Source organism: Novosphingobium sp. MD-1, assembly GCF_001014975.1.
Lineage (GTDB): Bacteria > Pseudomonadota > Alphaproteobacteria > Sphingomonadales > Sphingomonadaceae > Novosphingobium.
This window is the reverse complement of record NZ_BBXA01000033.1, coordinates 394680-507635: the sequence shown is the minus strand read 5'-3', so window position 1 is coordinate 507635 and position 112956 is coordinate 394680. Positions and strand designations below refer to the sequence as shown.

Here is a 112956-nt window from a genome sequence, read left to right as displayed (position 1 = left end):
TCCGAGCCCGAAGCGGCCGAGCCCGACGCCCCGATCGCGCTGCCGCAGGCGGCCTGAAACCGGTGAGCCCGGCGGCGAAAGGCGCCGGGTTCCTCCCGACAGGAGGCAAGGCCCATGCAACAGGCTCCCGATCCCGAACGCCTGCACCGGATCGAAGCGGCGCTGCTCGAACTGTCCGACCTCGACCGCCAGATATTCCTCGCGATGCGGCTCGATGGAATGTCTGTTGAGGACATTGCCGGGCGCACGGGACTATCGCAGCGGCAGGTGGTGAAACGCCTCGGGCACGCCATCCGCCATCTGGGCAAGCGGCTGCGCGACAGGGACACGGACTAGCGATGGCCCCCGTCCTCCGCCCGCGGCCGGGGCCGGTCCCGTGCAGGACCGCCCCCGGCACTTTGCACTTGGCAACAAGGACGATAGGGGCAAGTCTGTGACGGTGAACGACGATCTTTCCCATCTGCCCGAAGGCAAGCGCGCCGAGCTCGCGCATGTGGTCGAGGTCGTGCGCGAGGGCTTCGCCTTCGCCACCGCGCAGCGCTCGCAGCCGCATTTGCGCGCCGGCAAACTCCTCAAGATCGTGCTGTTCGGCAGCTACGCGCGCGGCGACTGGGTCGAGGATCCTGTGGGCCGCTACTTCTCCGACTACGACCTGCTCGTCGTCGTCAACCACGACGACCTGACCGACGTCGCCGAGTTCTGGGAGAAGACCGAAGGCCGCCTTCTGGTGGAGCTGTCCGAAGGCAAGGTGCTGCGCACCCCGGTCAGCCTGATCTACCACAGCCTTGACGATGTGAACGACAAGCTGCGGCTCGGGCGCTACTTCTTCATGGACATCCTGCGCGAGGGGATCGTGCTCTTCGAGGAGCCCGGCCACCCGTTCGCCGAGCCCAAACCCCTGTCACCAGCGCAGGCGCTGGAGGAGACGCGCGAGTACTTCGAGGAGTGGTTTGAAAGCGCCGATGATTTTCTTGAAAGCGCATCGGATGCGATAGCGAAAGGGAAGGCAAAGCTGGCGGCCTTTCTCCTTCATCAGGCGACAGAGCGCTACTACCACTGCCTGTTCCTCGTCCGCACCTTGTACAGCCCCAAGACCCACAAGCTCAGCCGCCTGCGCGACATGGCCGAAGAAATGGAGCCGAGCCTGCGCGGGGTCTGGCTGCGCGACACCCGCTTCCAGAAGCGCTGCTTCTCGCTCCTGCGCGATGCCTATGTGAAGGCCCGCTACTCGCGTTCCTACCTCATCACCGCCGAACAACTCGACTGGATCGCCGAGCGCGTCGCCATCCTGCAAACCCTTGTCCGCGCGGCCTGCGAGAGCCGCATCGAGACCCTCGCCAGAGCGGCTTGAGGGCCTCTCAGGCCTCCTCGTCCACGGCAATATCGAGCGCCAGTTGCCGCGCGTCCGCCGCTTCCGGATCGGGCAGGGGCTCGAGCGTGCCCGCGCCGCAGGCAAGCGTGATCCAGTCGTAATCCCCCTCCAGTTCAAGCCGGTCGCTCGCCCCGTTGCGGGTAATCCTGGCGCGATGCGTGCCCGCCTTGGCGAGGGTAAACCGGCACGCGGAACTACCTTCCAGACAGGTCCCGCGCACCAGCGTTCCATCGGAAAACGCCAGCGAGAACCCTTCGGCCTGGCCGCGCAAGGGCACGTCGAGAACGGTTGCGATGGCGCCCGACAGATGCAGGCGTCCGCCTTCCTTGACGTCGATGTTCACGCCCACGTGCAGTTCCTTCATGCGACTCGGCAGGGCTGTATCGAATAGAACATAAAGCGAACATTGAGAAGGCGCTGCCAGGCCTGTTTGCGGGGCAGACGGATGGCAGCGGACAAGAATGGCAGGGGGTGCCGAAACAGTGCCAGGAAGGGTGCTGGAAAGAGGGTATTTGCAAGATAAAGCGAAGCACGCTTCGCCGCATTTGCCGGGGCAAAGCGTTGTCTGCACGTCGTTTTTCAGGGAGACGCCCTGTCTTCCTGACAGGGCGTTCGCGAGACGATCCGGCACCAGACGCCTCAAAAGCCACGCATTCCGGCGCCTTTGCCGCGAGATACTTGAGAAGGTCCCGGGGGCCTCCTCATATCCCGATCATGCCACAGGACGACGATCGCTTCGAGCCCCGTCTGGGCCACGCGCGCCGCGACAGCGCCGGCCGCGTTGGCGGGCGCGCCGGCAAGGGTCGCGCCCTCAAGGGCCGCATACTCGAGCAGGTCGCCCGGCGTGGCGGCAAGCCGCGTGGGGCCGGACCGAAGATCGACGGCGCGGCGGGACCGCGCTCAGGCCGCTTCAATGCGCGCGGACGCGGCGCGAAGCTGGCCGCCTCATTCCCGCGCGGATCGGGCTGGTCGTTCGATCGCGGATCGGGCCTGCGCGTGCGGCCGCGCCGGGTCACGGTCAAGGCCCGCGTGGTGAAGCTGGCCGGCAAGGCGCAAGCCGCCGCCGCCCACGTGCGCTACCTTGAGCGCGACGGCACCGCGCGCGATGGCGAGCCGGGCCGGTTCTACGCGACCTTTGCCGACGACGCCGACGCAAAAGCCTTTCTCGAACGGGGCGCCGAGGACCGCCACCAGTTCCGCCTGATCGTCTCGCCCGAGGACGGGCGCGCCTTCGAGGATCTCAAGGGCTTCACCCGTGACCTTATGGCCAGGATGGAAGAGGACCTCGGCACCACGCTCGACTGGGTCGCGGTCGATCACTTCGATACCGGCCATCCGCACAGCCATATCCTGATCCGGGGAAAGACCGAGGACGGCAGGACGCTCAACATCGCCGGCGACTACATCGCCCACGGCATCCGCCATCGCGGCTCGCAGATCATGACGCGCGCGCTCGGCCCGCAAAGCGAGATCGAGGTGCGCCAGCAGTTGCAGCAGGAAGTCGAGGCCGAGCGCCTGACCCGGCTCGACCGTTCGCTGATCAGGCTGGCGAGGGACAATACCGTCGATCTGGGCAGGCTCGATCCCGCGCAGGCCGGCGATCTCGACTACCGGCAGCTTCTGGTCGGCCGCGCCCGCGTGCTCGAACGCATGGAGCTGGCAACCAAGGCCGGGCCGCTGGCCTGGACGCTCGATCCCGAGACCGAGCAGGTGCTCAGCGCCATGGGCCGGCGCGGCGACATCATCCGCACCCTGCATCGGGACATGGCGCGTGCCTCCTGGCGCGACCTCAAGCTCCGGATGCCATCACCGGATGAGGCGCCCGAGCGCCTGGTGATCCATGGGCTTCCCCAGGGCCGGGGCGCCAAGCAGGCACCCGAAGCGCTCACCGGCCCGATCATCGGACAGGTCGTCGCGCGCGGCACGGCGGACGAGGAGCACGAGCGGCGCTACCTCGTCGTCGAGGGCATCGACGCGCGCCGCCATTACATCGACATCGGCCATATCCGCGAGCCGACGCCGCAGGGCGCGCTGGTGCGGCTCGAACCCAGGGTCGCGGCGGTGCGCGAAGTCGACCGCACCGTTGCCACGATCGCCGAAGCCAGCGGCGGGCGCTACACCATCGACATCCACTTGAAGCACGATGCCACGGCGACCGAGGACTTTGCCCGCGCGCACGAGCGCCGCCTCGAGGCGATCCGGCGTGCCACCGGCCGGATCGGGCGCGAGCCCGATGGCACCTGGCGCATCGCGCCCGATCACCTCGGGACCGTGCTCGCCTACGAGCAGCGGCGGATCGATGCCGAACCGGTCAAGGTCGAGGTCCTCTCGCCGAGGCCCATCGCGCAATTGGTCCATGTCCACGCCGAGACCTGGCTGGACCGCGAGCTGCAGGCCGGATGCCCGACCCCGTTCGCCTCGGGTGGATACGGGGCTGAAGTGCGCAAGGCCCTGGCGCTGCGCCAGCAGTGGCTGGTCGAGCAGGAACTGGCCGTCCGGCAGGACGGCGATGTGGTGTACCGCCAGGGCATGCTGCGCAGCTTGCGCGCGCGCGAGCTGCGGGCCGTCGCAGGGCAGCTGGCAAACGACCTGGGATTGCCCTTCGCCGAGGCGAAGGAGGGCCGGCCGATCGAGGGGACCTACCGGCGCACGGTGAACCTCACCTCGGGGCGCTTCGCGCTGATCGAGAAGTCCCGCGAGTTTACCCTCGTGCCCTGGCGGCCCGAGCTGGAAAAGCACCTCGGGCGCAAGGTTGCGGGGATCATGCGCTCCACGGGCTCGATCAGCTGGACGCTGGGCCGCGAGCGGGGCGGTCCCAGCATCGGCATGTAGGGCGCAAAGCCTCTCCTTGCCCCAACCGAGCCCATCTGGCCCCATCAGCCCCATTCCCCGGAACGCCCCGGACAGGGATGATCGGAGATGGCGGCGGATCGGTGAACCCCCTGGGCCGGTTCGTTGCCACCCCCTCCCATCCGGCAGGTCACCCATGACGAAAACCTACAAGACCCGGCACCAGCTCTTCCTGCCCCAGGACATGAGCCGCCGCCTTGCGCACCTTGCGCAAAGTTCGGGCCGCGCCCGTTCGGAAATCCTCGTCGAGGCGCTCGATGCCTGGTTCACCCGACGCGCCGCGCCCAGGACCGACGAGGCAACGGCCGCGCGCCTGACCCGCATCGAGCGCAACCTCGACTGGCTGCGCCGCAACGAGGGTCTCGTCTGGGAGATCATGGCGCGCCTCGTACGCCACCAGTTTATCGCCGCCGCGCAGGTACCGCCCACGAAGGAGGCCGTCGCGGCAGGTTCGAAGCGCTTTGCGGAACTGATCGACGAGGTGGCCGACCGGCTCGCCGGCAAGGCGCCGGGGCAGAGCAACGATCCGGCTATTGCCAAGCTGAGGTCGTTCCAGTGACCGCGCCGTCAAGCAAGCCGCAGGAGGTCCGGCCCGAGCCGCTGGCGGTGCGTGTGCCCGAGGCCTGTCGCATGATCGGGATCGGCAGGTCCAAGCTCTACGAACTGATCGCCGAAGGCTCGATCGCGGTCGTCAAGATCGGCGCCGTCACCCTCGTGCCGATGGATAGCCTGCGCGCGCTCGTCGAGCGGGGGCGTCGCCATCCTGCAAATTCCGGAAAGGAGAACTGACCATGCAAGCCCGGCACCTTCATCTTCATCTCATCGATGCCATCGTGCATGCAGCGGTGGTCACCATGCCGCAGAAGCTGCGCACCGATCTTGCGACCGACGACGAAATATTCCGGTTCCTCGCCGAGGACCTGGTGACAAAGCGGATCATGGAGGCGCTGCGGCAATGTGCAAGGACGGACGAGGAACCATCGGGTTAGATGCGCGGGTGGGACATAGGCGGGCACGGGCTGAAAGATACTCACCCGGCATGCTGGGGAACGCCGCCTCGAGCGGACGTTGGCGACTGACCGGACTCAGCACGGACGGCCCGGTAAGCGGACCTTCGCCGAGAGCGGTCTGTAATCTCACAAAGGATGGCTCGCTCGAACTTTAGCGACTGTACTCGTGCGCAAGGAGATCGTTCGGCTGCAGTCGATGCTTGCGTTGAAGTGACCTCAAGTTTCCCAAGAGCATATCAATGCCTGCACCTCAGCCATGGCTGGGGCGAAGGGAGCTCTGTGAGGCGGATCAGTCCAAGCGTGTATTGCACGAAGCGGAGCCTCACACTAGATGGTACTCGAGCAAGAGTGGGGGGTAGCTTGCCGCAAAAACAGGAAGTCATGGCGCAAGCATGGAATGCTTGCACAAAAATGGTCGAGGCAGCAACGAGGTCGTGCTCCACGCCACCGCCTACGACTGCTCCGACGGCAGCGCAGCCAAACTGGGATGCAATCGCAAATTCGTTTGCGTCCCTTTCCGTCGCCCTCACTTGGGGCACGATTCTACTCGCCATTGGCGCTGTTGTCGCAGGGGTTGCATGGGGCAAACATATCGCTAGAACAGCTGAGAACGAAGCGAGAACGGAAGCAAGGCGATGCGCGGAGCAGTTCATCCAGGAATGGCTAAGCCGTGACGCTCCGGGTATCATACGTTCACACGTCGATAATTTGCGAAATGCGACGTTGGGCGATGGCAACGACGATGCAGCGGCAGATGCCCTTGGCGAGGCAGCGGGATAATGGCTGATATATTGTCAGTACTCGAGTCTTTCAGAGGAACGGCCCCCGTCCCTGTTTTCGACATCGTGTCTCAGCTAGGCCTTGGCCCCGAATTCAAGCCACTCGAAGACGATGTGTCTGGTTGGATCGAGTTGGAACCATCTGGTGACTATCGGATCGTAATTAACTCTAACCATGCACCGGCGAGGAAGCGCTTCACGGCTGCGCACGAGTTAGGGCACTATATCTACCATCGAGACCTTCTCGGTGCTGGTACAGGAGATACCCGGGCGTATCGAGCTGAGCATTCGCCTTTGCCGAACGCCGCTATTCGACCTAGGCATGAGCGTCAAGCCAACACTTTCGCGGCTAACCTGCTGATGCCCGCTGAAGCAATTTCCCGCCTTCGTGCACAAGGCATAAGAGAAATCGATGAAATGGCAGAAAGCCTTGGTGTTTCTAGTGAAGCCCTTCGCATTCGCTTGGGATCTAACGAAATTATAGAAAGCCGAGTAACTTAACGCTTTTCACTCCAGAAAAATGAAGTCACACGACACAGATTAACGAGAAATTGTAACAGGGATCGATCGGTGAACGAGACGTGGTGGGTTAATGCGGGGCAGCTGGATCACGATCAAAAGTCTGTCCTTAGGACTGACCCCAGCGCAAGTCTGCTAATCAAGGGACCTCCCGGTTCTGGAAAAACCAACATTCTGCTGTTGCGGGCGAACTACGTCAAAGCAACCCACCCAAGAATCCTTTTTCTGACATTCACCAGAACGCTTACCGAGTTTATCCGATCAGGACCATCGATTGGAAGGCCGGATCAAATCCAGCGCAATGAAATAATGACCTTCATGAGGTGGGGGACAACGTTCCTAAATGAACGAGGCAACCCATTTGTGAGTCCGGGTGGGAACTTTAAGACCATCAGGAAGGCTTTATTCACACAAGTCAGTGAATACGTAAAAACAAATAAGCTAGGAAAATTCTATGACACCGTATTTCTAGATGAGGTGCAGGATTTTCGAGACGAGGAAATAAACGTCCTCTCCGATCTGTCTGAAACTCTAAATGCCGCCGGCGATTCTCGACAGTCCATTTGGGGGCACAAACAGGGGCTTCCAAAAATGGAAGGTGTTGCTGATGAGGTCGTGGAACTTGAGAAGCATTATCGCATAGGAATCAAAATCTGTCATTTTGCCGACCGAATTCTCCCACCGCAGGTGGGAGAGAGCTCGCTTGCAGAAAATTGTTACTATGATGAAGCCTCCAGGCCATCCTCAATTACGCCAATTTCGTCCGGTTCAAGTGAAGAACAATATAGGCTGTGCCTAGATCGCTTGAAACGACAGATACGATATATCAATGACGAGCCGATCCTCGTTATGGCACATACCCAAGCCACACGCGACGCGTTTTGGAACGCGCTGGAGGTCGATGGCGATCTTGTTGGCAAGTCTATCATTCAAAGCAGTGAGGGCTACGAGCCTTTTGGTCCGGATTCATTGATCAGAGTTATGACCATAGCATCTGCCAAGGGATCGGAGGCTAGGGCTGTGCACATTCTCAAAGCGGATAGGCTGGACGCAACACTACGAGAGCTCGCCTTCACCGGGGTGACCCGAGCAAAGACTGAAGTTGCACTTTATCATACGGGACCTTTGCCTGGCCACCTTCAGCCGCCGAGCGAAGAGCTTCCCGAAATCGATGATATTTTCTGAGAGAGCGGCGTTATGATTTATCGAGCAATCCGAACAAGCCGCGAAAATTTGCCCGAGATATTGGCGGGCTGTAACGCAAATCATTTTCACGAGATCGGCCTCAAGGAGATATCCTCAGCAGAACTTGCTCGCGATGAAATATTTGTCGGCTTCTTTGGAGCCGACGTGTTCGACCCCAATCCGGACTTTATCGTCTGCAACCCTGATTCTTACAGCGATTTTGTGGCATGGCTCGCGGCTTTCTTACCGGGTCATTCACCGATTTCTCAGTGGTGCAGGGTGTGGCGATCCAACGATTTCGCGATGTTGACGAACGCAAAGGCAAAACCTTTCCTTGCTCATTCTTTGGCTGCGTGGACGGGCGCTATCATGGCCGAATTGAGCGCCGAACGCGGGGGTGGTTCGTTGGCTGACGTAACTGGCCTATCCGCCATGAGAACTGGCACCTTCTGTGCGGCCCGAGCTACTGCGCTTTGGTCTATTTTTGACCAATATGACGAATTGGCAAAGCGCCTTACAACAATTTCAGGCAGCGATCAGCAGTTCTGGAAGTCATACGATGAAATCTCGGCATTGTGGTATGTTTTGTGCGGTGACACATGGCTGACCAAACTTCCTAATCGAGCAAGTGGCTTTGACGAACTTCGAATGCTCTTCCGATCATCGAACGGAATGGAGACCATTGAGCCCGATTCAATCCAAGGTGCGGCAAGGCATTTTGGAAATCATTTCCGAACACCCGACCTTGTCCACTGCAGCATTGGACCGCAGTCTCGACGAGTTGACGCGCTCGACAAGGTAGCATCCCAGCTGGCTGCAGCTTCTATAAAAGCCCACTCCAATGTAATACTTGGTTTTGCAGCAAGCTTAATTGATCCTGGCGCCGCAGTCATGCCTGCCTTGCTCAAGCAATACTCGCAGGAATTTCCGGTTGCTCAGATATGGGCCGGGGCGTTTGCTGGCATTTGGTCTCCAGCTCGAGTGCTGGGAGAACAAGGGGGATTAGGTCGAATTGTGGCGAAGGAAATTTTGGCGCCGACTGACCTTTTCTCCAAGCCCACCGCTGATATAGCTTTCGCTGAGTTCGAGCGGTGGCGGGGCAATTCATCGTCAAGGGATATCGGACTGCGTGGCGCCAGCCCCCGCATAACGGTCGTGGAATTGCTTCCCGGCATTTCCATCCCGCTATCGATTTCGCGCGTTGAGCCAACGCGCGACAACCGAGCCAGCGCATCTGGTGGCCGTCAACAGACCTTCGATCTTGAAGGTGATAAAAACCGGCTGCCGTCGGCAGAGGAGAAAACCGCCACTCCAATCAGCCTAGAAGGACTTGCTCGGCGATTGCGCGACTTGGAGCAGAAAGTCGAAAGCATTAGCGCAAAGACGGCGCGACCCACTACGGGGAGTAAAAAACGCCTCTGATTTCGCCCGGGCGCACCTGAGTAGCCCCTAGATTTCTGGACGCCTTCGATCCTAATTTTGAGGACAGGAGGCGACGATGGGGAAGCCCAATTTCAGTGATGAGTTCAAGCGTGACGCGGTGGCCCAGATCACCGAGCGAGGGTATCCGGTAGCCGAGGTTTCGCAACGGCTCGGTGTCAGCCAGCACTCGCTGTATTCGTGGAAGCGGCAGCTGGCGCGGCAGGTGTCCGGCGATGCCAGCAAGGATGCCGAGATCCGCCAACTGGAGCGCGAGCTGGCCCGGGTGACCGAGGAGCGCGACATCCTAAAAAAAGCCACCGCGTATTGCGCCAAGGATGCAAAGTGAGATACGCGTTCGTTGCCGAGCATCGTAACGAGTTCAGGGTTCGGGCGATGTGTCGGTGCCTGCGCATCCAGCCCAGTGGTTTCTATGCATGGCAGAAGAGCCCGTTGAGTCAGCGGGCTCGGGAAGATGCTCGGCAGACAGAGTTGATCCGGCGGTCCTGGAACGACAGCGGCAAGGTCTATGGCTACCGCAAGCTGCATGATGATCTGCTGGATCATGGCGAGACCTGCTGCCCGAACCGCGTTGCGCGGTTGACCAGACTTGCAGGTATCAAGGCGCAGATCGGCTACAAGCGCCGGCCGGGCAGCTATTGCGGTAAACCGTCCCTGGCAGTCGACAACACGCTGGATCGCCAGTTCGACGTAGCGGCGCCAGACAAGGCTTGGGTGACAGACATCACCTACATCCGCACCCTGGAAGGCTTCGCCTATCTGGCTGTCGTGATCGACCTGTATTCCCGCCGCGTGGTGGGATGGTCGATGCAGAGCCGGCAGACCGCCGATGTGGTGCTGCAGGCGCTGCACATGGCCGTATGGCGGCGCAAACCGAAGCAGCGGGTGTTGGTCCACTCGGATCAGGGCTCGCAGTTCACCAGCATGGACTGGGCGGCCTTCATCCGGGCTCACAATCTTGAGCACTCGATGAGCCGGCGCGGCAACTGTCATGACAACGCTGTGGCGGAGAGCTTCTTCTCGTCGCTCAAGCGTGAGCGCATCCGCCGCCGGACATACAAAACCCGCGAAGAAGCCCGGCAGGACGTGTTCGATTACATCGAGATGTTCTACAACCCGGTGCGCAAGCAGGTCAGGAACGGCATGCTGTCGCCAGTCGAGTTCGAACGGCAGCAGATTTTGAAAGTTGAAGGCGTCTAGAAAACTAGGGGCTACTCAAATTGATCTGATAGAGATGCCACATCGTCAGACAGCCAACTTACCGCGAAGTACCTTCCCGACCAGAAGGCTTTCGAGAAGAGGTGCCTGCGACCGCTCGCCGTTCCAATAGGATAGCAGGCGCGCGATCGCTTGCTCGTAGTTCATGGTGGCTTCAAGAGCGTCAATAAGGCTCATATCGAACTGAAGTTCGCTCTGCGGTTCGTTGCAGACTACCTCGTAGATTACTTGGTCTGCACGTCTATATGGCTGAGGGTATCGGAGCTCGATACTCTCCCGCTCGAAGACTTCCGCCAACCTTTCAGCATCCTCAATCGTTTGAAAGGCGAATATGCTCGTCAACCTTGATGGCAGGTCAGGGCGGTGCTTCAGTCTCACCCGCTCACACAGATGCGCCCAAAACGCGGCGCTCCTCTCGGTGAACGGTTTAATCGAGGCTCCTCGCGCGACGATATCGCCGATCACATCTTTGAACGTCGCCCCAGTTTTGGCGGATTCGTCCTGAACGAGCTGGTATATTTGCTCGTCTTGGCCGTACTGTGCAAACTTACGACCATGAGGGACGATAGCGTCATGCCGCGCGTCTTCGTAGCGTTTTTTGCCTTCAATCCGATAAAACATACTATTTTCACTGCTTCTGATGGAGGGATGTCCATGTTGATTCGGACAAGGAAACTTCGCAAACGTGTCGCTACGGACGTAATATCTCAATTGATCGGCTTCACAAACTCGCTGAGAGGCGACATTTGATAAAACCCTCCGTTCGCCGCGTCGCGGTTGAACGGTAGAAATGTCCCACATGCCGCCTTCCGCACTCGACCATTGCCGGACGATCCGGATCTATCTGCCGAACGGCAGTTTGAACCGCGCCGGGATTGTCGGAGGCCCTAACTCCTGAGAGGAAGGGTCTACGATGAGCAAGACGACGAACAAGTTTGCCCCGGAGGTTCGTGATCGGGCAGTCCGCATGGTGCTGGACCACGAAGCCGATCATCCATCCCGCTGGGCGGCGATCACATCCATTGCCGAGAAGATCGGCTGTTCGGGGCACACGCTGCTGGAGTGGGTGAAGAAGGCTGAGGTGAACAGCGGCAAGCGTGCCGGCGTTCCCACCGAGCTGGCAGACCGTCTCAAGGCGCTGGAGCGCGAGAACCGTGAGTTGCGCCAGGCCAACGAGATTCTGCGCAAGGCTTCCGCATATTTTGCCCAGGCGGAGCTCGACCGCCCGTTCAAGCGATGACCAGCTTCATTGATGAGCATCGGGGTGATTATGGGGTCGAGCCGATCTGCCGGGTTCTGCCGATCGCCCCATCCACCTACCACGAACGTGTGGCACAGCGCCGCGATCCGTCCCGTCTGTCACCACGTGACCAGCGCGACGAGGCGATGAAGCCCGAGGTTCGGCGCGTGTTTGACGCCAACTTCAAGGTCTACGGCGTGCGCAAGGTGTGGCGGCAGATGCAGCGCGAGGGCTTCGACATTGCCCGCTGCACGGTGGAACGGCTGATGCGCGAGCTGGGCTTGCAGGGTGTGATCCGGGGCAAGCCGGTGAAGACGACGATCAGCGACAAGGCCGCACCGTGTCCGCTCGATCGGGTCAACCGCCAGTTCTACGCCCCAGCGCCGAACATGCTGTGGGTGTCGGACTTCACCTATGTCGCGACCTGGGCGGGGTTCGTCTACGTGGCCTTCGTGATCGACGTTTACGCCCGCTATATCGTGGGCTGGCGGGTGAGCACGACGGCGCATGCCAGCTTCGTGCTGGATGCCCTGGAACAGGCGATCCATGATCGGCGCCCGGTCCATCGTGGTGGCCTGATCCACCACAGCGACCGCGGCAGCCAGTATGTCTCGATCAAGTATACCGAGCGCCTTGCCGAAGCCGGCATCGAGCCATCGGTGGGCAGTGTCGGCGACAGCTACGACAACGCATTGGCCGAGACGATCAATGGCCTTTACAAGGCCGAGGTGATCCACCGGCGAGGTCCGTGGCGATCCTTTGAAGCCGTTGAATACGCCACGCTCGAATGGGTGGACTGGTTCAACAACCGCCGACTCCTCGCGCCCATCGGCAACATCCCACCGGCTGAAGCCGAGGAACGCTACTACGCCATGCTGGACGACACCCCCATGGCCGCATAATTTAAGCTGAATGGCCTCCGGCAAGCCCGGGGCGGTTCAGTTCCTGACGAAAGGCGCCATTGGTTAGTCCTTGAGACGCCGGGCAGCTTGGCGCGTCATTCCGAGGTTTTCAGCGACGAAGCTGCCGATCCTGATAAGGAACCGATGTTCACGGGGCAATCTTACCGGACGCGCCGCGAACCGCTCCAGTGAATCTTGTGCGGCTCGGCACTCGGCGGAAAAAGGTCGCGCCTTGAGCCGGACCTCACGTAACTCAGAAGTGACAACGACGAACGATGTTGGGGTTTGACTGTGGATCGGCGTGCAAAAAGGACCCCGTTAGCGGGGTGATCGGCGTCTAAAAGGGACCCCTCATTTCGATAGCTTACACAGCCGCGTGGAAGTTCATGCGGCGAGATCGGGATGTTGGTTTTGGAGACAGTGGTTCGTATCCGGCGTGAGTATGCCGGCGGGAAGGCGATCAAGGCGATCGCGCGTGATCTGCATGTGTCGCGGAAGGTAATCCGCAAGGCGATCCGGGCGCCGGAAGGCGCATTTGATTATCGGCGCAAGGTTCAGCCGCTGCCGCGGATCGGTCCGTTTCAGGATCGGCTGGATGTGCTGCTGGAAGAGAACGAGTTACGGGGCCGACGTGACCGGCTTCGGATGACCCGTATCCACGACCTTCTGGTGCGTGAGGGTTTCGAGGGCTCTTACGATGCCGTGCGCCGCTATGCGGCACGGTGGAAGATCGAGCGGCGCAGGGATGTCGGAGACGGGACGACTGCCTTTATTCCGATGCTGTTCCAGCCCGGCGAGGCCTACCAGTTCGACTGGAGCCACGAGGATGTCGAGATCGCCGGCAAGCCGATGCGGGTAAAGGTCGCGCACATGCGGCTGTGCGCATCGCGGGCTGTGTATGTCCGGGCCTATCCACGCGAGACCCAGGAGATGCTGTTCGACGCGCATGCGCGCGGCTTTGCCTTCTTCGGCGGCGTGCCCCGGCGCGGCATCTACGATAATATGAAGACGGCGGTGACGAGCGTGTTCACCGGCAAGGACCGGGTGTTCAACCGGCGGTTCCTGATCATGGCCAACCATTATATGGTCGAGCCCACGGCCTGCTCGCCGGCGGCGGGATGGGAGAAGGGTCAGGTCGAGAACCAGGTGCAGACGATCCGAGGGCGCTTCTTCCAGCCCCGTCTGCGGTTCGCCAGCCTCGAGGAGCTCAATGGCTGGCTGGAAGCTGAGTGCCGACGCTGGGCCGAACGGCAGGCCCATCCTGAGCAGGGCGACCAGACCGTGGCGCAGATGCTGGAGATCGAACGTCCTGCATTACAGTCGATGCTGGGGCCGTTCGACGGCTTCAACGAGAGCGAGCACGGCGTGTCGGGCACCTGCCTGATCAGCTACGATCGCAACCGTTACTCGGTCCTCTCGACAGTGGCGCGGCGCACTGTGCAGGTTCGGGCCTATGCCGACCGTATTGTCGTGCGATGCGGCGATGAGGTCGTCGCTGAGCATCCCCGCTTCTTCGGGCGGAACCGCACCATCTATGATCCCTGGCACTATCTGCCGGTGCTGGCCCGCAAGCCCGGCGCTTTACGCAACGGAGCACCCTTCCAGGACTGGGAACTGCCGCCGGCGCTCGCCCGATTGCGACGCAAGCTGGGTAACGGCGATGATGCCGATCGGCGGTTCGTGCGCGTGCTGGCGGCCGTGCTGACCGATGGCCTGGAACTCGTCGAAGCCGCCGTGCGGGAGGCACTGGCAACCGGCACGGCGAGCGACGACTTGATCCTCAATATCCTGGCACGGCGCCGCGAACCGCCGCGACCGCTGACGATCGTCACGTCGGAGGACAATGCCCTGCGGCATCCGCCGATCGCCGACTGTGCCCGTTACGACCAACTGAGGAACTTTCATGCAGCGGCATGACATGATCGACGCGATGCGCGGGCTCGGACTCAAAGGGATGGCCGGCGCGTTCGATGAGACCGTCACCACAGGGCTTCAGCGCCAGCGCACGACGATGGAGATACTGACCGATCTGCTGCGTGCGGAGGCAACGCACCGCCACGCCGCCTCGATCCGATACCGGATGGCGGCCGCCAAGCTGCCGGTGGTGAAGGACATTGATGCTTTCCACTTCGAGGGGACGCCGATCAACGAGGGGCTGGTCCGTTCGCTGCACGGCGGGGCGTTCCTCCCCGCACGGCGCAATGTCGTCCTGGTCGGTGGCACCGGCACCGGCAAGACCCATCTGGCCATCGCCATCACCGCCAATGTCGTCCGCGCTGGAGCGCGGGGGCGTTACTTCAACACCGTTGATCTGGTGACCCGCCTCGAAGAGGAAGCCCGGATCGGCAAAAGCGGCGCGCTTGCCGCCCAGCTCTCTCGCCTCGACCTCGTCGTGCTCGATGAGCTTGGCTATCTTCCCTTCGCCCGTTCAGGCGGGCAGTTGCTGTTCCATCTGGTCAGCAAACTTTACGAGCAAACCAGCGTCATCATCACGACCAACCTGGCGTTCGGAGAATGGCCGACGGTGTTCGGCGACCCCAAGATGACCACCGCTCTCCTCGATCGCGTCACCCATCATTGCGACATCATCGAGACCGGCAATGACAGCTGGCGCTTCAAGAACCGAAACTGATCCCTGCCGCACGCAGGATTAAGGTGCCTTGCGCTGCGCGCGCCTCCGGTCGGGCTCCGCCCTCCCTACGCCGCGCGCAGCGCAAGGCGCGTTCCTCGACCGTCCTGCCATCGTTGAGAGGGGGTCCCTTTTGCGCGCCGATCGGGGGTCCCTTTTGGACGCCGATTGACACAGGTTTGTTTAGGCATCACCTGGATTACCACAGATCCAGTTGCTGGAAGGCAAGTTCCTGTTCGCAAGTGACGGAACTACATGCGGCAGGAAGATGGTCGCACCGATCAGCGCAGCGGCGACGGCTGAGATCAGCACCGCGCCAGCAGCCACGTCCTTCGCTGCCTTGATAGCGGGATTATAGCTGCGGGTTACGGCATTGCATGCCTGTTCGACGGCCGTGTTGAGCGCCTCCGCTGCAAGGACCAGCGCAATCGCAAAGATGAGCCATCGCCATTCGGAGAGGCTGAGGTGCAAGCGCAAACCGGCAATCACAGCGAATAGGGCAGCGGCTAGGTGGATGCGTACATTGGGCTCGTTGCGCACCAGGAACGCTAGGCCGGCAAAGGCATGGGAGAAACTCTGCAATCGACCGGTGGCGCGCAAAGGGGGATCACTCGCAGCAGGTTGGTGCTTGAGCCGCCAGGCCAAGGGGTTCGTTCGCAGCAGGACGAAGGGGCGCATGAAGAGACCTAACAGGGCGGCGAAGATCGTGCAGCAGATCATGGCGCGGATCAGACCACGGGCTCTAGGGAAAGACTGGTGCGGCCCACCAATTGCAGGCGTAGTAATGCCCGCCCTCCCGCATCCGCCTTGAGAAAGGGCTGGTCATCGATCCCTGTGCGGTAATGCCGATCCGGTATCAGGCCGCCGAACTCGAGAAGCGGCCTCGAAGTCCCATGGCCTGGATGAAGCACAAGTTTCAGACCGCGTCCCTCGCACATGGCGCGCGCCACCAAGACATCGGGATAGGGAGCCGAAATGAGGCGCGGTCCATGTTCATGGGCTGGCCTTTCAACAAGCTGGCGAAACCCATCGGGAGCGCCGCTCCGGGCCAGCATTTCCAACGCGTGCGCCCAGAGCGAGGCACGTTCGCGGTGGATTACGCCATCGACTTCGCGCGACGGGCATTCGATTTCGAGACGTCGCAGACATTCCCCCGCGATTGCCGTGTCTCCCATTTCCACTGCGGCCGCCGCAGTGGCGGCATAGCTCGACGCCCGGCTGAAGCCGTAGTTGCCGACGTCTACTGGCCAGAACAACCGCTGCCACGACCCATGATCGAGACGCTTGCGGACGCGCCACCAGTGCTCCTGCGCGCGTTCGGGCGACAGGGCGTTCAGAAAGAGGCAGGGGAAGGCCTGCATGACGATGCCACCGGGTGCCGGGGGCGCAATGCCGGTAAGCGCAGAGCGGAAGGCAATGAAACTCCCATCGCGCCGCGTGGCCTCGCGGTCCAGGCTCGCGAGAAACGGTTCAGCCAGTTGCTGCCAGCGATCGGTGCCGAGACGTCCGTCGACGGCCGTGACCCCGGCCATCGTGATGAGGTTGCATAGCGGATAGATCCAGTTGGGCTCACACGCCAGCAACCCATAAGGCGATGTGCGGTACTGCCGATCGAGCAACGCCATGATCTGGTCCAGCCCATAGGATAGCTGCACCTTGCCACGATGATGCAATTCCAGCCTGCTGGCGCCACCCACCGCCATCTGCAGCGCGGTGAAGCCGGAATACATGATGTTCTGGTGCCGCACCGGATCGCCGTCGAAGCGCAGATTGCCCCAGGTGTTTTCCAGCCTCCAATAGCCCCACATCCTCCGATCGCCGATCTTCGTCAGGAGATGTTGTTGCGCTTCGGCAAAGTGGCACGATGCGGCAGGCGCGTAGCGTCGCTGCGCCAATGCCAGCGTATAGGCCATGAAATTGACCTGATAGCGCACGGCCGCCGTCTGGAACTGGTCCCGCCATTCGAAACCATCGAACCGTCTTGTCGGCTGCAGCGCCCGATCGAGCAGGAGGCGTATCCGCCGCATCATTTCTGGTGAGAGTTCGTCAGGAATCGCGATCGGCTCGCGGGTGATCGCTGGACAGCGCGCGGCCGAAGGTTTCGTGCATCCGGCCTGTTTGCCCGGTATCAGCCAGGCAAACAGGCATGCCATCAAAACGGCGGGCCCGATAAGCCAGGGCAAGGCTGTGTCACTCGGCGTAGCGGTAAGGCCGAACCTGGCTGGGGCGTTCGCAAGAAGCGCCGCGCCTGTCCAGGCAAGCACGGGTGCAATGACATTGCCGGTTGCGAACCAAAGCAGCAAAGCGACAAGGAACAAGCTCAGGCCGACACCGCACAGGACGCTAGCGAGCATCACCTGATTGGCCGACGCCCAATGCAGGAAACCGGCACCTGGGAAAGTCATTCCGAGTAGCACCGGTCGGACGGCAGGACTGACTTTGCTGTCCATGGCCAATGCACCGGTGACGGTCAGGAGAAAGGCGTAGACAAGAAGTGCGTTTGCCTGTCGCTGGCGATACCGCGCCCTCATCCTGTATTGAAAATAACTTTGCATCATAGAGTAATAGCGTAAAAAGGGGGCTGCGTCACGCTTGCTGGAATCGTCCGCCGGGATGGCACGGCGAGCAGGCGTGCCGGTCATGCCGTTTTCTCCCGCAGATCACTGGCGTGGACACCGCGCCTCGCACTTCGCAGCACCTGTTCGAGAACACCGAGATAATCCGAGAAGCGTGTGCGTCCCTCGTCGGTCAACTGGCAGGTCGTGAGCGGCCGCCGGCCTTCGAAGCCCTTGGTGACGGACAGCATGCCGGCCTCCTCCAGAATCTGAACGTGGCGGCTGAGATTGCCGTCCGTCAGCGCGCATAGTTCGCGCAGTTCGGTAAAGCTCAGGCCCTTGGGATGGTCGGCAAGCGAGGTCATGATGCTGAGCCGAGCCTTCTCATGAAGAACGCGGTCCAGCCCCTCGAAAGAGAAAGGTGCTTTGTCACCCTTGGCCATGGGAAGTTCCTTTGGAAGCATGATGCAAGATGGCGGCAACGATCCATTGCCCGATGCCGAACGGTACGCCCATGAGCCAGGCAGTAGGCGCGCCATCTTGCCCGCTCAGGGACAATGATCCCGCTGCCGCTACGAAATAGAATGCCGCCGCCCAGATCATCTGCCTTGGCAGGCTAGGCAGCACGGCGAAGATGCCCACGCCCATCAGCAATTGCCAGATGCCAGGCAAGAGGCGGGCATGCTCGGGTACGCGCAGCAGCACCACGATCCCCGCAACTGCACCGGCGGCCGCCATCGGCATGAAGCGATTGAGCGTGGTGCTCAGCATCCGGCCGGCCATCGACCTGTGCAGGGTACGAGCGCGAATGATGGCTTCCGTTCCGATCATGAAGGCGCAAATCGCCGCGAGGAGAACCCAGATGAACAAATTGCTCTCGTGCGTGGCGGTTTGCCACGCTGCAAGCGCAACTGCCAACGCGCCAGTCAGCGCCACCACACCTGGCGCGAGCCCCTGAAAGCGACTGCTGGCGGCAAGCTGCTCGCGCAAGCGGGCGATGTCATCCAAAGCGGAATTGAGATCGTTCATACGCGATTGCATAGCAGATTACTCTACATTGTAAAGCTATCTATCTCGCAGTGATGTGGCTAGGTCCGCCGCCCGAACTGCCAGTTTGACCATCGCCATGTCCGCCACCGCATGGGAAGCTGACACAGCTGCCCATGCTCAAGGAGGTGCCAAAGCCCGAATATCTGTTGCAGTGGAGTCACCGGTGATCGCGGTTGAGAATGGCGTGTCCGGGCGCACTTGGCGTTGGCGCGATCATGAACGCGGGTAATCTGATCAAGCACCAAGGCGAGGCGTCCAGCGACAGCCCGTTGCGTGATTTCGCCAAGACCCTGTGCTCAAGGGCGGCGTCATCGTCCGGCTGTGGCTCTGAATGGTTTGCCCCGGAAAGTCAACGCCGCATATGCGGATCAGACCGCGGCACGGGTCGCGATAACGTCCTCGTAGCGCGCATCCGCCAGGTCGAGTTCCGGCCATGGCGCCGCCGTTTCGGTGGTCAGCACCAGCTTGCCAAGTCCGGACAGGCGGAAGCTGCCGAGTTTCGGTTCCTGCACGGCCGCGCCATCCTGCTCCATGGCGACGGCGTCGCAGTAGAACTTGCCATTGCGGCGATAAAGCAACTGGGGCGCCACCTGTGTCGCCGTGCGATTGTAGGTCCAGCGCAGGCACAGGCCAAGGTGCAGCGCCTGCAGGATCATGTGCAGCGCCTCGGCTTCCCGATCATCGGCGACGGGGAGATCCTGTGGATTAAGCGGGGGCGTCTGGCTCGGCTTTGTCATGTCCGTCCCTCTTGCCGCTCCGCTCGCGATCCGCAACACCTTCTTTGATGCGGAGTGTTTCCATTCCCGTCCATAGCCGGCAAGCGATGCTACCGTATCCTGCCGCAGAGATCGAATCCGGCGCGCGGCGTTGCCATTGTCAGGCCCGGGACGTACAGCGCGAGCGGTCCCCCCTATGGGCAAGGTTGCCCGGCTTGGGGAGACGAGAAGGGGAGCGCTGACTTGACAGGTTCTTCGTTGGATCATGCCTCCGCAGACGGCAGCGGCATGCCGGGGCTGGTCCGCCCGTCGCTGGCGCAGGCGATCAAGCGCGGATTTATCGGTCGCTGCCCCCGCTGTGCGCGTGCGAAACTGTTTCGGGCTTTCCTCAAACCCGTGGACCGCTGCCCCGATTGCCAGCAGGATTGGTCGTGCCAGCGTGCGGATGATTTTCCCGCCTATCTCGCGATCCTGTTGACGGGCCATCTCGTCGCGCCGCTGATCATCGCGGTGGAACTCGATTTCGCGCCGCCGGCCTGGGTGCAGATGACGTTGTGGCCCGCGATCGTGGCGGCGATGGTGATTGCGCTGATCCAGCCAGCCAAGGGCGCGGTGATCGCGGCCCAATGGCGACTGGGCCTGCACGGTTTCTCGACATCCGACATGCCGGCTGCGGATGCCGACGCCAGCGGTGGCGCCAGCAACTGAGGTCTTGCGCCATCGGATGCCCCATCCAGTAGGCGACGGCCAGGATACCGATACAGGCGCCGTGCGCCGCAAGCCGATCCGTCAAGCAGTGGCGCGCTGCGAATTGGGCATGACGGCCAGCCGGCGCAGTCCGTCGATGTTGAGAACGGTCAGCCTTTTGCCATGCAATTCGATAAGTCTTTCTGCCCGCAACATCTGCAGCACACGATTGACGTGAACGGCTGACAGGCCAACGATATCAGCCAGATCATATTGGGTTAGGGGCATGACGTAGCGATTTTCTATGACGTGGCATGTGCGTTTCAGCCGCTCGAACAGTTCGCACAGCAGGCTGCACAGGCGCTCGGTGGCCGATAGGCGGCCAAGATTGAAGATCCACTGTTCGCGGCGGTTCAGGACCGTGAGCAGCGATTCCAGTATGCTGGTCATTCCATCGGCCTCTTGCGAGGTTCTGCGGTGAATACCCGTCAGGGACAGTGATCGTGCGCGTAGCCGCGTCAGAGCGACAACGGGCAGCGTCGCCGATCCCTGGAAAAGCCATTGTGGTTCGCAGTATTCACCGGGAAGAAACAGCGTAATGATTTGCCGGCGTCCATCGATCAGCAACCGGTACTGACAGGCCCAGCCTTCCTCAATCTTGAAAATATGGTCCGTTTTCTGGGCATGGCGCGCGAGATATTCGTGCCTGTGAAAGACACGATTGCCGTCGCGCGTGGATAACGCTTCTTCTATCATCAATACTATCCCGGATTTTTCTGATTGGTACAGTGCGCCACCGGGATGTTGGGGGATTCACATAAGTTTATTGGCGCGATAAAGTCCGACCAAGCGTTCCGGGAAGTCGACGGACGCCCTATGGCCCGCTTGCCTGTCAGCGCCCGAACTGCAGATAGCTTGGCCGGAAATGGCAGTAAGCCTCCAGCGCGGCCGGGTCCGGCATGGTGATGCGCCCTCCCTGCCAATGGATGAGGTCACGCGCGCGCAGATCCTGGATCACGCGATTCACATGCACTGTGGAAAGGCCTGTGGCTTCTGCGAGGTGGATCTGCGTGAGTGGCGAGTCGAACCCGTCGGATGTAGCGACCCCTATCGCCCGCAGACGGTGCGCGAGCTCGCAAAACAGATGGCCGATGCGCTGGCGTGCGCTGCGCGCTGCGACGTTGCGCGTCCATTCGCGCTGAATGGCGAGCGTGGCGGTTCCTTCGATGCCAAGGGCCAGACGGATTCTGGGTGACTGGGTCCGGACCAGTTCGACGGCATCGGACAGAACCAGGGCGCAGTGCATCTTGTCGATGGCGCCAATGGAATGATCGATCGTTCCAGCCACCGGGAAAACCGGATTGCACAGGTCGCCGGGTAGGAGAAAGGCCACTATCTGGCGGCTTCCGTTTTCCAGCAGTTTGTACCGGCATCCCCACCCATCGAGCACGATCTTGAGGAAATGGATGTGATCGCCTTCGCGCACGAGATCGCCGCCGGCTTTCACCGTGCGGATTTCGGTGTCTACGAGATCATCCACCAGCGCCATGTCCGTCGAGGACAGGTCGGCATATTGCAGGAGTTTCAGGGCAAGTGGGCCTGACATGCTTGCTGGTCCCTTCAGCTGTTCCTTGAGCGTCGCGCCGATGCAACGCCGGCGGCTTCGGCTGGTTTCCGGTTGCGATCATGCAAGGCCTTTCGGATCACCCGTTGACGATCGTTCCCCCGTTGGGATGAAGCACCTGACCGCTCATGTAGCTGGAATCCGCGCAGGCGAGGAACAGGAACGAGGGCGCCACCTCGTTGGGTTCGCCCGGCCTTCGCATCGGCGTGTCTTCTCCGAAAGACCTGACCTGTTCCGGTTCAGCGCCGCCGCCGGGGTTCAGCGGAGTCCAGATCGGGCCTGGCGCTACGGCGTTGACCCGGATGCCCTTTTCCACGAGGTTTTCGCTCAGTGACCGGGTGAAGGCCGTGATCGCGCCTTTGGTCGCGCTGTAATCGAGCAGGTGGCGCGAGCCTTTGTAGGCCGTAACGCTGGTGCAGTTGATGATCGCCGATCCAGGTTCCAGATGATCCACGACGGCCTGCACCATATGAAACATCCCGAAGATGTTGCTGCGGAATGTCTGTTCCATTTGCGCGGAGGAGATATCGCGGATGTCGGTTGCTGGGTGCTGTTCGCCGGCGTTGTTGACGAGAATGTCGATCCTGCCAAAGCGGTTGACGATTTCGGCCACGCATTGTTCGCAGAATTGCGCGTCGCCGACATCGCCCTGCAAGGCGACGCCCCGCCGACCTTCCGCCACAACCATTTCAATCGTGTTGCTGGCGTCGGTGCTATCGTGACGGTAGACGATCGCCACGTCCGCTCCCTCGCGCGCGAACAGGGCGGCAACAGCGCGGCCGATGCCGCTATCCCCGCCGGTCACCAAGGCCACCTTTTCCGCAAGGCGATCCGATCCCGCAAAGACGGGCTGCCACCGCGGCGCCCGCGCGAGCGCTTCCTCCTGGCCCAGTCGTCCCGTCGCACGCGCTCCCTGATTTTCGGCCATGTGGGCCGCCGATGCCTTGCCCTGTTGTTCGGCAGTGCTTTCGCCGACCTTGCCTTCGTTGCTCGTGGTACGCCGTTGCATGATCCTGCTCCAAGGTTTCGCCGGACCGGAAGGCAGATCCGGGTCGACCATCAATCACAACGGAACGCGGGAATTTCCCGTTTACTTACATGTGTGTTTGAATTGCGCATTGACTTGCAAAAAGAAGAACGGGCGATCGCGCGATTGGCGGGGCCGGTACTTGCAAGCGCGCTGAAGCGTTGTTTTGGCGCCGTGAGCCGTTTCTTTCCCTGGAAACACTCGAGGGGGAATCCGCTTTCATAAACAGTTACAATGAAAGGCGGATAGATGCTGAAATATGCCAAAATCGAAGAACTTCGGGCTGCCGGCGATATTTCGGTAGAAAGCTTCTGTCAGGGCCATCCGGACCAGCACCGGTATCGCGTGGCCGCCATTGGAACATATCCGCCCCGCCGGTGCGGTATCGCGACCTTTACCAGCGATCTCGTGGATAGCCTCAAAGCGGCCGATCCCGGTATGTCGATCGATATTTTCGCCATGGATTCGCCTGGGGCGCCCCAGCGTTATGGCAGCGAAGTCTGCATGGCGATCGGGGAGGGCGCGAGCGAAGACTTCGAGGCGGCAGCGAACAGGATCAACGCCAGCGGCACCGACGCGGTATGGATACAGCACGAATACGGCATATTCGGCGGCGAGGATGGCAACTACATCTGCAATCTCGTCGATCGCGTCGCCGCGCCCGTGATCCTGACGCTGCATACCGTTCTGCGCGATCCCACTCCCGGCCAGCGCTCGGTCCTGCAACATCTTATCGATCGTGCCAGCGCGGTCATCGTGATGTCGCACGAAGCACGCGACCTGCTCGCCAGCCTGTACGATGCCCGCAACGTGACCGTGATTCCGCATGGCGTTCCCGATCGTCCGTTCGGCCGCGAGCCGGCTGCCAAGGCATGTCTGGACCTCGCTGACCGGCGCGTTCTGATGACGTTCGGCTTGCTGGGAAGCGGCAAGGGGATCGAGCAGGTGATCGAGGCGATGCCGGCAATTCTGGCGCGGCATCCGAACACTGTGTACCGCATCGTGGGTGCGACCCACCCGGCGCTTGTGGCGCGGGAGGGAGAGGCTTATCGCCACGCCTTGCAGGCACTGGCGCAGCGGTTGGGCGTGGCCGACCATATCCAGTGGGATGACCGGTTTCTGGAAACGGACGAGCTTCTCGACCAGCTGGAAGCCTGCGATATTTTCCTGACACCCTATCCCAATCTTCAACAATCCACGTCGGGAACGCTGAGCTACGCCGTGGCCTTGGGCAAGGCCGTGGTGAGCACACCCTTTTCCCATGCGCGCGAATTGCTGGCCGACGGTGTGGGCACGCTAGTCGAACCGGGCTCGGCGAACGCGATCGCCCAGGCCGTGATCGATCTGCTGGCCGATGCCACCACCCTGGAAACGATCAAGCGGCGCGCCTATGCCAAAGGGCGCGATGCGATCTGGCCGCGCGTGGCGGAAATGGCGCAGGCTGTGTTGCGCGTTGCCGCGCCGCCGGCCAAGCCGCTTCAGGTCGCGCCGGGCAAGAAGCCGGCCCTTGCAGGCGTGTTCGCCATGTCGGACAGCACCGGCATCTACCAGCATTCGCTCGGCATCGTGCCCGACCGCCGCCACGGATATTGCCTGGATGACAACGCGCGCGCGCTGATGCTGATGAACGTGGCGCGCGATCTGCCGGCGGGCGAACGGCTGCGCTGGTCGATGACCTACGCCAGCTTCATCGCCCATGCCTGGAACGAGGAAGAACGCTGCTTCCGCAATTTCATGAGTTTCGATCGCCGGTGGCTCGAAGATCGGGGATCGGCGGATTCCAACGGCCGGACGCTGTGGGCGCTGGGGCATACGGCGGAATGCGCTCCCGACGCGGATATTCGCGAATGGGCTGTCGAGACGTTCCTGCGATCAAGGCGTTGCGTTTCTTCCGAAAGCCCTTTGCGGACCCTTTGCTTCGCGATGTTGGGAGAAGCCGCGCTGCTGCGCGCGGGCGTCCCACACCAGCAGGCCGGTGATCTTCTCGATAAGGGCGGTCCGGTGCTGATGGCGATGCTGGAACGCACGCGGCGTGCCGAATGGGTGTGGTTCGAGCCGGCGCTGGCCTACGACAATCCGAGGATTTGCGAGGCGCTGATCGAAGCCGGCCTGGCCCACCAACGCGCGGATTGGGTGCAGGCGGCGCTGGAAGCGCTCGACTGGCTCATGCGATGCCAGACGAGCAGCCGGGGCCATTTCCGCCCCGTCGGTTCGGAAACCTTCGGCAAGCCGGCAACGGTCTTGCCGTTCGACCAACAGCCCCTGGAAGCATGGGCGGCCGTCGACGCGGCCCGGACGGCCTATTTCATTGGCGAGGACGTGAAGTGGGTCCGATCTGCGCGCACCGCTTTCGCGTGGTTCGAGGGCGCCAACGACCGCAACGTTGCATTGGGCGACGCGGCTTCGGGCCGGTGCCGCGACGGCGTGACTCCGCGCGGAGTCAACCGCAACTGCGGGGCGGAGTCTGTTCTCGCCTACCATCTGGCGAGCCGCGCGCTCTCTGATCTCATTGCCACAGTGGAAGGACGAAATCTTGCAGGCAGGACCAGTACCGAACCGGCTTCGTATCAGCGACATTAGACTTCATCCCGATCCTGCGCGCGTCGTCTTGCGTCCATTCCATCTGGGATGGCAGGCCAGCAACGCGCCGCAGGACCGGGCCATCCGGCTGGTAGCCAACGTCCTGGCGCTTCCCGGCGACCGGGCGAAAGCCGAATACGAGCGGGTTCTGGCGGATTTCTCGGCGCGCCACTGGCACATCGAGAACGTCCTTGATGAACGGTACGCCCAGCTCGAAACGTCTCTGGGGCTGCCCGCCATTGCCGAGGGCTATCGCCAGCGGCTGATCGCGGCGTACTTCTGCCATGAATATACTTACGCCGCCGCCGCGCTGATGAACCCGTCGATAGTCCCGCATCCCGATCAATCGGGGCTGGAGGAGGGCGCCGTTCGCTTCGTGCTCAGCCTGCGCGCCGTGGGCGAGGGTCACATCAGCACGATCGCGTTTCGCGAGGGGATCGCGAGGCCCGATGGGTCGTTTGCGCTGTGGCCCCAGGGCGATATCGCGACGGCGATGCGGCAGATCACCGGAGAGGGCAATCCGCCCCCTCCCGACACCCCCGGCGCGCGCGCGTGGATCAGTCGCGATATGGACAGCACGCTGACAAATTCGGTTATCTTCCCGGTCACCGAGCAGCAGCGCAACGGGCTGGAGGATCTGCGCCTGGTGCGGTTCGAGGATGATGACGGGAAAGCCGAATGGATCGGCACCTACACCGCCTATTCCGGCCAGTCGATCCGGTCCGAATTGCTGAGAACCAGCGATTTCAAGACCTTCTCTCTGGAACCGGTGGAGGGGCGCGCGGGGCGCAACAAGGGGATGGCCTTGTTCCCGCGGCGGATCGACGGGCAGTACATGATGATCGGCCGACAGGACGGCAAGAATCTCTACCTGCTGCGTTCACCCCAACTGGATCAGTGGGACGATGACGGCGTGCTGCTGATGGAGCCGCGCTTCGCCTGGGAATTCATCCAGATCGGCAATTGCGGGAGCCCGGTGCTGACCAAGGCGGGGTGGTTGGTGCTGACCCACGGCGTTGGCCCGATGCGCAAATATGCGCTGGGCGCGGTGCTTCTGGACAGCGCCGATCCATCGAAGGTGCTGGCGCGAACGCCGGAGCCGGTACTAACCGCCGAAAATTCCGACCGGGCGGGCTATGTTCCCAATGTGGTCTATACGTGCGGCATGATGCCGGTGGGAGATCATCTTCTCATACCTTACGGGATATCGGATAGCGTGGTTGGCTTCGCGACCATCGCTATCGACGATATTCTGGCCACGATGGCCTGACCTTTCGGGTCAGGCCATCGCCCTCCGCAAAACTGCGACGTTCCTCAATAGGCGGGCGGGTCGCTGGCCGGGAAGCTTTCGTCCGCTGCCTGGTCCACCTTGTCCCAGTCATCCACGTCACTGCGCATGCTGTCGGGGCCGGCGTTGCGCACGTCGGCAAAACGCGATGACGAAGTATCGCTGGTTTCGCCCGGCGCGAACGCCGCCGGGTCGGTCTGTTCCTGCCGCGCCGTGAACATGCGGTACACCGTGTAGCCGACGGCCAGTGTCGATGCGATTTTCAGTACCGAGAACATCATCTTGAAGGCGAGCATGATTAATCTCCCATGCTGTTTGATGCTTCAAAGCAATTCGCGGCGGCGGGTTCCCGGTCATAACGCATGACAGTCTTTCCGCGCCCGGTTCACTGTCTTGGGCGTTAGGGCGGAACCGGTGTCACCAGCCGTCGTTGCATCTGTCCGAACTTCATTCGACACGGGATGCGCAATGGCAGAGCTTGCGAGTTGGTTGGCGCCCATCGCGACGATGGTTGCCGCGGTCATGACTGCGGCCAACCTGGGGCCGCGCCTGACCGGTGCGGGATTCGCCGTGTTTGCCGTCGGCGCGTGCGCCTGGTGCATCGTTGCCCTGCAGGCCGATCAGACGGGGCTGTTGCTCACCAACGTATTTCTGCTCGTGGTCGATGTGATCGGCGTGTGGCGATGGCTGGGGCGCGCGCAGTACGCGGAAGCGGCCCGGCGCGCCGCAAGGGCCAGCGCGTCGCGATCCGATGCCAGCCTGTTTTCCTTTCAGGATCTGCTCAGCGCTTCCGTCGTGGACAGGGGTGGCATGGCGCTCGGTCCCGTGATCGATGCCATGGGCAGCGTCGAGGATGGCAGCATTGCCTACCTGGTGGTTTCCGATGGTGGTGTCGCCGGCGTGGGGGAAGTCCTGCGCCGCTTCCCGGCTGACCGTCTGGCCTATGCGGAGGGGAAGGTGATCGCTTCCATCCCGCGCGCTGCCTTCGAAGCGCTACCCGCCATCGAGGCCGATCGCTGGCCGTTGGATGCCCGTCACACGCGATCCGGCATTCCCGAGATAGAGCACGATCCGCGTCCATCTGCGAAAGGGGAACGATGAGCAAGTTCTTCACCCGATGGTCGTCCGCCATCTCCGCCGCCATGGGGCGTCCCGTGGCCTTTGCGATAGCGCTGGGCACCATCATCGTTTGGGGTCTTTCGGGGCCGGTGTTCGGCTGGTCCGACACATGGCAGCTCATCATCAACACGGGCACCACAATCGTGACGTTCCTGATGGTGTTCCTGATCCAGAACAGCCAGAATCGCGATGCGAGCGCCATGCAGGCCAAGCTGGACGAATTGCTGCGCGCGCTGGACAAGGCGCGCGAGGGGTTCGTGGGCATCGAACACCTGACGGATGAAGAAATCACCGCCCTGCGTGATGCACTGGAACGCGAGTGCGGATTGCGCGATGGGAAACAGGCGACGACCGAAGATACCGTCGACCATCTGCTCAAGCGGACCTAGCGGCGGACGCCGCAGGCCGTCCAGACGCTCCTGACGAAGGACCGGCCACCGGTTCGCTTACCTGTGACAGGTTTGGGGACATAACGGAGCCTTCGCACCCTTTCCTCCCCACTAGAGGCGCGCCGCACGGGGCGTGCGCGCCAAGGCGGGCAATGCTGATGGAAGGGAAGAGACATGGCTGACAGCAGCAATACCATCGGTCCGACCTCCTCTCGTCCTCAATGCGCTGGGCCGGTGTCCTTTCTCGAAACCAGGAGTTTTCCATGACACGACTTATCCTTGCTCTTGTTCCCGCACTTGCGTTGGCCGCGTGCGACAAGCCCGCCGTCGTCACCACCGAACCGGCCGACGATATGGCTGTAACCACCACGCCCGCCGAAAGCGGCGTCCCGGCCGCGGCGGCGGTGGTCGATACCGCCGATTATCTGGCAAGGGCGGCGGCAGGCGACCGGTTCGAGATCGACAGTTCGAAAGCGATCCTGGAGAAGACCGGCAACGCTGACGTCAAGGCGTTCGCGAACATGATGGTCGCGGACCACCAGAAGTCTTCGGATGAACTGAAGGCGGCGGCCAGGAAAGCTGGTCTGGAAGTGCCGCCGGCATCTCTCGATCCCGATCAGCAAGGGCAGATCGACGCGATCCGCAAGACCTCCGGCGCCGACGCGGACCGGGTTTACCTGAACGCGCAACGCACGGCCCATGCAATGGCCTTGAGTCTTCACACGGATTACGCGGCCAACGGCACGGTTCCGGATCTCAAGGCTACCGCTGGCCGCATCGCCACCGTCGTGCAGCACCATAGCGACAGGCTCAGCACTATCAGCGTCAAATGAGCATTGCCGGCACGTCCGGCAGTCTCGGAGGAGAGGACCATGCCCCAGGGTGACAAATCGAGCTATACCGACAAGCAGAAGCGCCAGGCCCGCCACATCGAAGAGGGGTACGAAGAGCGCGGAACGGATCGCGCGGAGGCCGAACGGCGTGCCTGGGCAACGGTGAACAAGCAGACCGGTGGCGGGCAGAAGTCTCGTGCGAAACACAAGGGGGCGGACTGACGCGTCCGCCATGGTGGCGCACCGGGCATGCCCGGTGCGCGGGGCCGGCTGGTTCACGAAGACGAAACCCCGTGAACCAGCCGGATCATCGCATTGGCGGCTGCGCGCTTGTTATGGCTGCGCCGGAGGAGGGGCCTCTGGCGGCTGGACGCCCGGGTCTATCCTGTCCGGTTGTTCGTTGGGTACTTCGCCCGGAACCTGATCGGGCGGCGTTTCCGGGGGAGATTCCGGGATATCGGTGTCGGGTGGGGATTCCGGGACTGTCGCCATTCTGGCCTCCTGCGCTCGGCGTGCTTGTTGCAATTTCAAACCCGGCACCGCGCTAAGGTTCCTTCAATTCCTGCTTATGTTTGCATCGCGCGGCGAAACGAAGCGATATCGCGCCGTGATGCGGAAAAGCGAAACGGGGAACTTAACTTTTATCCGCACGTATCGATTTCACGTCCTTCCAAAGGAAATGCGATATCGAGGAGATTACCATGCGAAAGCGCGGGGATGAGGTTCATCTGAATACAGAAGAGGTTCGCAGCGGATCGAGCCCAAACATAGTACGCTGGGTGCTGGGGGTCAGTCTTTTTCTGGCGATAATTGCTCTTTCTGCAATATGGATCACCGGTGCGATTTCGGTATGAAAACAGGAACTGCAACTGGTCTGACGCAGGCAACGATATGGCGATAGAGAGGGATAAATACCGCACTTGAAGAGTTTAAATATTTGGCTCTTATGGAGAAATTGCCATGGAAAACCAAATTGAACTCGACGAGACCAGCGATATCATTTCCTCGAACAAGGTCGAGGGAACTTCGGTTTACGATAGCGAGGGCAATAACCTCGGGTCGATCTACAACTTCATGGTCAACAAGCGGTCCGGCCAGGTCGAATACGCCGCGTTGCGGTTCGGCGGCTTTCTGGGGATCGGAAGCGACTATTATCCCATCCCCTGGGACATGCTGACCTACGATACCGACAAGGGTGGCTATCAAGTCGATATCTCGAAGGATTTGCTCGAGAACGCTCCGCGTTACGATGAGAACAGCGAGCCGGTGTTCGACCAGTCCTACGGCCGTGATCTCTACGGGTATTACGGCGTGCCCTACTCGTTCTGACCTGCTCCGGCGCGGTATTTCCCAGATGCCGCGCCGGGCGTCGGCCGCTGGCCGTACGGCAAGAAATGTCGCGTCTACTGGTGCGGCGGCGCGCCGTCATGCCTGCCTGGCAAAGGCCGTGCTCTGCGCGCGGGGCACCCAAGGTCACTACCGGTGACAAACCCGATGCCATCCACCTCACGATTCGCGCGGAGTTCCATGAAATCGCACACCAGAGCGGCGGCATGAGCCGCTTAAAAGCTCCGACATTGTAGCCGGGGAAATTGCTGCTTTGGAGAATGGAATGGCGGAGACGGAGGAAGCCATAGTTCTGCGTTAAGGCAATGATAAAATGTGATTTATTTGGTGGGCCAGAGGTGGTGTGCCCCCTAGGATGTCCCCATTTCCAGACAACTATGTACATCTTGTCTATTGGATCCCATGTGCAAGATTGCGTTACTTTGCGCAGCGGTGCACCGCATTTTGCTGAGCCGGCCGATTCCTTGGGACCGGATCAGTCTCCTGCGCTGTCACAAAAGCTCCCCGATGCTGTAGAGTTCGGAGTCGCGCACCAGCACGGCGAGCGAGCGACCGGTCAGGCCGAGCGCTTTCGCGGCGGCGTCGGCCGCGTCCTCATCGGCAAACCAGAATTCCTCGATTCCGGTGCAATCGAGGCCCCAGTCGCCGGGCATGGGGACGTTGCGGACATGGCCGCACGTGCCGTCTGGTCGTGCGACTGCCGCATCGTGCCACAGAAAGCACATCAGTTTCACGACCGCCGCGTCGCTCGGCGCGATCAACACTTCCTCGCGCGCGGACAGGCAGTGGTTAGCGATCCAGTCGGAGAAAGTCTCGGCCTCGTCGGCCACCATCACGGCCTGCGACGACGTGTCGGCGAAGTGCGCCGCGCGATGCGCCAGCGACCGGTGCCAGATTAGGCCGACGCCGTCGTGATCGGCCAGATAGGCGTGTTGCCCGGCGCGCGGTTCCACCACATCGCCATGGACATAGCGCGCGACATTCTTCCAGCGCGGCAGCGACATGCCGAGCGCTGCGTGCTGCCGCCAGCGCGCTGTCCAGTCTGCACGGGTGAAGGCAGGATGGCGACGGATCAGATAGATCAGCTTGGGCTGGATGAGGTCTGCCATAGGTGTTGGAATTTATATCGAAAGCGATATAAAGCAAATAGCCATGTCGTCGTTTCCGCTGCTTCGGCCCCTTGCGCCGCGCTGCCGATGCGCGACCGTCTGACGCGGGCCTGTCTGAAACAGGACGGGATCGAACTGCCGGGGGATGCTGGGAGGGACGATGATGCTTGAAGGCAGGACGGTGCTGGTCGTGGGGTCCACCGGCGGGATAGGCGAGGCGGTCTATCGGCTGTGCTGCGAGCAGGGCGCAACGGTCATCGGCACCGGTCGCCGCCGCGACGAGGGGGAGCGGATCGCAGCCGAAGCGGGCGGGCGCTTCGTGCCGCTCGACATCACCGACGATGCCGCCGTTATCGCGTTCTTTGCCGATCTGGCGCGCGGAGGCGTGGTCATCGACGGTGCGGTCAACAATGCGGCGATGACGCAGGATGCGGCACCGCTCGACAGCCTCGACCTCGCGCAGTTCGACCGGCTTTTCGCGCTCAACGTGCGCGGCGTGTTCCATTGCCTGAAGCATCAGATGGCGGTCATGCGTGGGCGCGGCGGTTCTATCGTCAACGTCGCCTCGATTGCCGGCCAGCGCGGCTTTCCGGGGCTGGCGCTCTATTCGGCCAGCAAGCACGCGGTGGTCGGACTGACGCGCTCGTCCGCGCTGGATGGGGCCGCCGATGCGATCCGGGTCAATGCCGTGCTGCCCGGCACCACCCGCACCGAGATGTTCGACCAGCAGATGCTGACACGTCCGGGCGGCGAGGCGAGCACGGTCGCGCGGATCCCGCTGGGCCGTGTTTCCGCCCCGCGCGAGCAGGCGCAGGCGATCGCCTGGCTGCTGTCCGATCAATCGAGCTTCGTCACCGGCGAGACCCTGGCGGTAGATGGCGGAACGACGGTGCGGTGACTTCCGCGGCTTGCTCCTGAGAGAGTGCCGCGTTGTTTCCAGTTCGGGCAGCCTTGTATCAGTGGCCCGGTCGCCCGCTGGCGGTATCGTCGGCCTGCGCTCTGGCGGAAAACACCAGCAGCACGTTGCCTGGCGAATGGCTGTAGAGGCCATAACCCGAATTGATCACGACATAGCCATTGCCGACTGCGGCCCCCGCACCGGACATGCTTCCGCCATGGCCGGGTTCGCCGTTCGTGGTCGTGAAGTTGCGTGCCGTATCGAAGTCCCACAGCAAGGCTCCGCCAGCGCGCCCGTAAATGCGGATGTGGCCGTCCATATGACCGGCAATGACCGCGCCGGAGACAGCGGTGACCGGCGCGGAAATTCCCGGATCGCAGAACGGGCGATCGCCACAGACGTTGCCCTGGACCTTGCTCCACAGAAGTTTCCCGGTCGTGGCATCGATGGCATGCATACCGGGCCGGGCCGTTGCGGGATCGAGATACTGGCCGTTATGCGTATCGTTCATGTCGTTGATGGGCACATAGACCGTCGTCCCGTCTGCCGACATGCCGAAGTGAACGCCGCCCTGAATACTGCCGCGCCCGACCTTTGTCTGCCACAGCAGCTTTCCCTGCGCATCGGGGTCAAGCCCATAGACGGTGCCGTTCTTGTGGCCAACGACCATGACCTGCTTTCCACCCGGAACATCGATCAGGAGCATTGACGAACTGTGATCGAAGTCCGGCCCTTTTTCCGCCGGGCAGTTGGGATTGTCGGCCATCATGCAGGCGACATTCCAGGCATCGCCGGAAATCGTCTGCCGTTGCCAGACCCGTTTTCCGGTGGCCATGTCGACCGCAAAAATCGCGTCGCTGTTGCCGTCTGCCGGGGAACTGTAGTTCTCGCCGGACCCGACGTAGATCAGTCCGCGTCGCTCATCCACCGTCGGGCTTGTCCAGACTGGGGCTCCCGACGGGGCGAAGCCGCGCTTGCCATTGAGAATGCGTTCCTTCGGTTCCTCGGGAATGGGAAAGAACTGCCATACCGGCTCACCCGTTTTCGCATCGATGGCATCGACATGTCCGCGGAATGTGCAGCAGACATAGTCTGCGCCGGCCGCCGGAACGACCTCCAGCGAAGATACCGGCACATAGAGGCGGCCATCACGATAGGCCGGTGTGCCGGTCAGGGTCGCGCTGGGGTGATTGTCCATGCGCCGCGCCCAGACGAGCTTGCCCGTCAGCGCCTCAACGGCATAGAGCTTGCCGAACAGATCACCGAAATAGACCATGGGCGTCGGTCCGTCGACCACGACGACGCCCGTCCGCACCTCGGCAGTGGCCTTGAAGGTCCATTTCGCGCAGCCGGTCTTGAGATCGAAGGCGTAGACCCTGCCATCTTCGCTGCCGACGAAGGCCGCGCCATATCCGATCGAAGGCTGCGAACGCGCCTTGGTGGCGGCGGGGAATGCGTATGCCCAGCGCAGTTCCAGCTTGCCCAGATCGCCGGTAGCGAGCCCGGCAAGCGCTTCGGGCACGAAGAGCCTTGTATCGTAGCCCCAACCCGCCGTTACAACGGGAAGCCGGCGATCGAAGCTGCCCGCAGGCCCGGTACACTGCGCGGCGTAGTTCATCACCGGAAGGCCGGCCGAAAGATCGCGCCGCGTGAGATATTCGGCCACGCGCAGCTTCTGGTCGGCGGTCAGGTTCGCGCCCTGCTGCGCCATCACGCCGTTGGTCAGCGCCGCCACGATGGACGACGGCGCCAGCATTTCAAGCCATTGCACGTGGGGCGCCTTCGGCACGCCGCCATTGTGACAAGCCGCGCAGTTTTCCGCGAAGATCTTCGCGCCGGGCAAGGCTTCCCGGTCGGCCAGGAGGCCCTTTGCGGTGTTGAACTCCGACACGTCTTTCAGCGCTTCGGGGGCAGCCTGCTTCCCGGATGTGTGCTCGGCCCAGGCACTCGTCCCGATCGCCAGCATGCCAGCCACGAGCAGCATCCAGGCCCGGCGAACGTGTGCGCCAAGCACGTTATCCCGGCTGACGTTGCTTGAACCGGCAGCCGGACACAATGTGCCTGGCTGCCCGGTCACAGCATTGTCCGACGCTGAAAGCCTGCGGTCCGACGCTGAAAGCCGGCGTGGCTGGCCGGTCATCAGAACTTGACCTGCGCCTCGATACCGAAGGTGCGCGGTGCGGCGATGGTGCCGTAGGTCCACAGGCCCGGAATCGGGACCGGGGTCGGATTGGTCGGTGTCGCCCCATATCCGGTCCCGACGTCGAGCACGTGCGTGAAGTAGTTTCGGTTGGTCAGGTTCTTGCCGAACACGGAGAAGCGGAACGGCCCCGTCTCGTAGGTGATGCTGGCATCGACCATCGCAAAGGGTTTTACCAGCAGCGGATTTTCGACATTCGCCGAAACCGTGTTGGCACCGATGAAATACCGGCTCTTGTAACGGATCGAGCCATCCAGGATCAGGGTTTTGCCTTCGCCAACGCTGGTCCGGTACACCGCATTTGCATCGAGCGACCACTTGGGCGCGCGACGCATCGAGAAGCCGGACTTGTCAATCGTCACCAGCGGCCGGGCAGCGGCGGTGGCAGGATCGAGGTTCGTGCCCAGATCGAGCCAGCCCAGATACTTTGCGTCGAGGTAGCCCACGTTCATGCCAAGCGTCAGGCCTTCGGCGGGAATGAACTGGAACTCGCCCTCAACCCCCTGCATGCGGGCCTTTGCCGCGTTCTGCACGACGGTGAGGGTAACAAGCACGGGATCTGGGAAGACCACATCCTCCTGCTTGCCCGAATAGTCCATGCGGAAGAAATTGACGTTTGCCCGCAGGCGGTTGTCGAACCATTGCGACTTGAAGCCTGCTTCGATGCTCCTCACGGTTTCAGGCTGATACGGCCCCAGCGAGAATGCCGACGATGCGCGACCGTTGAACCCGCCCGAGCGGAAGCCCTTCGAATAGCTGGCATAGACCATGCCGTTGTCGAACTTGTAGCTGACACCGAAGCGGGGAGTAAAGCGCGAGGTGGTCAGAATGCCGGTCTGGCGCGTGACGGCACCGGTCACCGGATCAACCGCGTTGGGGGTATAGACTGCCAGGTTCGCGATGGCGTCCGGGCAGTCACCAAAGGCGGAGGTGAAAGTGCGGTTGCCCACCGCTCCCGTGGCTGTGCCTGCGCAAATCCGCTTCCTTTCATGGGTATAGCGGCCACCGACCGAAAGGGTCAGGTTCGGCACCGCTTCCCAGTCTACCTGACCGAAGAAGGCGTAGTTCCTGGTCCGCTGCTTGGCTTCGCCGCCCGGAGTCTCGCCACCCACGGTGTTGCCTTCCATGAGGTCGAAGATTTGCTGTTCGGTGGAGTTGGTGGCGATGGGCGAGGGGAAGAAGTAGTTGCGCTGATGGATCTCATAGCTTGCGCTGTAATAGTATGCCCCGGCAACGATCTTCGCGGTTGAAATCGTGCCCTGGTAGCGCAGTTCGCCTGAGAACTGCTTTTGCGTCTGCGGACGGAACACGAAGAAGTATGGCTGTTCGAGCCCGTCGAACTTGTTCATCGCTTTTTCGTTGGAAGTGCGATAGCCGACCACGGCCAGCAGGCTGTGATCGGGTGCCACCTCCACTTCGCCGTTCGCGATCAGCGAGTGCGCGTTGAATCGCTGCGGCTGCACGAAGTTGGTGACGGGACGCCGGTGATAGTCGGAATCGCTCGCCGGTGCGCCACACAATCCGACAGGAGTGATGATACAGAACAATTCGCCCGGCCCGGTCAGCGAGGTGACCGGCGTGGTCGGGGTGTTGTCATCGATATAGTCGTAATTGACGACGAGCTTGGCGGACGAGCTTGGCTCGATCTTCACCGAAGCGCTGAACATGTTGAAGTCCTTGTCGCCCTCGCGCTTGTTGCGCACGATGTTGCGGAAATAGCCGCCGTTGTGCAGGCTTATGAGGCCAACCTTGGCCGAGATCGCGCCATCGGCGATCGACGGCAGGTTCATCACGCCTTTGAAGTCCATCTGCTCGAAACTTCCGTAGGTCGCGCTGATCCGCCCGCCGAATTCGCCGGTGGGTTCGGCCCGGCGCACATGGACTAGGCCGCCAATGGTGTTGCGACCGAACAGCGTGCCCTGTGGGCCGCGCAGGATTTCCACTTCGCTGGCATCGAAGGTCGTCAGCAGGGCGCCGGTGGTGGTGGCAAGATAGACCCCGTCGAGATAGACCGCGACCGCCGGATCGAAGCTCTTTTCGCCGTCGTTCAACTGCACTCCGCGCACCGAAATGATCGGGGTGTTTGCGCCGTAGAGCGTGTCGATCACGACGTTCGGCGCAAGCCCGCCGAGTTGGGCGATGTCGCGGCTGAAACGCTGTTCGATCTGTTCGGCATTGATCGCGCTGACCGCAATGGGGACGTTCTGAAGATTCTCAGAACGATGCTGTGCAGTGACCACGATTTCCTGCAGGGTGGTAAGACCGCTGTCATTCGCAGTCGTATCCTGGGCATGTGCCGCTGGACTGCCGCAAACAGCCATCAGCCCCAGCGCCGCGCTGCCAAGATTGAGACAAACCTTCAGGTTCCTCATAAATCTCCCCAATTGTCAGATGGTTACTGACTTATCTGTGTTAGCGAACTTTGATTCGCCTTATCCTCGTCCAGTAAAATATAACGATATCGATACACATGTATATCGAAATCGCTGCATTTCCGGGTTGCCCCGTGAAATTCGGGTCCGGAAAGTCAGCGCAAAAGCTGCGCAATGGGCCTCACGGCCCAACGGGCCGGTGCAGCTTCACAGCAGGACCATCTGCGGTCCGGAAGTCCGGTCCGAAGCTGCCCGGCCGGACAGTTTCGGACCAGATTCCAACACAATGTCCGCAATGCATTCAGATCAAGCCGGCATTCAGAAATGCCAGCCAAGTTCCATCCCGTAGTACCGCGGAGAACCGCCGAAAGCATTGTAGCCGACGCCGGCTGACTTGATTTCGGCATATTCGACATTTGCGATGTTGCGACCGAACACGCCGATAGACCAGCGCCCGAGGTCAATGCTCGCGCCGGCATCGAGCAGGCCATAGGCCTTCTGTTCGAGCGACTTGGTGTTGAGCAGGTCGGTGAATACGTGGCTGCGCCAGGTATATCCCGCGTGCAGCCTGAGCTTGGCATTTTCGCCAAGATCACGATCGTAACTGCCGCCGATCGAGTAGGTCCACTTCGGCACCCGGTCAAACTTGAGGTCCGTTGCCGCCTGTCCTGCCGCAAGGCCGGTCAGATTGTCGAAGCGATCGTACTTTGCGTCGATGTAGCCCAGCGTTCCATCGAAGCGCAGGCCGCGTACCGGCACGACCGAAGCTTCCACCTCGACCCCCTGAATGGTCGCCTTGGCCGCGTTGACGAGCTGCTGAAGCGGCGAATCTCCGGGCAGGGCAATCTGCGTGAGCCGCTGGATATCGTCATACTTCTGGCGGAAATAGCCGACGTTCAGCCGCACCCGCCGATTCAGGAACTGCGATTTCAGGCCGGTTTCGAATGAGCCCACGGTTTCGGGATCCACCGGGGTGACCGCACCCACCGCAGAGGGCGCACGGGCATTGAAGTTGCCGGCGCGATAGCCCTTCGAATAGCTTGCATAGACCATGACATCAGAGGCCACTTCATAATTTGCAATGAAGCGGGGGGACACGTCATCCCAACTGCGCTGGCCATCGAGGTAATTGAAACTGCACGACGCGAACGACTGTCCGGGGCAGTTGCTCAGCGGAACGATGTGCATTTTCTTGCGGTCGTAACTGTAGCGTACGCCAGCCGAAAGCGTCAGTCCGCCCAGAGGGCGCCAGTCGATGTTCCCGAAGGCCGCATAGGACTGCGCAGACTGCTGCCAGCGATTGATCGTGTAGCGGTTGGAACCCGTCGCGAGGCGGGTGATGCGCTTTTCGAACACGCTGGTATCGAGATCGAACAGAAAGCCGCCGACCAGCAGATCGATCGTGTCGTTCAGGCTGATGTTGTAGCGCAGCTCAAGGCTCTTCTGCCGTGCGCTCTCCTCGTTGTCGGGGAACAGCACGACATTGAACGGATCGCCGCTGACATTGAGCGTCGCATCGTAATCGATCTTGCGATAGGCCCCGATGGCCGTCAGCGTCCCGGTGCCGATGTCCTGCGACAGCTCGGCAATCAGGTGATACCCGTCGATCTTCGTGTAGCCCGGATCACCGAGATTGACCGACCACTTGCCATTGTCAGGTGTCCAGCCCCAGACTGTCTGATGCTGGCGCAGCGCGGTGTTCGGCAGCAGATAGGATCTTGTCGCACCCCCGCCATCGTTCATGTGCAGATACTGGCCGAGCAGCGTCAGGGTTGTGCTTTGGGCAGGCTTGAAGACGAGCGTTCCCTTGACGACCTGATCGTTGGCACCCTGCACACGGCCTTCGCGATGCATGGCGGCAGCGGCGCCGGTCGGATTGGCATTGGCGGGGACAGTCACGAAAGTGCCGGAATTGCGATTGATGAAGAAGCCGTCGTTATTGCGCGTGAAGACCGCAACGCGGGCAAACAGCTTGTCCTGAACGAGGCTCGTCTGGCCAGTCGCGCGAATTTCTACCGTCGAAGCGTTGCCGAGAGTCACCTTGACGGAGGCATCATCCGATCCGTCCGGCCGACGGCTGCGAACCGATACCACACCGCCCGAAGCGTTTCTGCCGAACAGCACGCCCTGTGGCCCGCGCAGAACTTCCGCGCCCTCCATGTCGAACGCGTCCAGAATTGCGCCGGCCTGGTAACCGATGACCATGCCATCCTGCACGATGTTCACGGCAGGATCGAGCGAGCGGACGGAGGTGCTGACGCCGACACCGCGCATGAAGAAGTTGGCGAAGCCGGGAAAGGTGCCGACGCCATCGAGCTGCGCATTGGGAACGAGCCGGCCCAGATCGCGGATATCGACCATGTGGCTGCGCTCGATCGCAGCACCATCCACGGCAGTTACCGCAAGCGGAACTTTCTGCAGTTCCTCGCCACGGGCCTTCTTCTGGGCATAGACCACGATCGATGAAAGCGCATCCTGGTCCGTTTGCGCCTGTGGGTCTGCCTGGGATTGCGCCAGGGCGGGCACGCTGCAGGTCCCCAGCATTGCCACGATCAACGCGGATCGCAGACGCATTTTCGCATTTGGTTCGAACATTTGCCCTCTCCCGTTTGCCGTTCAGCCTTGCGTTGGCGAACGATCAATCCCGCTGGAGTGTAGTTCCAGATTATATCGAAATCAATCTATATATATCGATATTGATTTTTTGGAGTGAGGTAGGGCCGGGAGGCATGGGACGCGTCAATCCATCGGAACGCCCCGGTCGAGTTTGATCGTCTTGAGTGCAAAGCTGGAATTGATCGCGGAAACGGCTGGAAAGCGCAGGAGGGTCGTGCGGGCAAACTGTTCGTAGTCTGAAACCGACCGCGCAAGAATGCGCATGATGAAATCGCTCTGCCCGCTCATCGCGAAACATTCCACGATCTGGGGGTGGCGGCTGACAAGGTCCTCGAACTGCCCGAGCGTTTCGTCATCGTGGCGATTGAGCTTCAACTCGACATAGACGCTGATCGGATAACCGAGCCTGGCGGGATCGAGCAACAGTACCCGCCCCAGAATTATGCCTTCCGCCTCCAGCTTGCGCAGCCGCCGCCAGCACGGTGTCTGCGAGAGGCCGACCCGTTCGGCCAATGCGTGAATGGCAAGTTCGGGGTCCGCCTGCAGTTCGGCTAGGATCTTCCGGTCAATCTGATCCATGTGATTCGTCCCCCTGAAGGCTGAAATTGAGAATAATCTTCTAATGGAATTTATTTCAATAGAATGATCATTCAAGATTGGAGCCTGGTAGCACGAGCTTTGGAAGGACATTCCCGCTTCGGAAGCATACCCTTGGTCCACTACCGAACCACGCTGAAGGCAGAGCCGCTCTGCCGATGCTGGTGATGGCGCTGAGGAAGCAGGATGTCAGGTATCGGCCTTCATGTACCGGAACCCGGTGCCCGTCCGGGCGACGAACCCGATTTCTCCCACATCGTGGTGCAGCCGGCAGGAAGCGTGGACTGCCCGCCCCATGACGCGGACGAGCATGAACTGCGCCACCTCGCGTTCGATCTGATCCGGGTGCTGGATGATGATGACCATGCCAGGGGCGGCTGGAATCCCCGGCTTGATCCGGACGTTCTGCGCGCCGGTCTGGAAGCCATGCTGCTTACCCGCGCGTTCGACGATCGCCTTTTCCGGCTTCACCGTCAGGGCAAGACCAGCTTCTACATGAAGTCCACCGGCGAGGAGGCCTGCGCCGTCGCCCCATCGCTGGCCTTGCGCCGCGACGACATGGCCTTCCCGACCTATCGCGTGGCAGGCTGGCTTCATGCGCGGGGCTATCCGCTGGAGCGAATGGTCAATCAGATCTTCTCCAATGCAGAAGATCCCTTGCGGGGTCGCCAGTTGCCGATCCTCTATTCGGCGCGCGACTATGGCTTCTATTCGCTCTCCGGCAATGTCGGCAGCCGGTTCGGCCATGCGGTGGGCTGGGCCATGGCCGCCGCCTACAGCGGGCGCGACCAGATCGCGCTCGGCTATATCGGCGAAGGCACCACCGCCGAGGGCGATTTTCACGAGGCACTGACATTCGCCAGCGTCTACCGCGCGCCTGCCATCCTCTGCGTGACCAACAACCAGTGGGCGATTTCCTCGTTCTCGGGCATCGCCAACGGCACCGCCCAGAGCTTTGCCGCCAAGGCCATCGGCTATGGCCTGCCGGGACTGAGGGTGGACGGCAACGATTTCCTGGCCGTCTGGTCCGTGATCGACTGGGCCGCCAGGCGCGCACGGGCGGGGCTGGGTGCCACGCTGATCGAATTCTTCACCTATCGGGCGGCGGGCCATTCGACCAGCGATGACCCAACGCGCTATCGCCCTGCCAGCGAGGCCGCCCACTGGCCCCTGGGCGACCCGGTGGAGCGGCTGTCAGGCCATTTGACCGCAATCGGAGAATGGGACGAAGCGCGCGAGGAAACTCTGAAGGCCGAACTGGCCGCGCGCGTGGCGGCGGCCGTCGCCGTGGCGGAAAAGGTCGGCACGCTGGGCAAGTCCAAGCCCCCGCTGCGCGAAATGTTCCTCGGCGTGTTCAAGGAGCCGGACTGGCGCCTGACCGAACAGATGCGCGAACTGGGGCTCGAAGAGCATGACTGATCGGCCTGCGGCAACCTCCAGCATGTCGATGATCCAGGCGCTGAACGACGCCATGGACGTGATGATGGCCCGCGATCCGCGCGTGCTGGTATTCGGAGAGGATGTCGGCTTCTTCGGCGGCGTGTTTCGCGTTACCGACGGGCTTCAGGCGCGCCATGGCAGGCACCGCTGCTTCGATACGCCCATCGCCGAAGGCGGCATCGTGGCCACCGCCATCGGCATGGCGGCCTATGGCCTGCGCCCCGTGCCCGAGATCCAGTTCGCAGACTACATCCTGCCCGCCTACGACCAGTTGGTCTCCGAAGCGGCGCGGCTGCGCTACCGATCGGGGGGGGAATTCGAGGCGGCGATCACGGTCCGCTCGCCTTATGGCGGCGGCATCTTCGGCGGGCAGACCCACAGCCAGAGCCCCGAGGCGATCTTTGCGCACATCACCGGCCTCAAGACCGTGATCCCTTCCAATCCGCACGATGCCAAGGGCCTGCTGATCGCGGCTGTCGAGGACGACGATCCGGTGATCTTCCTCGAACCCAAGCGGCTCTACAACGGGCCGTTCGATGGTCATGGCGATGGCCCGCTCAAGACCTGGGCCGGACACACCCGTGCCGAAGTTCCGAGCGGCTATTACACGGTGCCTCTGGGCAAGGCCGATGTCGTGCGCCCGGGTGGGGATCTCACAATCCTCGCCTATGGCACGATGGTCCATGTCGCGCTCGCAGCCGTCGAAGCCAGCGGCTGCGATGGTGAAGTGATCGATCTGCGCTCGATCGTTCCGCTCGATATCGACAGCATCTCCGCCTCGGTCGAGCGGACGGGCCGGTGCCTGATCGTGCACGAGGCATCCCGCTTCTCCGGCTTCGGCGCGGAACTGGCCGCGCTCGTCCAGGAGCGCTGCTTCTATTCGCTGGAAAGGCCGGTGATGCGCGTGTGCGGCTGGGATACGCCTTACCCCCACGCCTTCGAATGGGACTATTTCCCCAGCCCGCAACGGGTTGGCACCGCCATCACGCGCCTGCTCGCAAGGGACTGATCATGGCCGATTTCACGTTCCACCTTCCCGATATCGGCGAAGGCATCGCCGAGGCGGAGATCGTCGGCTGGCACGTTGCCGTGGGCGACAGTATCGTTGCCGACCAACGCCTTGCCGATGTGATGACCGACAAGGCCACTGTCGAGATGGAAAGCCCGGTCAGCGGACGGGTCAAGGCGCTGGGCGGAGAGGTTGGCGATGTCATCGCGATCGGCAGCGTGCTGGCGGTCATCGTCACCGAAGAGGATGTCGCGCCGGAACATGGCGCGGCAGCCCCTGCCTCAACGCCGCCATCAGTTGCGCCGCCCCCGCCACCTTCGGCTGCGTCACCTTCGGCTGCGCCACCTCCGGCCGCGCCTGAGCCGGTCCAGCCTGCCACGCCCGCCATCGCAGCCACACCGGCAACCTCGGCCCCGGCATCCTTGGCGCCAGTGACAACGGGGCCGCGCACGCTTGCCAGCCCGGCGGTGCGCCAGCGCGCGCAGGATCTCGGCATCGACCTTGCCTGTCTGCTGCCAACCGCCGACGGTCGGATCCGCCATGGCGATCTTGACACCTTCCTCGCCTATCGCGGCGGCGAAGGATATCGCCCGGCGGGTGTCGCGCGCGCCGACGACGCTGTCCGTGTCGTCGGTCTGCGGCGGCGGATCGCGGAAAACATGGCCGCATCCAAGCGCGCGATCCCGCACTTCACCTATGTGGAAGAGATCGATGTCACCGAGCTTGAGGCCATGCGCGCTGCGCTCAACGGCGAACGGGGAGCGCGTGCCAAGCTGACGATGCTGCCTTTCCTGATCATCGCGGCATGCCGGGCCATCCCGGATTTTCCGATGATCAATGCCCGCTTCGATGATGAGGCAGGCGTGGTTACCCGCTTCGGCGCGGTCCATATGGGCATCGCTGTGCAGACATCCGGCGGGCTGATGGTTCCGGTGCTTCGCGATGCCCAGGACCGCAATCTTTGGCAACTGGCCGCCGCCATCGTCACGCTGGCCGAAGGCGCACGGTCAGGATCGCTTGCATCAGGCCAGCTCAGCGGTTCGACACTGACGCTGACCTCGCTCGGAACGCTGGGCGGGATCGCAGCAACGCCGGTGATCAACCGGCCCGAAGTGGCGATCATCTGTCCGAACCGCATTGTCGAACGGCCTGCCTTTGTTACCGATGCGCTCGGTCAGCGACAGATCGCCGAGCGCAAGCTGATGAATTTCTCGATCAGTTGCGATCACCGGGTCGTAGACGGCCATGACGCGGCCAGCTTCGTCCAGAAAATCAAGCTTCTGCTTGAACGGCCCGCGGTTCTGCTGGCGGGCTAGGGGAGGGAGCCTGCATACCGACCTTCCTGTTCCTGCGCCTTGAACTGGATGCGGCAAGGCGTGAATCATACATCGCCTCAAGCGCTGCGTCCGCCCGCTTGAGCGCCGCCCGGACAGCCGCCAACTCCTTTTGCCCGATTGCCGAAACCAGTTCGTCCACCACGTCACGGCTGAGTTCGTTGGCACGTCCTGCCACCTCCACGCCTTCCGCCGTCAAGCGGGCGATGACGATCCGGGAATCCTCGCTGCCGACTTCACGCTTCAGATAACCAAGGCCTTCGAGGCGTTTCAACTGGTGGGAAATGGTCGATTGAGGAAGAGCCATGACTTTGACGATCTCTCCGGCCGTCAGTTCCCCCCGTTCGGCCAGCAGTACGATCATCCGCGAGGTGACCAGATCGAGTCCGGCTTCCTGAAACCACGGATTGGAAATGCGGGCCATGTGCGCACCGATCCGATGGACCAGAAACGAAATGCGATCGGCCAGCGGCGGCAAGGGATCGCGATTGCGTCTCGGCTCCGGGTCCTTCTTGCGGTTTGGCATACAATCTTCAACTTTCGCATCGCCTTCCGGCGCGGGCAGTGCCGGGCCGGGCTAAGCAGGGTAGCGTAGGGTAGGGCGTTCCCGGGAGCAAGGGCGGGCTTAGATCGCAGGCCGGGATCAAGGTCCTGGCCGGGTAGCGAGTCACCGGCGCCCGGCATCATCATTCCGCCTGCAGGCTGACGGTGCCAAGGCCCTCCACCAGCAGTTCATATCGCCGCCCCGGCTTCAGGGGAACGGCAGGCCCCATCGCGCCGCACAGGACGATATCGCCCGGCTGCAGCGCGATGCCCAGTTCGCCGGATCGGCGCAGCAGCCAGCGCCACGCATTCAGGATCGAACCCAGGCAATCGCGCGGCGATCCGGCTGCAACCAGTTGTCCATCTTCCAGCAACTCGCTGCGCGCATCGACCAGATCGACTTGCGTTGCCTGCACCCGGTCGGCCCCCGGCATGACGCGCGCGCAGCAGGCGTTGTCGGCAGTGGCGTGCGTCACGTTCCCTGGCCATCCCACTATGCGGGAATCAGCGATTTCGAAGGCCGGACGAATGCTGGTTAGCGCGGCCAGAAGGATATCGTCACTGGCATTCCATTCCGGTGCATGGCCGATTTCCAGCAGGATCTCACCCTCGATCCGGGGGGCGATGAACGTGCCCGTTGCCACGGCAGCTCCGGGGGGAAGTACGGTATCGGCAAAGATCGTCCCGATCATTGGCTCCTGCGCGCCGAACAGGCGCATGGCGCCGGGAGATGTCAGGCCGATCTTGTGGCCGCATGGCATCCGGCCCGCAGTAATCGCCTGTGCATGCAGTTCTCGCTGGATGGCCAGCGCGTCGGCAATGTCCAGGTCTTTGCCGAACACGTCCTGCGGAACGGCACGGCCTTCCCGCTGCGCCTGCAGCAGAATGGAGGCCAGGCTTTCATGATCTGTCATCACCTGCATTGCACGATCTCTATGGCAGGGCGTCGGCGCCAAGGGAGGAAATGCGTCCAGAAATATATTAATTTCGATACTTCACAACTGCGGTGCGCCGTGTCAAGGGAAGCGGCCAGAAGAGAATTGGGAGAAGTCGACTTGGCTGACGACACGGACATGTCTCCGCTTGAATGCGTCCTGTCGTTCTGCAGCGCCTGGACCGGCCCGGATCTCGATCGGGTGATTGCGCACCTTGCGCCCGATATCACCTATCACAACATTCCGATGGAGCCACTGTCCGGCCTGGCCGCAGTCGAACGCTATCTGCGCGGCGTCGGGCCCTTGACCGATTCCGCTTGGGAAGTGCGCCATGCTGCAGCGAACGGCGATCATGTGCTGACAGAGCGGATTGACCGCATGACCATCGGCGGCGCACGGGTTGAACTGCCGCTTATGGGTGTGTTCCGCGTGCGCGACAATCTGATCTGCGAATGGCGCGATTACTTCGATCTGGCCAGCTATCGCGCGCAGATGGCGGCTCTCGGCACTCCGAAAGGGCATTGAAGCATGGATCTGGGGCTGAAGGACAGGACCGTTCTGGTCTGCGCGGGAAGCCAGGGGATAGGCCTTGCCACGGCGCGCGGATTTCATCACGAAGGCGCGCGCGTGGCCATTTGCGCGCGCGATCCGGATCAGCTTGCCCTGGCGGCAGCGCAGATGCCCGGCTGCCTGGCGCTTGTCGCAGACCTTGCCGATCCCGCGCAGATCACCGGGCTTGCCGATACGGTCGCGGCGCAGTTCGGGCCGGTCGATGTGCTGGTGAACAATGCCGGTGGCCCGCCGCCGGGGCTGTTCGATACGCTGGACGATGCGCGGTGGGAGGCGGCCACCAACCTCACGCTGATGTCCGCCGTGCGGATGACCCGCGCGGTACTCCCTGCGATGCGGGCGCGGCGCTGGGGGCGGATCGTCAACATATCGTCGTTCGGGGTCAAGCAGCCGGTCCCCAATCTCACGCTGTCGAACAGCCTGCGCATGGCGGTGCTGGGCTGGGCGAAGACATTGTCGCAGCAGGTCGCTGCGGACAATGTGCTGGTCAACACGGTTTGCCCTGGGTGGACACGCACCGGACGGGTCGAGAAGCTGCTGGGGCCGGGCGACGCTGATGGCCCCAGCGCGGCAGAGGCCGCAATCCTTGCCGATATCCCGCTAGGCCGGTTCGCCGAAGCCGAAGAGATCGCCAGTCTCGCTGTTTTCCTTGGCTCGGAAGTTGCAAGCTACATGACCGGAACCGCGATCGCGGTCGATGGCGGCGTCGCGAAGGGATATGCCTGAAATGAGCCTTGCAAGCGCCCGCGTGATCGACATCCACGCCCACGCGGTGATCGAGGAGACCTTTGGCAGCGCCGGTCACTTCGGTCCCGAACTGACCGAAGAGGATGGCGTGCCGGTGTTCCGCATCGGTGACTACAGGTTGCGCGGCGTGCGCTATCGCGGCAGCGCCTTCATGGACCCGGATGTGCGGGTCGCGGCGATGGATCGCATCGGGATCGACTGGCAGTTGCTCTCGCCCAATCCGCTGACCTACTTCCACTACATTCCGGCAGCGGAAGCGATTGCCTTCTGCCGCAGGCACAATGATGCACTCGCAGCGCAGGTTGCCCGCTATCCCGACCGTCTCGGCGCGTCGGCGGCCCTGCCGATGCAGGATGTCGATGCGGCGATTGCCGAGTTGCGCCGCGCGGTAAGCGAACTGGGCTTTCGCGCCGCCTACATCGGCACGGACATGCCGCAGAGCCTGTGCGATCCGGTGATGGACCGGTTCTACGAGGCGGTCGTCGCCCTCGACGTGCCGCTGTTCATCCACCCGGCCTCTGCCGGGATCGATGGCCCGGCCGGCCCTGCGGCATTCGGCAGGTTCGAACTGGACATCACCGTCGGGTTTGCGATGCAGGAAACGACCGCGCTTGCCACGCTCCTGTTCGGCGGCGTGCTCGATCGCCATCCCGTGCTCGATATCTGCATCAGCCACGGCGGCGGGGCACTGGCGCTGGTGTGGGGGCGCCTGCGCCATGCTGCGCACAAGCGCCAGTGGGTGCCGGAAAGCCTGCGTGACGAAGGCCGCTTCGAAGCAGCCCTCCAGCGCATCTGGTATGATGTGCACATGCACGATGACCTCTCGCTCGATCTCCTGATTCAGCGGGTTGGCCGCGATCGGCTGGTCTATGGCACCAATTTCGCCGGCTGGGACGCGCCGCAGCACGCCGATACGCATGGCATGGAGCAGTTGCTGGCCGACAACGCGAGGCGCCTGCTGCGCGCCTGAGCCTTGCCGGAAGTCCGGGTCAGCCTTTCGAAACGCCGAGCCCGAGGCCGCCATCAACGTCGAGGATCGCGCCGGTAACCCACCCGGCGCACAGCAGATACTCGGCTGCCTCGGCAACATCGACACCTTCGCCCAGCCGGTCGAGCGCCTGAAGCGCCGGCAGTTCGCGATAGCGGCTGGCCGCTTCCTCCTCGGTCAGCAGACCCGCCCGCACGTTGATCTCGGTCAGCACGCTGCCTGGCACGATGCAGTTCACCCGCACCCCCTTGCTGCCCACTTCGGCGGCAAGAACCTGGGTCAGACCCTGCACGGCGGCTTTGGTCGCGGCATAGGGCGATGCACCCGGAAAGGCGCGGCGGGTATGGCTGGAGCCGAAAAAGAGGATTGATCCCTTGCTAGCCTCCAGATGCGGCATCGCCAGCGACGAGAGCATCATCGCGCCGATGACGTTTGTCTGGAACACGGCTGTCAGCCGTTGCTCGTCCATCTCCGCAAGCGCCGTTCGATACATGTTGCCCGCATTGTTCACGAGCGCATCAAGCCCTCCGCCGTGTGCAACCGCACCTGCGATCATGGCCTCCCGGTCTGCCGCATCGGCAACATCGCCAACCACGCCCGCACAGCCGATCTCGTCACACAGCGCGGCGATCTTGTTGGCCCGCCGACCGCTCACGGTGACCTTTGCACCGCGAAGCGTGAACAGGCGTGCCATGGCAGCCCCCAGTCCCGAACCTCCACCGGTGACGAGAATGCTTTTTCCTGCGAGTGTCATATGGCTTCTCTCCCGTTGGATCTGCAATTGCGGCGATCGGCCCGCCTGGCGGGGATCATTGCCCGGACAGCCAGGCCAGCATCGCCTTGAGGATGGTGACATGTCCCGGAGCGGTCAGCGAACGGGCATCATGCCCAAGCGCGTCGACCACGATCCGGCCCGCTCCCTGTCGCCGACGCCAGATCACGGGCTGAGGCTCCTGACCGGCTTCGGCCAGCGCAACGATCTCGCAGTCTGTGGCCGGATCGAGGTTGTGGTAAGCCTCGTCGATAACATCGAACTGCGCCATATCCGGCCCGGCGGCGTCAGGTCCAGCGGCGTCAGGTCCTGCGGCCAGGGCGAGGACGACTCTCACCGTAAATTTCCCCAGCGGTGGGTGGTGCGAGTGGTCCCATGTCCAGCCTCCGCCAAGCAAGGTGCGCCAGCCGGGCTGGTTGTCCCAGCATATGACGGCCGTATGCATCGCCAGAAGCCCACCGCCAGCTTCAACATGGCCGGAGATTGCGGCGAACTCGTCGTCGCTCAACGCGCCGCCCCACGTGGGGCGGTCTGCCGCGAAGCGATCAGCCTGGGTCATCGACCAGCGCAGCGCGTTGACGGCCAGAATATCCTGCCCCCGCCGCAACTTTGCCAGGGCCTCTGACAGATCGGCGCAGATTGCCACTTCGAGCCCCACCCGGCGCGCGATGGCCAGCAGGGCCGCTGTCGATTCCACGAAGGGATGCTTGTAACCGCCACTGTAGATGACCAGCCGCAGCCGGCCGACGCCTGCTTCGGCCCCGTTTGCCACAATTTCGCTGTCAGCCATTGGTGCGGGGCAGGTTCTTCAGCACGGCATGGGTTACGCCGCCATCCACGACCAGATCGTGACCGTTGATATAGCCGCCTTCGGCACTGTCGAGAAAACAGACGGCATTGGCGATGTCTTCCGGCAGCCCCAGACGGCCCAGCGGCACACCGGCTGAGCGCACTGCGCGCACCGCCGGGTCGGCATAGATCGGAGTCGACATGCCGCCGTCGATGAAGCCCGGCGCGATGCTGTTGAACCGCAGGCCCTGTGGTCCATATTCCATCGCGAACTGTCGCATCAATTGCAGCACCGCGCTCTTGGTTGCCGGATAGGCACCCGATCCGGGACCGGGACCATAGGCATTGATCGATGTCAGCGATACGACATGGCCCGAACCGCGCGGCAGCATGCGCCGCACGGCTTCGCTGGTCACGGCAAAAACGCCCATCAGGTTGACTTCGACAACGCGCCGGAAATCCGCGATCGCGATATCGGCCAAGGGGCCGAAGCGCACGATGCCGGCATTGTTGACGACGAGGTCCGGCGCGGCTCCCAGCGCATCGAACAGTGATGTGACGGCATCGCCATCGGACACGTCGCAATGATGGGCTGTCACATGCTGCGAAGCAGCAGACGGACCGAAATCGTGCACGGCCTGCGCATTGGCATCGGCCACGGCAACCCTGTACCCCTTGCCGAGCAGCGCATTGGCGATTGCTGCGCCGATTCCGGCCGCCCCGCCGGTTACCAGTGCGAACTTCATTTCGTGCCTTTCACGGTAAAGCGAACGGGAAACCGGCCCCAGTTCTGTCTGAGCGTGGCCGTGTCCCGCTCCGGCGGGTCGCTTTCGATCGTGCGTGCGCCGTGGCGCAGCAATTCGATCACGATCAGCGCCACGATGCCCAGTTGCGCCTGCGCGGGATCGGAGCCAGGCTTGGCAACCACCCCCCCATCCAGTTCGCGGCCAAGGCAGGTATGCAGGCCTATGCCGAAGGCCAGGCCAGAGCGCAGCACGGTTGCAGGCAATTCGCGGTCCGGGTCGAACAGATCGGCGGTTTCGCCGAAGATCGACCGGTCGCGATTGGCAAGGAACAGGTCCAGTTCGATCCGTTCACGCTGCGCTACCTCGCCTGCTCCGGGAACATGCATGGGGCAGGTGGCCGTGCGCCATGCTTCCGGGCTGGCGGGATGAAGCCGCAGCGATTCATGCACGCAGCGCTGCACGAAAATCGGATCTTCCAGCCTGGCCCAGCGTGCCGCGTCATCGCGCGCCCATTCAAGGATTTCCCACAGGGCGTGGACCACCGAGTTGGCGGTCGAATGGGCGCCCGCCTGCATGTAGAAGGCGATCTCGCGCAGCAATTGCTCTTCGCCAAGGTTCAGTTCGTCATTCCCGGCCACCAGCGTCATCAGCACGTCGCGCGGCAGATCGGCGTCGGTGATCCTGTCGGCCCTGCGCTCCTCCAGCAGTGCGCGCCGCCGTCCGAGCGAAGGCAGAAAATAGCTCTCGCGGAAATCGGCTAGCACGGCCAGCACTTCGGCGTTCAGTTCGGCGTGATCGCGGGTGCTGTGCACCATGGTCGCGCCTTCGCTGAGCTTCTTGGTGATCGCGATCAGATGCTCGCTTTCCTCCGCCGTTCGCGCCGGACGATCGATCCCGGCGAAGTCGGACGTGAGGTTTACCGTCAAGCGGTAGCCAAGCTTGAGCAGGTCGCCGCCGCCAGCCTCTACGAAAGGCGCGATCGTTTCCGCCAGAGTGCGCGGGAAAACCTCCTTTTCGTAGTAGTTGAAGAAGTTGCGCCGGAAAACGCGCACTTCGACAGTTCGCCGGGCGTTGTGCTCCTCGCCATGCAAGGTCAGCAGCACTTCATCCATGACGACCTTTCCGGCGTCATAGAGGGCCTGCTTGAGATCGCGATTCCGCAGTGCGGCCTCACATTCCCGGAACGCGGTTATGCGGTGACCGTCCATCAGATTATCGCCCGCGTCTTGTCGAAAAGGACAGGGTAGGTCGCCCACGAAATGCGGGTGATGCCACCGTCGAGTTCCGCAGGCGAATCCGGATCGGCCGTTACGCCGCTTTGCAACAGCGCCTTCACGATAAGCGGCACCGTACCGAACTGGTGGTCGGCCGGGTCGGTGCCCGGTCTCGGTTCGACCCCGATCGCCAGGTTGCGGCCAAGGCAGGCATGCGCGCCTACCCCCATCGAGATGCCGTGCGCAAAGGCCGAGCCATTGATGACGCGATGCGGATTGAACCGATCCGCGTCCGCGCCGAAGATTTCAAGTTCCCGGTTGGCCGAGCGCAGATTGACGACGATGGTGTCTCCTGCCTGCGCCTCTCCGCCATTGGCCAGTGCGAACGGGCAGGTGGTGCGGCGCTTGGCGACCGGGCTCGATGGATGCAGCCTCAGGCTTTCGAACACGCATTGCTGCACGAAGAATGGATCGTCGCGCAGGCGCGCGATATCTTCAGGATGGGCTGCGATCCATTGCAGGATTTCGTGGATGGCATGGGTCAGCGAATGAATCGTCGTGTGGGCGCCGGCCATGGTGAAGAAGATGCCTTCCTGCAGAAACTCATGCTCGGTCATGCCCAGCGCGCTTTCGCCCGATACCAGCGCCATGAGAACATCGCGCGGGAGCGCATCGGCAGGCAGTTCTCCGGAATCGACTCTTGTCTTGAGGGCGCGCCTGCGTTCCAGCGAGGGATGGAGGAACCGCTGGTTGAACTGCGCCATGGCCGCCTCGATCCGCGCGCGCTTGGCCGGGCGGTCCTCCGGTGGAGACTGGCCCAGCGCCGGCGCAAGGCTGAATTCCTTGAGCAGGCGCAGGAGTTCGGCGGTTTCCTCAGGCGAGCGTTCGGTGCGGTCGATCCCGGTGAAATCGACCGTCAGGTTCATCATGATCCGATAGCCGATATCAACCAGATCACCGCGCCCTGCCGCCAGGAAGGGCGACAGGGTCTCTTCGAGCGTAACCGGCAGCACGTTGCGTTCGTATTCCACGAAGATGTTCTTGCGGAACACCGTCGCCTCCACATTGCGCCGCGCGCGGTGCTCGGTGCCATGGAGATTGACGAGACTGCGGTCCATCATCAGCGCGGCTTCATCATAAAGCGCCTGGCGAAGATCGTTCTGGCGCAAGGTGCGCGAGCAGGCATCGAATGTGGAGATTACATGTTCGGTCATTGCTTGGAGCTCCACAGGCCGGTGGCCAGCCGGGTCGCAGGTAAGGTCGAATAGTTGGAAACCCGCCACGAGGGCGGATCGCGGCGGGCGGCAAGCGGGGTTTCGACATCGATCGACCTGCCGCCCTGGAAGACGTGGCGAATGGCCCGTTCGCGCCCGAGCAACGTGACATCGGATGTCACGTCGCCTTCGACCACGATGATGTCGGCTTCCTTGCCCGGCTCAAGGCTGCCGGTGCAACCATCGAGCTTGAGCGCGCGCGCGCCTTCGAGCGTTGCGCAGGACAGAGCCTGAAGCGGGGTCAGACCCAGGTTCTCGACGAGGATCTGCAACTCGCGCCAGTGCCATTCGCCGTAGGGCGTGATCGAGAAACCGCTCTCGGTGCCGCAGACGATCGGCACGCCGCCATCATAGGCGTGGCGCAACTGCCGGCTGCTTGCCTCGATCTCATTCGCAAACAGGTCCTGCAGGTAGGGGCTGGCGCCGATCCGCGCGCCATGTTCGGCCAGCACGGCCTGGAACGTCAGCGTGGGCACGATCGGCACGCGCGCTGCGATCACCGCCTGCAGCGCCGCATCGTCCATGTAGGTTGCGTGCAGGATCATGTCGAAGCCGGCCACGGCGGCATCACGCGTGCTGGCAGCGTTGCGGCAATGGCCTACAATGGGCAGGCCCACTTCGTGCGCGGTGTCGGCCGCCAGCTTCAGTTCGTCCAGTGTCCAGACCTGGATCTCGCCCTCTTGCCGCTGCCGCGGAATCAGGCCGGTGACGTGAATCTTGATCCAGTCCGCCCCGCGTTTGGCCTGCCGCCGGATTTCGGTGACAATCTCGTCGCGCGTCCGCGTCACCTTCAGGTAGCCGATGCTGCCTTCATCGGGCACGAGCAGCCCGGCGGTGCCGCCAACCGAGGTGAACAGGGCATTCCCGCCGCAGCGCATCCGTGGCCCTTCGGTAACGCCGCATTCGATGGCATCCCGCAGATCGAGCGACACGTCGAAAATCGTGTCCGCGTCGAACATGGTCGTAACGCCCGCGCGCAGGACCTTGCGCGCATTGTAAGCGGCAATGACCGCCGCCAGACCTTCGCGGCGATGGAAGAACAGCTCATCGTTGCTGAAAGGCTCATCGAAGCTGATATGGCAATGCGCATCGACCAGGCCCGGCATGACGGTCGCACCGCGCGCATCGATGCGTGCAACGGGCTGCCCTTCGCAAAGGCGAAGAGCCTCCTCTCCTGTCGCGATGATCTTCGTGTCGAACAGGATCGGTGCCATGCCTGCCGCACTGCCCGTTCCATCGAAGATCTGTCCGTTTTCGATCAGCGTCCGATTCGTTTTCTGCACCGTGCCTGTGCCTCTCCCTGCTCCCGGCACGATGGTTATATCGATATCGATAGAAATGCAACATCGATCCGGAGATGCTGAAATTCGGCGTTTGATGCCGTCAAGCCTCGGCTGATTCGCGACTGATCGCGCACGGGCATTGAATGTACATCGATCTCGATATAATTCGTTGCGCCATGAAAGCGAGCAAACTCTTTTCGCCTGTCGATCTGAACCGGCGCAGCCTGTCCAATCGCATCGCCATGGCACCGATGACGCGGGAAAAGGCCGTCGCGGGCCTGCCCTGCGTCGCCGCCCTGCCATACTACGCCAGGCGCGCCGCCGGGGGGGTGGGCCTGATCATCACCGAAGGTGTCGCGGTCGATGTTCCCGGCAGCTTCGGATCGACCGTGCCACGCCTTCATGGCGAAGGCGTTGTGCCGGCATGGCGCCCCATCGTCGATGCCGTGCATGAACATGGCACCGCCATCCTGGCGCAGCTCTGGCATGTCGGGGCATTCTGCCCCAGCCTGATCGGCATGACCGCATCCCTGCCCGAACAGGTTGAGCGGGTTAGCCCCTCCGGCCTTGCCGCGCCGGAAATGCCTTTTGGCCGTGAAATGACCATGGCGGATATCGACGCGGCGATCGCCGCCTTCGTTTCGGCGGCGCAGACGGCTGATGCTGCGGGCTTCGATGGCGTCGAAATTCACGCCGCCCATGGCTATCTGGTCGACCAGTTCTTCTGGGAAGGCACGAACAGGCGTTCGGATCGATATGGCGGCTCGCCCGAGGCGCGGCTGACCTTTGCCATCGAACTCATCCGCGCAATACGCGCCGCCACGCCACCTGACTTCATCATTTCCCTGCGGATTTCGCAATGGAAGCAGCTCGAATATGGTGCGCGCATGGTCACGTCGCCCGCCATGCTTGCCCGGATGATCGAACCGCTCGCGCTTGCCGGAACCGATGTCTTCCATTGTTCGACCCGCCGCTTCTGGGAACCCGAATTCGAAGGTGATCGACGCAGCCTTTCCGGCTGGGTCAGGGCGCTGTCGGGCAAACCGACGATCGCGGTCGGTTCGGTCACTCTCGATACGGACTTCAAGGAACCGGACGGCAAAGTCCGCGCCAACCTCTCGCTGGATCACATCGCCCTGCTGGAACAGGGCCTGGAGGCCGGCGACTGGGATCTGGTGGCGATTGGCCGGGGCCTGATCGCCAATCCCGACTGGGTGGACCTGGTCCGCGCCGGACGCGCCGAAGAGTTGCGCAAGTTCAGCAAGGACATGCTGGACGAGCTTGTCTGACCGGTTCCAATCCCTCGATTTCTGGCGGGGCCTGACATGAAGATCATAGCACTTGTCCGCTTTGCCGATGGCGCCCCGGTCGATTGGGCCGGGCTGGCTGCGGCGACCACGGGCGGTGGGCCGCCGCCGCGGATGTTGCGCGTGATCGAATCGCCCGTGGGCAGTGCCTACCGCCCACCGTCCGATCCCGACCCGATGAGCAACAGCGCCCTTTACGATGCTGCGGCGATCTGGGACGATGCCGCGGGCGTTCCCGATTTCACTGCGGTTTCCGGCGCAGACTGCCTGCATGCCTGGCAGGTGGAGCCGACCGAGCGGTTCCGCCGCGCGCGTCAGGGGGCAGAGGACGAGGCGATCACATTGCTGGGACGCCTGATGTTCCATGCCGATCTGCCCGATCCGGCCGCGAAGCGGTGCTGGGCACACCACACTGCCCTGGCCGAGAAAGTGCATGTCGGTGCCTCGCGCTATATCCAGAACTGGATCACCCGTGCGATCACGCCCGATTGCCCGCCGGTGCGCGGCCTGCCGGAACTGCGATTTCCCGATCGCAAGGCCCTGATCGAAGGCTTTTTCGACAGCGATCGCGGCAGGGACGAGGTGGTGCATGACACATCGCATTTTGTCGCTTCGGGACCGCGCCTGTTCCTTGCCGCACCGACATTGCGCGAATGGAGCGGCGAGGCGTGATGCGTGAAGGCACGGTCGGCGCGGAACTGCGCGCTGGCTGGCTTGTCCTGGTCGCCTGTGCGGTGGGTGTGGGCAGCAGTGCGGTGGCGCTGCCGTTCTATTCGATCGGACCCCTGACCAAGCCGATCGAGACCGCGACAGGTTGGGCGCGTTCGGACATTCAGCTCGCGATTCTGTTCAGTTCCGGGATCGGAGCGCTGACATCGCCGGTCGTTGGCTGGCTCATCGGGCGCTTCGGTCCCCGCAAGGTTGCGATCCCTTCGCTGGTGGGGGTATCCACCGGGCTTTCCATAGCCTCGATGGCGGACAGTCTCGGGCAATTCTGGTCGGGATATGCGCTGGCGGCCATTCTCGGAGCCGGTTCGAACCCGGTGCTCTGGTCGCGGGTTATCGCAGCCACATTCGATCGCGCGCGCGGTGCCGCGCTGGGCCTTGCACTGGTCGGAACGGCACTGGTCGCGCTGCTGCTGCCAAACCTGATCGCCAACGCAGTCCCGGAACTGGGATGGGCCGGGGCGCTGCGCCTGGTAGCGGCCATTCCGGTGATCGTGGCCTTGCCCGTCGTCTGGCTGTTCCTGCCGCGCGGGCAGGCCGGACATTCATACCATCCCGCAAAGGAGCAATCCGGGTTTGACGTGCGCGAGGCGCTGACCGACCGGAGGTTCTGGTTTCTGACCGCTTCGATCCTGTGCGGCTATCTTGCCATTTCCGGGGTCAGCCCGAACCTGGTGCCCGCCCTGTCCGATCGCGGCTTCGATGCTGCCGATGCAGCCAGCATCGCCAGCTTCTTTGCCGTGGGGATGATTCCCGGCAGAATTGCGTCAGGCTTTCTGATGGACCGGTTCTGGGCTCCGATGGTGGCCTGTGGTGCCCTGATCTTGCCCGCGTTCGCCTGCCTCGTGCTCAATGGATCGGACAATCCGGCCATTCTGGCAGGGGCCTGCATGATGCTGGGCATCGCAGCGGGGGCCGAGCTCGATATTCTGGCCTTCCTGACCGTGCGCTACTTCGGGCTGCGCCGTTATCCGCAGATCTATTCGTTTAGTTATGCCGCGCTGGCGATCGGCAGTGCCACGGCACCGACGATGTTTTCCCGAATTTTCGAGCGGACCGCCAGCTATGAGGCAAGCTTCGGGATTGCCGCCGTGCTGTTCCTCGCCGGGGCCATGCTGGTTGTCCTGCTCGGCCCCTATCCCGATCACGGCCCTGACAGCCGCGCGGCAGCCTGATCTGCGAGGGCCAGCCAGGGCGGGGCAGAATTGGTGGAATCCGCTTTAGCGCAGCAGAATGATCGCCAGCGCCACGATCACTGCTGCGATCAGGGACGGCACAAGCAACGATCGCTGCGACGAAGGCTGACCGGTCGGCGCTGGTGGCGATACTGGCGGTTCGGCAGGTGCGCCGACCGCCGGTTCCATGGCAGAGACAGCGGCGGCGAACTTGCCAAAGAAATCATCGGCCATCGATTTTGCCGTGCCTTCCACCAGCCGTGCGCCCATCTGCGCCAGCCTTCCGCCGATCTGCGTGTCGGCAACGTATGTCAATTCCGTGCCACCATCGCGCGAGGCCAGCGTGACAAGCGCACCGCCCTTGGCAAATCCGGCAACGCCGCCCTGGCCTTCGAACTGCATGCGGCACGAATGCGGCGCATCTATTTCCGTCTGGCGCATGGTTCCCGAAAAACGCGCGCTGACAGGGCCGATCTTTGCAGCGACCTTGCCGGAAAACGCGGTTTCCCCGGTCTTTTCGAGCGATTCGCAACCCTTGAGGCACGCCTTCAGCACCTCGGGGTCGTTCAGCGCCTTCCATGCGGTATCCGGTGAGCAAGGCAGGAGATAGGATCCGGTGATTTCCATGATGCAGTCAGTCCGAAAAGTCAGGTTATGGCCGAGATGGCTTGGCGCACGGTGACGGCGGCAATGTGGCGCCGGTATTCGGCCGAGCCGTGAAGATCGCCGGTGAAGTTGCCGATATCCAGCCGTTCTTCAGCGATGGCGGAGACGCTGCCGCCGCTGTCGAGGTGCTGTTCCGCCTCTTGCCAGCGAAACACGCCGTTGCCCCCCCCGGTGATGGCGATGCGATAGCCGCCGGGCAGGCGCGCGGCAAACACCCCAACCAGCGCGAAGCGGGACGCGGGATTGCGGAACTTGATATATCTTGCCTTGTCGCACGCCGGGAGGCGGATGCTCCTGACAATCTCTCCGGGTTCGAGAGCGGTGCTGAACATGCCGGTGAAGAAGTCCTGCGCGGCAAGCGTGCGCTGGCTGGTAGTGATGCTGGCCCCCAGCGCCAGCAGCGCACTGGGATAGCAAGCTGCGGGATCGTTGTTGGCAATGGAGCCGCCGATGGTCCCGCGATGGCGGATCTGTGCATCGCCGATCCCGCCTGCCAGCCCGGCCAGCGCGGGCAGCACAGAGCGTACCGCGCTGCTGGTCGACACATCGTGATGGGTCGTCGCCGCGCCGATCTCAATGCCATCGCCGGCAGGCGTGATCCCGGCGAGTTCGTGCAGCCGCGCAAGATCGACCAGCCGGGTCGGCATCGCAAGACGCGCACGCAGCACCGGCATCAGGGTCTGCCCGCCCGAAAGCGCCTGGGCACCATCATCCTGCGCCAGCATCGCCAGGGCATCGGTCAGCGATTGCGGACGGACATAGGCAAGTTCGTACATCAGGCCATCTCCGACCGTTGCCGGCAAATCCGCCAGATCTTTTCGGGCGAGGCGGGCATGTCCATGTGAGCGATGCCGAGCGCATCGCACACGGCATTGATGACTGCGGGCGGAGAACCGATTGCCCCCGCTTCGCCGCACCCTTTCATGCCCAGCGGATTTACCGGCGTGGGCGAGGGCCAGAAGGTGAGTCCGAACTCCGGCAGACTGTCGGCGCGTGGCATGCCGTAGTCCATGTAGGATGCGGTCAGCAACTGGGCGGTTTCGGGATCATAGACCGCATTTTCCCACAGTGCCTGGCCAATGCCCTGCGTGACCCCGCCGTGGACCTGTCCCTCCACGATCATCGGGTTGGCGACGGTACCGAAATCGTCAGCCGCGTTGAACGCCACCACTTCGGTCACGCCGGTTTCGGGGTCGATCTCCACCTCGCAGACATGAACCCCGGCCGGATAGGTGAAGTTGGGCGGATCGAAGAAGGTGGTGGCGACAAGGCCGGGTTCGATCCGGTCGGTCGGGAAGCTGGCTGCAGCATGTGCGGCATGGGCCATCTCGGCAAAGGCGACGGTCTGGTTGGTGGCCGCGCTCGAATAGATGCCGTCCTCGAAATCGACCTGATCCGGCTCTACCCCGAGCATGCAGGCGACGATCTCGCGCCCCTTGCTGATGATCTTGTCGCACGATCGCGCCGCCGCCGACAGGCCGACAGACGCTCTTGACCCATAGGTTCCGGTGCCGGCCTGGATGCGATCGGTATCGCCCTGGATCACCGTGATGCGATCCATCGGGATGCCGAAGCGTTCGGAAACGAGCTGGGCATAGACCGTCTGGTGGCCCTGTCCGTGGTTGTGCGCGCCGGTGAGCACTTCCACCGAACCTGCCGGTTGCACCCGGATTTCGCACGATTCCCACATTGAGCCCGCGCCGCCCAGGCTGGCGAGCAATCGGGACGGGCCGATGCCGCAGGCCTCGACATAGGCCGAAAGGCCTATGCCGCGCAGTTTCCCGCGCGCTCGCGCCTCTGCCCGGCGGCTTTCGAAACCGGCATAGTCGGCAAGCCGCAACGCCGCATCAAGGCAGCCTTCGTAATCGCCGCTGTCATAGCAATAGACCAGCGGCGTCTGGTGCGGGAAGGTGCGAATGAAATTGCGCCGCCGGATCTCGGCCTGATCGACGCCGATTTCCTGCGCAGCCAGATTCGCCAGCCGTTCGATCAGATAGGCAGCCTCCGGCCGTCCGGCACCGCGGTAGGCATCGACCGGGCAGGTATTGGTGTAGATACCCTCGACCAGCGCGTGCGCCGCCGGGATGTTGTACTGCCCGGTCAGCATCGTGGCATACATGTAGGAAACGACGAGCGCGTTCGATGTCGAGACGTAGGCTCCGAAATTCGCCAGCGTGTGAACCCTGATCGCCAGGAAATGGCCCTGATCGTCCAGCGCCAGTTCGGCCGTGGTGATGTGGTCGCGCCCGTGGGCATCGGTGAGAAAGGATTCGGTGCGTTCCGCAGTCCATTTCACCGGCCTGCCAACGGCGCGCGCAGCGAAGGCGACGGCAAGTTCTTCGGGATAGGCGGGGGCCTTCGATCCGAAACCGCCGCCGACATCCGGAGAGACGACGCGGAGATGGTTCTCGCTTTCCAGGCCGAGCAGCATCATGAACATCACCCGCATCCCGATCGGATTCTGGTGCGTCAGATGGATCGTCATCGAACGGTCGAAGGTGCGCCACTCGGCGTTTATGGCGCGCGGTTCCATCGCATTGGGGACGAGCCGGTTGTTGCGCAGTTCGATGCCGACCTTGTGCGAGGCGCGGGCGAAAGCGGCATCTACCTGCGCGGCATCGCCGATGCCCCAGGTGAAGGCCCGGTTCTGCGGAATGTCGGCATGAAGCTGCGGCGCGTCAGGAGCGATGGCGGCGCGCAGGTCTACGACCGTCGGCAACTCCTCATAGTTGACGAAGACGGCATCGGCGGCGTCACGGGCCTGGTTGCGCGTTTCGGCGATGACCAGCGCCACCGGCTCACCCACAAAGCGGACGGCATCAGTGGCCAGCGCGCGATGAACCGCCACCCTCGCAGGAGTGCCATCGACGGAATCGAGATTCCAGCCGCAGGGTAGGGGCGCGAGACCGGCATCGACCAGATCCTGTCCGGTCAATATGCGCACGACACCCGGCATTTGCGCCGCAGACGATGTGTCGATCGACGCGATGCGGGCATGGGCGTGGGCTGACCGCACGAAGGCCGCGTAAGTCTGCCCCGGCAGCAGAAGATCGTCCACGTAGCGCCCGTTGCCGGTTATCAGCCGGGAATCCTCGACACGCTTTACCGATTGCCCGAACTTCGCGGTGGTAGAAGGTGCGGCGTTCATGCCAGTCCCTCCATCGCGGCGGCACCGGCAATCACCGCCTTGACGATGTTGTGATACCCGGTGCAGCGGCACAGGTTGCCTTCAAGCTCCGCACGGACGGTGGCATCGTCCGGCCGGGGATGGCGGCGGGCGATATCGACCGCCATCATGATCATGCCCGGCGTGCAGAAGCCGCATTGCAGCCCGTGATGTTCGCGGAACGCCGCCTGCATCGGATGGAGGTCGGCACCCTTTGCCAGCCCTTCGATCGTGCGTATTTCACTGTCGACCGCCTGCGCGGCCAGAACGGTGCAGCTCTTCACGGCGCGCCCATCGATGTGGACCGTGCATGCACCGCACTGGCTCGTATCGCAGCCGATGTGCGCACCGGTAAGCCGCAGAGTGTCGCGCAGGGCGTGGACCAGCAGCGTGCGGTCCTCGACATCGATCGCGTGGGAAGCGCCGTTCACATTGAGAGTGATGGCTGTCATCGGATGCCCCCTGTGGCACAGGCAGCGGTGTGCTTGGCCGGCTTGCGATAATGTGCGGTTGTCTGTGCCTTGCCTAGCGTGGCAAGCCCGGTCACTGCGGTATCCACCATGCCAATCCTCACCCATTCATCCGCCATTTGCCATGGCGAGTATCCGTTCCGCAGGCCTGATCTGAGATCGCTTCTGGCGTCTCGCGCATCACGCGCCGGTCACGGAGATATATTGATATCGAAATATAACCGGGCGGCAAGTCCTTTTGACCTGATCTGCTGCCCTGCCGTTCCTCGCATGCGAACCGTGGCATATCAGGGACGGTGGCCACCCGGCCAGCCAAGCCTTCTCGCACCATCCCGTTGGACATGACCGGAATCGCAACGGATTACCCGCCAGGACGGCGCATGCGATGAGACCAAGCACCGGGGGCGATTGCTAGGCTCAGGACCCATTGATTGGCTGAGGGGGATGTGATTCAGGCTCCGCGAGGAGACTGAGCATGAGCGACCTGTACTGGCTGACGGACGAGCAGATGGCTCGCCTTTCGCCGTATTTCCCCAAGAGCCACGGCAAGCCGCGGGTTGACGACCGGCGGGTTCTGAGTGGGATCATCTTCGTCAACCGGAACGGCCTGCGCTGGCGGGATGCGCCAAGGGAGTATGGGCCACACAAGACATTGTATAGCCGATGGAAACGGTGGGGCGCGATGGGCGTGTTTGGCCGGATGATGGAAGGCCTGTCCGCCCAGAGGGCCGAACCTCAGACACTCATGATCGACGCGACCTATCTCAAGGCTCACCGCACGGCTTCCAGCCTTGGGGTAAAAAAGGGGATCTCGGGCGTCTGATCGGACGGACCAAGGGTGGCATGAACACCAAGCTTCACGCGATAACCGATGCCAACGGCCGCCCCTGAGCTTCTTCATCACGGCCGGCCAAATCAGCGATTACACCGGCGCAGCGGCCCTGCTCGACGACCTGCCCAAGGCACAGTGGATGCTTGCCGATCGGGGCTATGATGCCGAGTGGTTCAGGGACGCGCTTGAGCAAAAGGGCATCAAGCCCTGCATTCCGGGCCGGAAATCCCGCTCCATCCCCGTCAAGTACGACAAGCGCCGATACAAGCGGCGCAACCGCATCGAGATCATGTTCGGCCGTCTCAAGGACTGGCGACGCGTGGCAACGCGATACGACCGCTGTCCAACCGTCTTCTTCTCCGCCCTCGCACTCGCCGCAACCGTGCTCTTCTGGCTGTGATCAGTGAGTCCTGAGCCTAGGCTCCATTTGGTCGCTTTCCTCAGGGACGCGTTCCAATTCATACATCATCAGCTCAAGCCATCATCCCACCTCCTCAGGGCTGGGCACCAGCTCGATACACTCGACATCTACGAGGTGAGAGTAAAACGCGGCTTTGAGTACCACAATGATGATCATTTTGATGGGCGGGGTCTGTGGATCACGAGCCCGGTGCCCCGTTCGGATGTCTCACTCGTCGATCCGAGGCAGTGGCACCACCTGTATCAATCGATGTATCCGGACGATTTCTTACAAAAAATATAGAGGTCATCCGTCACAAACCACCGCTTTCTGGCGGCAACACTGACGGTCGAAATAGCTGAATTTTAGGCACCTTGCAGGACTTCTGCTTTCTTCTTCGCAATCGGCAGATTTGGGTTCGATACGACTTCCTGCGGTGAAAGCCGGACCAGACTGGTTCCTGTCGATCTCGCCGCCCGGTAAGGTCCCGCTACGTCAGGTGACCGACACCGGTGGCCAACACACCGTCCTGTTCGAGTGCTCCGCGATCGCCGAATTCTTCAACGATATCGATGATGGCGGCCTGCTCACATCCTATCGTGTGGCAGGTGCGCGGCAGCGGGACCGGATGGAATTCACACCATCGCGTTTGAAGCATACGCTGCAGAATCTACCGACTTTGCCATATGACGTCGCGCTATGCAGACCGGATCGTCCTTCATTCGCATTTTTGCCTGCAAGTTACCGGCTCATGGCAAAGCCAACGCTCTGGCAAGACCGACGACCCCGGCAGCCACCCGTCCTCGTTCGGCAATCAGTCGCGCTTCAGCTTCCACTTGCGCAGTTTGCGAAGCGGACAGCTCCTCCTTGCTAATCGCACCTGCGCGAAACGCATCCGTATCGCGGGCCAAAGCCGCCGCTCGCGCTTTGACCTCGGCCTCGGTGCGAGCATAGGCCTGGCGTGCGGTCATCAGCGCTGCCTGCCCGCTTTCCACGTCAGCCGTGGCGCGCAGGACAGTCTCACGGTATGCCGCCAGCATCTCGCGATGCCGACCGCGCGCCGAAGCAACTTGCGCATCGATCCGCCCGAAGTCGAACAGGCGCCAGCGCAGGCCGACTGCACCCTGGATCGCGACAGAATCTCCGGTGAACAGTTCGCCGAAGCGATTGCTCTGCACTCCGATCAGCCCCCCGATCGAAATGCTTGGCCAGTATTCGGCGAGCGCGGCCCCGATCGCGGCGTTGCTGGCCACCAGACGGGCCTCAGCCATTGCAACGTCAGGCCTTGCCCTGAGCACTGATGCCGGCAATCCACCTACAGGATCCGCGGAAAGGACTGGCATTTGCCCTGCCAGATCAAGCGGGAGTGAGGGCGAACGGCCCACAAGGACCGCGATCTGCGCTCTTTCCGCCTCCACCCTCGCCTCGATTTCCGGAAGGGCGGCGGCCGCCTGCTCAGCCAGCGCCGAGGTTCGCTCGGCATCTGCCAGGGACGCAGCGCCAGCAGTCTGCCGCGCCTGCATGATCGCGGCGCGGTCTCGCGCTTCCCGGGCCAGGACAGCAAGCGCGCGGCCCTGCGCTTCGGCTGTCCGCAGCCGAAAGTAAGCCTGCGCCAGTTCAGCCGTGACGGCGAGCCGCGCTGCCTGCACAACGGCCTCGGCCTCGGCAAGACTGGCGCGGGACGCTTCCTGACGGCGGCGTATACCGCCGGCCAAGTCGAGATCCCACGAACCATTCAGCGTCGCGCTCCCGCTATCGACTGTTCGTGGCAGGTCCGGCACGTAGCGCGACAACTGACCGAGACCTGAATTCAGCGACTGTTGCGCCCGTGCGGCAGTTCCGTTCGCTTCGACCGCTGGCAAGCGCGCCGCACCTGCAGCAGCTGCCGCAGCACGCGCTTGGTCAACGCGTGCCAGCGCCTGCTCGATCGTCAGATTTCCGGCCTGTGCTTCGTTCTGAAGCCGGTCGAGTACCGGGTCGCGAAAGGCCTTCCACCAAGGCTCGGAAGATGCAACGCCGCTGGCCACGGGCTGCCGCCATGCCGGCGCAATCTGCACCTCCGGCGGAGCGTAGTCCGGGCCGACCGTACACGCCGCGAGAACACTGCAGGCGCAGGCAAGGCCAAGGAACCGTCGCGGCGTCATGCGGGAAGTCCTTCCGGAGTAGCAACCATCTCTTCTGGTCTTCTACCCGCGCCTTTGCCTGCGAGAAGAAGATACATGACCGGCGTTGCAATGCGGGCAAGCAAGGTCGACGAAACGAGTCCGCCGATCATGGCAATGGCCATGGGCGAAAACAGGCCGCTGTTCTCTACGGCAAGGGGCAGCAGGCCGCCAATCGCCGTGACCGAAGTCAATAGTACCGGCAGGAAGCGAAGTTCGCCTGCTCGCTCCACTGCTTCACGGACTGGCAGGCCGTCGCGTTCAAGCTGCTCGGTGAAATCGACCAGCAGGATCGAATTCTTGATCTCGATACCGACCAGCGCAATCAGCCCGACTGCTGCAGTGAACGACAGCGAGTTGCCCGTAAGCCAGAGCGCAACGATGGCGCCGAGAAAGCCGAATGGTACGATCCCCGCGACCACGGCGACGGTACGGAAGCGCCCGAACTCAAGGACCAGCACGGCCAGAATGCCGAGCGATGACACCACGATGGCTGGCACCAGCCCGGCAAAGCTGCGCGAGGACGTCTCAGCCTCGCCGCCAAGCGAAATGCTGTAGCCGGGCGGCAGGTCGACCTCGGCCTTCACCCGGTCAAGGACTTGCGCGGTTGCCTTCGAGACCAGCACGCCGGGGGCCGTGTAAGCCGTAAGCGTGACCATCCGCGCCCGGCGCAGGCGGTCAATCCGCGCCGCCTCGGAGCGAAGTTCCGGCGTAGCGAGGGCTGACAGAGGCGCGCTGGCGCCAGCCTTGGTCGGCACGAAGATCTTTCCGAGGTGGGCTAGCTCGCTGCGGCCTGCATTGGGCAAGCGTACTGTCACGACATAGTCGTCGCCATCGGCATCGCGGAAGCTCGCCACGGAACTGCCTGACAGAGCTGTGCGGACGGCATCGCGGATTGCACCCGGAGCAACGCCGAGTGCGGATGCTGCCGCTTCATCCACCGCAAGGTGCAGGTCTGTGCGGGGCTGGCGCAGCGGATTGCCGATGTCGCGAACACCGGGAACATCCGCCATGACCGCCTCTGCCTTGCGAGACAGGGCCGCCAGACGGGCAACGTCAGGCCCGGAAATACGCACGACGATCGGCGCCTCGATCTCGGGCCCGTTCACGAACGTGACGATGCTGATGCGCGCACCGGGATAGCTGTCGAAGCGGCGGCGCAGGTCAGCCAGCAGCGCTTCGGACTTGCCCGGCTCCCACGCCTTGAGCCCGACGGCGACTTCGCCGAACGCGGGGTCGGTCTCGCGCTGCGCCACGTTATAGTAGAGTTGCGGGTTGCCACGGCCGACATTGGCCGATGTCCAGCGCACTTCGGAGCGCGCGGAGACGACGTGCTCCACCCAGCTCACGGCCTGATCGGTGCGACGCTGTGCAGTACCTTGCGGCATCTCCACCCGGACCAGAAACTGCGGCGTCTCGGCCGGTGGAAACAGGCTCGACCCAATGACCTTCGCCAATGGCAGCGACAAGACACACAGCAGCAGCAGACCGATCATCCAGCGCCGTGGGCGATCGAGCGCTCGGTGCAGGACCGGAGCATAGAAGCGATGAATGCCGCGCTGGACGGCCTGCAGCAGTTTGTTGCCCTCGGGATGTTCATCGCGCGAGAGGAGCAAACGCGCGGCAAGCGGCGTCATGGCAAAGGCCACGATCAGCGAGCCAAGAACCGTGGCTATGACTGCGACCGGCAACGAGCGGATGAATTCACCCGAAGCCTCGGGAAGAGCAAGGAGCGGCACGAATGCGAACACGAGGCACGCGGTGCAGCCAAGCACTGCCAGCGCGATCTGCCCGGTGCCCTTGATGACTGCCGTGGTGCGGTCCGCCCCTTCGCGCAGCCAGCGGGCGATGTTCTCGACCACCACGATCGCATCGTCGACGAGGATGCCCAGCGCGAGAACAAAGCCGGCAATCGCCAACTGGTTCAGGGTGAAGCCCAAGCCTGCAAGGATGCCAACGCCGATCAGCAGCGAAAGCGGAATAGCGATCATGACCACCCCTGCCGCACGGAGGCCCAGCGGCAGTAAGGTGAGGCTGACCAGGACCAGAGCGATCAGGAAGTCGCGCGTCAGACCTCCTATCCGGTGCTTCACGTTCTCGGACTGGTCGAATCCGCGCACCAACTTTACACCGCCCGGGAGCGTCCGCTCGAAGGCATCGAGTTCGGCATTGATGGAAGCGGACAGGCGCGTCACGTCCTGATCCTTTGCCTGTGTCGCCGTTACCAGCAGGGCCCGCTGGCCGTTGAATCGCGTGATATGATCATGATCGTCCTGCGCCCACGCCACTTGTGCCACGTTACCGACACGCAATGCCCGGCCATCTCCAGGTAAGACTGGCACTGCGGCAATATCTTCGGGCGAGCGGAAGGCACCCCCGTATTTCACGGTGAACCGGCGCGCAGCAGCATTGACCGCGCCCAAAGGGCTCTCCTCGCCGGCCGCACGCAGGGCCTGAGTGACCGCCGTGGGTGACAAGCGCAGCGAGGCTAGCCGTGCCATATCCAGCGACACGCGCATCTCGGTCCGGCCTGCGCCCCAGTAGCGCGCCTCGTTGATCCCCGGAATGGTCCCCAGTCTTTCCCGCAGGCGGTCGGCGACTTTCTCGAGCCGCCGCATCGGAAGATATTCGCTGACCAGGGCCACTTCGACGATCGAAACGTTGATCGGCCGCCCGCGCACGATGTCGAGCCGTTGCAACCCCTGCGGCAAGCTGGCGCGCAGGGCGGAGACCTCGCGTGTCACCTTGTCGTAACTGCTTTCAGGGTTTGTGCCCCAGTTGAACTCGATCCTTGTGACGGAAAGCCCATCGGTGCTGCGCGAGCGCACTTCGCGAATGCCGTCGAGCCGGTAGACCGCATCCTCGACCGGCCGCGTGACCAGTTCCTCCACCTCGCTCGGAGATGCGCCCGGAAGCACCGCGTTGATGATGAAGATTGGCGGATCGAGTTGCGGATCCTCGGTCCGCGGTATGGTCAACAGCGCCGCGAGACCGAGTGCAGCAAGCAGCACTATAGCCACCAGTGTGAACTGCCAGCGCGCAAGAGCAAAGGCCGCAGGATTGAAGCTCATCTGGCGTCCACCCGCACCTTCTGACCATCACGAACGAAGCCTGCACCGGCCGTGATCACGCGTGCCGACGCGGGGAGGCCTTCAACCTCGAGCATGTCGCCAATGAAGCCGTGCAAGGTGATGGCATGCAGACGGGCAATGCCGCGGGCCGGGTCCACCACCAGCACATGCCCGTTGCGGCCGTTCGCGTCCAACAAGGCTTCTGCCGGGATATAGAGGCGCCCGGACGCCTGCGCGCTGCTGGACGTCAGGGAAACGCTGCCGGTCAATCCGCTTGCTACACCGGGACTGGCGGGCAGGCCGATATCGACATCGAGCGTACCGGTGACAGGGTCCACCGCGCTACCCTTGCGCAAGACCTTGCCGGAAATCTCACCCATACCTGCAAGCGTGAGCAGGACCGGCCTGCCCGGGGCAATGCCGGCAGCGCGTGCAGGAGTGACCGCGGCGCGGGCAATGAGCGGGCTGTTGACATCCGCCATACGCAGCACCGGTTCGCCCGGAGCGACCGTTTCGCCAGCCTCATGCATCCGGGCGAGTATCAATCCCCGGAACGGTGCCCGCGCCACAGTGGAAGCCCTGTCATAGCGCGCGGCGCGTAGCGCTGCCTGCGCCGCCGCCAGCGCGGACTGTAAATCCTGCTGCTGCGCTTCCGATATTGCGCCCGCTGGGAGAAGCGTTGCGTTCCGGCGCACAGCCCTCTCGAGTTGCGCGACGTCTGCTGCTGCCCGTTGTTCGCTGGATACCTGCAGTGTCGGGTCAATCTCTGCGAGAACGGCTCCTGCCGCGACTCGATCCCCGGGGTGCACCGGAAGCGCGGTCAGCGTGCCGCCGACCCTTAGCGATATCATCGCCTCTCGGTCGTAAATTACGCGGACCGGATACCGTTCGGCGCCTCGACTGTCTTGGGCACCCGGCAAACTGCGAGGCAGTACCGCCTCGACCATTGCGATCTGATCGGCATTATTGGCGGTGGTCGGCGAACAAGACGCAACCAGACCTGCGCTGGCAATCGCTAGAGCGCCGAAACAAGGCGTTGGTACGCGCAGCATTAGGTTCGACTCCGAAACCTATCATTGATAGCCGATCAGTGATCGGTTGACGCACGGAGGTCAAGTGGCAAAAGGAGCGTATGGCGCCACCAGCGAAATCAACGCGGTCTGCAGACCGGCGTGAGCAGATCCTTGATGAGGCGCAACGCCTGTTTCTCGAGCATGGCCTCGACAGCACCACCACCCGACAAATCGCCTTGGCTGTAGGTATCAGTCAGCCGTCATTGTACGCGCATTTTGCCAGTCGGGACGCGATTGCTGTCGAGCTCTGCATTCGGGCTTTCGGCTTTCTTGAACGCCGGCTTCGCTCTGTTGATCAGTCGTTGCCCTCTGCTCAGCGTCTACGCGAACTATGCCGAGCTTATATCCAGTTTGGTCTAGAAGAGCCCGCAGCGTATCGCGTAGCGTTCATGGCCGAGATCGCTGTCGACGAGGAAAGCGGGATGCACCGCGGGCTTGAGGCTGGGCTCGCGACTTTTTCCATCTTGCGAGAAGCAATGACGGCTCATTTGGGCAACGCGAATGAAGCAGAAGTAGCTGCCCAAAGTGTGTGGGCTGGCATTCACGGGCTTGTCGCAATCTTCCTGACCCGGCCGGAATTTCCCTTCATCGAGCCCGGGAAGCTGATTGAAACGCACCTCGATCGTCTCTTGGCTACCCACTCGTCTTCGGCAGCGTAAACCAAGTTCGCCATACATGCCTGTACGGCCCGCCCCGACTTACCAGTGTGTGAGAAATTGCAATTCAGCTTCAATTGCAACCCACGCCGGATGTCACATAGGATGATCAATTACCGCTTCCAGCTGGTAGCCGAATCCATACAATGTTCGTATGGTCACTCCGACTGTCTCGCCCAAATCCAGTTTACGGCGCAGTCTAGCAATATGGGTGTCAAGAGTGCGGGAGTGGACATCAACTCCAGTGCCCCAAACTCGTTCAAGAAGATAGCTTCGAGACAAAGGCCGGTTTGGGTTAGGCTCAGGATCTGTAATTGCAGAGCTGGGCGGTGTGATCCCTTGAGGGTTTCATGGATCTGTCCGCACTGACCGAGCCGGAGCCTGGTCGTGCTGTATCGGGTCTCACAGAGGCGAACGTTGCATTGACTCGAAGCGGGCTTTGCTGCCCATCTGACTACCTTCGCAGATCGTTCGTCCCTGCGTTCCCTCTCGGGACACCGCCCTCGGATCAGCTTTGACGCTTCACCGCTGGCAAGCAGGTTCTACCCCAACTCAAGCTTGGAACAAAGTGCCGTCGCGCAGCATGGCATGCATGATGACCGCAAGGCGGCGAGCCAGGGCGACGCGAGCCTTCTTAAGGCCCCGGCGCTTGGCGATCTTCATGGCCCATGTCTTCAGGGCGAAGGTCTCTCGGCTCCTAGTCAGGATCGAGTTGGCGGCTTCGTAGAGCAGCTTGCGCACCGTGCTGTCGCCCTGTTTGGTGATCCTGCCTGTCCAGTCGAGCTCACCCGACTGATGACGTCGGGGCACAAGGCCGAAGTAGGCCCCGGCATTGCGCGATTGTCGGAAACGCCCCGCTTCATCCACTGCAGCGGCGAAGGCGGCTGAGGTCTGAACGCCGACACCTGGGATGGTCATCAAGATTTCGCAGGCTTGTGACTGGCTCGCGATGACACGCAGGCGGCGGTCCATTTCCTTAATTTGCTCGACCAGTTCCGCGCGCACGGACAGCAAGGATGCGATGGCGTCGCCAAGGCCCGGGATGTGGGCGGCCTGCATGATCCGTTCAAGGAAAGCCTTCCCTTGACCTGCGCCGGGCCGATAGCCGAACGTCGCGCAGAGACCGCGGATCGTGTTGTCGAGGCGGACACGCGCTTCCACCAGATGGCTGCGTGCGGTGATCACGCTGCGGACGCCATGCGCTGCAGGGGATTTGACGTGCACCTCCTTGAAGAAGCCGGTGCGCGCCAACTGTGCGAGGCCGGCGGCATCGTGAGGGTCGGTCTTGTTCGCCTTCATTGCTTTGAGGCTCTGGTGCGCCTGGCGGGCATCGATGCACACCACCGGGATACCCAGTTCACGCAGACCAAGGCAAATCGCCGGCGACATGCGGCCCGTTTCGATCACCGCCCGCTCGATTGGACCGTATCGCTCCAGCATCATGGCGATCGCTTCCGGAGAGCTTTCCACTTTCTCGGACACGACCTTCCGACCATTGTCATCAACGATGCAGACCTGCGTGGATTCCATCGACAGGTCTAATCCGGCATAGTGCTTCATGGCTGCTTCCTTCCTTCAGGATTCGACAACCAGAAGTGTGCGCCTCAACCGAGCTCCGAGGGAAGCAGCCGCAATTACACGATGACTCACTGATCACAGCCAGAAGAGCACGGTTGCGGCGAGTGCGAGGGCGGAGAAGAAGACGGTTGGACAGCGGTCGTATCGCGTTGCCACGCGTCGCCAGTCCTTGAGACGGCCGAACATGATCTCGATGCGGTTGCGCCGCTTGTATCGGCGCTTGTCGTACTTGACGGGGATGGAGCGGGATTTCCGGCCCGGAATGCAGGGCTTGATGCCCTTTTGCTCAAGCGCGTCCCTGAACCACTCGGCATCATAGCCCCGATCGGCAAGCATCCACTGTGCCTTGGGCAGGTCGTCGAGCAGGGCCGCTGCGCCGGTGTAATCGCTGATTTGGCCGGCCGTGATGAAGAAGCTCAGGGGCGGCCGTTGGCATCGGTTATCGCGTGAAGCTTGGTGTTCATGCCACCCTTGGTCCGTCCGATCAGACGCCCGAGATCCCCTTTTTTACCCCAAGGCTGGAAGCCGTGCGGTGAGCCTTGAGATAGGTCGCGTCGATCATGAGTGTCTGAGGTTCGGCCCTCTGGGCGGACAGGCCTTCCATCATCCGGCCAAACACGCCCATCGCGCCCCACCGTTTCCATCGGCTATACAATGTCTTGTGTGGCCCATACTCCCTTGGCGCATCCCGCCAGCGCAGGCCGTTCCGGTTGACGAAGATGATCCCACTCAGAACCCGCCGGTCGTCAACCCGCGGCTTGCCGTGGCTCTTGGGGAAATACGGCGAAAGGCGAGCCATCTGCTCGTCCGTCAGCCAGTACAGGTCGCTCATGCTCAGTCTCCTCGCGGAGCCTGAATCACATCCCCCTCAGCCAATCAATGGGTCCTGAGCCTAGGGCGTGATTCGCGGATAGCGGTCATTCCGGACGATGAATCGGTACGTCTGCTTCGCGCCCCACATCCGGCCGTTCGGCCTTGTCGCCGACGATCCCGAAAGCTGATGGGGTGGACGCCCCCCGACGGCATCGATGTGCCAGAGTGGAGGTGTTGAAGCACCACTGAGGGAGGCGTCCGTGTCACAGGTTACCACGATTGGTCTGGATATCGCGAAGAACGTTTTTCATGCCCACGGCGCCGACGAGCGCGGCGCCGCCGTTTTCAGCCGGAAGCTGAGCCGGGCCAGGCTGCTTGACTTCTTCGCCCGGCAGCCGGCGTGCCTGGTAGCGATGGAGGCGTGCAGTGGCGCCCATCATTGGGCTCGCGAATTGATCAGGCTCGGACATGAGGTGAAGCTGATCCCGCCGGTGTATGTCAAGCCGTTCGTGAAGCGGCACAAGAACGATGCGCTCGATGCAGAGGCAATCTGCGAGGCGGCGCAGCGACCCGGGATGCGCTTTGTGGCGGTGAAGAGCGAGGAGCAGCAAGCCGCCGGCATGGTGTTCCGCACGCGCGATCTCCTGGTCCGTCAGCGCACCCAGATGGTCAACGCGCTTCGCGGCCACCTTGCCGAGTATGGCTGGGTAGCGCCTCGAGGCCTGGCGCAAGTGGCGCTCCTGGCGGACCTGCTCGACGAAGAAGAGATGGCCTCGTCCCTGCCCGATGCGGCACGCGCCATGCTGCGGGTCATGACCGACATGCTCGCCGAGCTCGATGATCGCATTGCCGACCTCGACAAGGAGATTGCCCGCCGCGCGCGCGAAGACGAGATGGCGCGCAGGCTGATGACCATTCCTGGCATAGGCCCGATCGCGGCTACCGCGATCGTAGCGCTTGCTCCGCCGGTCGAGACCTTCACCAAGGGCCGTGACTTCGCCGCCTGGCTGGGGCTCGCACCGCTCCAGCACTCGACAGGCGGCAGGCAGAAGCTCGGGCGCATCTCGAAGATGGGCGAGCGCACAATCCGGCGCCTGCTCATCATCGGCGGGAGCGCAGTCGTCAGGCAGGCAACTGTTCGCGGCGCGCCGGCAGGATCGTGGTTGGAGCGGATGCTGGCGCGCAAGCCGCGCATGCTCGTCTCGGTGGCGCTCGCCAACAAGATGGCCCGCACGGCATGGGCGCTGATGACCAGGAATGAGGATTACAGGGCTCCGGCAGCGGTCGCGGCGTAATCCGGGGCAGCGGCCAGAGGCGTCGGGGGCGTAGGCGGATCGAAGGAGGGTATGGCACAACGGTCGGCGAGACGGGGCCGGAAGAACCAGGGAATGGCGGAGCGCTACCCAAGCGCGCAAAGCTGATGTGGTTCCGGTCCGCGAACTCCCATACTGGCCCGCAGCATATGGCGCTGCTCATCGAGGCCGGACAGATGACAGCATCCGACTACGTGCCAATCTACCCCGATTTACCGCTTGCATCCGAAGGGGCGTCCACAGACGCCATTCGTTCAGCTAGCGCTCAACTGGTTCAGACCCGACATTGCGCTCCCGGCTTAATAGGCGTCGCCACAATCATATTCGGAGTGCAGCGATCAGGGCGTCCCGAGCCATGGCCACGCGCGGGTGGCGCAGCGATGAGCGTGCCCAGACGAGGTAGAAAGCGTTGCGCGGCACCGTGACCGGGGCGGGTATCTCGATCAGCGTGCAGGTAGCGCGTTCGCTGCGGGTGAGATAGCCGGGCAGCACCGTCCAGCCGAGACCCGCGCACAATCCCGATCGCAACACTCTCAAATCGGGCGCGGTCAGGGCGGGCTGGTTCGTAAGCTCGATCTGGTTTGCCTCGAGCCAGGACCGCAGCAGCGGCCGGTCGAGATCGTAGGCGAGGTGCGCCGTCCGGTTGAGCCCGTCGGCAAGCGGCAATTCGGCAATCCGCCCCGCCACGGCGGGCGAGGCGACGGCGCGCAGGTGCTCTTCGCCCAGCGCATGAAAGGCCAGCCGCGAATCTTCGGGTTGCGAGGCGGTGACGGCCAGGTGCACCTTGTCTTCGAGCAGCATGGCATAGAGCGCCTCGCGTCCGCCGATATGCAGGCGCAGGTCCAGCCCCGCATCCAGCAGCGGCGCCAGTCGGGGCGTGATCATCTCTCCCAGCAGGTCCGACGGCGCGGCGATGTGGACCGTGCCCGAAATGCGAGACGAACGGGCCCGCGCGCTGGCCAGTGCCGATTCCGCCGTGTCGAGGCTGCTTCCGATCGAAGCAGCGAGATCGTCGGCAATGGCTGTTGGTCGAACGCCGCGCGAATGGCGATCGAACAAGGGACGGCCCAATTGCGCTTCGAGCGAGGCGATGTGCTGCGAGGCCGCCGGCTGGGTGATGCCGATTGCCCTGGCCGCCTCGCTCAATGAACGGCGGCGGTAGACTTCGACGAAGGTGCGCAACTGCAGAAGGGACATTCCGGTTCCATAAGCGGATTTATGGCCGTCCGCCATTCCCGCTGGATTTCATGATGCCGTTCCCTGCGTATCTAAGCCGCCGAAAGGAACGATCGAATGCAAAATCGCCGCCAACTGCTGAAAGCCCTCACCGCTGTCTTTGTGGCGGGTGCGGCTGCGTCGGGTGCGTTTGCTCGTTTCCCAACATCAATGGAAAAGGACAATTGACGATGACCCGCATTCTCATGGTAGCCACCTCCGCCGACCGCATGATTCCCGGCACCGAACCGACGGGCGTCTGGCTCGAGGAACTTACCACCCCGTATTACGCCTTCCGCGATGCCGGCGCCGAAGTCACACTGGCCTCGATCAAGGGCGGCGCCATCCCCGTCGACCAGCGCAGCGTTAACGCCGACGGCGAAAACGACGCTTCGGTAGAACGCTATCTCAAGGACGAGGCGCTGAAGGCCGAGGTTGCCAGCACCCCGGTATTCACCAGTATCGATCCCGCCGGCTACGACGCGTTGTTCCTGCCGGGCGGTCATGGCACCATGTTCGATTACCCCGGTAGCGACGAGCTGGCGCGCCTGGTCGAGCGCTTCGACCGCGAAGGCAAGATCGTCGCCGCCGTCTGCCATGGGCCCGCCGGGCTCGTTTCGGCGAAGAAGGCCGATGGCACGCCCTTCGTGGCCGGCCGCCGTGTCGCGGGCTTCACGGACAGCGAGGAACGCGCGGTCGGTCTCGACAAGGCCGTGCCGTTCCTGCTCGAAACGCGTCTCAAGGAACTTGGCGGGAAGCACGAGGGCGGACCGGATTTTGCCCCCTTCGCCCTGCGGGACGGCAATCTGGTGACCGGCCAGAACCCCGCCAGCGCTACCCGCACCGCGGAGCTCGTGATGGAAGCCCTCAAGGACAAGGTCGCCTGATCATGCGCTATCTCCACACCATGCTGCGCGTCGCCGATCCCGAGGCGGCGGTCCGGTTCTTCACGCTGCTGGGTCTCAAGGAGACCCGGCGCATGGAGAACCAGGCCGGGCGTTACACGCTGATCTTCCTTGCAGCCGACGAGGATTTCGCCGGTGAAGGCCAGCGCGCCGATGCCGAGGTCGAGCTGACGTATAACTGGCCGCCCGAGGACGGCAGCCCTGCCGAGACTTACACCGGGGGCCGAAACTTCGGCCATCTCGCCTACCGGGTCGAAGACATTTACGAAACCTGCGCGCGGTTGCAGGCGGGCGGCGTGACGATCAATCGCCCCCCGCGCGACGGCCACATGGCGTTCGTCCGCTCGCCGGACGGGATCTCCATCGAACTGCTCCAGAAGGGCGAACACAAGGCCCCGGCCGAACCCTGGACCTCCATGCCCAACACGGGCGAATGGTGATGCCGAAATTGTTTGAACCGATCGAGGTTGGCGGGCTGCGGCTCGCCAACCGCATCGTCATCGCGCCGATGTGCCAGTATTCGGCCGAGGATGGCGCGATGACCGACTGGCACCGGATGCATCTCGGCCAGTTGGCGCTGTCGGGCGCGGGCGCGCTGACGATCGAGGCGACCGCGGTCAGCCCGGAAGGGCGCATCACCTACGGTGACGTCGGCCTGTACGATGACCGAACCGAAGCGGCGATGCGAAGCGTTCTCGAAGGTGTGCGCCGGTGGTCGGACATGCCGCTCGTCATCCAGCTGGCTCATGCCGGCCGCAAGGCGAGCTGCGCCAAGCCGTGGCACGGCGGAGCGCAGATCGCCCCCGATGCGCAGAACGGCTGGCAGACCGTGTCACCGAGCGCCGTTCCCTTCGCGCCGGACGACCATCCCCCTGTCGAACTGGACACGGCAGGGCTTGCCCGCATCCGCGAAGCCTTCGCCGATGCCGCCCGCCGCGCCAGCAGGCTGGGCATCGATGCCGTCCAGATCCACGCGGCGCATGGCTACCTGCTCCACGAGTTTCTTTCTCCGATCTCCAACCGGCGCGGCGATGCATACGGCGGCAGCCTCGACAACCGGATGCGGTTCCCGCTCGAAGTGTTCGATGCCGTGCGCGAGGCGTTTCCCGCCGACCGCCCGGTTACCGTTCGCGTTTCGGGGACCGATTGGGTCGAAGGCGGCTGGACGGCGGAGGAAACTGCGCGCTTTGCGCAGGAGCTGGAGCGGCGCTGTTGTTCGGCGATCCACGTCTCCAGCGGCGGCCTCGACCCGCGCCAGCAGATCCCGGTCGGCCCCGGCTATCAGGTGCCGCTGGCCCGGACGGTCAAGGAAGCGGTCGCGATGCCTGTCGTAGCGGTCGGCCTGATTACCGATCCGCATCAGGCGGAGCGCATCCTCGAAAACGGCCATGCCGACGCCATAGCGATAGCCCGCGCTGCGTTGTGGGATCCGCGCTGGCCCTGGCACGCCGCCGCCGCGCTCGGCGCTTCGGTCCACGCGCCCCCGCAATATCTCCGGTCCGAACCCCACGAGGCGGGCCGCGTTCTCAAGGAAATGACTCTATGAAGACCTCCGCCAAACTGCTTCTTGCCGCCGGCGCTGCCCTCTCGCTCGCCGCCTGCGCGACGACCCGCGAGGGTGCATCCGCGCCCCAGATCGAACAGGTCGCGACCTTCGATGGCGCGATGCCGACTGGCGTGACCGTCGCCCCCAACGGGCGTATCTTCGTAAACTTCCCGCAATGGGGCGACAACGCGCCGTTCACGGTTGCCGAGCTGGTCGACGGCAAGGCGGTGCCCTATCCCGACGCCGCGACCAACCGGCGCGATCCGGCCGACCCGGCGGGGCACTTTATCTCGGTGCAGAGCGTGGTGGCCGATGGCGCCAACCGCCTCTGGGTGCTCGACACGGCGGCCCCCAAATTCTCTCAGCCGCAGGCCGGCGGGGCAAAGCTGGTGGCGATCGATCTCGCGACCAACCGCGTGGTGAAGACGATCGTCCTGCCGGCCAGCGTGGTGCTGCCCACGACCTACCTCAATGACGTGCGCTTCGATCTGCGTCAGGGCGCCGAAGGCGTCGCCTACATCACCGACAGCAGCAATGCCGGTGTCGGCGGCATCATCGTCGTCGATATCGCCAGCGGGCGTGCGATCCGGCGCCTGTCGAACCATGCGACGACCAACCCCGAGCCCGGCTTCAGCCCGGTCGTCGACGGCGCGGCGCTGATGAACCGCCCGGCCGTCGGCCCCGCGACGCCAGTCGCGATCGCCAGCGACGCGATTGCGCTCAGCCCCGACGGCAGCCTGCTCTACTACGGGCCGCTGTCGGGCCGCACGCTGCATGCGGTGCCCACCGACCTGCTGCGCGATCCCGCGGTGTCGGAGGAAGAACTGGGCCGCGCGGTCCGCAGCCTGGGGCGCAAAGGCGCCTCGGACGGGATAGCCGAGGACGACAAGGGCCGCGTGTTCGCCGGCGATTACGAGAACAACGCGATCCGCGTGCTCGACCAGGGCCGCTGGTCGACACTGATCAGCGACCCGCGCATCAGCTGGCCCGACACGCTGTCGATCGGCACGGACGGCTACCTCTACTTCACCGCCAACCAGCTCCACCGCCAGCCCGGCTTCCATGGCGGGCGGGATTTGCGCCGCAAGCCTTACGAGCTGCTCCGCATCCGGGTGGGCGCCGGGCCCATCCTCTTGCGCTCACAATGATCCCATCAGGCCGGGTAGGCTCGACATCGCGCCTGCCCGGCGTTCCCAATGGAGACCTTCTATGGCTGAGCCCATTGTCTCTGACCCGACGGTTGAGCGGTTTCTGCCGTTCATCGCCGAGGCGCTCGGCGCAGACTTTGCCGCATACCGCAACCACATATACCGGGTGTTGAGCTACGCAGCACACTTCCTCGGCGACGATCCGAGGGGACGCAAACACATCGCCTTCGCACTGGTGTTCCATGACGTGGGCATGTGGACCGACCACGAATTGGCTTATCTTGAGCCGTCGGAAGCAGCGGCCGAGCGCGTGCGAGCCCAGCACGCGCCACATCTCGATCCCACGCTCGTCGCCAACATCATTCACTGGCATCACAAGCTGCTATCGTTCGCAGGGCCAGACGCCGAGATCGTGAACGCCGCGCGCAAGGCGGACTGGATCGACGCAAGCATGGGTATGGTCCGGCATGGCGTTCCCCGTAAACAGGTGGCCGCCATAGAGGAGGCAATCCCCGTATTGGGCTTCCCGGAGGTCCTGATGCGCCTCGCCAAGGATTTGCGCCATGGCAACCGGGTAGCGGGTCTTTGGCGTGTGCTCTCTCGTGTCTACAGGATTTGACCGTAAGGGTGTAAAGGCAGAATATCTCAGTTGCTGATTAAAAGGCGAATGTCCGCTGGCGGCACACTTTCCGCCAAATATTAGCCCGCAATCGAACGGCAGCTTTCAACGACAACATCTGTCGCCGGGAATGACAGCAATGTTGGCGATCCAGTCGTAGTGCGCTCCGTCACTGGTCAACCAATCGCAGCAATCCCCGCCCAAAGCTCCATCCCCTTTCATGACTAATCCGTGCCCCTGACCGAACCCGGCCAGGCACTGCAACGTGCGCTCATGCGGACCGTGTTGTCATGCTGCGCATGCCTGCCCGCACCACTCCTTCGAGCGACGCTTCCCTCTCTGCGTTCGGTGCAGACCTGACCGCGCCCGGCCTTTTCGGGGCTCAGTCAAAGGTTGGTCCCTTGGACGGAAGAGCAGCTTCGAAAGGTCAGCATCATGAAGAACACCGTCACTCTCGTCGGCTTCGTCGGCAACACTCCGGAAGTCCGCACCGCCCAGTCGGGCGCCGCCATAACCAACCTCTCACTCGCCACCACACGCAGCTTCAAGGATAGCGAAGGCAACCGCCAGACCGAGACCGAATGGCACCGGATCACCTGCTTCAACGGCGTCGGCAAATGCGTCGCCGAGCACGTCACCAAGGGCGCGATGGTCATGGTCACTGGCCGCATCCACTACTCGCGCTGGACCGACAGCGAAGGCCAGACCCGTTATGGCTGCGAGATCATCGCCGAACAGGTCGACTTCCTCGCCAGTGCCAAGGAATCCAGCAGCGAAGAACCGAAGAAGCGGCGCTCGAAGTAGCGCCGCAGTCACCGGACAGCTTGCTTCAAAAGGCCCGGATCGGCGGTTGCCGATCCGGGCCTTTTGCATGCTAACCGGCCCAGGGATCCGCCGCTCACAAGCGCGGAAATGAGCGACCTCCGCAGGGTGGAGTTCGCGCGTTCAAAATGGCTATTTGCTTCCATAGTGCGGAACATCGCTCAACTATTGCAACTGCCCGGGGTTTCTCTCAGACGCCAGATAGGCTAGGTATCCTGCGGGATTGAGGCTCATTTTTCCCTAATACACGAGCAGCAATTTCTAGAACAATACGTGTCCAAGTTGGGAACAGATTCAGGCACACCGTACCCGGGAGCCCGGTGCTGGGAAATGGCGCAAATCGGCCCCTTACCGTGGCGCAAGGCGCTATGTGCCCGCGTGATGTCATTTGATGTCAGGCTTGCTAGCGTAAGTCAGATCTGACTTGGATTACGCCAACACTTTGATAATGCGCCGATAAAAACAACTTTCCTACAGACCGGCCGTGACCTTAGCCTGATGTCTCGTCCGGAGGGGTTTCTGGCCGATGGGGGCGGCCGACCTGAGTTGGAACCCATGCGTTTTGCGCTGCAATGCTATGTCGATGAGCCGCTCTACAGGGCGGTGAAGGCCGCCGCCGATGCGGCTCAGATGAGCGTCAGCCAATGGCTGAAGCTGGCCGTGAACGGGGTGGTCGAAGGGCAGGATGAGGCGGCGTTCCGGGACCGGATCATGTCCCACCTGTTGTTCACGTCAACCGCGCTCGACGGGCTGCTGACCGCCCAGCCAGACAAGGACCTGCGCGCCCGGATCCATGTCGCGCACGGCAAGCGGCTGCGCGAGTACCGGGAGCGCATTGCTCAGCCCAAGCGGGGAGCATGAGCCATGCTGTCGCTCGCCAATGTGCGCTCGGCGGGCGGGGCCGCCAGCTACTTTGCCAAGGACAATTACTACGCCCGCGCCGACGCCGATCGGTCCGGGTTATGGGTTGGCAAGGGGGCCGAACGGCTGGGCCTGTCAGGGACGGTCGAAGCCCGGGCCTTCGAGGCGATCCTGCGCGGTGAGCTGCCCGGTGGCGGGCGGATCGGGCGCGAAGGAGCGGACCACCGTGCGGGCACCGATCTCACCTTCTCGCTCCCCAAAAGCTGGTCGCTGCTGGCTCTCGTCGGCAAGGACGAGCGCATCATCTCGGCGTACCGGGAAGCGGTGATCGAGACGCTGAAGTGGGCAGAGAAGAACGCGGCGTTCTTGCGCGTCGAGCGAGCCGGCAAGGAACGCCAGGTCCAAACCGACAACCTGACCGTGGCCCTGTTCCAGCACGACACCAACCGCAACCAGGAGCCCAATCTCCACTTCCACGCCGTGGTCGCCAACATGACCCAGGCTCCTGACGGGACCTGGAAGGCGCTGCGCAATGACCGGCTGTGGCAGCTCAATACCCTGCTCAACGCCATGACCATGGCGCGCTTCCGGGTCGAGGTGGAGAAGCTCGGCTACCGCATTGGGGCGGTCGGCAAGCATGGCAACTTCGAAGCCGCCGGGATCAGCCGCGAGGCGGTCATGGCCTTCTCGACGCGGCGGCAGGAGGTGCTCGAAGCGCGGCGCGGCAGCGGGCTCGAGGCGGGGCTGATCGCGACCTTGGCGACGCGCTCGGCCAAGCCGCACGATGTCGATCGCGGCGCCTTGCTGTCCCGCTGGGAGGAGCAGTGCTGGGGCATGGGCATGGATCTTGTCGGCATGGTGCGCGATGCCCGCGAGCGGTCGGCCGTCATGGCGATTGCCGCGCAGCGGCAGGAACAGGACCGCCCCACGATCGCCCAGCGCGGCAGGGTCATGGTCCTCGAACTGGCCGAGCGTCTGGGGATCAAGGCGGGCGATCCCCTGGTCCCTGCACGCATCCATCTGCGGCCCGCGCAGGAGATCGCCGCGGCCCATGCCGTGGCCTCCGCCGTGCGGCACCTGTCGGAGCGGGAGGCCGCGTTCAAGGCGACTGACCTCGCCAAAGCGGCGCTCGACTTCGGCCTGCCCACGACCATGCCGCTGATCGAGAAACGCATCGCGCAGCTGGCCGATCAGGGAGCGCTCAGCAAAGGGCGTGGGGCTATGCAGGGCTGGCTCACCACGACCGAAGCTGCAGCACTGGAGGCCCGCCTGCTGGCCGAGATCGAGCGGGGCAAAGGCGCAGTTCCCCCGATCCAGTCGAGTGAAGCGGCAGGGGCGCAATTGCAGGCGTCGGCCAACCTCAACTTCGGCATGACGCTCAACCCCGGGCAGGAAGCAGCCGGGCGCATGATCCTCTCCTCGGCCAACCGCGTGGTCGCCGTGCAGGGCGTGGCCGGCGCCGGCAAATCGAGTCTGCTGCGCCCCGTCGCGCAGATCCTCGGCGAGCACGGCAAGCAGGTCGTGGGGCTCGGCGTGCAGAACACCTTGGTGCGCATGCTGGAACGCGAGACCGGCATTCCCTCGATGACCTTGCACCGCTTCCTGGGACAGAATCGGGGGCTCCTTGAGGGGGCCGCGAGCAAGGCCGAGCTGGCGGCAGCGCGGTCAGCCTATCGCGATACCGTGCTGGTCCTCGACGAGGCCTCGATGGTCTCGACTCGCGATTCTGACCGGCTGGTCCGGCTCGCCAACCTGCTTGAGGTCGATCGGCTGGTGCTGATGGGTGACCCGAAGCAACTGGGCGCGGTCGAGGCGGGCAAGCCCTTTGCCCTGGCGCTCGCGGCCGGCACCGAGACCGCCCGGATGGAGACCAACCTCAGGGCGCGCTCGGAGACCTTGCGGCGGGCCCAGGCGGCGGCGCAGCAGGGCCGCACGGGCGAGGCCATAGAGCATCTCAAGGACCACATCGTCGAGGTCAGCGAGAACGGCGCGGTGGTTGCCGCCGAGCGCTGGCTCTCGCTGTCGCCGGCCGAGCGCGAGCGGACCGGGATCTACGTCTCGGGCCGGCAGCTGCGCGATGAGGTGAACCGGGCGGTGCAGACCGGCCTTGCCACCAACGGCGAGATCGGTCCGGAGAGCCGCAATCTCACGGTCCTCTCGCGGGTCAATGGCACGCGCGAGGAGCTGCGCCAAACCGCAACCTACGAGCCGGGCATGGTGCTGGAGCTGACTACCCGGCAGACGCGCCAGCACCTTGGCAAAGGGCGGTATGACATTGTCCAGGTGGACGCGGGCAAGGGGCAGGTAACGCTGCGGGACGCCCATGGCCGCAGCCATACCTTCACGCCCTCACGTCTTGGCACCACCGGAGACAATCAGGCCATCCAGCTGCACGAACGCAAGCCCCTCACGCTCTACACCGGCGACACCATCCGCTGGACCGCCAACGATCACCAGCGCGGGCTGATCAATGCCGACCGGGCGACCATCGCGGCCATCACGCAGGAGGGGGTGACCGTGCGAACATCGAGCGGCTTGGAGCATGCACTCAAGTCCGATGATCCGATGCTGCAACGGATTGACCTTGCCTATGCGCTCAATGCCCACATGGCGCAGGGACTGACCAGCGACAAAGGCATCGCGGTGATGGACAGCCGAGCCAGGAAGCTGCTCTCCGCCCGCAACTTCCTCGTGACCATCACCCGCCTGCGTGACGAGCTCACCCTGATCGTGGACAACCGCGACCAGGTCGAGGTCGGCATCGGTCGCAATCCCGGGGACAAGACCTCGGCGCTGGAGGTAACCCAGCGGCTGGGTGCGGCGGCTGCCAAGGGCCAGGCTGCCGGCAAGGCGGCGGAGCCAGAGCGGCATACCGAGTTGGAACGCACGATCGAGCGCGTGAAGCCTTTCGAGATCGGACTGTGACGCAAGGTCCGTCCTAACGGCTGGGCCAGCCGAGCATCTTCGCTGGCGCCGGAAAGATCCCCAGCAGCATCGCGCCCCACGCTTCCGCGATCTCCCGGCGCCGCGTGAGGTAGGCAGCGCGGTTGTAGGCGCCTTCCGAGCCCGAGATGCCCTCCGGGATATGCGCCAGCATCAGGTCGATGACATGGCGATCCCCCGGCGTACCGCCGCGCTCGGCCCATTCGTTCATGATGGTCGAGAACGAGGCCCGCCAGCCATGCGGCACGTGGCGGCCCTGATAGCCGCAGCGGTTGTAGAAGTAGCTCAGTGTGTTCTCGCTCATCGGCACCCGCGCATTGCGGTTGCTGGGGAACACGAGCGGCCCGCGTCCGGTCAGCGCACGCACCGCGCGGAGTACGGCCACGGCCTCGGCCGACAGCGGCACCAGGTGCTCGAAGCCTTCGTCGTGCTTGAGCTCAAGCATCAGCTTCATCCGGGTGGCAGGCACCCGCCATAGCGCATCGGAGCAGGGCGCCTCGCTGGTCCAGTCCACGTGCTCGATCTCGGTCCAGGGCAGCGCGCGAATCATCCCGGGGCGCTGGGCGGTCAGCGCCAGGAAGCGCGAGGCAAGCTTGGTCAGCGGTGAGGCCGGCTCGGCCTCGGTCTTGCGGATCATGTCATGCAGGGCCTCGAGCGAGACCAGCGCCGGGCGCTTGCGGGCGCGCGGCACGGGCCTCAGCGCCTTGGTCACCACGCCCGCCGGATCGCGGGCTGCTGCGCCCTCGGCGATCGCATGGACAAACACCGCCGAGATCCGCTGGCGCACCCGGTGCGCGGTCTCGATCGCGCCGCGCTGCTCGATCTTGCGCAAGACCGACAGCACCAGCGGCTCATCGATCTCGCGGATGGGTAGCTTGCCGATCCAGGGGAACACCTCCTTCTCGAGGCTGCCAATGACATCGCCCGCATGGACCCGCGTCCAGCGGCTCTCCTGTAGATCATACCAGCCCCGCGCCAGCGCCTCGAAGGTGTTGCCGGCCGCCACCGCGCGCTCGACCTTGGCCTTTTGCGCCTCAAGCCCGGGATCGCGGCCTTCGGCCAGCATCTTGCGTGCTTCGATCTTCCGGTCACGCGCCGCCTTCAGGGGCAGATCGGGGTAGCTGCCCAGAACGAGCCGCCGTTCCTTGCCGGCAAACCGGTACTTCAAGCGCCAGCTGCGATGGCCGGACTTGGTCACATAGAGGTAGAGGCCCTCGGAATCGGCGAGCTTGTAATCCTTGTCCCTGGCCTTGGCATTCTTGATGGCGAGTTCTGTGAGCATGGATGCCCCCGGATGTGCGATTCAGTGCCCCCACAAACGCCCCCGGATGGGTGCGGATGCATCGGGATTGATCGAAACAAATCAGGAACAATACTGACCGCAAAACGCCCAAAACGCAAGGAAAATAGGACTTTAGGGGAGCCTTGCAGATCATAGGGTGGCGGAGACGGAGGGATTCGAACCCTCGGTACCGGATTTACCAGTACGACGGTTTAGCAAACCGTTGGTTTCAGCCACTCACCCACGTCTCCGGATCGCAGCGGCGAGGGCGGCCTATAGCGGCGGTTCACCAAGGCGGCAAGGGGGGACCGGCGGCCGCCTGCAATTCCTGAACCGGAAGGTGGAAAAGCGGCAACCGTCGCCTGTTTTCGTCGGTCCGGCGTATTTCCGACTCGACTCATCGCCCGTTCATTGTCGCGGAGCGACGACTGGATTCTGTGCTTGAAGGTTGACCGTGGCGGCTGCGGCCGGGGGCCGGGCATAAACAGGATCGGGATGGACGTATGAATATCTACCGCCGGATTATGCAGGCCGCCGCCGGGCTGGCGCTTGTCGCGGGGCAAGCCGCAGTGGCGCAGGTGCAGACGATCGATCCCAATTCGGCGATCGACGGCGATTTGTCGCACGGCACCGCAGCGGCGCGTGCCACCCCGGTCACGCCGTCTTCGGGAACCTATGCCACGCCCGTCGGGCAAGAGGTGGGCACCACGCCGGCCCTGCCAGCCCCGTCCACCGTGCCGGCACCGGCGTCCGATCCGTCTTTGCCCGCGACGACGACCGCGGCGCCCGTGCCGCCGCCGGCCAGCGCGCAGGCCGCGCCGGGCAACACCTATCACGAAGACGATCTTATCGGCGCAGCGGAAGGCGTGTTCGGCAAGGGCGCCAAGGGGCTGGCGCTGATGATCCGCGATATTCTGGGCAAGCAGGGCGAACCCAACGGGTACATTACCGGACGCGAGGCCGGCGGGGCGCTGGTGGTCGGCCTGCGGTACGGGTCGGGCACGTTGCACCACAAGGTGGAGGGCGAACGGCCGGTCTACTGGACAGGTCCGTCGATCGGCTTCGATGCCGGCGCCAATGCCGGCAACACGTTCGTGCTGGTTTACAACCTGTACGACAGCGAGGATCTCTATCACCGCTTCGGCGCGGGCGAGGGGCAGGCTTACCTCGTCGGCGGGTTCAACGTCAGCTATCTGCGCCGGGGCGATGTGGTGCTGATTCCGGTGCGCATGGGCGTTGGCCTGCGGCTGGGCGTGAACGCCGGTTACATGAAGTTCTCGCACAAGCAGAACTGGCTGCCGTTCTGACGCGGGTCCGGCGGGGCGCCTGACCGGAAACGGCCTGCGAGCCGGGCGGGCTCCTCTTTGGTCGACAAATCAGGCCAAAGGCCAAATCAGGGGTTGCCCCGAAGGCATAGCGGCGGCATGGAGCCGCCGCGTTTTCCGCAGCTTTCAGGACACACCCCATGCTCGAAAATCTTGCTCCCCAGCCCGCCGATGCATTGCTTGCGCTGATCAAGCTGCACAATGCCGATCCGCGCGCGGACAAGATCGATCTGGGCGTGGGTGTCTATCGCACGTCCGATGGCGCGACTCCGGTTTTCGCGGCGATCAAGGCCGCCGAGAAGCGGCTGCTCGATACGCAGGATTCCAAGGCCTATCTCGGCCCTGAAGGCGACATGGGCTTCGTCCATGCGCTGATCCCCTATGTTTTCGGCGCGGACTTCGATCGTGCGCGGGTGGAAGGCATGCAGGCGCCCGGCGGCACCGGCGCGGTGCGGCTGGCGGTGGAAGTGGCCAAGCGCGCCGGCATCAAGCGCCTGTGGATGGGCACGCCTTCGTGGCCCAACCACGCCCAGATCGTGAACGCGATCGGCCTAGAACTGAAGACTTTCCCGCACATGACCGCCGATGGCGCGGCCGATCTCGATGCGCTCAAGGCGGCGCTGGCACACGCGGAACCGGGCGACGCCGTGCTGCTGCACGGTTGCTGCCACAACCCCACCGGCGTCGACTATACCGATGCGCAGTGGGACGAGATCGCGCCGCTGCTGCAGGCACAGGGCGTGCTGCCGATCCTTGATCTGGCCTACCAGGGCCTTGGCGCGGGCATGGAGGCCGATGCCTATGGTCTGCGCAAGGTGCTGGCGACGGTGCCGGAAGCGCTGGTGGCCTACAGCTGCGACAAGAACTTCGGCCTTTACCGCGATCGCGTCGGCGCGTTCTATGCGGTGACGTCGGATGCCGATGCGCTGGCCAAGGCGATGTCGAACGGCGCGACGATCGCGCGGGCAAGCTGGTCGATGCCGCCGGATCACGGCGCGGCCGCCGTGCGGCTGGTGCTGGAAGATGCCGAGCTGACGAAGCTGTGGCTCGCCGAACTTGACGAGATGCGCGACCGGATGCGCTGGGTGCGCGATCGCCTCGCCGCCGCGCAACAGGTCGGCACGGTCAACATGGCGCCGCTCGGCACGCAGCACGGGCTGTTCTCGATGCTGCCGCTCAACGGCGAGCAGATCCTGGCCATCCGCGAAAAGCATGGCGTGTACATGGCCGGTTCCGGGCGCATCAACATTGCCGGGCTGACCAATGGCAATATCGAGAAGTTCATCGAAGCGCTCGGTGATGTCGCGGCCTGACCCGGCCGGGACGGAGCTGTTCGACCGGCAGGCGGTGCTGGAGGGGGAACGCATCCTTCTGCGCCCCTACCGGCCCGAAGACTACGAAGCGCTATACGCCGTCGCGTCCGATCCGCTGATCTGGGAAGTGCATCCGGCGCATGACCGGTGGCAGGAGCCGGTGTTTCGCGCCTTCATGGCCGATGCGGTGGAGAAGGGCGGAACGCTCGTCGCTATGGACCGGGCGAGCGGGGAGATCGTCGGCTCCTCCCGCTTTCAGGGACTGGACGCGGCGCGTTCGCAAGTCGAGATCGGCTGGACCTTTCTGGCGCGCAAATGCTGGGGCGGGGCGTACAATCGCGAGATGAAGCGGCTGATGCTGGCGCAGGCCTTCACCGGCGTGCAGCGCGTGGTATTCCATATCGGTGCGGACAACATCCGCTCACGCAAGGCCTGCGAGGCGATCGGCGGCCGGCTGACGGACGCGACCGACGTGGTCGAGCGCGGCGGCGCGATGGTGCTGCACGTGATCTACGAGATCACCCGCGATAGCTTCGCCAGCGGTCCGCTGGCCTGAATGCCCGGCCGTGCCGTGAAAGGCAGGCGCCGGCTGCGGTCGCTCGCGATCCGCCTGGGCATCGTGGCCCTTGGCGCGGGGTGTGCCGTGCCGCTTCATGCGGAGGATGCGCCGTGGTCGGCGCGTGCCCGAACGGTGGCGGCCTATCTGGACCAGCAATGGGGCCAGCCCGCGGGCTGGGGCGCAAGCGAACCCTGGCAGCGGTTCGTGATCGTGGACGCGCTGATCGATTACGAACGGCGCACGGGCGATCGCGCGTGGCGCGAGCGGGTGGATGCCGCCGTGCGCAACAGGGCCGGCCTTGCGCTCAACGATGATGCGCTGTGGGCGGTGATCGCCAGCGTTCACGCGTGGAACGGCGATCACGATCCGGCGTTGCTCGACTATGCCAGCGATACCTATCGCCGGCTCGTCACGACCTATTGGGATGATCGTTGCCAGGGCGGGCTATGGTGGGACCCCGCGCGATCGTACAAGAACGCCATCACCAACGAACTGCTGCTCTATGCCTCCACGCAATTGTATCTGGCGACCGGACAACAGGCGTATCGCGAGTGGGCCTTGCGCATCTGGTCCTGGATCAGCCAGTCGTCGATGATCGGACGCGACGGGCTGGTCAATGATGGCCTGAACGCCTCCTGTCGCAACAACGGGCAACCCTATTTCACTTACAACCAGGGCGTGCTGATCGGTGGGCTGACCGATCTGACCACGATCACCGGCGATCCGGCCTATCGCGATCTCGCGGTGCGAACGGCCCTCACGGCGACGCGCCTGCTCTCCACGCCCGGCGGCATTCTGCGCGAACCGGTTCCCTCGATCGGTTCGGACGGCTTCATGTTCAAGGGCGTGTTCGCTTATCATCTGGGCCATCTGCTCGACGACATGCCGGCCGGCCCGGACCATGTGGAACTGCTGCGCTGGAGCCAGGCCAATGCCGAAGTCGTATGGCAAGCCAGCGACGCCGGCATGCGCGCGATCGGAAGCGACTGGTCCGATCCCGCGTCGGCAGCCGGTGCGGCGTCGCAGGTATCCGGCCTCAACATCCTGCTGGTGGCAGGCGCTTCCGCTGATCCCGGCGGCCCCCACCTTTGAGAACGCGTTGACAAGTCACCGCTTCGCAACACACTGACGCTTCGATCCGGCGGTCAGGCCAGCCGGTGTTCGCGGACCGATGCGGCGGAGATGGCATGAGCGAGGACAGTCAGGATGCCGGATTGACCGGATGGAAGATCGACCAGCTCGATTTTCCGACGTTCCGTATCAGTCTTCTGGCCAAGATCATGGATCGCGTCACGATCCGCACCCTCTCGCAGCAGACCGATCTGTCCTATGCCCAATGGCGCGTGCTTGCCCGGCTGGGTTTGATGCCGGGCGGCGGCACGGTGCGCGATATCGCGACGCTTGCCTGGGTCGATCGTGCGGAGGTCAGCCGCGCGGTGAGCGCGCTCGAAGAGTTGGGGCTGGTGGCGCGCAAGGATAACCCCCGCGATGGGCGCGCGCCGATCCTGACGCTGACGGCGGAGGGCGAACGGGTCTATCGCGATGTGCTGGGCAAGCGCACCGCGTTCCATGAACACCTTCTGGAAGACCTTTCGACGGAGGAAAGGGCCACGCTGGACGCCCTGCTCGTCCGCATCGGAGACCGTTTGCTGGGCGAATTCGACAAGGCATGAATGCCGGGCCGGCGGATGGCGCGGAGTCTAGGGTGATCCGCGTGCATCATCCTAGACAGTTGGAGAATAATTGCTTGACGATTGTCTAATTGCATGAAAACCTCCCCAACAAATTCGATAAGCATAACGTGATTGCGACAGGGCAATGGGGAGCTGGCCATGCGGCGTAGCGACGGTCGTGTTTCGGGTTTGTGGTGGCGCGCGGGGGCCTTGCTGGGGTCGACCGCGCTGGCGGGAACAGGGCTGGCGGGAAGCGGGGTTGCGTACGCGCAGCAGGCGGCGGACCCCAACCAGCCGGTCGATATCGTGGTTACGGCCACCAAGCGCAGCGAACGCCTGCAGGACGTGCCGATAAGCATCCAGGCGCTCGGCAATACCGAGCTGGACCAGCGCCAGGTGCAGAGCTTCGACGATTACGCGAAGCTGCTTCCCAGCGTCAGCTTCCAGTCGTTCGGTCCCAGCCAGAGCCAGATCTACTTCCGTGGCGTGACCAGCGGTGGTGACGGGCTGCACGGCGGCTCCGCCCCGGCGAGCGGTCTCTATCTCGATGAAGTGCCGCTGACCACGATCGCCAACAACGTCGATTTCCATGTCTATGACATCGAGCGGGTCGAGGCGTTGTCCGGCCCGCAAGGCACGCTTTACGGCGCAAGTTCGCTTTCAGGCACGCTTCGCCTGATTACCAATAAGCCCGATGCGTCAAAGTTTTCAGCCGGTTATGACCTTGATCTCAACAAGTTCGGCAAGGGCGCGGTGGGCGGCACCGCCGAAGCGTTCGTCAACATCCCGCTGGGCGAGCGTGCGGCGATCCGTCTGGTCGGCTTCTACGAGCATGACGGCGGCTATATCGACAACACGCCGGCGACGCGGACCTACACTCTGAACGATGATGACCCGACGACCAACGTCACCATCAACAACGCGAAGTATGTCAAGAAGGACTTCAACGACGTCGATACCTGGGGCGGCCGAGCCGCGCTGAAGATTGATCTGGACGATGACTGGACGGTGATGCCGGGCATTACCTATCAGCGTCAGGTCGCGCACGGAGCCTTCCTCTACGATCCGCGTGCCGGCGACCTGCAGGTTCACGATTTCACGCCCGATCTCAACAAGGATAGCTGGTATCAGGCCGCGCTGACCATCGAGGGCAAGCTCTCTGACTGGGACGTGACCTATGCCGGCGGCTATTTCGAACGCCATACCAGCAACCAGACCGACTACAGCTATTACACCGTCGCCTATGACGGCGGCTCGCATCAGGGCGGCTTCTATTACACTTATTTCCCGACAGGGAACGGCGGCTTCCTCGATCCCACGACCTACCAGGTACTGGCCGATCGCTATACCAAGATGACGCACGAACTGCGCATTTCCTCTCCCGCCAAGGAGCCGTTGCGGTTGACGGCCGGCCTGTTCTTCGAACGGCAGACCGACTACATTGAGGCGGATTATATCATTCCCGGCATCTCGCAGATCCCGCAGGACGGGTTCTTTTATCCCAAGCCGATTCCGGGGTTCGGGGATTCGACGTTCCGGACGCGCACCAACCGCGTGGACCGAGATTACGCCGCCTTTGCCGATGTCGCGTGGGACATTGTGCCCAACCTGACACTCGACGTCGGCATCCGGGGTTTCATCACCAAGAACACGCAGATCGGCTTTTCGGGCTTTGCCTTCAATGCCGCAGATCCGAATTGCGTGCCGACGACCTCAACCGACCGGCCCTGTACCAACATCAACGGCAAGTTCGTCGATTCCGGGGAGACGCACAAAGCCACGCTTTCGTGGAAGTTCGCGCCGAACAAGATGGTCTATGCCACCTATTCCACGGGCTATCGCCCCGGTGGCCTCAACCGCAGGACCGGTATCCTGCCCTACAAGTCCGATACGCTCGACAACTTCGAGATCGGCTGGAAGACAAGCTGGTTCGATCGCAAGCTGACGATCGGCGGGGCCGTGTTCATCGAGAAGTGGAAGAAGCTGCAGTTCGGCCTCAGTCCGGTCGGGCAGGCGGGCGTCACCAACATCTACAACGCCGGCGACGCGCGCGTGCACGGGATCGAGGGCAACTTCGACTGGCGGATGGGCGGATTCCAGCTTTCCGGTTCGGGGACGTATGTCGATGCCAAGCTGACCACGGACTTCTGCCAGTTCGATGCGGCCGGCAACAGCGTGTGCGTGCCGGGCGTTGTGCCGGCGGCGGCGCGGGGCACGCGCCTGCCGATCCAGCCGAAGTTCAAGGGATCGGCCACCGCGCGCTACAACTTCCGGCTGGGTTCGATCGACGCCTACGTACAGGGATCGGTGCTGCATCAGAGCAATTCGCGGACGTTCCTGACCGATGCCGAATATGCGGCGGTCGGGCCGACGCCGGCCTTCACCACGGCGGATTTCGCGGTGGGCGGGCAACTGGGCGACATGACGTTCCAGATATACATCCAGAACGCCTTCGACGCGCGCGGGGAACTGAGCCGCAACACGGCCTGCGCGCCGTCGTTCTGCGGGGCTTACTACCGTGTCTATCCGGTGAAACCGCAACTGTTCGGGATCAAGTTCGGACACCACTTCTGACGGAGGGGGATGGCGGCCGTTCTCTCGATCCGTCGAGGGGCGGTCGCTAACTCGCCGGCATCTCCACCGCATCCCAGCGGTCCAGCAGCCATTGCCTGACATAGGCAGCATGCGAGCGGTCCACATATAGGCGGACGGTTTCGTCCCGCCACACCGCCGTCACGCGCAGCGCGGCGAAGCGCGTCACGCGCGAGCACAGACCGGAGCCGGGCCGGTCATGGTCGAGCCGTGCGGCCACACCCGATCCCGAAAGCGTGAAGGAGACCAGCCCGGCGCCGGCGTCGCCCACCAGCGCGGACTTGCCCGCCCCGGCCTGTTCCAGCGCCGGCAGGAGCGCGCCGGGCGTTTCGATCAGGAAGTCATGCGGCCCTTGCCAGATCAGCAGGGCGCCGCCGGCTTGCGTGGCAACGGGCACGGTCGGTGCGGGAAGCGGCGCTTCCAGCACGGCGGTGATCGCGCGCGTCAGCGCGGAATCGCGGTCCGGATCGAACGTAAGCCGGGCGAGAGCGGGCATACTATCGACGTGAAAATGCACGGCCTCCGTGGCCACCGGTTCAGACATGGAGCCGGGCTCCTTCGGGATCGAGGAAGCGCGGCGCCACCACGCGCGCCCGGAAAGCGCGCCCTTCCGACCAGATATCGACCATTTCCCCGTGGCGCTGGCGCCCGTCGGCGAGCAGTCCCAGCGCGATTGCGCGGTCCAGCGTGGGGCTGAAGCAACTGCTGGTGACGAAGCCCTGGCTGGGATGCGGCGAGCCGCCCACGACATGGGCGCCCACGGGCAACGGTTCCTGCCGCTCCAGCGGCTCCAGGCCGACAAGTTGGCGGCGGCCGGTCTTGCTGGCGGACGGATGGAGCAGCGAACGCTTGCCGAGGTAATCGCCTTCGCGCTGGCCGGGCTTGCCCCAGCCGATGTCGGCCGGGATCGTCGCGCCGTCGGTATCCGTGCCGACGTGGATGAAGCCCTTTTCGATGCGCAGGATGTCGAGCGCCTCCAGACCGAACGGCACCATGCCGAACGCCTGCCCGGCTTCCCACAGACGGTCGGCCAGCATTCCGGCCTGTGGCGCGGCGATCGCGATCTCGTAGCTGAGTTCGCCGGTGAAGCTGACCCGCTGGATGCGGACACGGTGGCCATCGAGCGTGGCTTCGGCGACGGACAGGTGCGGGAAATCGGCCGAGGCCGGGGGAAGGGCGCAGCCCGCCGCGCGCACCACGTCGCGCGCCTTCGGCCCCGCGACGGTCAGCACCGCCCATTCCTCGGTCACGTCGCGCGTCACCAGATCGAGCGGCCACTGGCACTGGTGCCAGTCCTCGATCCAGCCGCGCACGCGCGCGGCATGGCCGCTGCTGGCGTTGAGCAGGAAGTGATCGTCGGCCAGGCGGGCGATCACGCCATCGTCGAGTAGCACGCCGAGCTCGTCGCACAGCAGGTTGTAGCGCGCGCGCCCGACCGGAATCGTGCTGGGGCGGCCGAGCGAGATCAGGTCGAGGAAGCGGCCGGCCTCCGGCCCTTTCAGCTCGATCTTGCCGAACGAGGAACTGTCCATGATGCCCACGTTGCCGCGCACGGCCAGCGCCTCGCGCCGGGCCGCCGCTCCCATGCTTTCGCCGGCAGGGGGGTAGTGCGACGGGCGCAAATGGCCGAAATCCTCGAATACGGCCCCCTGCGCGACATGCCAGTCGTGCGCCGGCAGGAGCTGCCACGGGCGGAACAGCGCGCCGTTGGGGCGGTCGGCGGCCAGCGCGGCGATGGCGACCGGCGCGAAGGGCGGGCGGTATTTCGTGGTGCCCAGCGCCGCCGGATCGTCACCCCGCAACTGCGCCAGCGCGGCAACGCCGTTGGTGCTGCTGAGCCGCCCCTGGTCCACGCCCATGCCCCACACGGTGTAACGCTTGACGTGTTCGACCGAGCGATAGTTCTCGCGCGTGGCCTGTTCGAGATCGGCCAGCGTCACGTCGGTCTGCAGATCCACGAACACGCGCTTGGGGTTGTCGCCCGGCGGCAAGGGCGGCGCGGGCGGGCCGGCGAGGGGAAGGGGGGCGGTGGGCGCGTCCCCTCGCGCGGCGGCAAGCCATCTGGCGCGCCCGCTGGCCACCGCTTCGTCAAGATCGCGCAGGCCGGCGGCAAGGCCGCAGACGTGCGTGGGTTGCGCGGCCTTGTCGGGCACGAAGCCGCCCAGCGCGGGATCGTGGCGCGTGCGGCCGCCGGACTGGCTGAACAGCTGGACCGCCGGCGACCACCCGCCTGAAACGGCGATCAGGTCGCAGCCGATCCGCTGCGCTCCGTCCGGCCCATCGATCACCGCGCCACGCACGCGCGACCATCCCCGGGCGGCGCACACGTGGCTGCCGGCATGGACGGGTATCCCGCGCGCGCGCGCCTGCTCTGCCAGCGGCGGCGCGGGACGCAGATCGACGATTGCCCGGACGGCAAGGCCCGCCTCCTGCGCGGCGAAAGCCGCCGCATAGGCGGCGTCCTCGGCGGTCGCGAACAGCACGGCCTTGCCCGGCGCCACGCCATAGCGCGCGATATACGTCTGTACCGCACTCGCCAGCATCACGCCGGGGAGATCGTTGTTGGCGAACAGCATGGGCCGCTCGAATGCGCCGGTCGCGATCACCACCTGCGCGGCGCGCAGCTTCCACAGCCGCTGCCGCAAAGCGCCGGTGTCGATCTCTTCCACGGCGGTCACGAAGTTGGCGTCGTAATAGCCGAGCGCGGTGGTGCGGGTGAGGGCCTCCACGCCCGGCGGCAAGGGGCCGGACAGGCGCGTGTCGGCTTCCACCAGCAGGACCTTGGCGCCCGCCGCATGGGCCGCTTCGGCGGCCGCGAGGCCCGCCGGCCCGCCACCGATGACCAGCACGTCCGCATGGCGTTCGCGCGCTTCGTAGCGGTCCGGATCGGGCAGCGCCGGGGCGGTGCCGAAGCCGGCCGCGCGGCGGATGAACGGTTCGAACCAGTGCCAGTTCGGCCAGATGAAGGTCTTGTAGTAGAATCCCGCGCTCAGCAGCGCGGCCAGCCGGTCGTTGAGCCGGCCCAGGTCGAAGCGCGTGGAGGGCCAGCCGGTGGGGCTGGACGCCACCAGCCCTTCGCGCAGCGGGACCAGCGTGGCCGGCATGTTGGGCGTCAGCGCCGCGCCTTCGCCCAGCTGCACCAGCGCATTGGTTTCGGCAAACCCCGTGCCGATCACGCCGCGCGGGCGATGGTACTTGAAGCCGCGCCCGACGATCGACACGCCGTTGGCAAGCAGCGCCGAGGCCAGCGTATCGCCGGCAAAGCCCTGCAGCGTGCGCCCGTTGTAGCGGAAGGTCAGCGGCTGGCTGCGGTCGATCCCGTCGCCGCCCCGGGGAAGCCGGAACCCGCTCATGCCACGCCGTCCGGCCGGGGCGCATCGGGGCGATAGGTGGCGAGAATGCGGTGGCTCACCGTGTCGCGCAGCGCGTGGAACCAGCGCCGGCAGCCGAAGCTGTGGACCCAGCGTTCGGCCAGCACGCCCTTGGGGTTGGTGTGGAAGAACAGATAGGCCGCCCAGTCCTCGGGCGAGACCTGCTCGGGCGGTTCGGGCCGGTCGATATGGGCATCGCCACCGTTGACGAACTCGTCCTCGTCGCGCGGGCCGCACCAGGGGCAATCGATCCGCAGCATCAGTGGGCGATCCCGGCGGCGGCGGCTTCGTCGACGAGCGCGAGATCGCGGAAGCGGTCGAGCGAGAAGGCGCGGATCAACGGGTGCGGATCGCCGGTGGCGACGGTGTGGGCGAACGTCTCGCCGCTTGCGGGAATGGCCTTGAACCCGCCACCGCCCCAGCCGCTGTTCAGGAACAGGCCCGGCACCGGGCTTTTGCCCAGCACCGGCGAACTGTCATAGGCGTAATCGACGATGCCGGCCCATTGGCGCAGCAGCCGCACGCGGCTGAACGACGGGATCAGCTCGATCAGCGAGGCCAGCGCCGCTTCCATCGTCGGCAGGTTGCCGCGCTGGGCATAGGAGGCATAGGCATCGGCGTTGCCGCCGATCACCAGCCCGCCCTTGTCGGACTGGCTGACATAGACCCCCAGCACGTTGGACGAGGCGATGGTATGCAGCACCGGTTTCAACGGCTCCGACACGAACGCCTGCAGGGCATAGCTGCGCAGCGGCAGGCGGAAGCCCGCCATGTCGGCCAGCACGCTGGAATGCCCGGCGACGGCGACGCCCACGCGCCCCGCGCCGATCAGACCGCGCGTGGTTTCCACGCCGGTCACCGCGCCGCTGACGGGATCGCGGCGGATGCCGGTGACCGCGCACTGCTGGATGATATCGACGCCCAGCCGGTCGGCGGCGCGGGCATAGCCCCAGACCACCGCATCATGCCGCACGGTGCCCGCGCGGCCCTGCCACATTCCGCCCAGGATGGGATAGCGCGCATCCGGCCGGGTGTTGAGGATCGGGCAGCGCGCATAGCATTCCTCGCGCGAGAGCATCCGCATGTCCACGCCGTTCAGCGCCATGGCGTTGACCAGCCGGCGCTGGAAATCCAGTTCGTGCCGGCTGTGCGCGACCACCAGCTGCCCGCGCTGGCTGAACATGATGTTGAAGTTCAGCTCGCGCGAAAGGCCCTCGTAGAGGCTGACCGAGTGGTCGAAGAAGGCCGCGCTTTCGGGATAGTAGTAATCCGAACGGACGATCGTGGTGTTGCGGCCGGTATTGCCGCCGCCGATCCAGCCCGCTTCCAGCACGGCCACGTTGGTGATGCCGTGCTGTTTGGCCAGGTAATAGGCGGTGGCCAGCCCGTGGCCCCCGCCGCCCACGATCACCACGTCATAGGCCGCGCGCGGTTCGGGCGAGCGCCAGGCTTCCGGCCAGTGCCGGTTGCCGGTCAGCGCGTGGCGCGCGATCGCGAGGGCCGAATAGCGGCCTTTCATCCGGGCCGGTGCCCGCCCTGGCGATCGGCGACATAGCGGCGGATGTCGAGGCTGTAGTCCTCGATCGGCGAATAGTAGCCGTGCGTGTGGACCCCGGCGGCAATGCCGGACTGGACGCGCTCACACACCGCCCAATCCTGCCGGTTGACCAGATCCCAGAAATCGACCGCGTCGGAGGGATCGAAACCGGCACGCGCCATCTCGTCGGGATGGAACAGGAAGCGGCATTCGATCACGGTCCGATCGGCTGCGACGGGCCAGAGCACGAAGGCGGCGGCATGGTCCATCGAAACGCTGAGCATCACGTTGGGGTAGAGCAGTTCCCCCTTGTGGCGGACCTGCTCTTCTTCCGAAAGGCCGGGGAAGGGCGCGCGCGTGGTGGTGCCGCTGGCGGTATAGGTGACCGCGCCCGGGCGGTGCGGGATGCCCGCTTCCCAGTCCAGATCGATGCCGCCGCGTTCGCGGAACGCCGGCACCACGTCGCACAGTTCGGGGTGGACGGCCGGGCAATGGTAGCACTCGTTGTAGTTCTCGAGCACGATCTTCCAGTTCGCGGCCACCTCGTAACGAATGGTGTGGCCGGTGCGCAGGTCCGCCAGCGGATAGTTGGCCAGCCGGCGCGATGCGGTGACAACGCCGGCCGCGAAATCCGGCGCGGTGTCCGGCTTCAGGTTCACGAACACGAAGCCGCCCCACGTGGAAACACCCACGGGATAGAGCGCGTAGTCCGCCTTGTTGAAGCCGGGCGCGTCCTGAAGATGCGGTGCGGCCAGCAGCCGGCCGTCCAGCCCATAGGACCAGCCGTGATAGGGGCAGCGGATCATGTTGCGCGCGATCACCCCGGCGTCGAGCGTCACGCCCCAGCGCGCATCGTTCCCCGCATCGCACAGCCGCGCGCCACGATGCCGACAGACGTTGTAGTGCGCGTGAAGCGCGCCATCGCGGCCGCGCACCAGCAGGATGTTCTCGCCCGCCACGTCGAGTACGAGGTGCGATCCGGCTTCGGGCAGGTCTTCCTCGCGCGCGGCGCAGAACCATTCGCGCGCGAAGATCGTCTCCTTGTCCAGGGCGAAGGCTTCGGGCGTGAGATAGGCGGCGCTGTCGAGCGAGCGTTCCATCGTGGCGTCCCCCTGCGGCTGGCTCATGATCGTCGATTCCCCGCTGTCGTTATTAGACACTTGCCTCATAAAATTCTTTCGGGCAAGCCATGTGTCGATGGCATCGCGGGAAGGGTGCCGACGCAACGCACCAAGGGGCGCAACGCACATGGCCACGCAGGACCGGATATACGATGCCATCGTCGTGGGCGGCGGCCATAACGGACTGACCGCGGCCGCCTATCTCGCGCGAGCCGGGCGGTCGGTGCTGGTGGTGGAACGGCGGCCGATCGTCGGCGGCGCCTGCGTGACCGAGGAGGTGATTCCCGGCCACCGCGTGTCGTTCACCTCCTACATCGCCTCGATGCTGATGCCCACGGTCATCCGCGATCTCGATCTGGGATCGCATGGCCTGCGCATGGTCGCCTGCGATCCGATCCTGACGGTGCCGCTGGGCGATGGTCAGATCATCCGCTGGTGGGCCGACCCCGAACGCACGGCGCGGGAAATCGCTCGCTTTTCTGCCAGCGACGGCGCGGCGTTTCTGGAAGTTGACCGCAAACTCAAGGCATTGGCCGCCTATCTTCAACCGTTCTTTCTCGAACCGCCGCCGGATCTGGCGGCCAAGGGGCTGGACAAGCTGCGCGAAGGCTTGCGTCTGGCCCGGCGCTTCCGCAAGATCAACGGCGTCGAGATGGGGGAGATGGTCACTTTCCTCACCGGATCGCTCGGCGATTTCCTCGACCGCCATTTCGAGGCGGAGGAGACCAAGCGGATGATCCTGGCCAACAGCGTCTATGGCAAGCACGGCGGCCCTTACGAGCCGGGTTCGGCCGTGGGGATGCTGTTCCACCTGCTGTCAGGCGGCGATCACAGTGTGCAGGGCTTCAACGGGCACGTCATGGGCGGCATGGGCGCGATCACCGGCGCCATCGCGGCGGCGGCGCGCGGCTTCGGCGCGGACATCCTGACCGATGCGCCGGTCGCCCGGATCGACGTCGAACAGGGCCGCGCGACGGGCGTGACGCTGGCGGACGGCCGCTCCTTCCGGGCCGATGTGGTGCTGTCGAACGCCGATCCCAAGCGCACGTTCCTGGGCCTGGTCGATGCCGCACACCTGCCGGCGGATTTCCGCGCCGACATTGCCGCGATCAAGATGGGCGGCCCGGCGGCCAAGCTCAACCTGGCGCTTTCGGGGGAGCCGACCGTGATCGGCCGCGCCCCCGATGCCTCGCCGCTGGAACGGTCGCTGCTGTCGATCGCGCCGACGCTGGAAGGCGCGCAGCGCTGCGCCGACATCGCCCGCTTCGGCGACATTCCCGAACACCTGTGGATCGATTGCGTGATCCCCAGTCTGGTCGACGACAGCCTGTGCCCGCCGGGCCACCACATGATGACCTGCTTTATCCAGTTCGTGCCCTACAAGCTGCGCGAAGGGACGTGGGACGATCATCGCGAGGCCTTCGCGGATTCGATCATCCGCCAGATCACCCGGCACATGCCCGATCTGCCCGAGAAGATCATCGGCCGCACCGTGCTCACCCCGCTTGACCTCGAGCGGACCTATGGCCTGACCGAAGGCAATATCTTCCACGGCGATCTGCATCCCGGCGCGCTCTTCTCGATGCGTCCGGTGCCGCGCTGGTCGCAATACCGGACGCCGGTGGACGGGCTTTACCTCTGCGGGGCCGGCGCGCATCCCGGCGGCGGGGTGACCGGGGCGCCGGGGCACAACGCGGCGATGCAGGTCCTGCGGGACCGCAAGCGGCGGCGCCAACGCTGATGGCGGGCGGCGCGCACAACCCACCCAAGGTGATGGGTGTCGCGGACCTCGCGCTGTTCTATATCGTTACCGGCGTCAGCCTGCGCTGGATCGCCACGGCGGCGGCGATGGGGCCAAGCTCCATCGTGGTGTGGCTGGGCGCGTTGCTGGGCTTCTATTTCCCGCTGGTCATGGCGGTGGTGGAGCTTTCCTCACGCTATCCGCAAGAAGGCGGGCTCTATGTCTGGACCCGGCAGGCGTTCGGTCCGTTCGCCGGCTTCATGGCGGGCTGGAGCTACTTCACCTCGAACCTGCCCTACTTCCCCAGCGTGTTCTATTTCGATGCCGGCAACGCGCTCTATATCGGGGGTGACCGGCTGCTGCACTTGCACAACAGCCCCCTGTTCTTCGTCGGCTTCTCGCTGATCGCGCTGGCGTTCATCACCTGGCTCAACATCGTGGGCCTGAAATTCGGCAAGTGGCTGCACAACATGGGGGCGATCGGCATGTGGCTGCCGGTGCTGATGGTGATCGGCCTCGCCGCAGTGGTGGGCTGGCGCTTCGGCCCGGTGACATCGTTTCCCGCTGCCTCTCTGGTGCCGACGTTCGACGTGCAGCACATGATCTTCTGGGCGGCGATTGCCTTCGCTTTGTCGGGCGCGGAAACCGCCTCGTTCATGAGCGGCGAGATCAAGGACCCGCGCCGCACGATCCCGCGCGCGCTGCCGATCGCCGGGCTGGTGATCGTCGGCTGCTACATCCTCGGCACCGTCGCGGTGCTGGTGCTGATGCCGGCGGGCCAGGTCAGCAGCCTGCAAGGGCTGGTGCAGGCTGGCGCGGCGGGGGCAGAGCGGCTGGGCGTGGGCTGGATTGTCGTGCCGCTGGCGCTGCTCATTACCATCGGCAATCTGGGGGCGGCCAGCGGCTTCCTTTCCGCCTGCGCGCGCATTCCCTTCGCGGTGGGCATCGACCGGATGCTGCCCCCCGTCTTCGCCCGCGTTCACCCGCGCTGGGGCACGCCTTACGTGGCGCTGTTGCTGCAAGGCGGGCTGGGGGCGGTGTTCTGTATTCTGGGGCAGGCGGGAACGGGCGTGAAGGGCGCTTACGACGTGCTGGTCAGCATGGGCATCATCGCCGCGTTCCTGCCGTTCATGGGCGTGTTCCTCTCGGTGATCCGGCTGCAGCGCGAACCGGCCGGTCCCGAGGTGACGCGCCTGCCCGGTGGCAAGGCGACCTCGATCGCGGTGGCCTCCATCGGCCTTGCCACCACGCTGGTCGCGCTGGTGCTGGCCGCCTTTCCGGCACCGGACGAGCCCGACAAGCTGCTGGCGGTGATCAAGATCGCGGGCATGACGGCGGTTCTCCTGGGCACGGGCGCGCTGATCTACGGCCTCGGCAAGCGCAGCGCCCGCCGTGCGGAAGGCTTCCCCGATGCGGTCGATGCGCCTATCTCCTGAAGCGATCGTGCCGGGGGTATCCAGCCTCCGCCGTCCGGGGACCAGAATGACCGAAGCCGCCGCCATTGCCGAACGTCCGCCGCGCAAGCCGCGCGCGAAGCGTCAGCCACCCACCGTGCGGCGGCAGGACCTGTTGGCGATTACCGTAAGCTGCCTTGCGCGGCTGGGTCCGCGCGGCGCGACCGGGCGCGAAATCTGCCGGCAGGCGGGCGTTTCGCACGGCTTGCTGCGGCACTATTTCCAGAAGCCCGACAATCTCCTGTTCGAGACCTACGAACTGCTGTGCGATCAGCTTATCACCCATCTGGAGGAACAGGTGGGGGAGATCGGGACGACCCCGTGGGCCGCGCTCTCGCGCTTTTTTCAGGCCGCTTTCTCGAAGGAATGGGCCAGCGCGGACGTGATCGGCGCGTGGATGGCGTTCTGGCAACTCGCGCGCGGGCGCGAGGACTTCGCCATCGTCAGCGCCCGCTTCAACGCCCGCCAGCGCGCGCTAATGGAGCGAATCGTCCGGCAATTGCCGGGGGCCGGACAGGCCGTGCCCATCGTCGATTCGATCGCGGTCCTTTCGGCCGTGCTCGATGGCCTGTGGATCGAATTCTATCTGTCGGAGGAGCGCACCCCCAAAGATCGCTGCATCGCGCTGTGCGAGGTGACGGCCAAACGCCTTTTTTGCGCGTGAAAGATGCCTGCTTGCGTTGCCGGAAACGTTGTTGTACGAATGTACAACAAGATGCGGGGCGTGTCGGAATAGCCGGCGCGCCGCTGTTGGGGAACGCAGGCCCTGATGTGGTATGGGGCCTCGCTTATGGAGCCGCACTATGACCAAGCAGTATGACGCCGTAATCATCGGCGGCGGCCACAATGGCCTTGTTTGCGCCTACTATCTGGCCCGTGCGGGCAAATCGGTGCGCGTGCTGGAACGCCGCCCGATCGTGGGCGGCGCGGCCGTGACCGAGGAGTTCCATCCCGGCTTCCGCAACTCTGTGGCGAGCTACACCGTCAGCCTGCTGCAGCCCAAGGTCATTGCCGACATGCGGCTGGCCGAACGCGGCCTGCGCATCGTGGAGCGGCCGATCTCCAACTTCCTGCCCCAGCCCGATGGCGGCTACCTGAAGCTGGGCGGCGGGCTGGAGCGCACCCAGGCGGAATTCCGCCGCTTTTCCAAGCACGATGCCGATGCGCTGCCGGGCTATTACGAAGCGCTCGATACCGTGGCCGACGTGCTGCGCGATCTCGCGCTGAAATCGCCGCCCAATATGGGCGAGGGGCTGCACACCCTGATTTCCGCGGCACGGCAGGGCCGTGGGTTGGCCAAGCTCAGCCTGTCGCAGCAGCGCGACGTGCTGGACCTGTTTACCAAGTCCGCGCGCACGTTCCTCGATTCCTGGTTCGAAAGCGAAGCGGTCAAGGCCGCGTTCGGCTTCGACGCGGTGGTCGGCAACTTCGCCAGCCCGGATACGCCCGGTTCCGCCTATGTCCTGCTGCACCACGTCTTCGGCGAGGTGAACGGCAAGAAGGGGGCCTGGGGCCACGCCATCGGCGGCATGGGCGCGATCACGCAGGCGATGCGCGCGGCGTGCGAGGAAGCCGGCGTCGAGATCACGCTGGAAGCGCCGGTGGCGCGCGTGCTGGTCGACAACGGCCGCGCGGTGGGCGTGAAGCTGGAAGGCGGCGCCGAAGTGATGGGCGGAGCGGTGGTCTCCAACGTCGGCCCGCGCCTGCTCTATGATCACTTGATCGCGTCCGAGGATCTCGAGCCTGAGTTCCGTCGCCGTGTGAAGGGCTTCAAGGTCGGTTCGGGCACCTTCCGGATGAACGTGGCGCTGTCGGAATTGCCGCGCTTCGCCTGCCTGCCGGAACCGGGCGAGCACCACCAGTCGGGCATCATCATCGCGCCGACGCTGGACTACATGGACCGCGCCTATATCGACGCCAAGCTGACCGGCATGGCGCGCGAGCCGATCGTCGAAATGCTGATCCCCTCGACCGTGGACGACAGTCTCGCGCCTCCGGGGCAGCATGTCGCCAGCCTGTTTTGCCAGCAATTCGCTCCCGAACTGCCCGATGGCCGCAGCTGGGACGACGCGCGCGAGCAAGCGGCGGATCTTATCATCGATACGGTCGAACGCTGGGCGCCGGGCTTCAAGGCATCGGTCCTCGCGCGGCAGATTCATTCGCCGCTCGATCTCGAACGCAAGTTCGGCCTGACGGGCGGGGATATCATGCACGGCAACATGTCGCTCGATCAGCTGTGGTCGGCCCGCCCGTTCCTGGGCAACGGCGCCTATCGCGGGCCGCTCAAGGGCCTGTATCTGTGCGGTGCCGGCACCCATCCCGGCGGCGGGGTGACCGGTGCGCCCGGCCACAACGCCGCGCGCGAGATTCTCGGCGAGAAAAGCCTGTGGCGGCGCCTGACCCGCGCGGCATGAGGCATCGGCCGGCGTGAGCGCGGCGCCGACGACGCCCTCGGTCGAGGAGGCCCTGGCCCACGCCCGGGAGCTTCTCGGCCGCGCGCCGTCGCTGGCCGCGCGCCAGGCAGCCGAAATCCTGCGTGTCGTGCCGGGCCACGCGGCGACGCTGGCCGTGCTGGGCGAGGCGCTGGCGGCGCAGGGGAAGGTCGGTCCCTCGATCGCGGCGCTGCGGCAAGCGTTGTCGAAAGACCCGCTGAGGCCCGATGTCTGGCGTCTGTTGGCGGCGCAACTGGCGCAGGCCGGGGATTTCGCGGGCGTGGGCATGGCGCAGGCGGCGGAACTGCGCGCCTCGGTCCACCATCCCCGTCTCCAGCAGGCGGCGCAGGCGCTGGTCGCCAATGACATCCCCATCGCCGAACGCCTGCTCAAGGCGCACTTGCGCGAGGATGACCGCGATATAGCGGCGCTGCGCATGCTGGCCGAAGTGGCGGGGCGGATCGGCCGCTACGACGATGCGCGCACGCTTCTGGAACATGCGCTGGAGATCGCCCCCACGTTCGCTCCAGCGCGCTTCAACCTTGCGCTTGTCCACTATCGCCAGCAGCGTTTCGCGCAGGCGCTGGAGCAGATCGAACGTTTGCTGGAAGCCGAGCCGGGGCACCCCGCCTACGGCAACCTCAAGGCCGCCGCGCTGACCATGATCGGAGAGACGGACGCGGCCGTCGATCTGTTCGAGGATGTTCTGGCGGCTCGTCCGGACCAGCCGCGCATCTGGACCAGCTATGGGCACAGCCTGAAGACGGTGGGCCGGCAGGACGACAGCGTGGCCGCCTATCGCCGGGCGATCAATCTGGAACCCCGGCTGGGCGAGGCGTGGTGGAGCCTGGCCAACCTCAAGACCGTGCGCTTCGGGGCCGAGGATATCGCCGCGATGGAAGCCGCGCTCGCGCGCGACGACCTATCGGCCGAGGATCGCTTCCATCTGCATTTCGCGCTGGGCAAGGCGCAGGAAGATGCCCGCGCCTACGAACCCTCTTTCGCGCACTATGCCGAGGGCAACCGCCTGCGCCGCAGCGCGATCGAGCACGTGCCGGCGACGCGGCGTGTGGAGCGGATGCGCGCGATGCTGACGCCCGATGTGTTCGCCGCGCGGGCGGGGCAGGGCGATCCGGCGCGCGATCCGATATTCGTGCTGGGCATGCCACGCGCGGGATCGACGCTGATCGAGCAGATCCTGTCATCGCATTCCGCCGTCGAAGGCACGCAGGAACTGCCGGACATCCGCGCCATTGCCGGCAATCATGCCGGCGCGGATCGCGACGACTATCCTGCCGGCCTGCTCGCGCTTGATCCCGCGCGTCTGGCGGCGATGGGGGCCGAATACCTCGAACGTACCCGTGTCCATCGCCGGACTGGGCGGCCATTGTTCATCGACAAGATGCCCAACAACTGGCTGCACGTGCCGCTGATCCACCTGATACTGCCCAATGCCACGATCATCGATGCGCGCCGCCATCCGATGGCCTGCTGCTTTTCCAACTTCAAGCAGCACTTCGCGCGCGGCCAGGCGTTCTCCTACGACCTCGCCGAAATGGGTCGCTATTACGCCGATTACGTCGCGCTGATGGACCATGTCGACGCGGTGCTGCCGGGCCGGGTTCACCGCGTTCACTACGAAGCGATGGTCGCCGATACCGAGGGCGAGGTGCGCCGCCTGCTCGATCATGTGGGGCTGCCGTTCGAGCCGGCGTGCCTGCGCTTTCACGAAAACGCGCGCGCGGTGCGGACGGCCAGTTCCGAACAGGTGCGCCGGCCGATCTTCCGCGAGGGGCTGGACCAGCACCGCCATTACGAAGCCTGGCTTGGGTCTCTCAGGGACGCGTTGGGGCCTGTGCTGGAGCGCTATCCCTACCCGATGTGAAAAAGGTCAGACCGCCGCGCGTTCGCGGATGAAGGCGGCGACGGCGTCTGGCGCGGTGACCGGGATCATGTGGCCGCCGGGGATCAGCCGCAACGTGGCGTCGGGCAGCGCCGCGGCCGTGCGTTCGCCATGCAGCGTGGGATCGAGAATCGCGTCCTGTTGCGCGAAGAGGATTCCCGTGGGCGTGCGTGTTTCGGAATAGCGCGCGGCGAGCGCGGCCATCTCGTCGCCAACGCCGCTCGCCTCGCTGGAGGTGCTCCACACCGCCGACGGACGCAGGCCGAGCGCGCCGCCGCCTGCCGTGACGAAATCCGCGGGCGGCGTCTCCGGCGCGAAAACGGCGGCCAATGTCTGTTCGCCGCGAAGCTGACCGATCGGCACCGCCAGCGTCCACGATACGATCCTGCGGGCGACGGGCGAGGGGATGACGAGGCCCTTGAATACGTCCGGCACCTCGCTGATGGGCTGGGTCAGCGGGCATATCAGCACGAGGCCCGAGATCAGATCGGGGAACTCCTGTGCCAGTTGCAGGGCAAGCGCGCCGCCCAGCGAATGCCCGACCACCAGCGGTTTTTCGAGGCCCAGCGTGCGGATGAAGCTGGCGACGATGCGCGCCTGCCTTTGCAGGGTCGGAAGTCCGTCACCGCTGTATTCAGAATAGCCGTAGCCCGGCCGGTCGATCGCGATGACGCGGAAATCGCTTTCCAGCCGCGAGACCAGCGAATGCGTGAAATTGTGCAACTGTCCGCCCAGACCGTGGATCAGCACGATCGGCCGCCCGGTTCCGCGTTCGACGTAATGGAGGCGCGCGCCTTCCACTTCCGCGATTTTTCCCGCCCGCGGAATCATCCGCGAAACGCGTGCGCTGCTGAAAGCGGTCCAGCCGACCAGACCGCCAACGACGGCGGCAGCGGTGGCGAGCGAAGCGGTGACGAGCGAGGCCATGGCAAGCAGCCTATCGGCCATGTTTTCCAGCGCAAGCGAAATGGTGAAAGCCCCGAAACAGGCGGTGCTGGTGCGATTTCACGCGCCTTTGTGTCGGCAGCAATACTTCCTCACATTCGCGAGCGGATCAGGAAATGCCGCATGCGTTAGCCCGGAATCATCAGTATTTCGGGAGTTTTGAGATGATCGTTATGACTCTGGTTGCCATGGCCTCCGCCGCTGTTTCCTCGCCTTCGGCCCAGCCGGGCTGCGCGGCGCAGGCCGGCGGACGCGCGATAGTCTGCGGTGCGCCTGCCGCGGCGCCTTCCGCCAAGCGCGTCGCCGACGCGACGCCCACGGTGACGCGGGTGTGCAATCCGCATCCCGGCAAGGACGTGGCCTGCGCCGCGCATCGCGCACGCGATCTTGATGCCCGCCGTCTGGCCGCAAATGTGCCGGCCGGGCACGCAGCGCACTGACGTTTGCGCCATGTTCCCGCCCGCGCTGTGGCGCGACGCGGGAACATGGCTGCACAGCTGCCGCTATAACTGGCGCACGGCGATGATTGCGGCGTGGACCCGCAATCCCTATTGTCCCCGGCAATGAAGAGTGTTGATACCTTCCGATGACCGCCCCTTCGATCGTACTGGTTGAGGACGATGCGCCCTTGCGCACGTTGACGTCGCGCGCGTTGCGCGAGCACGGCTACCATGTCCGCGCCGCCGCGACCGGCGCCGAAATGTGGGTGCTGCTGGAAAACGAGCCAGCTGACCTCGTGGTGCTGGACATCATGTTGCCGGGCACCAGCGGCATCGATTTGCTGCGCCGCCTGCGCAAGACCAGCGAAGTGCCGGTCATATTCGTCAGCGCGCGGGGCAGCGAAGAGGATCGCGTGCTGGGGCTGGAACTGGGCGCGGACGATTACCTGGCCAAGCCCTTCGGCACGCGTGAACTGATCGCGCGGATCGGCGCGGTGCTGCGCCGCCATGGCGCCCCCACGGATGACGCGGCGGAGCCACGGTCCAGCGAGATCCGCTTCCTGGGCTGGACGCTCTCGGTCGCCCGGCGCGAACTGCGCTCGCCCTCGGGCGCAATCGTCGACCTCACCGGCGCGGAGTTCGATCTGCTTGCGGCTTTCCTCGGCCAGCCGCAGCGCGTGATCGGGCGGGAGCGCTTGATCGAACTGTCGCGCACGCGCCTGGCCGATAGCTCCGACCGCAGCGTGGACGTGCTGGTCAGCCGCCTTCGCCGCAAGCTGTCCGCCGCCGGCGGGCAGGCGCCGATCGTGACCGTGCGGGGCATCGGCTATATGCTGAGCGCCGAGGTGGAGCGCGCTTGAACGGTTTTCGCCGCTTCCTGCAGAAGTTTGGAGGCGGCATGGGGTTGCCCGGCCGGCTGCTCGCGATTCTGCTGCTGGTGGCGACGATCGATTTCGTGGCCAATTCGATCGTGCTCGATCGCGCCAACGATTTCGCGCTGCGCGAGGACGATGCCGCGCGCATGGCCGAGCACCTGACCATCGCCTATCGCGTGATCGAACGGACCGAGCCGGCCAACCGCAGCGTTGTGGCGCGCGAACTGAGCACCGAGCGGTTCAGCGTCCGCTGGTCCGCCCAGCCCGACACGCTGCCGACCACGGTCAGCCTGACCCGCCTGCGCGCGCAGGTGCTGGCGTTCGAACCGGACCTGGGCAAGGTTGATCTGCGGATGCACCTGCTGCCCTTGCGCGGGCAAGGGGACATCGGCGGTTCGATGACGCTGTCCGACCGCTCCTACCTCACCTTCCGCACGTTCAGCCGATCCGCCTGGACACTCAACCTGGGGCGGGTGGGGCAGACGGTGCTGCCCACGGCCTTGCTGGCGTTGCTGGCCTGGTTCCTGTTCCGCACCACGCTGCGGCCGCTGGCCACGCTGGTGCAGGCAACGCGCAGGGTCGGCTCGGCGCAGCCGCAGTCGTTGCCCGAAACCGGCCCGGCCGAGGTGCGCGAGCTGATCCACGCGTTCAACGCCATGCAATTGCGCATCCACGAGCTGCTGGCGCGCGGATCGCAGACCCTGCTGGCGATCGGCCACGATCTGCGCACGCCGCTGGCGCGCCTGCAATTGCGGCTGGACAATGCCGGGATCGATCCGGCGGCCCATCAGGAAATGAGCCGCGATATCGACGAGATGCGCGATCTGCTCGCCTCGTTGCAGGTCTTCGTGGAATCGGGGGACGATCGCACCGCGCAGCAGCGCATCGACGTGGCGGCCATGGTGCAGACACTGGTCGATGCCGCATCGGACCGGGGCGCGGATGCGGTCTATGCCGGGCCGGACAGTCTGGACATGGTGGCGCGCCCGGTGGCCGTGCGCCGTTCCGTTTCCAACCTGATCGAGAACGCGCTGCACTATGGCGGCAACGTCCGCGTCGCGGTGCGCGACCGGGGCGATCTTATCGAGATCGAAGTGGCTGATGATGGCCCCGGCATCCCCGACGACCAACTGGAAGAAGTGCTCCAGCCCTTCGTGCGCCTGGATAACGCCCGTTCGCGCGACACGCCCGGAATGGGGTTGGGCTTGCCCATCGTCCACCGCGCAATTCGGTCCGAAAACGGCCGGCTGCATTTGCGCAATGCCCCGCAAGGCGGCCTTCGCGCGACCATCCGTCTGCCACGCGTGCCCGATTGAGCCGCCGTTGCTGCGGAGCAACAATTTCTTACAGTCCTGCGGAACAACGGAAAAACCACCCGCTTAGCTTGGGGACAAGCCCGGAGTGCAAGAGCCGGGCATCCTCTGTTTTGCAGGAGTTGACCGTGAACGAGCTTATCGGCCGGGTCTTCAGTTTCGAAAAGACCGTGTTCCCCGACAAGGGCGAACTGTTCCACAAGCTGGCGCATCACGGCCAGTCACCCAAGGCCTTGATGATTTCCTGCGCGGATTCGCGCATCGTGCCGGAGCATATTCTCCAGGCGGAGCCGGGCGAACTGTTCGTGTGCCGCAATGCCGGCAACATCGTTCCCCCGTTCGCGACGATGAACGGCGGCGTTTCCTCGACCGTCGAATATGCCGTAGCCGCGCTGGGCGTCAGCGACATCATCGTCTGCGGCCATTCGGACTGCGGCGCGATGAAGGCGCTCTCCGATCCCTCGATGCTCGACGGGATGCCCAACGTCGCGGCCTGGCTGCGCCACGGCGCGGCCGCGGAGCACATTGTCAGCACCGGCTCGCCGCACCTTCACGGGACGGAGCGGGTGCGCGCGCTGAGTCTTGAGAACGTGATCGCGCAGATCAATCACTTGCGCACCCACCCGTCGGTCGCCGCCGCGATCGCGCGGGGCGAAATGGCGCTCCACGGCTGGTTCGTGGACATCCACGCGGGTCAGGTGCTGGGGCTGGACGGCGTGACCGGCCAGTTCGTGCCGATGCGCGAGGATCAGCCGCTTCCCGTCGCCCTGCCGGCCGCGCGCCGCATTTCTGCCGAAGGCCCGCTGGCGGAGGCTGCCGAATGAGCCAGATGGCGGAAAGCCAGACGGTGGGGCGGGGGCCGTTCGCGCACATCGCGCGCGATTTCACCGCGTCGATCGTCGTGTTCCTGGTCGCGATGCCCCTGTGCATGGGCATCGCGATCGCATCCGGCGTGCCCCCCGAAAAGGGACTGGTGACCGGGATCATCGGCGGCATCGGCGTGGGTATGCTGGCGGGGTCGCCCCTGCAGGTCAGCGGCCCGGCGGCGGGCCTTGCCGTGATCGTGTTCGAATTCGTGCGCGATTACGGCATGTCCGCGCTGGGGCCCGTGCTGGTGATCGCGGGTCTGGTCCAGTTCCTGGCGGGCGTCGTGCGCATGGGCGGGTTGTTCCGCGCCATTTCGCCGGCGGTGGTCCACGGGATGCTCGCCGGGATCGGCGCGCTGATCGTGGTCGGGCAGTTCCACATCCTGTTCGACGCCAAGCCGCTGTCCAACGGCATGGAGAACCTGGCTGCCATTCCCGGCCGCGTCCTGGGCCTTGAACCGTGGAGCCTGCGCGCCACCGAATTCGCGCTGATGATCGGCCTGCTCACCATCGGCGTGATGATCGCCTGGGAAAAGCTGCGTCCGGCTTCGCTCAATCTGGTGCCGGCGGCGCTGCTGGGCGTGGTCACGGCCACGCTGGTCGCCTATTTCTTCCAGTTGGACGTGGCGCGCATCCAGGTGCCGGAATCGATCGCGGCCGCGTTCGCCTTGCCCGATACCGGCGTCTTCGGCGTGCTGGGCAACCCCGGCCTGATCGTCACCGCGGTGGCCATCGCCTTCATCGCCAGCGCGGAAACGCTGCTGTCGGCGGCGGCGGTCGACCGGATGCACGATGGCGTGCGCACCGATTACAACAAGGAACTGCGCGCACAGGGCGTGGGCAACTTCCTGTGCGGCGTGTTCGGTGCGCTGCCGATGACCGGTGTGATCGTCCGCAGTTCCGCCAACGTGCAGGCCGGCGCGAAGACCCGTATGTCCACAGTCTTGCACGGCATCTGGATTCTCGGCTTCGTGGCGCTGCTGCCCTGGCTGCTGCGCGAGGTGCCGATGGCGGCGCTGGGCGCGGTGCTGGTGGTGACCGGCTGGAAGCTGGTGAGCCTCGATCATGTGCGCCACCTGTTCCACGCACATGGCCTGCTGCCGGCGGCGATCTGGGTCGTCACCTTCGTGCTCGTGGTCGCGACGGACCTGCTGACGGGTGTTCTGGTTGGCCTCGCCATGTCGCTGCTCGAACTGGTGCCCTATCGCCGCAACCTCAAGCTCAAGGTGGACGAGAGCCACGACGAGCATGAATCGCATGTCGCGCTGGAAGGCACGGCCACGTTCCTGAGCCTGACCAAGCTGACGGGCGCGCTGGAGCGCCTGCCGGCCAACCGTCCGGTCCGGCTCGACCTCGATGGCCTGAAGGGCATGGACCACACGACCGCCGAAACGATGAGCGAATGGCTTGCCCGTCGGCGCAAGACCGGCGCGCCGGTTCATGTCGAAGGTTCGGAGGACATCCGCCGCCTTATCGCTGCCGCCGCCTGAAATCCCCGTGGTGGCAGTTGCTTGCGGGGCGTGTTCCGGGAGAACGCGCCCCGTCTTTTTGTCTGTTCCAGCCGCGCGTGCCGCGCTGCATTCAAGGTCATCGACAAGCGGCAGAGCGCGGGGCATCATGGCATGATGATCCCGCGCATGCCGTGTCTTGTCCTCGCGCTGGCCTGCGCCGCTACCCCGGTTCCCGCCGCTTTCGCCGCGCCCCCGCCCGCGCAGGCCGCCAGCTTGCAAGATCAGGTGGAGCAGGTTCTCGCCACCGCGCCCGCCGGCACGCGCTTCGGCCTGCTGGTTGCGGCGGCGGATGGGCGCGAGATCGTGGCGATCAACCCGGACGCGCGTTTCATCCCCGCATCCAACACCAAGCTGTTCACCACGATCGCGGCCTATGCCCTGCTGCCGGGCATCGACGCGCCGGATGCGCAAGGTGGCGCGGCGGTGGCGCTGGAAGCGGGCGGCGACGTGGCGCTCTACGGGCACGGCGATGCCCGCCTGTCTTCCGCGCCCGATTGTGCGGAGGATTGCCTCGCCACGTTGGCCGATGCGGTCGCCGCGCGGACGCGCAAGGTCCGTGACGTGATCGGCGACGATCGCTGGTTCCCGGACGAGCGCTGGAGCAGCGGCATGAGCTGGAACAACCAGGTGACCGAATCCGGCACCGGTATCTCCGCGCTCTCGCTGGACGACAACGCGCTGGAATTGGTGGTCCAGGGCGCGGCCGGCGGGCAGACGCCGCAGGCGACGCTACCCTATTATCGCCTGCGCAACGAAGCCGTGACTCTGGAAGGAGGTACGCGGGCGCTGGCCTTCGACCGCGCGCCGAACGGAGACGAATTGCGGCTGGCTGGCGCGATCCCGGCGGGCGCGTCGTGGCGCTATCGCGTCGGGATCGACGATCCCGCGCACTATGCCGCCAGCCGGTTGCGTGCCCTGCTGGAAGCGCGCGGCGTCAAAGTGCATGGCACGGTGCGCGTGCGCCATCGTCCGGCCACGCCGCTTGACGATCCCCGCCAGCGCGGCACCCGGCCTGTGCCCGTGGCGCCGGAACCCGTGTTCCTGGCACGCCTTTCCCCGCCGGCGCTTGCCGCCGACGTGATGCGGATCAACAAGGACAGCCAGAACCTCCACGCCGAACTGTTGCTGCGGCGGATCGGCCGGCTTTCGGGAAGCGGATCGGTGGTCGACGGGCTCGCCGCGCTGCGCGGCGTCCTGGCGCAGGCCGGGGTGCCGCGCGCCGGCTACGACTTTTTCGATGGCTCGGGCATGTCGACCTACAACCGCGCCAGCCCGCGCGCGACGGTGCTGTTGTTGCGCTGGGCCGCCGGCCAGCCCTGGGGCGCGGCATGGCGCGCGACGCTGCCGGTGGGCGGCGTGGATGGCACCCTGAAGAACCGTTTCGCCGCAACGCCGCTGCAGGGTGCGATCTTCGCCAAGACCGGTTCGCTCAACGCCAGCA

The 112956-nt window shown here is 64.2% G+C and carries 102 protein-coding genes, 1 tRNA gene, 3 pseudogenes and 1 other annotated feature (2 of these 107 running past the window's edge); of the genes and pseudogenes, 62 read left to right on the top strand and 44 right to left on the bottom strand.

Going from position 1 to position 112956, the window contains the following annotated elements; translation table 11 throughout:
• The 3 genes from NMD1_RS20055 to NMD1_RS20045 all read left to right on the top strand — a co-directional run.
• Positions 1–57, top strand: partial view of a ParB/RepB/Spo0J family partition protein gene (locus NMD1_RS20055; protein ID WP_125956821.1) — the end only. It extends 1719 nt beyond the left edge of the window; the window shows 57 of its 1776 coding nt (coding positions 1720–1776); its start codon lies off the left edge, out of view; its stop codon occupies positions 55–57.
• 57 nt (positions 58–114) lie between these two features.
• The gene (locus tag NMD1_RS20050; protein ID WP_125956819.1) at positions 115–336 is read left to right on the top strand and encodes an RNA polymerase sigma factor; all 222 of its coding nucleotides are present in this window, start codon (positions 115–117) and stop codon (positions 334–336) included.
• Between the two features lie 97 nt (positions 337–433).
• A complete protein-coding gene (locus NMD1_RS20045) occupies positions 434–1351 on the top strand; it encodes a HEPN domain-containing protein (protein ID WP_233497852.1) in 918 nt (305 codons plus the stop codon).
• Positions 1352–1358: 7 nt separating this feature from the next.
• On the opposite strand, the gene NMD1_RS20040 is transcribed toward NMD1_RS20045, so the two are convergent.
• Positions 1359–1736: a hypothetical protein gene (locus NMD1_RS20040; RefSeq protein WP_125956816.1), complete on the bottom strand. Its 378-nt coding sequence runs from the start codon at positions 1734–1736 to the stop codon at positions 1359–1361.
• 350 nt (positions 1737–2086) lie between these two features.
• On the opposite strand from NMD1_RS20040, the gene NMD1_RS20035 reads away from it, so the two are divergent.
• The 8 genes from NMD1_RS20035 to NMD1_RS20000 all read left to right on the top strand — a co-directional run bounded on the left by NMD1_RS20035 (position 2087) and on the right by NMD1_RS20000 (position 10355).
• Positions 2087–4204 carry a DUF3363 domain-containing protein gene (locus NMD1_RS20035; protein WP_125956813.1) on the top strand — a complete coding sequence of 706 codons (2118 nt, stop codon included), beginning with the start codon at positions 2087–2089 and terminating at the stop codon, positions 4202–4204.
• Positions 4205–4358: 154 nt separating this feature from the next.
• Positions 4359–4781: a hypothetical protein gene (locus tag NMD1_RS20030; protein WP_125956810.1), complete on the top strand. Its 423-nt coding sequence runs from the start codon at positions 4359–4361 to the stop codon at positions 4779–4781.
• Positions 4778–5011, top strand: coding sequence for a helix-turn-helix domain-containing protein (locus tag NMD1_RS20025; protein WP_125956808.1), 234 nt, complete (start codon positions 4778–4780; stop codon positions 5009–5011). Before NMD1_RS20030 ends, NMD1_RS20025 begins: the two co-directional genes overlap by 4 nt.
• A gap of 2 nt (positions 5012–5013) precedes the next feature.
• Entirely contained in the window at positions 5014–5211 is a 198-nt protein-coding gene (locus NMD1_RS20020) for a hypothetical protein (RefSeq protein WP_125956805.1), read from the top strand.
• 800 nt (positions 5212–6011) lie between these two features.
• Positions 6012–6512 carry an ImmA/IrrE family metallo-endopeptidase gene (locus tag NMD1_RS21790; RefSeq protein ID WP_125956803.1) on the top strand — a complete coding sequence of 167 codons (501 nt, stop codon included), beginning with the start codon at positions 6012–6014 and terminating at the stop codon, positions 6510–6512.
• Positions 6513–6581: 69 nt separating this feature from the next.
• The gene (locus NMD1_RS20010; protein WP_125956801.1) at positions 6582–7715 is read left to right on the top strand and encodes an ATP-binding domain-containing protein; all 1134 of its coding nucleotides are present in this window, start codon (positions 6582–6584) and stop codon (positions 7713–7715) included.
• 12 nt (positions 7716–7727) lie between these two features.
• Positions 7728–9137, top strand: coding sequence for a hypothetical protein (locus NMD1_RS20005; RefSeq protein WP_125956798.1), 1410 nt, complete (start codon positions 7728–7730; stop codon positions 9135–9137).
• A gap of 76 nt (positions 9138–9213) precedes the next feature.
• A protein-coding gene (locus NMD1_RS20000; protein WP_125956796.1) for an IS3 family transposase occupies positions 9214–10355 on the top strand; the annotation gives its coding sequence in 2 pieces (ribosomal slippage) (positions 9214–9454 and positions 9454–10355; 1143 coding nt in all).
• A gap of 45 nt (positions 10356–10400) precedes the next feature.
• On the opposite strand, the gene NMD1_RS19995 is transcribed toward NMD1_RS20000, so the two are convergent.
• Positions 10401–10994, bottom strand: a complete 594-nt coding sequence (locus tag NMD1_RS19995; RefSeq protein WP_125956794.1) for a hypothetical protein — start codon at positions 10992–10994, stop codon at positions 10401–10403.
• A gap of 292 nt (positions 10995–11286) precedes the next feature.
• Here NMD1_RS19995 and NMD1_RS19990 point away from each other — a divergent pair.
• The 3 genes from NMD1_RS19990 to istB all read left to right on the top strand — a co-directional run bounded on the left by NMD1_RS19990 (position 11287) and on the right by istB (position 15147).
• A protein-coding gene (locus NMD1_RS19990) for an IS3 family transposase (protein ID WP_125956792.1) occupies positions 11287–12515 on the top strand; the annotation gives its coding sequence in 2 pieces (ribosomal slippage) (positions 11287–11575 and positions 11575–12515; 1230 coding nt in all).
• Positions 11568–11684, top strand: a sequence feature (AL1L pseudoknot). Its footprint overlaps the gene before it by 117 nt.
• 402 nt (positions 12516–12917) lie before the next feature.
• Complete coding sequence (gene istA / locus NMD1_RS19985) at positions 12918–14432, top strand: IS21 family transposase (RefSeq protein WP_125953070.1); 1515 nt, start codon at positions 12918–12920, stop codon at positions 14430–14432.
• Positions 14419–15147 (top strand): IS21-like element helper ATPase IstB, encoded by a 729-nt coding sequence (istB, locus tag NMD1_RS19980; RefSeq protein WP_125953069.1) that lies wholly within the window; start codon positions 14419–14421, stop codon positions 15145–15147. The genes istA and istB overlap by 14 nt, the downstream gene beginning before the upstream one ends.
• Before the next feature lie 180 nt (positions 15148–15327).
• Here istB and NMD1_RS19975 read toward each other — a convergent pair whose 3' ends face one another.
• The 5 genes from NMD1_RS19975 to NMD1_RS19955 form a co-directional block, all read right to left on the bottom strand.
• The gene (locus tag NMD1_RS19975) at positions 15328–15864 is read right to left on the bottom strand and encodes a diacylglycerol kinase family protein (protein ID WP_233497850.1); all 537 of its coding nucleotides are present in this window, start codon (positions 15862–15864) and stop codon (positions 15328–15330) included.
• Positions 15865–15872: 8 nt separating this feature from the next.
• Positions 15873–17786, bottom strand: a complete 1914-nt coding sequence (locus tag NMD1_RS19970; protein ID WP_125956790.1) for a hypothetical protein — start codon at positions 17784–17786, stop codon at positions 15873–15875.
• Positions 17783–18142, bottom strand: coding sequence for a transcriptional regulator (locus NMD1_RS19965; RefSeq protein ID WP_124811334.1), 360 nt, complete (start codon positions 18140–18142; stop codon positions 17783–17785). Before NMD1_RS19965 ends, NMD1_RS19970 begins: the two co-directional genes overlap by 4 nt.
• Positions 18129–18728, bottom strand: coding sequence for a hypothetical protein (locus NMD1_RS19960; RefSeq protein WP_124811333.1), 600 nt, complete (start codon positions 18726–18728; stop codon positions 18129–18131). The genes NMD1_RS19965 and NMD1_RS19960 overlap by 14 nt, the downstream gene beginning before the upstream one ends.
• A 389-nt stretch (positions 18729–19117) precedes the next feature.
• Positions 19118–19486, bottom strand: a complete 369-nt coding sequence (locus NMD1_RS19955) for a hypothetical protein (RefSeq protein WP_125956787.1) — start codon at positions 19484–19486, stop codon at positions 19118–19120.
• A 222-nt stretch (positions 19487–19708) separates the two neighbouring features.
• Here NMD1_RS19955 and NMD1_RS19950 point away from each other — a divergent pair, with 222 nt between their 5' ends.
• Positions 19709–20173: a DUF983 domain-containing protein gene (locus tag NMD1_RS19950; RefSeq protein WP_233497848.1), complete on the top strand. Its 465-nt coding sequence runs from the start codon at positions 19709–19711 to the stop codon at positions 20171–20173.
• An 81-nt stretch (positions 20174–20254) separates the two neighbouring features.
• Here the strand turns inward: NMD1_RS19950 and NMD1_RS19945 are convergent, their stop codons facing one another.
• The 3 genes from NMD1_RS19945 to NMD1_RS19935 all read right to left on the bottom strand — a co-directional run bounded on the left by NMD1_RS19945 (position 20255) and on the right by NMD1_RS19935 (position 22704).
• Complete coding sequence (locus tag NMD1_RS19945; protein ID WP_125956785.1) at positions 20255–20908, bottom strand: Crp/Fnr family transcriptional regulator; 654 nt, start codon at positions 20906–20908, stop codon at positions 20255–20257.
• Between the two features lie 136 nt (positions 20909–21044).
• Entirely contained in the window at positions 21045–21758 is a 714-nt protein-coding gene (locus NMD1_RS19940) for a Crp/Fnr family transcriptional regulator (protein WP_124811330.1), read from the bottom strand.
• 97 nt (positions 21759–21855) lie between these two features.
• A complete protein-coding gene (locus tag NMD1_RS19935) occupies positions 21856–22704 on the bottom strand; it encodes an SDR family oxidoreductase (protein ID WP_125956899.1) in 849 nt (282 codons plus the stop codon).
• Positions 22705–23262: 558 nt separating this feature from the next.
• Here NMD1_RS19935 and NMD1_RS19930 point away from each other — a divergent pair.
• Entirely contained in the window at positions 23263–25383 is a 2121-nt protein-coding gene (locus NMD1_RS19930) for a glycosyltransferase family 4 protein (RefSeq protein ID WP_233497844.1), read from the top strand.
• 28 nt (positions 25384–25411) lie between these two features.
• Positions 25412–26653: a glycoside hydrolase family 130 protein gene (locus NMD1_RS19925; RefSeq protein ID WP_223806867.1), complete on the top strand. Its 1242-nt coding sequence runs from the start codon at positions 25412–25414 to the stop codon at positions 26651–26653.
• Between the two features lie 44 nt (positions 26654–26697).
• Here NMD1_RS19925 and NMD1_RS19920 read toward each other — a convergent pair whose 3' ends face one another.
• Positions 26698–26967, bottom strand: coding sequence for a hypothetical protein (locus NMD1_RS19920; protein WP_223806866.1), 270 nt, complete (start codon positions 26965–26967; stop codon positions 26698–26700).
• Between the two features lie 172 nt (positions 26968–27139).
• Here NMD1_RS19920 and NMD1_RS19915 point away from each other — a divergent pair, with 172 nt between their 5' ends.
• The 5 genes and pseudogenes from NMD1_RS19915 to NMD1_RS19895 all read left to right on the top strand — a co-directional run bounded on the left by NMD1_RS19915 (position 27140) and on the right by NMD1_RS19895 (position 30341).
• Positions 27140–27772, top strand: a complete 633-nt coding sequence (locus NMD1_RS19915; protein ID WP_125956779.1) for a PRC-barrel domain-containing protein — start codon at positions 27140–27142, stop codon at positions 27770–27772.
• Positions 27769–28179: a low affinity iron permease family protein gene (locus NMD1_RS19910; protein ID WP_125956777.1), complete on the top strand. Its 411-nt coding sequence runs from the start codon at positions 27769–27771 to the stop codon at positions 28177–28179. Before NMD1_RS19915 ends, NMD1_RS19910 begins: the two co-directional genes overlap by 4 nt.
• Before the next feature lie 302 nt (positions 28180–28481).
• The gene (locus tag NMD1_RS19905; protein WP_233497842.1) at positions 28482–29012 is read left to right on the top strand and encodes a DUF4142 domain-containing protein; all 531 of its coding nucleotides are present in this window, start codon (positions 28482–28484) and stop codon (positions 29010–29012) included.
• Positions 29013–29051: 39 nt separating this feature from the next.
• Positions 29052–29207 (top strand): annotated as a pseudogene (locus NMD1_RS19900) (plasmid stabilization protein); the annotation flags it as partial.
• Between the two features lie 765 nt (positions 29208–29972).
• A complete protein-coding gene (locus NMD1_RS19895) occupies positions 29973–30341 on the top strand; it encodes a PRC-barrel domain-containing protein (protein ID WP_124811141.1) in 369 nt (122 codons plus the stop codon).
• Positions 30342–30850: 509 nt separating this feature from the next.
• Here the strand turns inward: NMD1_RS19895 and NMD1_RS19890 are convergent.
• The gene (locus NMD1_RS19890) at positions 30851–31468 is read right to left on the bottom strand and encodes an EthD domain-containing protein (protein WP_118074994.1); all 618 of its coding nucleotides are present in this window, start codon (positions 31466–31468) and stop codon (positions 30851–30853) included.
• 160 nt (positions 31469–31628) lie between these two features.
• On the opposite strand from NMD1_RS19890, the gene NMD1_RS19885 reads away from it, so the two are divergent.
• Positions 31629–32366, top strand: a complete 738-nt coding sequence (locus NMD1_RS19885; protein WP_158454028.1) for an SDR family NAD(P)-dependent oxidoreductase — start codon at positions 31629–31631, stop codon at positions 32364–32366.
• 58 nt (positions 32367–32424) lie between these two features.
• Here the strand turns inward: NMD1_RS19885 and NMD1_RS19880 are convergent, their stop codons facing one another.
• From NMD1_RS19880 to NMD1_RS19865, 4 genes are all read right to left on the bottom strand, one after another.
• Entirely contained in the window at positions 32425–34332 is a 1908-nt protein-coding gene (locus NMD1_RS19880) for a PQQ-binding-like beta-propeller repeat protein (RefSeq protein ID WP_233497867.1), read from the bottom strand.
• A 173-nt stretch (positions 34333–34505) separates the two neighbouring features.
• Positions 34506–36938, bottom strand: a complete 2433-nt coding sequence (locus NMD1_RS19875) for a TonB-dependent receptor (protein WP_125956768.1) — start codon at positions 36936–36938, stop codon at positions 34506–34508.
• A gap of 318 nt (positions 36939–37256) precedes the next feature.
• The gene (locus NMD1_RS19870; protein WP_125956766.1) at positions 37257–39533 is read right to left on the bottom strand and encodes a TonB-dependent receptor; all 2277 of its coding nucleotides are present in this window, start codon (positions 39531–39533) and stop codon (positions 37257–37259) included.
• A gap of 144 nt (positions 39534–39677) precedes the next feature.
• A complete protein-coding gene (locus tag NMD1_RS19865) occupies positions 39678–40133 on the bottom strand; it encodes an Lrp/AsnC family transcriptional regulator (RefSeq protein WP_118074989.1) in 456 nt (151 codons plus the stop codon).
• 204 nt (positions 40134–40337) lie between these two features.
• Between NMD1_RS19865 and NMD1_RS19860 the strand changes: the two genes are divergently transcribed.
• The 3 genes from NMD1_RS19860 to NMD1_RS19850 are packed head-to-tail and all read left to right on the top strand — an operon-like array spanning position 40338 to position 43916.
• Positions 40338–41570: a thiamine pyrophosphate-dependent enzyme gene (locus NMD1_RS19860; RefSeq protein WP_118074988.1), complete on the top strand. Its 1233-nt coding sequence runs from the start codon at positions 40338–40340 to the stop codon at positions 41568–41570.
• 22 nt (positions 41571–41592) lie between these two features.
• On the top strand, positions 41593–42600 hold the full coding sequence (locus NMD1_RS19855; RefSeq protein WP_125956896.1) for an alpha-ketoacid dehydrogenase subunit beta: 1008 nt from the start codon (positions 41593–41595) through the stop codon (positions 42598–42600).
• A gap of 2 nt (positions 42601–42602) precedes the next feature.
• Positions 42603–43916: a dihydrolipoamide acetyltransferase family protein gene (locus NMD1_RS19850; RefSeq protein WP_125956764.1), complete on the top strand. Its 1314-nt coding sequence runs from the start codon at positions 42603–42605 to the stop codon at positions 43914–43916.
• On the opposite strand, the gene NMD1_RS19845 is transcribed toward NMD1_RS19850, so the two are convergent.
• Both NMD1_RS19845 and NMD1_RS21290 read right to left on the bottom strand, forming a co-directional pair.
• Entirely contained in the window at positions 43873–44460 is a 588-nt protein-coding gene (locus NMD1_RS19845; protein WP_118074986.1) for a MarR family winged helix-turn-helix transcriptional regulator, read from the bottom strand. The genes NMD1_RS19850 and NMD1_RS19845 overlap by 44 nt on opposite strands.
• Before the next feature lie 160 nt (positions 44461–44620).
• Positions 44621–45400 (bottom strand): 2-keto-4-pentenoate hydratase, encoded by a 780-nt coding sequence (locus NMD1_RS21290; protein ID WP_158454026.1) that lies wholly within the window; start codon positions 45398–45400, stop codon positions 44621–44623.
• 132 nt (positions 45401–45532) lie between these two features.
• Here NMD1_RS21290 and NMD1_RS21285 point away from each other — a divergent pair, with 132 nt between their 5' ends.
• From NMD1_RS21285 to NMD1_RS19825, 3 genes are read left to right on the top strand one after another with little or no spacing between them, the layout of a single operon-like run.
• Positions 45533–45937 (top strand): limonene-1,2-epoxide hydrolase family protein, encoded by a 405-nt coding sequence (locus NMD1_RS21285; protein WP_158454025.1) that lies wholly within the window; start codon positions 45533–45535, stop codon positions 45935–45937.
• A gap of 3 nt (positions 45938–45940) precedes the next feature.
• Complete coding sequence (locus NMD1_RS19830) at positions 45941–46708, top strand: SDR family oxidoreductase (RefSeq protein ID WP_118074982.1); 768 nt, start codon at positions 45941–45943, stop codon at positions 46706–46708.
• 1 nt (position 46709) lies between these two features.
• Positions 46710–47699, top strand: a complete 990-nt coding sequence (locus tag NMD1_RS19825) for an amidohydrolase family protein (protein ID WP_118074981.1) — start codon at positions 46710–46712, stop codon at positions 47697–47699.
• A 19-nt stretch (positions 47700–47718) separates the two neighbouring features.
• Here the strand turns inward: NMD1_RS19825 and NMD1_RS19820 are convergent, their stop codons facing one another.
• From NMD1_RS19820 to NMD1_RS19795, 6 genes are read right to left on the bottom strand one after another with little or no spacing between them, the layout of a single operon-like run.
• Entirely contained in the window at positions 47719–48471 is a 753-nt protein-coding gene (locus NMD1_RS19820; protein ID WP_125956760.1) for an SDR family NAD(P)-dependent oxidoreductase, read from the bottom strand.
• A 55-nt stretch (positions 48472–48526) separates the two neighbouring features.
• Complete coding sequence (locus NMD1_RS19815) at positions 48527–49279, bottom strand: ThuA domain-containing protein (RefSeq protein WP_125956758.1); 753 nt, start codon at positions 49277–49279, stop codon at positions 48527–48529.
• Positions 49272–50024: an SDR family NAD(P)-dependent oxidoreductase gene (locus NMD1_RS19810; protein WP_118074978.1), complete on the bottom strand. Its 753-nt coding sequence runs from the start codon at positions 50022–50024 to the stop codon at positions 49272–49274. The genes NMD1_RS19815 and NMD1_RS19810 overlap by 8 nt, the downstream gene beginning before the upstream one ends.
• Positions 50021–51232: a cytochrome P450 gene (locus NMD1_RS19805; protein ID WP_125956756.1), complete on the bottom strand. Its 1212-nt coding sequence runs from the start codon at positions 51230–51232 to the stop codon at positions 50021–50023. The genes NMD1_RS19810 and NMD1_RS19805 overlap by 4 nt, the downstream gene beginning before the upstream one ends.
• Positions 51232–52452, bottom strand: a complete 1221-nt coding sequence (locus tag NMD1_RS19800) for a cytochrome P450 (RefSeq protein WP_125956754.1) — start codon at positions 52450–52452, stop codon at positions 51232–51234. Before NMD1_RS19800 ends, NMD1_RS19805 begins: the two co-directional genes overlap by 1 nt.
• A complete protein-coding gene (locus tag NMD1_RS19795) occupies positions 52449–53795 on the bottom strand; it encodes an amidohydrolase family protein (protein WP_125956751.1) in 1347 nt (448 codons plus the stop codon). Before NMD1_RS19795 ends, NMD1_RS19800 begins: the two co-directional genes overlap by 4 nt.
• A 176-nt stretch (positions 53796–53971) precedes the next feature.
• Here NMD1_RS19795 and NMD1_RS19790 point away from each other — a divergent pair, with 176 nt between their 5' ends.
• Genes NMD1_RS19790 through NMD1_RS19780 form a run of 3 tightly spaced genes read left to right on the top strand, consistent with a single transcriptional unit; the run spans position 53972 to position 57003 of the window.
• A complete protein-coding gene (locus tag NMD1_RS19790; protein ID WP_125956749.1) occupies positions 53972–55084 on the top strand; it encodes a 12-oxophytodienoate reductase in 1113 nt (370 codons plus the stop codon).
• Between the two features lie 36 nt (positions 55085–55120).
• Positions 55121–55774 (top strand): hypothetical protein, encoded by a 654-nt coding sequence (locus tag NMD1_RS19785; protein WP_125956746.1) that lies wholly within the window; start codon positions 55121–55123, stop codon positions 55772–55774.
• The gene (locus tag NMD1_RS19780; RefSeq protein WP_233497865.1) at positions 55774–57003 is read left to right on the top strand and encodes an MFS transporter; all 1230 of its coding nucleotides are present in this window, start codon (positions 55774–55776) and stop codon (positions 57001–57003) included. Before NMD1_RS19785 ends, NMD1_RS19780 begins: the two co-directional genes overlap by 1 nt.
• A 45-nt stretch (positions 57004–57048) precedes the next feature.
• Here NMD1_RS19780 and NMD1_RS19775 read toward each other — a convergent pair whose 3' ends face one another.
• From NMD1_RS19775 to NMD1_RS19760, 4 genes are read right to left on the bottom strand one after another with little or no spacing between them, the layout of a single operon-like run.
• Positions 57049–57630 (bottom strand): CoxG family protein, encoded by a 582-nt coding sequence (locus tag NMD1_RS19775; protein ID WP_118074971.1) that lies wholly within the window; start codon positions 57628–57630, stop codon positions 57049–57051.
• Between the two features lie 20 nt (positions 57631–57650).
• Positions 57651–58445, bottom strand: coding sequence for a xanthine dehydrogenase family protein subunit M (locus NMD1_RS19770; protein ID WP_125956742.1), 795 nt, complete (start codon positions 58443–58445; stop codon positions 57651–57653).
• Positions 58445–60817 (bottom strand): xanthine dehydrogenase family protein molybdopterin-binding subunit, encoded by a 2373-nt coding sequence (locus NMD1_RS19765; protein ID WP_118074970.1) that lies wholly within the window; start codon positions 60815–60817, stop codon positions 58445–58447. The genes NMD1_RS19770 and NMD1_RS19765 overlap by 1 nt, the downstream gene beginning before the upstream one ends.
• Entirely contained in the window at positions 60814–61287 is a 474-nt protein-coding gene (locus NMD1_RS19760) for a (2Fe-2S)-binding protein (RefSeq protein ID WP_118074969.1), read from the bottom strand. Before NMD1_RS19760 ends, NMD1_RS19765 begins: the two co-directional genes overlap by 4 nt.
• 493 nt (positions 61288–61780) lie before the next feature.
• Here NMD1_RS19760 and NMD1_RS21630 point away from each other — a divergent pair, with 493 nt between their 5' ends.
• Positions 61781–62128: a transposase gene (locus tag NMD1_RS21630; protein WP_233497265.1), complete on the top strand. Its 348-nt coding sequence runs from the start codon at positions 61781–61783 to the stop codon at positions 62126–62128.
• A gap of 46 nt (positions 62129–62174) precedes the next feature.
• Positions 62175–62537, top strand: a pseudogene (locus NMD1_RS21625) (IS5 family transposase); the annotation flags it as partial.
• Positions 62538–63286: 749 nt separating this feature from the next.
• Here the strand turns inward: NMD1_RS21625 and NMD1_RS19750 are convergent.
• From NMD1_RS19750 to NMD1_RS19740, 3 genes are read right to left on the bottom strand one after another with little or no spacing between them, the layout of a single operon-like run.
• Positions 63287–64681, bottom strand: coding sequence for an efflux transporter outer membrane subunit (locus tag NMD1_RS19750; protein WP_125956740.1), 1395 nt, complete (start codon positions 64679–64681; stop codon positions 63287–63289).
• Positions 64678–67770, bottom strand: coding sequence for an efflux RND transporter permease subunit (locus NMD1_RS19745; protein WP_125956738.1), 3093 nt, complete (start codon positions 67768–67770; stop codon positions 64678–64680). The genes NMD1_RS19750 and NMD1_RS19745 overlap by 4 nt, the downstream gene beginning before the upstream one ends.
• Positions 67767–68822, bottom strand: a complete 1056-nt coding sequence (locus tag NMD1_RS19740) for an efflux RND transporter periplasmic adaptor subunit (RefSeq protein WP_125956736.1) — start codon at positions 68820–68822, stop codon at positions 67767–67769. Before NMD1_RS19740 ends, NMD1_RS19745 begins: the two co-directional genes overlap by 4 nt.
• Positions 68823–68902: 80 nt before the next feature.
• Between NMD1_RS19740 and NMD1_RS19735 the strand changes: the two genes are divergently transcribed.
• On the top strand, positions 68903–69502 hold the full coding sequence (locus NMD1_RS19735; RefSeq protein ID WP_118074966.1) for a TetR/AcrR family transcriptional regulator: 600 nt from the start codon (positions 68903–68905) through the stop codon (positions 69500–69502).
• A 93-nt stretch (positions 69503–69595) separates the two neighbouring features.
• Here NMD1_RS19735 and NMD1_RS21785 read toward each other — a convergent pair whose 3' ends face one another.
• From NMD1_RS21785 to NMD1_RS21615, 4 genes and pseudogenes are all read right to left on the bottom strand, one after another.
• Positions 69596–69814 (bottom strand): helix-turn-helix domain-containing protein, encoded by a 219-nt coding sequence (locus tag NMD1_RS21785; RefSeq protein ID WP_375600812.1) that lies wholly within the window; start codon positions 69812–69814, stop codon positions 69596–69598.
• A 237-nt stretch (positions 69815–70051) separates the two neighbouring features.
• Positions 70052–71059, bottom strand: a complete 1008-nt coding sequence (locus NMD1_RS19725) for an IS110 family transposase (protein ID WP_125956734.1) — start codon at positions 71057–71059, stop codon at positions 70052–70054.
• Between the two features lie 93 nt (positions 71060–71152).
• Positions 71153–71515 (bottom strand): annotated as a pseudogene (locus NMD1_RS21620) (IS5 family transposase); the annotation flags it as partial.
• A gap of 46 nt (positions 71516–71561) precedes the next feature.
• Positions 71562–71909: a transposase gene (locus NMD1_RS21615; protein ID WP_233497265.1), complete on the bottom strand. Its 348-nt coding sequence runs from the start codon at positions 71907–71909 to the stop codon at positions 71562–71564.
• A 241-nt stretch (positions 71910–72150) separates the two neighbouring features.
• On the opposite strand from NMD1_RS21615, the gene NMD1_RS19715 reads away from it, so the two are divergent.
• Positions 72151–73185 (top strand): IS110 family transposase, encoded by a 1035-nt coding sequence (locus NMD1_RS19715; protein WP_125956732.1) that lies wholly within the window; start codon positions 72151–72153, stop codon positions 73183–73185.
• Positions 73186–73521: 336 nt separating this feature from the next.
• On the opposite strand, the gene NMD1_RS19710 is transcribed toward NMD1_RS19715, so the two are convergent.
• Entirely contained in the window at positions 73522–74400 is an 879-nt protein-coding gene (locus NMD1_RS19710; protein ID WP_125956729.1) for a LysR family transcriptional regulator, read from the bottom strand.
• A 96-nt stretch (positions 74401–74496) separates the two neighbouring features.
• On the opposite strand from NMD1_RS19710, the gene NMD1_RS19705 reads away from it, so the two are divergent.
• The 9 genes from NMD1_RS19705 (at position 74497) to mobF (ending at position 83244) form a co-directional block, all read left to right on the top strand.
• Complete coding sequence (locus tag NMD1_RS19705) at positions 74497–74607, top strand: twin-arginine translocation signal domain-containing protein (RefSeq protein WP_125956727.1); 111 nt, start codon at positions 74497–74499, stop codon at positions 74605–74607.
• A 2-nt stretch (positions 74608–74609) separates the two neighbouring features.
• Complete coding sequence (locus NMD1_RS19700; RefSeq protein WP_125956725.1) at positions 74610–75305, top strand: type 1 glutamine amidotransferase domain-containing protein; 696 nt, start codon at positions 74610–74612, stop codon at positions 75303–75305.
• A 2-nt stretch (positions 75306–75307) separates the two neighbouring features.
• A complete protein-coding gene (locus tag NMD1_RS19695) occupies positions 75308–75763 on the top strand; it encodes a VOC family protein (protein ID WP_199558169.1) in 456 nt (151 codons plus the stop codon).
• Entirely contained in the window at positions 75763–76869 is a 1107-nt protein-coding gene (locus NMD1_RS19690) for an NADH:flavin oxidoreductase/NADH oxidase (protein ID WP_199558168.1), read from the top strand. Before NMD1_RS19695 ends, NMD1_RS19690 begins: the two co-directional genes overlap by 1 nt.
• Positions 76866–78017, top strand: a complete 1152-nt coding sequence (locus tag NMD1_RS19685; protein WP_125956718.1) for an L-dopachrome tautomerase-related protein — start codon at positions 76866–76868, stop codon at positions 78015–78017. Before NMD1_RS19690 ends, NMD1_RS19685 begins: the two co-directional genes overlap by 4 nt.
• 61 nt (positions 78018–78078) lie before the next feature.
• Positions 78079–78636, top strand: coding sequence for a phosphohydrolase (locus NMD1_RS19680; RefSeq protein ID WP_125956715.1), 558 nt, complete (start codon positions 78079–78081; stop codon positions 78634–78636).
• A gap of 435 nt (positions 78637–79071) precedes the next feature.
• Positions 79072–79440 (top strand): single-stranded DNA-binding protein, encoded by a 369-nt coding sequence (locus NMD1_RS19675; protein ID WP_125956713.1) that lies wholly within the window; start codon positions 79072–79074, stop codon positions 79438–79440.
• A gap of 573 nt (positions 79441–80013) precedes the next feature.
• Positions 80014–80319, top strand: coding sequence for a hypothetical protein (locus tag NMD1_RS19670; protein ID WP_125956710.1), 306 nt, complete (start codon positions 80014–80016; stop codon positions 80317–80319).
• A 3-nt stretch (positions 80320–80322) separates the two neighbouring features.
• Entirely contained in the window at positions 80323–83244 is a 2922-nt protein-coding gene (gene mobF / locus NMD1_RS19665) for a MobF family relaxase (protein ID WP_125956708.1), read from the top strand.
• A 13-nt stretch (positions 83245–83257) separates the two neighbouring features.
• Here the strand turns inward: mobF and NMD1_RS19660 are convergent, their stop codons facing one another.
• Together NMD1_RS19660 and NMD1_RS19655 are read right to left on the bottom strand one after the other, a co-directional pair.
• Positions 83258–84544, bottom strand: coding sequence for an integrase arm-type DNA-binding domain-containing protein (locus NMD1_RS19660; RefSeq protein ID WP_125956706.1), 1287 nt, complete (start codon positions 84542–84544; stop codon positions 83258–83260).
• A 158-nt stretch (positions 84545–84702) separates the two neighbouring features.
• Positions 84703–84795: transfer RNA gene (locus NMD1_RS19655), tRNA-Ser, on the bottom strand.
• Between the two features lie 252 nt (positions 84796–85047).
• Here NMD1_RS19655 and NMD1_RS19650 point away from each other — a divergent pair.
• The 6 genes from NMD1_RS19650 (at position 85048) to NMD1_RS19625 (ending at position 91988) form a co-directional block, all read left to right on the top strand.
• Complete coding sequence (locus NMD1_RS19650; RefSeq protein ID WP_125956704.1) at positions 85048–85851, top strand: DUF1134 domain-containing protein; 804 nt, start codon at positions 85048–85050, stop codon at positions 85849–85851.
• A gap of 158 nt (positions 85852–86009) precedes the next feature.
• Complete coding sequence (locus tag NMD1_RS19645; RefSeq protein ID WP_125956702.1) at positions 86010–87182, top strand: amino acid aminotransferase; 1173 nt, start codon at positions 86010–86012, stop codon at positions 87180–87182.
• Entirely contained in the window at positions 87169–87738 is a 570-nt protein-coding gene (locus NMD1_RS19640) for a GNAT family N-acetyltransferase (protein ID WP_125956700.1), read from the top strand. The genes NMD1_RS19645 and NMD1_RS19640 overlap by 14 nt, the downstream gene beginning before the upstream one ends.
• A gap of 15 nt (positions 87739–87753) precedes the next feature.
• Positions 87754–88833 (top strand): glycoside hydrolase family 76 protein, encoded by a 1080-nt coding sequence (locus tag NMD1_RS19635; protein ID WP_233497840.1) that lies wholly within the window; start codon positions 87754–87756, stop codon positions 88831–88833.
• 95 nt (positions 88834–88928) lie between these two features.
• A complete protein-coding gene (locus NMD1_RS19630) occupies positions 88929–89414 on the top strand; it encodes a MarR family winged helix-turn-helix transcriptional regulator (protein WP_124808382.1) in 486 nt (161 codons plus the stop codon).
• Between the two features lie 159 nt (positions 89415–89573).
• Positions 89574–91988 (top strand): TonB-dependent receptor, encoded by a 2415-nt coding sequence (locus tag NMD1_RS19625; RefSeq protein ID WP_125956696.1) that lies wholly within the window; start codon positions 89574–89576, stop codon positions 91986–91988.
• A gap of 46 nt (positions 91989–92034) precedes the next feature.
• Here NMD1_RS19625 and NMD1_RS19620 read toward each other — a convergent pair whose 3' ends face one another.
• The 5 genes from NMD1_RS19620 to NMD1_RS19600 are packed head-to-tail and all read right to left on the bottom strand — an operon-like array spanning position 92035 to position 98041.
• Positions 92035–92550, bottom strand: a complete 516-nt coding sequence (locus NMD1_RS19620; protein WP_125956694.1) for a hypothetical protein — start codon at positions 92548–92550, stop codon at positions 92035–92037.
• Positions 92543–95359: a 2Fe-2S iron-sulfur cluster-binding protein gene (locus tag NMD1_RS19615; protein ID WP_125956692.1), complete on the bottom strand. Its 2817-nt coding sequence runs from the start codon at positions 95357–95359 to the stop codon at positions 92543–92545. The genes NMD1_RS19620 and NMD1_RS19615 overlap by 8 nt, the downstream gene beginning before the upstream one ends.
• Positions 95356–95637 carry a sarcosine oxidase subunit delta gene (locus tag NMD1_RS19610; RefSeq protein ID WP_124808386.1) on the bottom strand — a complete coding sequence of 94 codons (282 nt, stop codon included), beginning with the start codon at positions 95635–95637 and terminating at the stop codon, positions 95356–95358. Before NMD1_RS19610 ends, NMD1_RS19615 begins: the two co-directional genes overlap by 4 nt.
• Complete coding sequence (locus tag NMD1_RS19605) at positions 95637–96896, bottom strand: sarcosine oxidase subunit beta family protein (protein WP_124808387.1); 1260 nt, start codon at positions 96894–96896, stop codon at positions 95637–95639. The genes NMD1_RS19610 and NMD1_RS19605 overlap by 1 nt, the downstream gene beginning before the upstream one ends.
• On the bottom strand, positions 96893–98041 hold the full coding sequence (locus NMD1_RS19600; RefSeq protein ID WP_199558167.1) for an aromatic ring-hydroxylating dioxygenase subunit alpha: 1149 nt from the start codon (positions 98039–98041) through the stop codon (positions 96893–96895). Before NMD1_RS19600 ends, NMD1_RS19605 begins: the two co-directional genes overlap by 4 nt.
• Positions 98042–98162: 121 nt before the next feature.
• On the opposite strand from NMD1_RS19600, the gene NMD1_RS19595 reads away from it, so the two are divergent.
• The 5 genes from NMD1_RS19595 (at position 98163) to NMD1_RS19575 (ending at position 105547) form a co-directional block, all read left to right on the top strand.
• Positions 98163–99776 (top strand): NAD(P)/FAD-dependent oxidoreductase, encoded by a 1614-nt coding sequence (locus tag NMD1_RS19595; protein ID WP_158454023.1) that lies wholly within the window; start codon positions 98163–98165, stop codon positions 99774–99776.
• A complete protein-coding gene (locus NMD1_RS19590) occupies positions 99776–101212 on the top strand; it encodes an APC family permease (RefSeq protein ID WP_125956686.1) in 1437 nt (478 codons plus the stop codon). The genes NMD1_RS19595 and NMD1_RS19590 overlap by 1 nt, the downstream gene beginning before the upstream one ends.
• 46 nt (positions 101213–101258) lie before the next feature.
• Positions 101259–101894: a TetR family transcriptional regulator C-terminal domain-containing protein gene (locus NMD1_RS19585; protein ID WP_158454022.1), complete on the top strand. Its 636-nt coding sequence runs from the start codon at positions 101259–101261 to the stop codon at positions 101892–101894.
• A gap of 139 nt (positions 101895–102033) precedes the next feature.
• Complete coding sequence (locus NMD1_RS19580) at positions 102034–103644, top strand: NAD(P)/FAD-dependent oxidoreductase (RefSeq protein ID WP_125956684.1); 1611 nt, start codon at positions 102034–102036, stop codon at positions 103642–103644.
• Between the two features lie 304 nt (positions 103645–103948).
• Positions 103949–105547, top strand: a complete 1599-nt coding sequence (locus NMD1_RS19575) for a sulfotransferase (protein WP_233497864.1) — start codon at positions 103949–103951, stop codon at positions 105545–105547.
• 6 nt (positions 105548–105553) lie between these two features.
• Here the strand turns inward: NMD1_RS19575 and NMD1_RS19570 are convergent, their stop codons facing one another.
• On the bottom strand, positions 105554–106513 hold the full coding sequence (locus NMD1_RS19570) for an alpha/beta fold hydrolase (protein WP_223806496.1): 960 nt from the start codon (positions 106511–106513) through the stop codon (positions 105554–105556).
• 161 nt (positions 106514–106674) lie between these two features.
• On the opposite strand from NMD1_RS19570, the gene NMD1_RS19565 reads away from it, so the two are divergent.
• From NMD1_RS19565 to dacB, 6 genes are all read left to right on the top strand, one after another.
• Entirely contained in the window at positions 106675–106950 is a 276-nt protein-coding gene (locus NMD1_RS19565) for a hypothetical protein (protein WP_124808393.1), read from the top strand.
• Between the two features lie 146 nt (positions 106951–107096).
• Positions 107097–107810: a response regulator transcription factor gene (locus NMD1_RS19560; RefSeq protein WP_124808394.1), complete on the top strand. Its 714-nt coding sequence runs from the start codon at positions 107097–107099 to the stop codon at positions 107808–107810.
• On the top strand, positions 107807–109141 hold the full coding sequence (locus NMD1_RS19555; RefSeq protein WP_233497838.1) for an ATP-binding protein: 1335 nt from the start codon (positions 107807–107809) through the stop codon (positions 109139–109141). The genes NMD1_RS19560 and NMD1_RS19555 overlap by 4 nt, the downstream gene beginning before the upstream one ends.
• 125 nt (positions 109142–109266) lie before the next feature.
• The gene (locus tag NMD1_RS19550) at positions 109267–109962 is read left to right on the top strand and encodes a carbonic anhydrase (RefSeq protein ID WP_124808395.1); all 696 of its coding nucleotides are present in this window, start codon (positions 109267–109269) and stop codon (positions 109960–109962) included.
• A complete protein-coding gene (locus NMD1_RS19545) occupies positions 109959–111494 on the top strand; it encodes a SulP family inorganic anion transporter (protein ID WP_125956680.1) in 1536 nt (511 codons plus the stop codon). Before NMD1_RS19550 ends, NMD1_RS19545 begins: the two co-directional genes overlap by 4 nt.
• 132 nt (positions 111495–111626) lie before the next feature.
• Positions 111627–112956: the 5' portion of a D-alanyl-D-alanine carboxypeptidase/D-alanyl-D-alanine-endopeptidase gene (dacB, locus tag NMD1_RS19540; RefSeq protein ID WP_125956678.1), read on the top strand. 137 nt of this gene lie beyond the right edge of the window; 1330 of the gene's 1467 nt are visible here — the first part of the coding sequence; it begins with the start codon at positions 111627–111629; the stop codon falls past the right edge of the window.

What these genes read in the sequence shown, in the direction of transcription:
- NMD1_RS20050 (WP_125956819.1), top strand. Translation starts at nt 115, where the DNA reads ATGCAACAGGCTCCCGATCCCGAACGCCTGCACCGGATCGAAGCGGCG.
- NMD1_RS20040 (WP_125956816.1), bottom strand. Translation starts at nt 1,736, where the DNA reads ATGAAGGAACTGCACGTGGGCGTGAACATCGACGTCAAGGAAGGCGGA.
- NMD1_RS20035 (WP_125956813.1), top strand. Translation starts at nt 2,087, where the DNA reads ATGCCACAGGACGACGATCGCTTCGAGCCCCGTCTGGGCCACGCGCGC.
- NMD1_RS20030 (WP_125956810.1), top strand. Translation starts at nt 4,359, where the DNA reads ATGACGAAAACCTACAAGACCCGGCACCAGCTCTTCCTGCCCCAGGAC.
- NMD1_RS20020 (WP_125956805.1), top strand. Translation starts at nt 5,014, where the DNA reads ATGCAAGCCCGGCACCTTCATCTTCATCTCATCGATGCCATCGTGCAT.
- NMD1_RS21790 (WP_125956803.1), top strand. Translation starts at nt 6,012, where the DNA reads ATGGCTGATATATTGTCAGTACTCGAGTCTTTCAGAGGAACGGCCCCC.
- NMD1_RS20005 (WP_125956798.1), top strand. Translation starts at nt 7,728, where the DNA reads ATGATTTATCGAGCAATCCGAACAAGCCGCGAAAATTTGCCCGAGATA.
- NMD1_RS19995 (WP_125956794.1), bottom strand. Translation starts at nt 10,994, where the DNA reads ATGTTTTATCGGATTGAAGGCAAAAAACGCTACGAAGACGCGCGGCAT.
- istA (WP_125953070.1), top strand. Translation starts at nt 12,918, where the DNA reads ATGTTGGTTTTGGAGACAGTGGTTCGTATCCGGCGTGAGTATGCCGGC.
- istB (WP_125953069.1), top strand. Translation starts at nt 14,419, where the DNA reads ATGCAGCGGCATGACATGATCGACGCGATGCGCGGGCTCGGACTCAAA.
- NMD1_RS19975 (WP_233497850.1), bottom strand. Translation starts at nt 15,864, where the DNA reads ATGATCTGCTGCACGATCTTCGCCGCCCTGTTAGGTCTCTTCATGCGC.
- NMD1_RS19970 (WP_125956790.1), bottom strand. Translation starts at nt 17,786, where the DNA reads ATGACCGGCACGCCTGCTCGCCGTGCCATCCCGGCGGACGATTCCAGC.
- NMD1_RS19965 (WP_124811334.1), bottom strand. Translation starts at nt 18,142, where the DNA reads ATGGCCAAGGGTGACAAAGCACCTTTCTCTTTCGAGGGGCTGGACCGC.
- NMD1_RS19960 (WP_124811333.1), bottom strand. Translation starts at nt 18,728, where the DNA reads ATGAACGATCTCAATTCCGCTTTGGATGACATCGCCCGCTTGCGCGAG.
- NMD1_RS19955 (WP_125956787.1), bottom strand. Translation starts at nt 19,486, where the DNA reads ATGACAAAGCCGAGCCAGACGCCCCCGCTTAATCCACAGGATCTCCCC.
- NMD1_RS19945 (WP_125956785.1), bottom strand. Translation starts at nt 20,908, where the DNA reads ATGATAGAAGAAGCGTTATCCACGCGCGACGGCAATCGTGTCTTTCAC.
- NMD1_RS19940 (WP_124811330.1), bottom strand. Translation starts at nt 21,758, where the DNA reads ATGTCAGGCCCACTTGCCCTGAAACTCCTGCAATATGCCGACCTGTCC.
- NMD1_RS19935 (WP_125956899.1), bottom strand. Translation starts at nt 22,704, where the DNA reads ATGGCCGAAAATCAGGGAGCGCGTGCGACGGGACGACTGGGCCAGGAG.
- NMD1_RS19930 (WP_233497844.1), top strand. Translation starts at nt 23,263, where the DNA reads ATGGATTCGCCTGGGGCGCCCCAGCGTTATGGCAGCGAAGTCTGCATG.
- NMD1_RS19920 (WP_223806866.1), bottom strand. Translation starts at nt 26,967, where the DNA reads ATGCTCGCCTTCAAGATGATGTTCTCGGTACTGAAAATCGCATCGACA.
- NMD1_RS19915 (WP_125956779.1), top strand. Translation starts at nt 27,140, where the DNA reads ATGGCAGAGCTTGCGAGTTGGTTGGCGCCCATCGCGACGATGGTTGCC.
- NMD1_RS19910 (WP_125956777.1), top strand. Translation starts at nt 27,769, where the DNA reads ATGAGCAAGTTCTTCACCCGATGGTCGTCCGCCATCTCCGCCGCCATG.
- NMD1_RS19895 (WP_124811141.1), top strand. Translation starts at nt 29,973, where the DNA reads ATGGAAAACCAAATTGAACTCGACGAGACCAGCGATATCATTTCCTCG.
- NMD1_RS19890 (WP_118074994.1), bottom strand. Translation starts at nt 31,468, where the DNA reads ATGGCAGACCTCATCCAGCCCAAGCTGATCTATCTGATCCGTCGCCAT.
- NMD1_RS19885 (WP_158454028.1), top strand. Translation starts at nt 31,629, where the DNA reads ATGATGCTTGAAGGCAGGACGGTGCTGGTCGTGGGGTCCACCGGCGGG.
- NMD1_RS19880 (WP_233497867.1), bottom strand. Translation starts at nt 34,332, where the DNA reads ATGCTGGCGATCGGGACGAGTGCCTGGGCCGAGCACACATCCGGGAAG.
- NMD1_RS19875 (WP_125956768.1), bottom strand. Translation starts at nt 36,938, where the DNA reads ATGAGGAACCTGAAGGTTTGTCTCAATCTTGGCAGCGCGGCGCTGGGG.
- NMD1_RS19870 (WP_125956766.1), bottom strand. Translation starts at nt 39,533, where the DNA reads ATGTTCGAACCAAATGCGAAAATGCGTCTGCGATCCGCGTTGATCGTG.
- NMD1_RS19865 (WP_118074989.1), bottom strand. Translation starts at nt 40,133, where the DNA reads ATGGATCAGATTGACCGGAAGATCCTAGCCGAACTGCAGGCGGACCCC.
- NMD1_RS19860 (WP_118074988.1), top strand. Translation starts at nt 40,338, where the DNA reads ATGTCAGGTATCGGCCTTCATGTACCGGAACCCGGTGCCCGTCCGGGC.
- NMD1_RS19855 (WP_125956896.1), top strand. Translation starts at nt 41,593, where the DNA reads ATGTCGATGATCCAGGCGCTGAACGACGCCATGGACGTGATGATGGCC.
- NMD1_RS19850 (WP_125956764.1), top strand. Translation starts at nt 42,603, where the DNA reads ATGGCCGATTTCACGTTCCACCTTCCCGATATCGGCGAAGGCATCGCC.
- NMD1_RS19845 (WP_118074986.1), bottom strand. Translation starts at nt 44,460, where the DNA reads ATGCCAAACCGCAAGAAGGACCCGGAGCCGAGACGCAATCGCGATCCC.
- NMD1_RS21290 (WP_158454026.1), bottom strand. Translation starts at nt 45,400, where the DNA reads ATGCAGGTGATGACAGATCATGAAAGCCTGGCCTCCATTCTGCTGCAG.
- NMD1_RS19830 (WP_118074982.1), top strand. Translation starts at nt 45,941, where the DNA reads ATGGATCTGGGGCTGAAGGACAGGACCGTTCTGGTCTGCGCGGGAAGC.
- NMD1_RS19825 (WP_118074981.1), top strand. Translation starts at nt 46,710, where the DNA reads ATGAGCCTTGCAAGCGCCCGCGTGATCGACATCCACGCCCACGCGGTG.
- NMD1_RS19820 (WP_125956760.1), bottom strand. Translation starts at nt 48,471, where the DNA reads ATGACACTCGCAGGAAAAAGCATTCTCGTCACCGGTGGAGGTTCGGGA.
- NMD1_RS19815 (WP_125956758.1), bottom strand. Translation starts at nt 49,279, where the DNA reads ATGGCTGACAGCGAAATTGTGGCAAACGGGGCCGAAGCAGGCGTCGGC.
- NMD1_RS19810 (WP_118074978.1), bottom strand. Translation starts at nt 50,024, where the DNA reads ATGAAGTTCGCACTGGTAACCGGCGGGGCGGCCGGAATCGGCGCAGCA.
- NMD1_RS19805 (WP_125956756.1), bottom strand. Translation starts at nt 51,232, where the DNA reads ATGGACGGTCACCGCATAACCGCGTTCCGGGAATGTGAGGCCGCACTG.
- NMD1_RS19800 (WP_125956754.1), bottom strand. Translation starts at nt 52,452, where the DNA reads ATGACCGAACATGTAATCTCCACATTCGATGCCTGCTCGCGCACCTTG.
- NMD1_RS19790 (WP_125956749.1), top strand. Translation starts at nt 53,972, where the DNA reads ATGAAAGCGAGCAAACTCTTTTCGCCTGTCGATCTGAACCGGCGCAGC.
- NMD1_RS19785 (WP_125956746.1), top strand. Translation starts at nt 55,121, where the DNA reads ATGAAGATCATAGCACTTGTCCGCTTTGCCGATGGCGCCCCGGTCGAT.
- NMD1_RS19780 (WP_233497865.1), top strand. Translation starts at nt 55,774, where the DNA reads ATGCGTGAAGGCACGGTCGGCGCGGAACTGCGCGCTGGCTGGCTTGTC.
- NMD1_RS19775 (WP_118074971.1), bottom strand. Translation starts at nt 57,630, where the DNA reads ATGGAAATCACCGGATCCTATCTCCTGCCTTGCTCACCGGATACCGCA.
- NMD1_RS19770 (WP_125956742.1), bottom strand. Translation starts at nt 58,445, where the DNA reads ATGTACGAACTTGCCTATGTCCGTCCGCAATCGCTGACCGATGCCCTG.
- NMD1_RS19765 (WP_118074970.1), bottom strand. Translation starts at nt 60,817, where the DNA reads ATGAACGCCGCACCTTCTACCACCGCGAAGTTCGGGCAATCGGTAAAG.
- NMD1_RS19760 (WP_118074969.1), bottom strand. Translation starts at nt 61,287, where the DNA reads ATGACAGCCATCACTCTCAATGTGAACGGCGCTTCCCACGCGATCGAT.
- NMD1_RS21630 (WP_233497265.1), top strand. Translation starts at nt 61,781, where the DNA reads ATGAGCGACCTGTACTGGCTGACGGACGAGCAGATGGCTCGCCTTTCG.
- NMD1_RS19750 (WP_125956740.1), bottom strand. Translation starts at nt 64,681, where the DNA reads ATGACGCCGCGACGGTTCCTTGGCCTTGCCTGCGCCTGCAGTGTTCTC.
- NMD1_RS19745 (WP_125956738.1), bottom strand. Translation starts at nt 67,770, where the DNA reads ATGAGCTTCAATCCTGCGGCCTTTGCTCTTGCGCGCTGGCAGTTCACA.
- NMD1_RS19740 (WP_125956736.1), bottom strand. Translation starts at nt 68,822, where the DNA reads ATGCTGCGCGTACCAACGCCTTGTTTCGGCGCTCTAGCGATTGCCAGC.
- NMD1_RS19735 (WP_118074966.1), top strand. Translation starts at nt 68,903, where the DNA reads ATGGCGCCACCAGCGAAATCAACGCGGTCTGCAGACCGGCGTGAGCAG.
- NMD1_RS19725 (WP_125956734.1), bottom strand. Translation starts at nt 71,059, where the DNA reads ATGAAGCACTATGCCGGATTAGACCTGTCGATGGAATCCACGCAGGTC.
- NMD1_RS21615 (WP_233497265.1), bottom strand. Translation starts at nt 71,909, where the DNA reads ATGAGCGACCTGTACTGGCTGACGGACGAGCAGATGGCTCGCCTTTCG.
- NMD1_RS19710 (WP_125956729.1), bottom strand. Translation starts at nt 74,400, where the DNA reads ATGTCCCTTCTGCAGTTGCGCACCTTCGTCGAAGTCTACCGCCGCCGT.
- NMD1_RS19705 (WP_125956727.1), top strand. Translation starts at nt 74,497, where the DNA reads ATGCAAAATCGCCGCCAACTGCTGAAAGCCCTCACCGCTGTCTTTGTG.
- NMD1_RS19700 (WP_125956725.1), top strand. Translation starts at nt 74,610, where the DNA reads ATGACCCGCATTCTCATGGTAGCCACCTCCGCCGACCGCATGATTCCC.
- NMD1_RS19695 (WP_199558169.1), top strand. Translation starts at nt 75,308, where the DNA reads ATGCGCTATCTCCACACCATGCTGCGCGTCGCCGATCCCGAGGCGGCG.
- NMD1_RS19690 (WP_199558168.1), top strand. Translation starts at nt 75,763, where the DNA reads ATGCCGAAATTGTTTGAACCGATCGAGGTTGGCGGGCTGCGGCTCGCC.
- NMD1_RS19685 (WP_125956718.1), top strand. Translation starts at nt 76,866, where the DNA reads ATGAAGACCTCCGCCAAACTGCTTCTTGCCGCCGGCGCTGCCCTCTCG.
- NMD1_RS19680 (WP_125956715.1), top strand. Translation starts at nt 78,079, where the DNA reads ATGGCTGAGCCCATTGTCTCTGACCCGACGGTTGAGCGGTTTCTGCCG.
- NMD1_RS19675 (WP_125956713.1), top strand. Translation starts at nt 79,072, where the DNA reads ATGAAGAACACCGTCACTCTCGTCGGCTTCGTCGGCAACACTCCGGAA.
- NMD1_RS19670 (WP_125956710.1), top strand. Translation starts at nt 80,014, where the DNA reads ATGCGTTTTGCGCTGCAATGCTATGTCGATGAGCCGCTCTACAGGGCG.
- mobF (WP_125956708.1), top strand. Translation starts at nt 80,323, where the DNA reads ATGCTGTCGCTCGCCAATGTGCGCTCGGCGGGCGGGGCCGCCAGCTAC.
- NMD1_RS19660 (WP_125956706.1), bottom strand. Translation starts at nt 84,544, where the DNA reads ATGCTCACAGAACTCGCCATCAAGAATGCCAAGGCCAGGGACAAGGAT.
- NMD1_RS19650 (WP_125956704.1), top strand. Translation starts at nt 85,048, where the DNA reads ATGAATATCTACCGCCGGATTATGCAGGCCGCCGCCGGGCTGGCGCTT.
- NMD1_RS19645 (WP_125956702.1), top strand. Translation starts at nt 86,010, where the DNA reads ATGCTCGAAAATCTTGCTCCCCAGCCCGCCGATGCATTGCTTGCGCTG.
- NMD1_RS19640 (WP_125956700.1), top strand. Translation starts at nt 87,169, where the DNA reads ATGTCGCGGCCTGACCCGGCCGGGACGGAGCTGTTCGACCGGCAGGCG.
- NMD1_RS19630 (WP_124808382.1), top strand. Translation starts at nt 88,929, where the DNA reads ATGAGCGAGGACAGTCAGGATGCCGGATTGACCGGATGGAAGATCGAC.
- NMD1_RS19625 (WP_125956696.1), top strand. Translation starts at nt 89,574, where the DNA reads ATGCGGCGTAGCGACGGTCGTGTTTCGGGTTTGTGGTGGCGCGCGGGG.
- NMD1_RS19620 (WP_125956694.1), bottom strand. Translation starts at nt 92,550, where the DNA reads ATGTCTGAACCGGTGGCCACGGAGGCCGTGCATTTTCACGTCGATAGT.
- NMD1_RS19615 (WP_125956692.1), bottom strand. Translation starts at nt 95,359, where the DNA reads ATGAGCGGGTTCCGGCTTCCCCGGGGCGGCGACGGGATCGACCGCAGC.
- NMD1_RS19610 (WP_124808386.1), bottom strand. Translation starts at nt 95,637, where the DNA reads ATGCTGCGGATCGATTGCCCCTGGTGCGGCCCGCGCGACGAGGACGAG.
- NMD1_RS19605 (WP_124808387.1), bottom strand. Translation starts at nt 96,896, where the DNA reads ATGAAAGGCCGCTATTCGGCCCTCGCGATCGCGCGCCACGCGCTGACC.
- NMD1_RS19600 (WP_199558167.1), bottom strand. Translation starts at nt 98,041, where the DNA reads ATGAGCCAGCCGCAGGGGGACGCCACGATGGAACGCTCGCTCGACAGC.
- NMD1_RS19595 (WP_158454023.1), top strand. Translation starts at nt 98,163, where the DNA reads ATGGCCACGCAGGACCGGATATACGATGCCATCGTCGTGGGCGGCGGC.
- NMD1_RS19590 (WP_125956686.1), top strand. Translation starts at nt 99,776, where the DNA reads ATGGCGGGCGGCGCGCACAACCCACCCAAGGTGATGGGTGTCGCGGAC.
- NMD1_RS19585 (WP_158454022.1), top strand. Translation starts at nt 101,259, where the DNA reads ATGACCGAAGCCGCCGCCATTGCCGAACGTCCGCCGCGCAAGCCGCGC.
- NMD1_RS19580 (WP_125956684.1), top strand. Translation starts at nt 102,034, where the DNA reads ATGACCAAGCAGTATGACGCCGTAATCATCGGCGGCGGCCACAATGGC.
- NMD1_RS19575 (WP_233497864.1), top strand. Translation starts at nt 103,949, where the DNA reads ATGGCGCAGGCGGCGGAACTGCGCGCCTCGGTCCACCATCCCCGTCTC.
- NMD1_RS19570 (WP_223806496.1), bottom strand. Translation starts at nt 106,513, where the DNA reads ATGGCCGATAGGCTGCTTGCCATGGCCTCGCTCGTCACCGCTTCGCTC.
- NMD1_RS19565 (WP_124808393.1), top strand. Translation starts at nt 106,675, where the DNA reads ATGATCGTTATGACTCTGGTTGCCATGGCCTCCGCCGCTGTTTCCTCG.
- NMD1_RS19560 (WP_124808394.1), top strand. Translation starts at nt 107,097, where the DNA reads ATGACCGCCCCTTCGATCGTACTGGTTGAGGACGATGCGCCCTTGCGC.
- NMD1_RS19545 (WP_125956680.1), top strand. Translation starts at nt 109,959, where the DNA reads ATGAGCCAGATGGCGGAAAGCCAGACGGTGGGGCGGGGGCCGTTCGCG.